This window comes from Stenotrophomonas sp. GD04024 (assembly GCF_029837545.1).
GTDB lineage: Bacteria > Pseudomonadota > Gammaproteobacteria > Xanthomonadales > Xanthomonadaceae > Stenotrophomonas > Stenotrophomonas forensis.
Window position 1 is genome coordinate 1 of record NZ_JAOEDV010000014.1, and the last position, 87,924, is coordinate 87,924.

Consider the following 87,924-nt stretch of genomic DNA (forward strand, 5'->3'; position numbering starts at 1 on the left):
CGCAGGAAACCGCCCGGTGGCGGGGGGAGGGGCTGGCCGGGACCGATGGCGCCATGAATGGCGCCATCGAGCCCCCAAGGATGGGTTTACGGCGTGTCCCGGCGGGCCCTTCTCCCGCCACAACCGATATCAACAAAAGCGCCGGAAGGCGAACCGGCCGCCAGCGCTTTCATCAACTCAGCTCAGCCAGTCCCTGCAAGCGCTGTCGACCTGCTCGCCACACGCCTGCTGCATCCGTTGCTGCAACCGCGCCAGGGTCTCTGCGCCCTGGTGCTTGCCACTCCACGCCTTCAGCTGCCCGGCCAGGCGCTCGAAACGCTGGCGCGTGCGCTGGTGATAACCCGACGGCTGTGCGTCCAGTTCGGCGATCAGCGAGCTGGTGGCCTGCTCGATGCGCCGTGCATCGTCCGGCGCCAGCTTCAGCAACCCTTCCACGTACAGCACGCCCCATTGCACGCGGGTGGCCGGGCCATGCGCACCGTCGTAGGCACGCTTCAGCCATTCCAGTGCACCGGCGGTGTCGCCGCGCTGCTCGGCCAGTTCGGCCAACTCGGGCATGTAGTAGTACGGCTGCTCACTGCGCTTCAGTTCGGCCAGCAACAGCGCTTCCGCTCCCGCGTCGTCACCCACCTCGCGCAGGGCATAGACCGCGCTGCTGATCGTGGCCTGGCGCGCATGGGCATCGGTGGCGGCAGCATCGGCCGCGGCGACGCGTTGCTTGACCCGCGCCACCAGCGCCGCCGGTAGCGCGCCCTTCGGTTGCTGCTGGCGGGCCAGCGACACCTCTGTCAGGGCCCGCGACAGCGCGTCGTCGGCGCGGTCGCCGCGTTCTGCGTCGGCGCGCTCCAGCGCGACCAGCAGCTGCTGGCCCAGCGTAGTGCGGGTGGCCGGGCCGGCACTGGCCTGCTTGACCAGCGTGGCGCCGGCATAGCCCAGCAGCTCGCGGTTGCGGCGTACCTCGGCCGGCTGGGCCAGTACCGCCTGCAGCAGCTCACGGACTTCGGTGGGCGAGGCGCTCGGTTTCTCCGCGGTGGCCAGCGCCAGCAGCGCGAAACGACGCTGCAGGGTAGCCTCCGGCGCCGCCTTGGATAGCTGCCGCAGCACGTCCTCGCTCCTGCGTTCGCCGGCCAGGCGGTTGGCATCCACTTCCCAGCCGTAGTCGCCCAGCACCTGCCAGTCCTCGGCGGCCAGCCTGTCCGGCGTCGCCAGCGCGGTGGCCAGTGTGGCAGCGACTGCGCTGCGGCGTCCGGCGGCCACGGTCAGTGCGCGGGTCAGTTCGGCCGCGTCGTTGCCACCGGCCACGCGGGTGATTTCGTTGCGCTGCGGGTCGAGCACGATCAGGGTCGGGTAGCCGCGTACGCCGAAGCGCTCGCCCCACGCCTGCGCCCCTTCCTCGTCGCCATCCAGGTAGACCGGCACGAACTTGCCGGTCAGTGCGATGAAGGCCGGGTCCTTGAACAGGCCGGCCTTGAGCTGGTTGCAGGGCGGGCACCAGACCGCGCCCCAGTACAGAAGCACCGGCTTGCCGCTGTCGGCGGCCTCGGCGAACGCATCGTCGACGTCGCCCTGGCGCCAGGCGATGGCGGTGGCCGGTGCCGGGGCTTCGGCGGAGTTGGCGGTGGACACCGGGGCTGGCGTGCAGGCGCTCAGCGCCGAGGCCAGCAGCAACACGGAAAGCGCGACGCGCATCGGCAGCATCTCGAAGGGCGGGGTGACAGGCCATTGTAGGAAGGGCCGGGGAACGTGCTGATTCAGTTTGCTTATGACGGGCGCGCTGCAGGGCATGACGCCCGTCGGGCATTGCCGGTCAATGCCAGGAGGATGCCTTCAGGCCGCTGCCCACACCATCTGCTGATACACCAACCCATTGAACTCGCCAACCTCGCCATCCAGCACGAAGCCATAGCGCAGGTAGGTCGGCACTGCATTGAGCGAGGCGCGGACGGTCAGCATCGGCCCGCGCACCTGCGGAAGCACCGCTTCGAACAAGGCATGGCCGATGCCCTGGCCCTGGCAGGCGGGATCGACGAACAGCATCGCCAGGTGCCGTCCCTCCTTCAGTTCGACCACGCCGACCACGCGTGCGTCCTGCTCGGCGACGAGGATGAGGTTGTCGCCCTGCAGGCGTGCGCCGAACGCATCGGCGGCCGCAACGCTACCGAAGGTGGCGATGCCGGTCGCGCTGAGCGACGGCGCCACGGCCTCGTTGAACGCGGCCAGGCACACCCCGCTGATCGCAGGCAGGTCATCGGCATGGGCGGGGCGGATCTTCGGCATGCAGCGTTCTTCCCGTGGTATGTGGCGCGTCAGCGTCGCCGGGTACCTGCACGCTAAGCTGGCGGCATGAGTGAATTCAATCCCGCCTACGCTTCGTTGTTTCCGCAACAAGGGCTGAGCCTGGGCCTGATGACGCCCGTTGCGGCGCATGGGCTGGCCGATCCACGCGAGGCGCGGCGCATCGCGCGGCTGGCCGACGATCTGGGCTTCGCCGCACTGTGGACGCGCGACGTGCCGCTGATGGTGCCGCAAGGGCCGGATGCGACGGCCAGCGCATTGGACGATCCGTTCCTGTGGCTGGGCATGCTGGCTGCCGCGACCGAGCGCATCGCGGTCGGCAGTGCGGCCATCGTGCTGCCGCTGCGGCAACCGCTGCAGGTGGCGAAGTCGGCACTGAGCCTGGACCGGATCAGCGATGGACGTTTCGTGCTGGGGCTGGGATCGGGCGATCGACCGGAAGAGTTCGCCGCCTTCGGCGAGGACCTGGAGGGCAGGGCGGCGACCTTCCGCGAACGCTGGTCGCTGCTGCGCGCGGCGCTGTCACCTGATGCCGATGAGCGGGCCGCGGTGCTGCGGGCGACCGGCGGCTTCGATGTGCTGCCGGCGCCGGCCACGCGCATTCCGATGCTGGTGGTGGGCACGGCGCGGCAGAGCCTGCAGTGGATCGCGCGCGAGGCCGAGGGTTGGGCCACCTATCACCGCGAGGAGGCTGCACAGGAAGGGCGCATCGGCTTGTGGCAGCAGGCGCTCGTGCAACGCGGCGGGGCAGGCAAGCCGTTCGTGCAGTCGATGCAGCTGGACCTGCAGGCAGATCCGCAGGCACCGCCCGAGCCGCTGCCGCTGGGCCTGAAGGTCGGCCGCGACGGTCTGCGCGACTATCTGCTGCGCGTGCATGCGCAGGGCGTGGCGCATGTGATGTTCAACCTGGTCGACAACGGGCGGCCGATGGACAGCGTGCTGCGCGAGATCGGAGAGCAGATCCTTCCGCACGTACCCGCGCGCCGACTGTAGCGTCGAGCCATGCTCGACTGCTTCTGCTGGATACGCCGAATCAACGGCAGTCGAGCATGGCTCGACTCTACAGGGGGCGTGCATCTGCGTATCATTCGCATTTGATTTCCCGATGCCGGAGCCCCGCGTGACCCAACATTCCCCCATGCACCCGACCGGACGCCTGTTCGCAGTGGTCGCCTTCATCGAGGCCGTGACCTGGGTCGGCCTGCTCATCGGCATGTGGATGAAGTACGGCCCGATGGCCAACGTGGCACTGGTGAAACTGTTCGGCCCGCTGCATGGCGCGGCGTTCCTGGTCTACGTGGCGGTCACCCTGCTCGCGGCCGTGCGCCTGCGCTGGCCGTGGTGGGCCAGTGCGCTGGCGCTGCTGGCGGCCGGCCCGCCGCTGGTCACGCTGCCTCTGGAATGGTGGTTCAAGCGGCGTGGCCTGCTGGGCCTGCGCGCAACGCGCTGAAGCCACTGTTACACGCCCATTCAAGAGAATGGGTATCAAATGCAAATACGAGCCGTTATCATTTGAGGGCGGTGTCCGCCCCTGAACGGGACGGACGCCGGGCGGGGCGCACAGGCGTACCCGGCGATCCTTCCCTGTTACGGCTGGTGTTCCATGCACGCACGTCCCGTCGTTCCCGGCTTGCCGGCGCTGGTCCTGGCAGCCCTGATCGGCACCATGGCGATGATGTCCTTCGTTGCCGTGATCGGTCCGGTGGTCCGCATGCTCGGCCTGTCCGAGTGGCACGCTGGACTGTCAGTCACGGCGGCGGGCGTGTTGTGGATGCTGGCTGCGCGCCCGTGGGGGCAGCTCAGCGACCGCATTGGCCGCAAGCGCGTGCTGATGCTGGCGATGAGTGCCTACACCGTGGTCTACATCGCGCTGGCGGTGTTCATCGATGTTGCTCTGCAGGCGGTGCCGCCGGTACTGGTGTCGGTGCTGGTGTTGGTGGGTGCACGCGGCCTGATCGGGCTGTTCTATGCGGCCGTCCCGCCCACGGCCGCCGCGCTGATCGCTGACAAGGCCCCGGCCGGACAGCGCGCCAGCTTCCTCGCCCGGCTGGGCAGCGCCAACGCATTGGGCATGGTGCTGGGTCCGGCGGCCGCGGGTTGGCTGGCCTACACGAATCTGTCGCTGGCGCTGTATGTGGCCGCCGTGCTGCCGCTGCTGGCGCTGGCATTGCTGGCCTGGCGGCTGCCGGCCACGCCGCCGGTGGCGGGAGGCGGCGCGCAGCGCCGCGCGCCGATGCGCAGGCTCGACCCGCGCCTGCGCCTGCCGCAGCTGGCGGCGTTCATCGCGATGGTGTCGGTCACCATCGCGCAGGTCACGGTCGGCTTCTTCGCGATTGATCGATTGGGTCTGGATGCTGCAGCCGGCGCGCGCATGGCCGGCATCGCGCTCACCGCGGTCGGCGTCGGTCTGATCCTGGCGCAGGCGTTGGTGATGAAGCTGGACGTGCACCCGCGGCGCTGGATCATCCTCGGTGCACTGATCTCCGGTATTGGTTTCGCCTCCGTGGCGGGCGTACAGCACGCCTGGCAGTTGCCGGCGGCCTACGCGCTGGCGGCGTTCGGCATGGGCTTCGTGTTCCCCTCGTTCCAGGCGCTGGCCGCCGATGCCGTGGAGGCGCACGAGCAGGGCGCCGCCGCCGGCACCGTGGCGGCAGCGCAGGGCCTGGGCATGGTGGCCGGGCCGATGCTCGGCACGCTGTTGTATCGCGGCGGGCCGAGCCTGCCTTACCTGCTGGTCGGCGCGCTGCTGCTGTTGCTGTGCGCGCTGGCCGCAGCGCACCGGATGAAGGAGACCCCATGAGCGATTCCCTGATGCAGGGCGCGTGGCCCGAGGCTGCACCGGCGCTGTTGGAGAACAGCGACGACGCGTCGCTGTTCCTGCTGCAGCATGCTGGCCAGCACGTGCACGCGCGTGGCTGTCGGGCGACGCTGCCGAATGGCGCGCTGGCCAGCTTGGCCGGGCGCGTTGCCGAGTTCTTCGCGCAGCAGCGCGGCGGGCCGGGCCTGCTGGTCGGGGCGGTGCCGTTCGAGCCGCGTGCCGACGATGCGCTGTACCAGCCCGAGCGCCTGCTGCCGGCGTTGCCGCTGCAGCCACAGGCGGCACCCGCGCTGCAGGGCCCATTGCAGGCCGAGCCCGCAGCGCAGGACTATGCAGCCGCCGTTGCCGCGGCAGTGCAGGCGCTGCGCGCACCCGAACAGGACCTGCACAAGGTGGTGCTGGCGCGCAGCCTGTTGGCGCGTACCCGCAACGCGCTGTCACCGGAGGTGCTGCTGGCGCGCCTGGGCGCCGATCCTTCGGTGGCCACCTACGCGGTTCCGCTTCCGGTCGAACTGGGGCAGGCGCCCGCCTGGCTGGTCGGCGCAACGCCCGAGTTGTTGCTGCGCAAGCGTGGCGCGCAGCTGTTGTCGCATCCATTGGCCGGATCTGCACGCCGCAGTGCCGATCCTGCCGAAGACGAGCGCGCCGCGCAGGCATTGCTGGCCTCGACCAAGGATCATGACGAACACCGTCATGTGGTGGACGCGATCGTCGACGGCCTGGCGCCGTACTGCAGCCACATCGATGCGCAGCCGCGCCCGGCGCTGCATGCCACTGCCAGCATGTGGCACCTTGGCACGCGCATCCATGCCACCCTGAAGGACTCGCAGACCCCTGCAGCCGAGCTGCTCGCACAATTGCATCCGACACCGGCAGTCTGTGGCACGCCGCGCCTGGCTGCGCTGCAGCGCATCCGCGAGCTGGAGCCGGTGCCGCGCGGTTTCTATGCGGGCGCGGTCGGCTGGCTGGACGCACAGGGCGACGGCGACTGGTACGTGGCGATCCGCTGCGCGCGACTGCAGGGGACGCAGCTGCGGCTGTACGCAGGTGCCGGCATCGTCGCCGAGTCGCAGCCCGAGTCCGAAGTGGCCGAGACCGCAGCGAAGTTTGCTGCCCTGTTGAATGCGCTGGGCGTCCACGACGCCGCGCCCGCGATCGAGCCTGCGGCATGAACATTTCCGACACTTCTTTCCGCATGCCACTGCGCCAGGTATGGCCGGACGATCTGGTGGCGCGCTACCGCGAGGCCGGTCACTGGCGTGGCGAAACCTTCCCGGCCTTCCTGCGCGAGCGCGCCGAATGCTATGCCGATGACATTGCCGTGGTCGCTGGCGACGTGCGCCTGAGCTATGCGCAGCTGTGGCACGAAGCCGGCCGTATCGGTGCCGGGCTGCTGGCACGGGGCCTGCAGCCGGGCGAGCGGGTGCTGGTGCAGCTGGGCAATACCGCCGGTTTCATCACCACGGTCTGTGGCCTGTTCCGCGCTGGCCTGGTGCCGGTGTATGCGTTGCCCGCGCATCGCATCACCGAGCTGGTGCACTTCGCCAACAAGGCCGAAGCCAGTGCCTACATCACCACCGATCTGCACGACGGCTTCGATCATCGCGGGCTGGCGCGCGCGTTGCAGGCCGACGTGCCGGCGATACGCACGGTGGTGATCGACGGCGATGCGCAGGAATTCATCGCGTTGGACGGGCTGCAGGGCGACCGCGCCCAGCTGCCGGCCGACCCGGACCCGCAGTCGGTGGCTTTCCTGCAGATCTCCGGTGGCAGCACCGGCCTGTCCAAGCTGATTCCGCGTACGCACGACGACTACATCTATTCGTTCCGTGCCAGCAACGCGATCTGCGGCATCGACCGCGACAGCGTGTACCTGGTCGCGCTGCCGGCCGCACACAACTTCCCGATGAGCTCGCCGGGGTTCTTCGGCGCGCTGTACGCCGGTGCCCGCGTGGTGCTCAGCCCCGGCCCCGGCCCGGACGCGGCGTTCCCGCTGATCGCCCGCGAACACGTGACCTGCTGTGGCCTGGTGCCACCGCTGGCGTTGCTGTGGGCGCAGGCGGCGGCGACCACCGCGCATGACCTGTCCAGCCTGCAGGTGCTGCAGGTGGGAGGCGCCAAGCTGGTGCCCGAGGCCGCGCGGCGGGTGATCGACGGCCTGGGCTGCACATTGCAGCAGGTGTTCGGCATGGCCGAAGGCCTGGTCAATTACACCCGGTTGGATGATCCGGAAGACCTGATCGTCGCCTGCCAGGGGCGGCCGATCAGTGCGGACGATGAAGTGCGCGTGGTCGACGACCACGACCAGCCGGTGGCCGAGGGCGAAGTCGGGCACCTGCTGACCCGCGGCCCGTACACCATTCGCGGCTACCACAACGATGCGGTGGCCAATGCACGCTCGTTCACCGACGATGGCTTCTACCGCACCGGCGACCGCGTGCAGCAGCTTCCGGGCGGCTACCTGGTTGTGCAGGGGCGCGCGGGTGACCACATCAACCGGGCCGGTGAGAAAATCTCCGCCGAAGAGATCGAAGATCATCTGCTGGCCCACCCGGGCGTGTTCGACGCCGCCGTGGTCTCCATTCCCGACGACTATCTCGGTGAGCGCAGCTGCGCGTTCGTGATCCAGCAGGGTGAGCCGATCAAGGCGCCAGCACTGAAAGCCTGGATGCGCACGCGCGGCCTGGCCGCGTTCAAGGTGCCGGACCAGGTTGTGTTCGTCGACAGTTTCGATACCACCGCGGTCGGCAAGATCAGCCGCCGCGAACTGCGTGCGCAGCTGCGTGCGCGTCATCTGCAACAGACAGGAGGAACGCGCTGATGGCGCTGCCCCGCATTACCCACTATCCCTTGCCGACCGCTGCCGAACTGCCGCAGGCGCGCGGCCCGTGGCGCCCGCAGCGTGATCGCATCGCGCTGCTGGTACACGACATGCAGCGCTACTTCCTGGCCGCGTTCGATGCCGGCAACGCGCCGCTGCGACCGGCCGTGGACAACATCGCGCGGCTGCTGGCGCATTGCCGCGCGCACGGTATTCCCGTTTTCTACACCGCCCAGCACGGTGACCAGGACCGTCGTGATCGCGGCCTGCAGGCCGACCTGTGGGGGCCGGGCATGCGCCGCAGTGCCGACCATGAGCCGATCATCGAAGCCGTCGCACCGCAGCCGGGCGAGCATGTGCTGGTGAAGCATCGCTACAGCGCTTTCCAGCGCAGCAACCTGGAAACGCTGATGCGGGTGCGCGGCCGCGACCAGCTGCTGGTGACGGGTGTGTATGCGCATATCGGTTGCACGGCGACGGTGGTGGAAGCATTCCAACGCGACATCGAAGCCTTCATCGCCGCCGATGCCGTGGCGGATTTCTCGCGCGCCGACCACGATCAGGCGCTGCACTGGATCGCGCGCACCAGCGGTGTGCCGATGACGACCGATCAGCTGCTGGAGGCGCTGTAATGACCGCTACGGGTGAGGTGCTGGATCTGGAACGCATGCGTGCCGATGTGGCGCGGGTGCTGGACTGTGCACCGGCCGAGATCGGTGACGACGACAACCTGATCGACCTGGACCTGGATTCGATGCGCATGCTCGGCCTGGTGCTGGCCTGGGGCAACACCGGGTTGCCGCTGGAGTTCTCGCAGCTGGCCGAGCACACCACGTTGCGCCAGTGGTGGGGCGTGGTGCAGACGCTGCAGGCTGCGCAGCGCGCATGAACGCCGCTGCGTTGGCCACACTGCGGGCGTTGACCGAGGCCCAGGCCGGGCTGTGGTTCGCACAGCGGCTGGCACCAGACAATCCGTCGTTCAATACCGCCCATGCGGTGTGGATCGACGGCCCGCTGGATGTGCCCGCATTCGTGGCGGCGGCCAACCAGGCGGCGGTTGAAGCCGAGGCCTTCGCGCTGCGCTTTGCCGAAGGCACCGACGGGCAGCCATTGCAGTGGCATGACCCGGCGCACGTGCCGCTGCTGTCGGTGCGCGATCTGTCGGGCGAGGCCGACCCGGTGTCGGAGGCGCGTGCGCTGATGCAGGCCGACCGGCTCAGCGCGGTCGATCCGACCCGCGACCGGATCAGTCAGCAGGTGTTGTTCGATCTGGGCGGGCAGCGCTGGGCCTGGTACCTGCGTGTGCATCACCTGGCCGCCGATGGCTATGGGATGGCAATGTTCAGCGACCGTGTCTGCGCGCTGTACTCCGGCCGCGCGGGTGAGCCCTTGCCGGGATTGGCTGGGGTGCTGGCGGACGACGCGGCCTATCGCGCGGACGCACGTCGCGGGCTGGCCGGCCAGTGGTGGCGCGAGCAGCTGCAGGGGGCGCCTGCGGGCGTGGGCCTGACGGGTACCGAGCCGGCCAGCGATGATGCGCTGCGCTGGGTGCAGCCGCTCGATGCCGCGTTCCGCGAGCAGCTGCTGCAGGCTTCGGCGCGCTGGCTGCAACCCTGGCCGGATGTGCTGGCCGCGCTGTCGGCCGAGTACCTGCGGCGGATGAGCGCGGCCGACGAAGTGGTGGTGGGCGTGCCCTTCATGGGGCGGCTCGGCAACGCATCGGCGCGCGTGCCGGCGATGGTGATGAACGTGCTGCCGCTGCGTGTCGCGGCGGGCGAGGGCAGTGTCGAGGCGTTTAGCCGGGCACTGGGCCGGCAACTCAGCCAGGGCCGAAAGCACGGCCGCTATCGTGGCGAGCAGTTGCGCCGTGACCTGGGCCTGGTGGGCGCGCAGCAACGGCTGCACGGTCCGCTGGTGAATGTGCAGCCGTTCTACGCGCCGCTGGCACTGCCCGGCGTGCAGGCGACGCTGGAGGTGTTGTGCACCGGGCCTGTGGACGACCTGACGCTGGGCTTCCGTGGCGATGGCCAGCGTGTTCTGGATCTGGAGATTGAAGCCAATCCCGCGCTGTACCGCCGCGAGGACGTGCAGTCGCATGCCGCGCGCCTGCTGCATTTCGTGTCGGCGGCGCTGGACGCTGACGACATTGCGACGGTGCCGCTGGCCACGGCCGACGAAGCCCAGCAGGTGGTGCACGGCTTCAATGCCACTGCACATGGGCTGCCGCAGACCACGCTGGTTGAGCTGCTGCAGCAGGGCATGGACCGCGATCCGCAGGCGACCGCATTGGTGTTCGGCGATTCCGAGCTGGACCACGCCACGCTGGAGGCGCGCAGCTTTGCGCTGGCCGCCCAGCTGCGCGCGATGGGCGTCGGCCCGGGCAGCGTGGTGGTGGTGGCGCTGCCACGCTCGCTGGAACTGGTGATTGCGCTGGTGGCCGTGTTGCGTGCGGGAGCCGCGTACCTGCCGCTGGACCTGGCCCATCCTGACGAACGCCTGGCGCGCATCCTGGCCTCGGCGCAGCCGGCGTGCGTGCTGGCGGCGGCGGATGTGTCGGCGCGGATGTCCAGGGTGCCGGTGCTCGCACCGGAACAATGGACCGCACTGAGCTTCGCCGCGCCGTGGGCCGATCCGGCACCGGACGATGCGGCCTACGTGATCTACACCTCCGGTTCCACCGGCGAACCCAAGGGCGTGGTCATCGAGCACCGCGCCATCGTCAACCGCCTGCTGTGGATGCGCGAGCACTACGGCATCCGTGCAGACGACCGCGTGCTGCAGAAGACGCCGGCGACCTTCGATGTTTCGGTCTGGGAATTCTTCCTGCCGCTGCTGTGTGGGGCCACGCTGGTGATTGCCGTGCCGGACGCGCATCGTGATCCGACCGAGCTGGCACGGCTGATCCGCGCGCATGACATCACCACGGCGCACTTCGTGCCGTCGATGCTCGATGCCTTCCTGGCCGCACCGGCCTCCGAAGGCCTGCAGCTGCGTCGCGTGTTCACCAGCGGCGAGGCGCTGGACGCTTCACTGCGCGACCGCTTCCATGCGCGCGTGCGCGCCGAACTACACAACCTGTATGGCCCGACCGAAGCGGCGGTGGACGTGAGCTACTGGCCTGCGTCGGCGCAGGACCGTTCACGGCCGGTGCCGATCGGTTTCCCGGTCTGGAATACCCGCCTGTATGTGCTGGACGCGCGGATGCAGCCGCTGCCGGTGGGCGTGCCCGGTGATCTCTACCTCGGTGGCGTGCAGCTGGCACGTGGCTACCTTGGCCGCGATGACCTGACCACCGAGCGCTTCCTTGCCGATCCATTCCTACATGGCGAACGCATCTATCGCACCGGCGATGTGGCGCGCTGGCGCGACGATGGTGCGGTCGAGTACCTCGGCCGCAGCGACCACCAGGTGAAGTTGCGCGGCCTGCGCATCGAGCTGGGCGAGATCGAGGCGGCGCTGCGCGAGCTGGCGGGCTTGGAGCGCGTGGAAGTGCTGCTGCGCCAGGACGCGCCCGGCGATGCCCGGCTGGTGGCCTACGTGCCATCCGCGCTGGCCGATGCCAGCGCACTGCGCAGCCATCTGGCCACGCGCGTGCCGGATTACATGGTGCCGTCGGCATTTGTTGGCGTCGATCACTGGCCGGTGACCGCCAACGGCAAGCTGGACCGCAATGCGTTGCCGAAGCCGCCGCAGCAGGACGTGGGCGGACTGGCGCCGCGCACGCCACTGGAGCAGGAACTGGCCGGCTTGTTCGCGCAGGCGTTGGGCCGCGAGGCACCGGTGGCAGTGGATGCGGACTTCTTCAGCCTCGGCGGCGACTCGCTGTCGGCGGTGCACCTGCTGCTGGCCATCGAACAGCGCTGGCGCTGCGATCTCGGCCTGGGTGCCCTGTTCGCCCAGCCAACCGTGGCCGCGTTGGCGACGCGCATCGCTGAACCACCGGCACTGGCCGACCACGCGTTGGGGCCGGTCATTGCCTTGGCCGTCACCGATGCCACCGGGCCTGGACCGCTGTTCGTGCTGCATCCGGCCGGTGGCATTGCATGGAACTATCGGGCCCTGGCCAGGGCGCTGCAGCCGGCACGTGCGGTGTACGGCCTTCAGTCTCCCGCGCTGGATGCAGGCGAACCGATGCCGTCCAGCATCGAAGCGATGGCCAACGACTACGTGCGCCGCATCGTAACGTTGCAGCCGCAGGGTCCGGTGCACCTGCTGGGCTGGTCGGTGGGCGGCATCCTCGCCCAGGCGATGGCGGTGCGCCTGCATGAGATCGGCCGTGAGGTGGGTGAGCTGGTACTGCTGGATGCCTACCCCAGCGAGTGCTGGCGCACCGAACCGGAGCCTGACCCGATTGCCGCGCTGCGCGCACTGCTGGCGATCGCCGGCCATGACCCGGAGGCGCATCCGGAGCTGGACAACCGCGAACGCATCCTTGCATTCCTGCGGCGAGGCGGCAGTGCGCTGGGCAGTCTGCCGGATGTAGTGCTGGACGGCGTGGTGCGTGCGGTGACCGGCACCAATCGATTGATCCGCGAACACATCCACCGGCCGTTCGACGGCACCCTGGTACATGTGCGCGCCGGTCGTGATCACCAGGCACGCCCGCAGCTGCGGGCGGCGCTGTGGCGGGCGCACGCACGCAAGGTGCAGGCGCTGGAGCTGCCGTTCCTGCACGCCGAACTGACTGGGCGTGACGCGGTGGCACAGTTGGCACCGTGGCTGTCGGCGCGGCTGCGCCACTGGGATGAGCAACAGGAGATCGCAACATGCAGTTGACCGGCTTTGAAGGCCGCGTGGCCCTGGTGACCGGCGCGGCCGGTGGCATCGGTGAAGCGCTGGTACGGTTGCTGGCAGCGGCTGGCTGCACGGTGGTGGCCACCGATCGCGAGGCGCCACGTGTGGATGACGCGGGCGTGCACGCGTTTTCGCTCGATGTGACCGACAGCGTGGCGGTGGACGCACTCGTGGATCGGGTGGAAGCCAGCCTCGGGCCGATCGGCCTGGCCGCAAGCGTGGCCGGGGTGCTGCACGTGGGCGAAGTCGCCGGGACCACCGATGCCGACTGGCGCCGGGTATTCTCGGTGAACGCCGATGGCGTGTTCCATGTCGGGCGTGCACTGGCGCGGGTGATGTCGCCACGCCGGCAGGGTGCGATTGTCACTGTCAGTTCGAATGCGGCCGGCGTGCCGCGGCATGGCATGGCCGCCTATGCGGCATCCAAGGCTGCCGCCACGATGTTCACCCGTTGCCTTGGGCTGGAGCTGGCGCCGCTCGGCATCCGCTGCAACATCGTCGCCCCGGGTTCAACACTGACCCCGATGCAGACCGGCATGTGGCAGGACGAGCGCGGTGCGGAGCGGGTGATCGCCGGCAGCCTGGAGACCTACAAGGCGGGCATTCCGCTGCGCAAGCTGGCCACGCCCGACGACATCGCGCATGCGGTGATGTTCCTGCTGTCCGAACAGGCCGGACACGTGGCGATGAGCGACCTGTACGTGGACGGCGGCGCCACCCTGCGCGGGTGAGCTCCGGTGGCCGCTGGCCGGCAACCCATGACCCCCGGTAGTGCCGGCCGCTGGCCGGCAACCCATAATCCCTGGTAGTGCCGGCCGCTGGCCGGCAACCCATAATCCCTGGTAGTGCCGGCCGCTGGCCGGCAACCTCATTCAACTTCAGACATCCCCCAACACCCGTCGAGGCGAGATCTGACGTTCAACACCCACTGATCGCTCCACTATGGGGCATGAGCAGCCATCGCCTCCGCCTGGGCCGTCGCTCGATCATCGGCCAGGTCTACGTTCTGACAACTACCACGCATCAGCGCTGCCGGCTCTTTGAAAGCGAAGCTGCAGCAGCATGTGTAATCGACCAGTTCCATTACATCGAACAGCGTGGACTTGTGCAGTCACTCGCATGGGTCGTCATGCCGGATCACGTCCACTGGATGTTCGAGCTGCGCGCAGCTCACCTCCCAGACATTGCACGCCGAATGAAGTCGTCGAGTGCGCTTGCGCTGAATCGCCTGGCGGGCCGTCGAAGTACGGTATGGCAGCCTGGCTACTTCGATCATGCAGTGAGGGCTGAGGAGTCGCTCACGCGGCAGGCTTTGTACATCCTCGGGAATCCGGTGCGCGCTGGTCTTTCTGGGCAGGTTGGCGAGTATCCCTATGCGTGGTCGGTCTGGTCGTGATGCCGGCCAGCGGCCGGCACTACCCGTTGCGTTGAGGGCTGAGGAGTCGCTGGTGCGGCAGGCTCTGTACATCCTGGGGAATCCAGTACGCGCCGGTCTTGCTGGGCAGATTGGCGAGTACACACATGCGTGGTCGGTCTGGGCGTGATGCCGGCCAGCGGCCGGCACTACCCGTTGTGTTGAGGGCTGAAGAGTCGCTGGCGCGGCAGGCTTTGTACATCCTCGGGAATCCGGTACGCGCTGGTCTTGCTGGGCAGGTTGGCGAGTATCCACATGCGTGGTCGGCCTGGGCGTGATGCCGGCCAGCGGCCGGCACTACCCGTTGCGTTGAGGGCTGAGGAGTCGCTCACGCGGCAGGCTTTGTACATCCTCGGGAATCCGGTACGCGCTGGTCTTGCTGGGCAGGTTGGCGAGTATCCACATGCGTGGTCGGCCTGGGCATGATGCCGGCCAGCGGCCGGCACTACCCGTTGTGTTGAGGGCTGAGGAGTTGCTGGCGCGGCAGGCTCTGTACATCCTGGGGAATCCGGTACGCGCTGGTCCTGCTGGGCAGGTTGGCGAGTATCCCTATGCGTGGCCGGTCTGGGCGTGATGCCGGCCAGCGGCCGGCACTACCCGTTGCGTTGAGGGCTGAGGAGTCGCTGGCGCGGCAGGCTCTGTACATCCTGGGGGAATCCGGTACGCGCTGGTCTTGCTGGGCAGATTGGCGAGTATCCCTATGCGTGGTCGGCCTGGTCGTGATGCCGGCCAGCGGCCGGCACTACCAGGATTTCGCACATGGCACCTGCTGTCAGGGCAGGGTGAGGCGGTAGACCAGCACGCGGTTGTCGTTGTCGTAGGGGCTGTCACAGGCATCGCCCTGCATGCGGCAGTGGCGGGCGATGAAGTCGTTGTCGTTGCCGATCAACAGCAGCACGTCGTTCGGGTGCTGCGGGTCCAGTGCCGGCACTACGTCCATGGCTTCCCACTTCTCCGACAGCAGGCCAGCATGCGGGCCGCGCTTCGTGTCCAGGTCCAGCCCCGCACGTGCAAGCTGCGGGCGGTCGAGCAGGTTCAGCAGCTCGTCGCTGCGCGCAGGCACGATGCCGGCCTTCAACGTGGTGTCCGCCGCGTCTGCCAGTACCGAGGTGGTGCCGGTTTCGTAGGTGCTGCCGGCCAGGTTGCTGGCAGCAGACACATCCACCAGCAGCACCGACTTGTAGACGATGGGGTCGTCACCGTCCTTGCCGAGGCCGTTGCCATCACGGGCCAGTAGAAGGAAGCGGTGGGCGTCCAGTACGCGCAGTTCGCTCTGCGCAGCGGTGCGGTCGAGCTTGCCCTTGCCGTCGTGCGCGTACGCGGGCAAAGCCATCACGTAATGGCCGATCGGCTGCTGTGGCGTCGGTGAGGTCGTCACGTCATAGACCAGCACGCGGGTGTTGATGCGTCCGGCCGCATTGCCCTGCGCGCTGTCCTGCAGCGTCGCGCTCTGCAGTGCCACGAACAGGCGGCTGCCATCGGGCGACAAGCCCATGCCTTCCACGCCCTGGTTGTTGCGCCGACCGGTCTGCGGCGGCACCAGAGAACCAAAGGCCGGCTTGCCATCGCGCTGCGGCCGTATCGCGGGCGGCGCCACGATCACGCCCTGCAGCTGGCCCTTCGCATCGAAGTAGTAGACGTTGGCGGTGTACTCATCGCCGATGTAGAAATGACCGTTGGCGGTGAACTGCAGCGATTCCGCATCCAGCGACACCTTGCCCACACCGGCGCCGCTGGCGGGCGAGGGCAGCACCACGTCGCGCTGGATGATGGTGTGGTCGCCCGGGTCGGCACCTGTGAAGGGGTGCCCGTTGAAGTCCTTCAGCACCACGCCCTTGTCGGGCACCATGCTCAGCGTGCCCAGCGCACCGGGCTTGACCGGTGTGGTGTCGATGCGCAGCTGCATGCGCTCCACGCGGCCGGCGTAGTCGTAGAACAGGCCGGCCTCGGGATCGTTGCGGCCGCGGTCGGGCAGGGTCCACAGCACGCCCTGGTAGCCGTTGGTGGTGCGCTTCCAGGTGCCGGGCTGCACCGCCAGCGAAGAGAACGAGCCCAGCGTGTCGCCGAGGAAGTCCACCGTGCCCGCCGGCAGCCGCCCGGCGGCGACCAGGCCTTTATCCACGTAAGTACGACCGCCCAACTGCAGGGTGCGTGGCGGCGCACCACTGGCCTCATGTGGGGCGGAGTATCCGCTGGCGGAGAGGGTGGCCAGCAGCATGGCGGTCGCGAGCATCGGTGGACTCCGGGCGGTCGATCAGAAGCGAAGGTCGATCGTACCGAACACCTGGCGCGGTGCCGAGGCATGGAACACATACAGCTTGCCGGCCGGGTCGCTGGGCGCGAACACGCTCGAATCCAGGTTGCTGGCGTAACGCTTGTTGGTCAGGTTGGTCACGTTGAACGACAGGCGCATGCCCTTGGCGAAACCGACCTGGCCGAAGTCATAGCCACCGGCCAGGTCGAACACGGTGAAGCCACCGAAGCCCTGGTCGTTGGTGTAGGTGTAGAAGCGCTCGCCGGTGTACTTGCCACGCAGGCTGGCAAACCAGCCGTTGTCACGCCAGGTGATTTCGGTGGCCAGCAGCTGCTTGGGCGTATCGGTCTGGATCTTGCCCTTGATCTGCTGCTCGACGCCGGCCTGCACGTAGTTGGAGGCATAGGTCGAACGGTTCAGCGAGGCCGAGGTGTACCAGCTGAAGTGCGCGTTCGGGGTCCACAGCACGGTCAGCTCGGCACCACGGCTGTCGACGCCGCCGACGTTGTAGAAGCGATTGCCGCAGGTCGGGCCGACCGGCTGCCGCGAGTCACAGGGGTTGTACTGCAGCAGGCGGTTGTCGAAGCGCACGCTGTAGGCCGCGACCGAGGCCTGCAGGGTATCGGTGACGAAGCGGTAGCCGGCTTCCAGAGAACGGGATTCCTCCGGCTTCAGGTTGCCCTGCGCATTCCAGGTCGCTTGGCTGACCGCTTGCGGACCGAGCTTGAAGCCGCCCTGGAACATGGCGATGTTCTCGGCATAGCTGGCGAAGACTTCATGGTGTTCGGCCAGGCGGAAGCTGGCGCCGATGCTGGGCAGGAAACTCTTGCTCGCCTTCAACGAACCGGTGGCGAACTGGTTGTTCGAGGTCGGCGAGATCGGCGTCTTCGCGTCGCCCGGCAGTGCCTGTGCATTGGAGGTGGCGTGCGGGCTCTTGGCGCCGAACTCCAGGGTCAGGCGGTCATCGAGCAGGTGCCAGGTGTCCTTCAGGAAGAACTGATGGGTCTTCCAGCGGGTGCGCTGTGCGAACACGCCGACATCGGAGGGCAGGGTGTTCATGCCGCTCAGGTCACGCGGGCCGTCCACGGCGGTCTGGTAGCGCTCGGCGCTGCTGGTGTTGCGCTCGTACCAGACGCCGCCTTCGATGCGGTGCGCGCCCAGCTCCCAGTCGAAGGACAGCGTGCCGCCGTCGCGGTCGATGGTGTAGATGGTATTGCGGAAGATGATCGGGATTTCCTGTGCGGTGCCCTTGTTCGACCAGGCGCCACTGTTCCAGTTGTGGCCTTCGCCGCGGTCATCATGGTGGTAGGCCAGCGCGCGCAGGCTGAAGCCATCGGCCAGGAAGAAGTCACCGGCCAGGTAGTACAGGTTGTCGTCGCGCAGGATCTGGCCGGCGGTGAAGGCACCATCGGCGTCCTTGTCGGGGCCGCTGCTGTCGCACTTCTTCGCATTGAAACTGGCCGTGTTGCAGTAGGCCTTGGCCACCGCCTTGTTCCAGTCCGGTGCGTAGCCGCCCCAGTCCCAGCCGAGACCGCGCGACATCTCGTCCTTGGACAGGTAGAAGTAGTCGGCCTGGGTGGTGCGTGAGGTATCGACGAAACCGGTGATCTGGCCACGTTCGAAGTTCCACACACCCTTGGCATTGAACTGCTTGGTAGTGGATTTATTGTAGGCGGTCTGGTCGTTCCACAGATCGGAGACGGCGTTCATGCCGGACACGTAGCCGGAGAGGCCGTTGTACTCGCCGCTGTCCACGCGCACGAAGGTGCGGCGGTTGGCATCGCTGCCGAAGGTCTGCACCACGCGGCCGCCGAGTTCCTGGGCCGGGCGGTCGGAGGTATAGGAAATCGTGCCGCCGAGGTTGCTGGTGGACGGCGTACCGAGGCTGCCGATACCCACCGCCAGTTCCGCACCGGCCATGTTCTCGCTGATCAGCGCACGGTTGATGGTCAGGCCGTTGTAGTTGTTGTACGCGCCATCGCCCAGCGGCACGCCGTCCAGCGTGTAACCGAGACGGGTGGAGTTGAAGCCGCGCAGGCTCAGCGTCATCGACTGCTCGTTCGTGCCCAGCGCATCGGCCGACTGCGCGTTGACGCCCGGCAGCAGGTTCAGGGTCTTCTGCAGGCTGGTGCCCGGCGGCAGGATGTCGAGGTTCTCGCGGGTGATGCGCTGCACCTGGCGGGCTTCACCGCTGCCGATCACAGAGACCGCATCGAGGGTGGTGGCGGAGGGCGTGCTGGAGGTCGGGGCAGCATCCTGCGCCCAGGCCGCAGGAGCGAGCGCGATCGACAGCGCAGCGGCCAACAAAGTCTTCGTCATGTTGCGGACACTCAGGCAGGCACGAGCCGCCGCGTCGGTGCGGAGCTCATGGAATTCAAAAGGGGAGACAGCCGATGCGACCGGCGGGCGCTGCAGGCGCCTTGGGTCAACGTGAAAATGGTGCGCTAGACAGATGACTGTCTGGTGACATGTTCAGGTGTTGTGAGGCGCTCTGCGGGGTGGGTAGTGCCGGCCGCTGGCCGGCAGCTACATGGACCCATCGGGCAATGTGCAGTTGCCGGCCAGCGGCCGGCACTACCAATCGGTGTTCAACGCGGCTTGCGCGTGCGCTTCGGCTTCGCGGTATCACCGCCGCTGGCGGTGCCGTCCTGCAGTGCCTGCAACCAGGACAAGGTGTCCACGTAGTCGATGAAATGGCGCAGGTAGCCGGGGCTGGTCGACTGCATCGTGTCCAGCATGCGCTGCACCAGTACCGCCGAGTTCAGCGGGCCGCCGTCGGCCGGGGCCTCGGTGCGCAATGAGCGACGCACCTGCAGTTGGCTGCGCAGTTCCGACCACTCGCGCTGCACCTGCTGCAGCATCGGCACCTGCGGGTAATGCGGCAGCGAGCGCGATCCCGCATCGAGGTCGCGCACCAGCGCACGCAGGCTGTCTTGTGCGGGTGGCTTACTTGGCATCCGGGGCCTTGGGCTTGGGAATCGGCGCGATTTCCACGCGCCGGTTGCGCGCGCGTCCATCTTCGCTCGCGTTGGAACTGACCGGCTGCTCGCTGCCGAATGCGGCGGCAAACACCGCATCGGCGGGCACGCCGTCGGCGATCAGGGTGCGGGTCACGGTCAGCGAACGCTGTGCGGACAGCTCCCAGTTGTCGGCGAAACGGCGGTTGCCTTCACGCACCGGCGCGTCATCGGTGAAGCCGCTGACCATCAGGATTTCTTCGCGGCTGCCCAGGTAGGCGGCCAAAGGCGCGGCCAGGCTGCGCAGCAGCTCCTGGCCTTCCGGCTGCAGCTGGTCGGAGTTCAGTGCGAACAGCACGCTGCCACTGATGCCGATGCGGCCATCGACCAGGGTTACACGGCCGGCCGCCAACGGGCCGGCCAGCGCCTGTTCCAGCGTCTGCAGGCGCTTGGCCTCAGCCTGGCGCTGCTTCACTTCCTGGTCCAGCCGCTGCGACAGCTCCAGCTGCACCGCGACCACTCCGACCAGGATCAGCACGAACGCGCCCAGCAGCACCGACATCAGGTCGCCGAAGGCGGCCCAGATCGGGGCGTGCGAGCCGCCGTCGACCTCCAGTTCGTCACTCATGCGCTGCCGGCCTTGCTGCGGCGAGCGGCCAGTTGCTGCAGTTCTTCCATCACCTGCTTCTGCGACAGCAGGCTGAGATCGACCACCTCGCGCGCCTGCGCCACGTAGTAGGCCAGCTGCTCGTCGCTGCGGGCCAGCGAGGCATCCAGTGCACCACCAATCTGTTCCAAGCGGCCGGACAGCTCGGTGGAAGCGCTTCCGAACTGCGCGACCGCTTCGCCGAACGTGCCGGCCAACTGGCCAACGTCACTGGCGCTGCCGCTGAGGGCTGCTGCAATGCCATCCAGCTTGCCGGTCTCGGCGGCGATATGGTCGGTGAAGCGGTTGCCGACGCGTTCCAGCAGCTCGGCCGAGCCGCCCACCAGTGCGTCCACCGCGGTGCGCTGTTCGTGCGAGGCGTGGTTGATCGCATCCAGCAGGGTCTGCACGGTGGCCAGCAGGCGGCCGCGCTCTTCCAGCATCGCGTTGTCGCGCACCAGGCTCTCGGAGAGCGTGCTGCGCAACTCGTTGATGACGTCGGCGGCGGCCTTCGGCGCGGCGGCGGCGGTCTGCAGCAGGGTGGAGACTTCCGCCAGCGTGGCGCTGGCTTGGGCGCGGCCGTTCTCGCCGATCTGCTGCGCGGTGGCCGCCAGCGTGTCGCAGACCTGCTGCTGCTGCGCGGCCAGTCGTTCGCCGTTGGCCTGCAGGCGCTGGGCCAGATCGGTGGAGACGTGCTGCAGGGCATCGCTCCAGCGCTGCAGGCGCTGTTCGTCACCGGCCTGCAATTGCGCCTGCAGGGTGGCGTGCGCCTGCTGCAGTTCGGCACTGACCGCATCCCAGCGCGCTTGGCGCTGCTGCTCGCGGCTGTCCAGGCTGGCCTGCAGTTCGGCGTGCGCGCTGGCGGCGGCGGCCTGTGCAGACTGCCATTGTTGCGAACGCTGCTGTTCGTGATCCTGCAGGAGCGCCTGGCTGGCTGCATGACGCTGGTCCAGTGCCTGCAGCAGTGCCTCGGCGCGCGCGTCCAGATGCTCGCTGGCGGCCAGCAGTGCCTGCTGCTGGCGTTCGACCAGCGCGGTATTCGTTGCCTGCTGCTGTTCGGCGGCGGCGCGCCAGGCGTCGGCATTGCTGCTGGCATCGGCCTGCAGGCGCTCGCCGATGCGTGTCACCAGCGCTTCGGCGTGCGCGCCCTGGCCATCGCTGAACGCCTGCAGGTGCTGGCGCAGATCGTTCACCAGCGCCTGCTGTGCCTGGGTCTGCTCGCTCACCACCTTGGCCCAGCTGGCTTCGGTGGCAACGCGGCTGCGCTCGAAACCGTCGCTGAGACCGGCCAGCTGCTGCTGCACCGCCTGCTCGACACGGGCATGCAGCGCCTGGCCATGCTGGGCCAGCCCGGCCAGGGTGGTCTCGGCCATCGGCTGCAGCGCGCCACCGATGGCGGCGGCGCTGGCTTCGGCACCTTCGCGCAGCGACTGTTGCAGCGACACGGCCAGGCGCTCCTGCAGGGCCTGGCTCTGGGTCAGGAACTCGGCCTGGCCGGCCAGCAGGCGTTCATTGGCGGCGGTGCTGTGCTGTTCAAACGTCTGGGTCATCGCCTGCAGGCGGTCGACCAGTGCCGGCAACGCAGCGGACTGCGCCTGCAGCAGGCGCAGCGATTCGGCGCGCTGCCAGGCCTGCGAGTACGGGTGCAGGTCACCGGCAATGGCGCGGTCCAGCTGCTGCACGGCCTGCAGGCGGTCACGACGCAGCAGGGCAGCCAGCAGGCCAAGCATGGCCGAACTGGCAACACCGGCGATCGAGGTGCCGAACGCCACCGCCAGGCCCTGCACCGGCGAGGCCAGCGAGCCACGGATGGCGGCCATGTCGGTCGCGCTCTGCAGCGCAAGGCCGGTGCCGCGCAGGGTATCCATCATGCCCAGCAGGGTGCCGAGCATGCCCAGCAGCACCAGCAGGCCGACCAGGTACGGGGTCAGCACCGGCGCAGGCAGGGCGGTGCGTTCGCCTTCCACGCGCAGGCGCACCGCGTTGCGCAGGCCCACCGGCACGCGCTCCAGCCACGGGGCCAGGCTTTCCTTCGCGCTGGACAGGTCGTTCAGCGCAGTGCGCAGGCCGTTGCTGGCCTGGCGGTAGCGGTACAGCTCGACGCCACCGGCGATGTAGCAGGCGGCGATGATCGCGGCCACCGCTGCCCCCAACGGATGCACCGAAACGTAGCCAATGCCGATCCAGCACACGGCCAGCAGGCCGACAAGGAAAACAACGACATGGAAAGCAGTTCTGGACATGGTGTTCCGGTCAGTGGGAGCGCAGGGCGTCTTGCAGCCCTTCGATCGGGTGGAAGCGCAGCTGCAGCTCGGCGAGCAGCAGGGTGCGCATGTCATGGCGGAAGGCTGCGCGCCAGCCGGGCTGGCCGTGCACGCATTCAAAACGGGCGCCGAGCACCGCCGGCGCAGTGGCCAGCAGGCTGTGCTCGCGCGGGGTGAGGGTCTGTTCCATCACCGCATCGACCTCTGCCAGCCGTGCCAGCTCGGGAGAAACCTGTACCAGCTGGTCGCGCAGGCGGCCGCGCAGGCGCCCGGTGGCGGTCTGGATGGCCTGCTGCAGCACCCGGTAGCGCTGGCGCAGCGAGGCGAAGTTGGGTGCGGTGGCGGCTTCGGCCAGGTCGAGCAGGCGCTCGGCCTCGGCATCCTCGCGGATCGAGGCCAGCAGGCTGGCGTGCGCGTGGGCGCAGTCGGCCAGTACGTCCTCGGCCGCTTCGGCGGCCTCACCCGGCTCGGGCAGGCGTCCGCCGAGCGCCCCGGACAGGGCCACGGCACGGCTCCAGTCCACCCACTGGCCGAGGCGATCGGTCAGGGCGGGACTGCTGGCCGGCATCGCGCCGTCGCTGAGACGGGCGAGCAGTCGGAGGAAGTCCGGTCCACCCAGGACCGGCTGCGCTGCGTTCGCCATCAAGGGGTTGGGGGCCAAAAACCGTTGATTTTACAACCAGATGACCCAGGCTGGATGAAGGCGGGGCAGGGGGAGGGGACCCGCAGGCGCGACAAGGCTTAGAATGACCGGCTGCACCCACCCGTTCGACCCTGGAGTTCCCCAATGACTGTTGCGCAGTTCTATCCGATCGGCACCCCCGGACAGCCCTGGGGCGACGCCGAACGCGCACAGTGGCGGGCCCGCCAGCAGCGCCAGCGCAGCTACCACGACGACGTGGTGGCCGCCCTTGAGCGCCTGGATGACAGCGTCTTCGATGTGATCCAGTACGGCCAGCTGGACTACGCCCCGGACCACTATCCGCTGTTCGCGGTGGTCAACCACGACTGGAACCCGGCACTGCCGACCGCGCTGATCACCGGCGGCGTGCATGGCTACGAGACCAGCGGCGTGCATGGCGCCCTGCAGTTCCTGGAACAGCAGGCCGAGCGTTACCTGGGCCGGCTGAACCTGATCGTGGCGCCGTGCGTCAGCCCGTGGGGCTACGAGCGCATCCAGCGCTGGAACCCGGATGCGATCGATCCCAACCGCAGCTTCCGTGACGGTGGCCAGATCGAAGAGGCCGCCGCGCTGATGCGCTGGGTGGCCGAGCGCAAGCCGAACCTTTTGGTGCACCTGGACCTGCACGAGACCACCGACAGCGACCTGCAGGAGTTCGATCCGGCCCGCTGCGCCCGCGACGGCAAGCCGTTCGAGCGCGACACCATTCCGGACGGCTTCTACGTGATCGGCAACAGCGAAGATCCGCAGGCCGAGTTCCAGAAGGCGCTGATCGCCGCGGTTGCGCCGGTCACCCACATCGCCCCGGCCGATGCCGAAGGCAACCTGGTGGGCCTGCCGCTGCAGTCGCCGGGCGTGGTCTGGGGCGAGTCGCGCTCGATCGGCGCCTGCGCCGGCTTCACCGATGCGCGCTTTGCCACCACCACCGAGGTCTACCCGGACAGCCCGCGTACCAACCCGCAGGAATGCAACGACGCCCAGGTGGCGGCGGTGTGTGCGGGCCTGGATTTTGCCCTGGCCACGCAGTAAGACATCCGCCCAGGGGCGCGCCGGGTCATGCCCGGCGGGTCAGGCGTGACCTAGCCCAGCAGGATCACGCCCCACACCGTGCCGACCATCAGCAGCGCGGTGGTCTGGGCAGCGCTGCCCATGTCCTTGGCGTTCTTGGACAGTGGGTGGTGGTCAAGCGAGATGCGGTCGACCACGGCTTCGATGGCCGAGTTGAGCAGCTCCACCAGCAGGCTGATGAAGCAGACGGCCAGCACCACGGCCCGTTCGATCGTGCTGATGTCCAGCACGAACGCTGCGACCATCAGCAACGCGTGCAGCAGCAACAACTGCCGGAAGGCCGCCTCGCCCCGGAAGGTGGCGATGAAACCGTCGCGCGAATGGATCAGCGTGTGGAAGATGCGGCGAAGGCCGGTCTTGCCATGCGGGTACTTGCCGCTGTCCCTGGGGTGAGGTGGCTGCATACCGGTCCTGCCATGAATTGACCTCGCGACAGGATGTGCAGACGGGCGTCGGGAAAGCGTCGGACCCTCGTTAGCATTGCGCTCAACCGGCGTAGTACTGCGAAGGGCCGAGTCACCTAGCTACGCAGGAATAGCCGGGCGCGGCCGCCGGCGATTCACTCCGCCGGGCTGCGTGAATCGCGGATCGAATAGACCACCGAGAAGATCTTCCAGCCCTGTTCGGTGCGGATCAGCTGCCACATCTCCTTGCCCCAGTTGGTCTTCACCCCATCGTCGTGGAAGCTGTAGTCAAACGACACCGAAGCCACGTCGCCATCGGTCTCGATCTTCGTGTTGGAGAATTTTTCCTCCCTCGGCTTCGGCGAGGCCACGACTCCATCGATCAGCGCGATGAAATTATTGGCGGGAATCTTCCGAGCCTTGATCGCATCGGGCTTGGCCTTGCGGATGTCCTGCAGGCGCACATCCTCCGAAACGTACTGCCAGCCGATGTCTTCCGCCTTGTCCGAAAAGAACAGGCCCATATAGGTCGGCTTGTCCTTGTTGATCAGCGAGGTACGGAAGGACTCGACCACCTGTTCGATGGCCTTGATGTCGGCGGCTGCGTTCTGCGCGGCGTGGGCCGGCAACACAGCTGAAAGCAGGAGGGCGAGGGCAGTGGCGGATGTTGCTTTGCTGGGCATGTCCGGATCCTGAGGTTGGAGGGTTCAGCGCCGCGTCTTGCCGGTTGAGAGCCGTCCCGTCATCAGATGTCGCCCTCCATCGGAAGGCAGGCGAGTGCTTCCGGTGCTGCATCTCCAAAATGGTGTTCGCGATGAAGCAGTGCCCAACCATGCGCCTCCAGGGTGGATGCCCGCAGCTGGAATCTGTGGGGGGAGACGGCAACCTTGAGAAACTGAATGTGTCCGCCATCCTGCTCATCGCAGAGCCTCCTGATTTCAGGGAGGAGATGGGCCTTGAAATTCGCTCCCAGATGAATGGATTTGATCGCAGACAGATCGAAATCAACGACATGCACGTTGTCCTGGACCTTGCGCGTGAGGTTGAGAGTCCGGATCAGACGCCACTCACGTTCATAGCTCCAATGCGGCGATTTGGTGGAGAGAACCTTGATGATCGTGTCCGGGTCCGGGCGCCCGCAAACCTTGTCTTCTCTGTAATCGACCTTGACCAGATCCGAGTAGGTGGATCCGCCCGTTGAACCCGGTCTGAGATCGGTGTGGGTCCAGTCAAGCTCGATGGCCGCGCCGCGGTGCTCATCCCCGTAGTGCGACCACATCAGAAGATTCAGCGGGTCCTCCGAAAGCGAAACGACCCCAAGGCTGTTCCTGAAGTCGCGATACCGAAGAAGTTCATCGGACATACGCTCGGCCTCCGTCGCCTGCATGTGCACGTCCAGTTCGGCATCTTCCATCGCTGGATTGCACTCTCTCCAGTACGCTCGGAAGTCCCGCATGACCTCCTTCCTGTCCAATGTCAGATGGCACTCATAGGGATCATTGAGTAGCGGGGGTTGGGTGAATCGAAGCGAGGGATTCTTCAGAATCGAAACAAGTCGCTCTGCACCCACAAATTTGTAGAGCGGAGGCACCGGAATGCCGTGCTGGATGGAGGCTTCTTCCATGATCGAGTGGATTCCTGTTTGCACGAGAAGAGAAGTATGCGCCCTGCATATGTGCGCTGCAGCAGTGTAGTACCCCGATGCTCAAGGTGTTCCGGGGCGTGGCAGCGGTCGTGTTGCGGTCCAGCTCGCGCACTGGTCGCAGTCGGCCAGCGCCGGCCAGGTCCGTACCATTCCGCCATCAGACGCCAAAGCGTGATGCACGACACGGGTTGACGTTCCCATCCGCCAAGCGCAGGCTGCCCGAGCACGTTTCCTAACCAGAAGGAGACTTATGACCGCTACCGCTTCCCTGCACCCGGCGCCCGACACCACGGGCCGTTCCCGCCTCTGGAGTGTGTTCTGGCTGCAGGGCGTCATCCCCAGCAACATTCTGTGGGCCGTGGCTCTCTGGGCCCTGGCCAACGGGCGCACGCCGCTGCTGCTGGGGGTGTTTGCCGCCCTGCTGCTCTATACCGGCTGGATCATTCCGGCGGTCTGGCGGGCGGCGCCCAGCGCACACAATCCCAACCTGGGCGTGGCCGCGCGCGGGCTGACCGTGGCCTGGGGCCTGAACACCGTGCTGGTGATCTTCTTCCTGACCCTGCAGCTGGTGGGTCAATAGAACTGAACAGGCTCGCCGCCCCGGTCGAAGGCGGCGAAGCGGCCGATCTGACCGTCATGGATGGCATTGACCATCAGTTTCAGCGGGCGCGCGGCCTCATCGCTGTTGGGGGCGAACCCGGCGCGGCCGTCCAGCGCGGCCACGAACACCAGGTCCCAGTCGATGCCGGTGGTGGTCGATTCAGCCGCCAGCGCCTGGAAGCTGGGCACTTCGGCGGGCAGCTTGTCCACGCACAGCACCGGCGACAGGGTGCCGCCCTCGCGGCGGTCATGCCGGTCGCGCTGGTCGTCGGTGGGCGATTCGGGCAGCTCGGCGCGCACGAATACGAACAGCAAGCGTTGCGGTTCAGCCTGCTGGCCTGCGGCGTGCAGCAGCTGCTGGAAATCGTTCATCATCATGAGGGTTGTCACACGCCCGCTGCACGGAAAGCCGCATGCTGCCACAACGCCTGCCGCGCGGGGCCGAAGACGATTGATTTAAGTCATGCCCATGGAACTGATGGCCGCGTACTCTGGCAATCGTTCCAGCAGACGAGGGTTTCCGGGCCGTTCCGGGCACAGGCAAGACGGTGGAGCAACAAGGTGGACCAGCCATGAGCCAACTCACCGACGGTTTCGGACGCAGCTTTCCGTACCTGCGCCTGTCGTTGACCGAAGCCTGCAACTTCCGTTGCAGCTATTGCCTGCCCGATGGTTACCAGGCCGATGGCCGCCCGCGCTTCCTGCAGGTGGATGAAATCGCGCGGCTGGTACGCGCGTTCGCCGCGCTGGGCATGAGCAAGATTCGCCTGACTGGCGGCGAGCCCAGCCTGCGCAAGGACCTGGACGAGATCATCGCCACCGTGGCGGCGGTGCCGGGTATCCGCAAGGTGGCCATCACCACCAACGGCACGCTGCTGCCGCGGCGCCTGCCGGGTTGGCACCGGGCGGGGTTGACCGCGCTGAACGTAAGCATGGACAGCCTGCAGCGCGAGCGCTTCAGGACCATTACCGGGCACGACCGCCTGCCGGAGATCGAGCAGGGCGTGGCCCTGGCGCAGGCACTGGGCCTGCCGGCGATCAAGCTCAATGCGGTGCTGCTGCGCGGCCTCAACGACGACGAGCTGCCGCAGTGGATGGACTACCTGCGCGACCGCCCCTTCAGCGTGCGCTTCATCGAACTGATGCGCACCGGCGACAACGAAGCCTATTTCCAGCGCCACCACCTGCGTGCCGACGTGGTGATCGAGCAGCTGCTGGCCGCTGGCTGGCACGAGCGCCCGCGTGCGGCCGATGCCGGTCCGGCGCGCGAGTTCGGCCACCCCGACCATCGCGGCAGCATCGGCATCATCGCGCCGTATTCGCGTGACTTCTGCAAGGGCTGCAACCGCCTTCGGGTGACCGCCAAGGGCGACCTGCGGCTGTGCCTGTTCGGCGAGTTCGGGGTGCCGCTGCGGCCGCTGCTGCAGAGCGACGATGACCATGACGCGCTGCTGGCGCGCATCACCACCCAGCTTGGCCTGAAAGCGGCCGGGCATGGCCTGCACCAGGGCCAGACCGGGCTCACCCCGCACCTGGCCTCCATCGGAGGATGAGCAACACGATGAGTGGGGAATTGAATGCGGCCTTCCACATGGCCGATGTCCGCGACAAGCGCATCACCCGCCGCCGCGCGGTGGCGGTGGGCGAACTGCATGCCGGCCCGGTGGCGTATCCGCTGATTGTCGAGCGCCGCCTGCCCAAGGGCGATGCGCTGGTGATGGCCGAGATTGCCGGCCTGCAGGGCGCCAAGATGGCCTCGATGCTGATGCCGCTGTGCCACCCGTTGCCGCTGGAGCTGGTGCAGGTGTTCTGCGCGCCGGTACCGGAACGGCAGGCGATCCGCGTGTGGTGCGAGTGCGCCAGCGAGGCGCGCACCGGCGTGGAGATGGAGGCACTGGCCGGCGTCAACGCGGCGCTGCTGACCCTGTACGACCTGAGCAAGCCGGTGGAACCGGCGCTGCGCATCGAAGGCATCCGCCTGTTGTTCAAGGAAGGCGGCAAGCGCGGTGTATGGCTGCATCCCGATGGCATGGACGAGGCCGAGCGCGCGCGCTTCAAGCCGCGTGCACCGAAGGGCCTGGAGGGCGCGGCCTGCGCGGTGATCACGTTGAGCGACCGTGCCAGCGAAGGCCGCTACGAAGATGTGTCAGGCCCGACGTTGGTGGCCGGTTTGAAGAAGCTGGGTGGCGAGGTGCTGGCCGCTGAAGTGCTGCCCGATGGCATCGAGCCGTTGGCCGGCCGGCTGCAGGCATTGGCCGCCGAGGGCGTGCGCCTGTGCCTGTGCACCGGCGGTACCGGCTTGGGACCGCGTGACCTGACCCCGGAGGCGCTGCGCTCCTTGAATGCGCGGCCGGTGCATGGCCTGGCACAGATGGTGCGGGCGCTGAGCGCGCAGCACACGCCGATGGCCTGGCTGAGCCGTGCCGAAGTAGTGCAGCTGGGCGGCATGCTGGTGTTCGCGCTGCCGGGCAGCCCGAAGGCGGCGGCACAGTGCCTGGACATCCTGGCGCCGGTGCTGGGCCACGCGCTGGCGATGGTCGACGGTGGTGGCCACTGATGATTGCCTATAGCGAAGCCCTGCAGCACCTGCTGGATGCGGCCACGCCGCTGCCGACCGAGCGCCTGCCGCTGCATGAGGCCGGCGGCCGCACTCTGGCCAGTGACGTCATCAGTGAGCAGTCGCTGCCGCCGTTCGACAATTCTGCGATGGACGGCTTTGCGCTGCGTGCCAACGGTGCTGCGTTCGATAGCGGTACCGAATTCACGGTGCAGGGCTGGCAGGCCGCCGGCGATGCCGGTGCCGAGGGCGGCGAGGGTGCCTGGGAAATCATGACCGGCGCACGCATGCCGTCCGGACTGGATACCGTGGTGCCGGTCGAGAATGTGGAGATCCTCGCCAGCGAGGACGGCCGTCCGACCCGCATTGCGTTGAAGGGCGCGGTGAAGCCGGGCCAGCACGTGCGCCTGCGTGGCCAGGACGTGAGCGACGGCGAGCGCGTGCTGCAGGCCGGGCAGGTGCTGGATATCAACGCCCGCACCCTGCTGCACGCCATCGGCGTGGGCGAAGTGGCGGTGATGGCACGACCGAAGGCCGCTGTGATCGCCACCGGCAAGGAGCTGGTGACCGAGGCGGCGCAGGCGCTGGAATCGGGCCAGATCCGTGACAGCAACCGGCCGTATCTGGTGGGTCGCCTGCAGGCGGCCGGTGCCGAGGTGGTCTGGCAGGGCACGGTGGGCGATGACGTGACCGCGTTCAATGCGGTGCTGGATCAAGCGCTGGCTGCGGGTGCACAACTGCTGATCAGTACCGGCGCGGTGTCGGCCGGCCGCTACGATTTCGTTCCCGATGCGCTGCGTGGCCGCGGTGCGCGCATCGTGTTCCACAAGGTGGCGATCCGCCCGGGCAAACCGCTGCTGTTTGCGGTGCTGCCCAATGGTGCGCTGTACTTCGGCCTGCCCGGCAACCCGGTTTCGGCCGCCGTCGGCCAGCGCTTCTTCGTGGAGCCGGTGCTGCGCCGCCTGCTGGGGCTGGCGCCGGAAACCGTGTTGCAGCTGCCGTTGCAGGCCGACGTGCGCAAGCCGCCAGGCCTGCGCTTCCACGCGCGTGCGCGGGTGGAAATGGACGGGCAGGGGCGCCTGAGTGCGCGCGTGCTGTCCGGGCAGGAATCGTTCCGTTTGATGTCGATGCTGCAGGCCAACGCCTGGGTGGTGCTGGAGGCCGAGGGAGACCTGGCCAACGCGGGCACCTACGTGCGCGTGCAGGGCTGGGGTCACCACGAACCGGTGCAGCTGGTGAGCCAGGAGTGATGATGAAACAGGTGAATCTGCAGTTGTTCGGTGCCTTTTCCGATCTGGATGCCAGCCGCGAAATCGCGCTCGACGTGGCCGGTGGCACTGTGGCCGATCTGCGCCAGGCACTGCGCGAGCTGTTGCCGGTGCGTTGGCCGGGTTTCCGCGCGGGCCTGCTGGATTACTCGGCATTCGCCGACCAGCAACGCGTGCTGCGCGACCACGAGGCGCTGCCCGACGATGGCCGGGTGGCGATCCTGCCGCCGGTAAGCGGGGGCTGAGCCGTGAGCGAGAAGATCATCGCGAAGGTGGTGGACCGCGCGCAGGCGGCGATCGATCCGGCCGAGGGTATCGCCGCAGTATCCGATCCGGGCTTCGGCGGCATCGATGTGTTCATCGGCAAGGTGCGCGACGTCAATATCGGCCGGCCGGTGACCGGGATCACCTACGACCTGTTCGAGCCGCTGGTACTGAACGAATTCAAGCGCCTGGCCGCGGACGTGGAGGCTGCGTTCGGGCCGAAGCTGAAGCTGTATGTGGCCCATGCCAAGGGTCGCCTGGGTATCGGCGACGTGGCGGTGGTGGTGGCTGCCGGCAGCCCGCACCGTGACGAGGCCTTCCGTGCCTGCCGGCAGCTGATCGAAGCGGTCAAGCACCAGTGCCCGATCTGGAAGCAGGAGCACTACGAGGACGGCGACAGCGAGTGGAGCGAGGGGTGCAGTCTCTGCCATGCGGACAGCGAGCCCGCACATGCCCATGACCACGCGCACGACCACCACCACCATTGACGGCATCGTGCTGGCCGGCGGCCTGTCCAGCCGCATGGGCCGCGACAAGGCGTTGCTGCCGTGGCAGGGGCGCACGCTGCTGGAGCACATGCGCGGCCTGTTGTTGCAGGCTGGTGCCAAGCGGGTCTGGGTAAGCGGCGACTATCCGGCCTTCGGCGGCATCCCCGACCAGGTGGCGCGCTGTGGCCCGCTGGGCGGGCTCTACAGCGTGGCTACGCACATGCCCGATGGCCCGGCCTGGGTGGTGCCGGTGGATACGCCGCTGCTGCCCCCGCGCCTGTTACAGCAATTGCGTGACGGCCATCACGCTCCGTGCACGATCTTTACGGGCCACCCCCTGCCCATGTTGCTGAATATGGACGATGCTTGCCGGGCCGCGCTGGCATCGATGCTGGATGACCCCGACGGCCCGCGCTCGCTGCAGGCGCTGCAGCGCCGCCTGGGCGTGAACACCGTCGCCCTGGCCCCGGTTGACGAGGCCGGACTGGTCAACTGCAATACCCCCGAACAATGGGAGGATGTTGCGTCATGAAAGTGCAGTTGCAGGACCAGTCGGTACGGCTTCGCCTGGACGAGGCCGAGCTGGCGCGCCTGCTGGCCGGTGAATCGGTCGAGAACATGACCCGCTTTGGCGGCATCGAAGGCTGGGGCATGGCGGTCTCGCTGCATGCTGGCGAGCAGCCCGTGCTGCTGGACGGCGGCACCTTCTGCCGCCTGGTCCTGCCGCGCATTGCGGTCGAAGCACTGGCGGCACGCCTGCCGTGCCGTGATGGCCTGCCATTCGACATCGCCCTGGAAGATGGCAGCCAGCTTCAACTCCAGTTCGATGTCGATGTGCGCGACAGCGTGCGCCAGCGCGGGGTAACCCGCCGCAGCGCGGCTTCATCGGTTTGACATTTGTCAGGGGCAGGGTGGAAACCCGTTCCTGATTGATCCAGATCAACCCCGTCGTCCGTGCTGCACGGCCTAATGGCTGCATGACGACGGGTCACAACTTGAAACGCAGTACCCACGTCATTCCACAGCCTTGGAGCCATGTATGACCGTCGGTAGCGATCCTGTTGTCCGCAGCACCTCCCGTCCGGGTCGCGTCATCAGCGACTGGACGCCGGAAGATCCCGGTTACTGGGAGCGCACCGGCAAGCGGGTCGCCACCCGCAACCTGGTCATCTCGATTCCCTCGCTGCTGCTGGCCTTTTCGGTCTGGGTGCTGTTCTCGGCGGTGTCGATCAGCCTGCCGAAGATTGGTTTCAACTTCAGCACTGACCAGCTGTTCTGGCTGGTGGCACTGCCCAGCCTGTCCGGCGCGACCCTGCGCATCTTCTATTCGTTCGTGATTCCGATCTTCGGTGGCCGCCGCTGGACGGCGCTGTCCACCGCCTCGCTGCTGGCGCCGACGATCTGGCTGGGCTTCGCGGTGCAGGATCCGGCCACTCCGTACTGGGTGTTCGTGGTCATCGCCATCCTGTGCGGATTTGGCGGTGCGAACTTCTCGTCGTCGATGTCCAACATCTCCTTCTTCTATCCCAAGCAGAAGCAGGGCCTGGCGCTGGGCCTGAACGCCGGCCTGGGCAATGTGGGTGTGTCGGTGGCGCAGGCGGTGATTCCGCTGGTGATCACCGTGGGTGTGTTCGGTGCGCTGGGTGGTGCGCCGCAGCCCACGGTGGAGGGCGGGGCGTCGCTGTTCGTACAGAACGCCGGTTTCATCTGGGTGCCGGCGATCGCGATCTGTGCGGTTGCGGCCTGGTTCGGCATGAACGACCTGACCAGTGCACGCTCGTCGTTCTCCGAGCAGGCGGTGATCTTCCGCCGCAAGCACAACTGGCTGATGTGCTGGCTGTACATCGGCACCTTCGGTTCCTACATCGGCTTCTCGGCCGGCTTCCCGATGCTGGTGAAGAGCCAGTTCCCGGAGGTGAATCCGCTGGCCTACGCCTTCATCGGCCCACTGCTGGGTGCGTTGATGCGCTCGGTGGGCGGCAGCCTGGCCGACCGCTGGGGTGGCGCGCGCCTGACCTTCTGGGTGTTCGCGCTGATGATCGCCGCCGTGTTCGGGGTGCTGCACTTCCTGCCCAGCCACGGCCAGGGCGGCAACTTCCATGGCTTCCTGCTCAGCTTCATGGCGCTGTTCGTGCTCAGTGGCATCGGCAACGGCACCACCTTCCGCATGATCCCGGTGATCTTCCGCACCCTGCACGAGCGCTGGTCGGCCAACGACAGCGCCGAAGGCAAGGCGGCGGCCGCGCACCAGGCCAGCATCGAGTCGGCCGCGGTGGTCGGCTTCTCCGGTGCGATCGGCGCCTATGGTGGCTTCTTCATCCCCAAGAGCTACGGCTCGTCCATCACCTTGACCGGCAGCCCCGACATGGCGCTGTACGGATTCGTTGTTTTCTACATCACCTGCCTGGCCGTGACCTGGTGGTGGTACTACCGGCGCGGTGCCGAGACACCCTGCTGACAACTTGAAAACGCACCGCAGCCAATGAACACCACAGCCACGTTGCAGATGTCCGCAAAGGGAGACCCCCGATGAGTTATTTCCTTGATCGCTTGCAGTTCTTCAAGCGTGACCCCCAGTCTTTTGCCGATGGCCATGGATTTGCCAAGAGCGAGGGCCGCGACTGGGAAAACAGTTACCGCGCCCGCTGGCAGTACGACAAGGTCGTGCGCTCCACCCACGGCGTCAACTGCACCGGCTCGTGCAGCTGGAAGATCTACGTCAAGAACGGCCTGGTCACCTGGGAAACCCAGCAGACCGACTACCCGCGTACCCGCCCGGACCTGCCCAACCATGAACCGCGTGGCTGCCCGCGTGGCGCCAGCTATTCCTGGTACCTGTACAGCGCCAACCGGCTGAAGTACCCGCTGATCCGCGGCACGCTGCTGCGCCTGTGGCGCGAAGCGCGCAAGAGCAAGGACCCGGTCGATGCCTGGGCCAGCATTGTCGAGGACAAGGAAAAGACGCGTTCGTACAAGAGCCGCCGCGGCATGGGCGGCTTCGTGCGCCTGCAGTGGGAAGAGGCCAACGAGATCATTGCGGCCTCCAACCTGTACACGGTGAAGCAGTACGGCCCGGACCGCGTGGTCGGCTTCTCGCCGATTCCGGCGATGTCGATGGTGTCCTACGCGGCCGGCGCACGCTACCTGTCGTTGCTGGGCGGCGCCTGCCTGTCCTTCTACGACTGGTACTGCGATCTGCCGCCGGCCTCGCCGCAGATCTGGGGCGAGCAGACCGACGTGCCCGAATCGGCGGACTGGTACAACAGCCGCTACATCATCGCCTGGGGCTCGAACGTGCCGCAGACGCGCACGCCCGACGCGCATTTCTTCACCGAGGCGCGCTACAACGGCACCAAGACGGTGGCGATCTGCCCGGACTATTCCGAGCTGGCCAAGCTGACCGACCACTGGCTGCACCCCAAGCAGGGCACCGACGCGGCGCTGGCCTTTGCGTTCGGCCACGTGATCCTGCGCGAGTTCCATGTCGATTCGCCTTCGCAGTACTTCCAGGACTACTGCCGCCAGTACTCGGACATGCCGATGCTGGTGCGCCTGGAGCGTCGCGATGATGGCCGGCTGGTCCCGGGCCGCTTCCTGCGCGCCAGTGAACTCGGCGGGCTGGGCGAAGCGAACAACCCCGACTGGAAGACCCTGGCCTATGACGAAAGCAGTGGCCAGATCGTGGTGCCGAACGGCTCGATCGGCTTCCGCTGGGGTGAAAAGGGCAAGTGGAACATCGAGGAGAAGGCCAGCAACGGCGCCGATACGCGCCTGCGCCTGAGCCTGGCCGAGGGCCATGAAGGCATCGAAGCGGTCAGCTTCCCGTACTTCGGTGGCATCGAGACCGACGGCTGGACCGCGGCGCCGGCCGACGAGGTACTTGAGCGCAACATCCCGGTGCGTCGCCTGGCCCTGGCCGACGGCGGCGACACCCTGGTGGCCACGGTCTACGACCTGCTGCTGGCCCAGTACGGCGTGGACCGTGGCTTCGGCGGCGGCAACGTGGCGCGCAGTTTCGACGACATGGTGCCGGGTACCCCGGCCTGGCAGGAGCGTATCACCGGCGTGTCGCGTGCGGAAGTGATCGAGATCGCCCGCGAATTCGCGCGTACCGCCGACAAGACCCATGGCCGCTCGATGATCATCGTCGGCGCCGGCATGAACCACTGGTTCCACAACGACATGAACTACCGCGGCCTGATCAACATGCTGATCATGTGCGGCTGCGTGGGCCAGACCGGTGGCGGCTGGGCGCATTACGTGGGCCAGGAAAAGCTGCGCCCGCAGACCGGCTGGCAGCCGCTGGCGTTCGGCCTGGACTGGAGCCGCCCACCGCGGCACATGAACGGCACCTCGTACTTCTACTTCAACACCGGGCAGTGGCGTTACGAGAAGCTGCAGGTGGACGAGCTGCTCTCGCCGCTGGCCGATGCCAGCAAGTACAGCGGCAGCCTGGCCGATCTGAACCTGCGCGCCGTGCGCATGGGCTGGTTGCCGTGCGCGCCGCAGCTGGACCGCAATCCGCTGCAGCTGGTGCGCGAGGCGGAAGCGGCCGGCGTGGCCCCGGCCGACTATGCGCTGGGCAAGTTCAAGGATGGCTCGCTGGACTTCGCCTTCGCCGACCCGGATGCGCAGCAGAACCATCCGCGCATGATGTTCATCTGGCGCTCGAACCTGCTCGGTTCTTCGGGCAAGGGCCACGAGTACATGCTGCGGCATCTGCTCGGCACGCGCCATGGCCTGCAGGGCAAGGACCTGGGCGAGATGGGCGCGATCAAGCCGGAGGAAGTGAAGTGGCGTGACGAGGCACCCGAAGGCAAGCTGGACCTGCTGGTCACGCTCGACTTCCGCATGTGCACCACGGCGCTGTACTCGGACATCGTGCTGCCGACCGCAACCTGGTACGAGAAGGACGATCTCAATACCTCGGACATGCACCCGTTCATCCATCCGCTGTCCAAGGCGGTGGATCCGGCGTGGGAATCGCGCAGTGACTGGGAGATCTTCAAGGAGGTCGCCCGCACCGTGAGCGAGATGGCGCCGGGCGTGCTGGGCGTGGAAAAGGACCTGGTGCTGGTGCCGACCCTGCATGACACGCCCAATGAACTGGGCATGCCGTTCGGCGTGGCCGACTGGAAGAAGGGCGAGTGCGAGGCCATCCCGGGCCAGACCATGCCGTCGATGACGGTGGTGGAGCGCGACTACCCGAACCTGTACCGCAAGTTCACCTCGCTGGGCCCGCTGCTGGACAAGCTGGGCAACGGCGGCAAGGGCATGAGCTGGGACACCAGGCACGAGGTCGAATTCCTCGGCAAGCTCAACCATACCGTGCACGACGAGGGTGTCAGCCACGGCCGCCCGGCCATCTCGACCGCGATCGACGCGGCCGAAGTGATCCTGCACCTGGCGCCGGAAACCAATGGCCACGTGGCAGTGAAGGCCTGGGAGTCGCTGGGTACCTTCACCGGCCGTGAGCATACCCACCTGGCGGTGGGCAAGGAGCACGAGGCGATCCGCTTCCGTGACATCCAGGCGCAGCCGCGCAAGATCATCTCCTCGCCGATCTGGTCGGGGCTGGAAGACGACAACGTCAGCTACAACGCCGGCTATACCAACGTGCACGAGCTGATTCCGTGGCGCACGGTGACCGGTCGCCAGCAGTTCTACCAGGACCACGAGTGGATGATCGACTTCGGCGAAGCCTTCATGGGCTACCGGCCGCCGGTCAACACGCGCACGGTGGAGCCGCTGCTGAACCGGCGCCCGAACGGCAACAAGGAGATCGTGCTGAACTGGATCACCCCGCACCAGAAGTGGGGCATCCACAGCACCTACAGCGACAACCTGATCATGCAGACGCTGTCGCGCGGTGGCCCGATCGTGTGGTTGAGCGAGGATGACGCGCGCAGCGCCGGCATCGTCGACAACGACTGGATCGAACTGTTCAACGTCAACGGTGCGATCGCCGCGCGTGCGGTGGTCAGCCAGCGCGTGATGCCGGGCATGGCGATGATGTACCACGCCCAGGAACGCATCATCAATGTGCCGGGTTCGGAGATTTCCGGTACCCGCGGCGGCATCCACAACTCGGTGACCCGCATCGTGCTCAAGCCGACCCACATGATTGGTGGCTACGCGCAGCTGGCCTATGGCTTCAACTACTACGGTACCTGCGGTACCAACCGCGACGAGTTCGTGATCGTACGCAAGATGGACAAGATCGATTGGTTGGACGATGAGCAGCCCGCTGGTGCTTCAGCATCGGCCAGCAAGGAGGTGGTGTGATGAAGGTCCGTGCACAGATCGCGATGGTGCTGAACCTGGACAAGTGCATCGGCTGCCATACCTGCTCGATCACCTGCAAGAACGTCTGGACCTCGCGCGAGGGCGTCGAGTACGCCTGGTTCAACAACGTGGAAACCAAGCCGGGCATCGGCTACCCGAAGGAATGGGAGAACCAGGACAAGTGGAACGGCGGCTGGGTGCGCACCCGCGCCGGCAAGCTGGTGCCGCGTGCCGGCGGCCGTTGGCGGATGCTGGCCAAGATTTTCGCCAACCCGGACCTGCCGCAGATCGACGACTACTACGAGCCGTTCGACTTCGACTACCAGAACCTGCACACCGCCAAGGACAGCCAGCACCAGCCCACCGCGCGGCCACGCTCGCTGATCAGCGGCGAACGCATGCAGAAGATCGAGTGGGGCCCGAACTGGGAGGAAATCCTCGGTTCGGAGTTCAGCAAGCGCTCGCGTGACTACAACTTCGACCAGGTGCAGAAGGAAATCTACGGCGCCTTCGAGAAGACCTTCATGATGTACCTGCCGCGCCTGTGCGAGCACTGCCTGAACCCGGCGTGCGTATCGGCGTGCCCGTCTGGCGCGATCTACAAGCGCGAGGAAGACGGCATCGTGCTGATCGACCAGGACAAGTGCCGTGGCTGGCGCATGTGCGTGTCGGCCTGTCCGTACAAGAAGATCTATTACAACTGGAAGAGCGGCAAGTCGGAGAAGTGCATCTTCTGCTACCCGCGCATCGAGATGGGCGAGCCGACCGTGTGCTCGGAGACCTGCGTGGGTCGCATCCGCTACCTGGGCGTGATGCTGTACGACGCCGACCGCATTGCCGAGGCTGCCTCGGTGGCGGCCGAGAAGGACCTGTACCAGGCCCACCTGGACATCTTCCTGGACCCGAACGATCCGGCGGTGATCGCTGCCGCGCGCAAGGAGGGCATCCCGGACAGCTGGCTGGACGCGGCCAAGCAGTCGCCGGTCTACAAGCTGGCCATCGACTGGAAGCTGGCGCTGCCGCTGCACCCGGAGTACCGCACGCTGCCGATGGTCTGGTACGTGCCGCCGCTTTCGCCGATCCAGTCGGCGGCCGAGCGTGGCCGGGTGGGAATGAGCGGCGAACTGCCGGACGTGGCCTCGCTGCGTATCCCGATGCGTTACCTGGCGAACCTGCTGACCGCCGGTGACGAAGCGCCGGTGGTGCGCGCGCTGGAGCGGCTGATGGCGATGCGTGCCTGGCGCCGGGCCAAGAACGTGGACGGCATAGAAGACACCGCGGTGCTGGAGCAGACCGGCCTGAGCATTGCCCAGGTGGAAGAGATGTACCGCTACCTGGCCATCGCCAACTACGAGGACCGTTTCGTGATTCCGACCGGCCACCGCGAATATGCCAACGATGCCTTCGGCGAGCGCGGCGGCTGCGGCTTCACCTTTGGCAACGGCTGCAACGGTGACAGCCCGGCCGACCTGTTTGGCCAGCGCAGCACCAGCACGTTCGTGGTGGACAAGGGGCCCAACCACCGTCGCAAGGAGGTGGTGTGATGAGCGTGCTCAAGCTGGTCGGGGTGCTGCTGGACTACCCCCGTGAGGAACTGTGGCAGCACGGCGAGGAACTACTCGCCGCCTGCGACGACCCGGCGCTGAACGCCGCCCGCCGCCAGCAGCTGCGCAGCTTCGTGCAGCAGCTGCTGGGCACCGATGCGCTGGATGCGCAGGCCGCGTGGCTGGCCAGTTTCGACCGTGGTCGTTCGATGAGCCTGCTGCTGTTCGAACACATCCATGGCGAATCGCGTGATCGCGGCCAGGCCATGGTCGATCTGGTCGAGACGTACCGCCGCAATGGCTTCGAGCTGGATGCTCGCGAGCTGCCGGACTACCTGCCGCTGCTGCTGGAGTTCCTGGCCCATCGGCCCGGCAGCGAGGCCCGTGAGTGGCTGCACCACATCGGCCACATCGCCGGGATGCTGGCTGCGCGCGCCGCCGAGCGCGAGCTGCCGCATCGGGTGCTGTTCGAGATCCTGGTCGAAGCCGGCGACGGCAAGGCCGATCTGCAGGCGCTGCGCCAACGTGCCAGTGAAGAAGTCCGCGACGATACCGCCGAGGCCATGGACCGCTTGTGGGAGGAAGAGGCGGTGCGCTTCGGCGCCGAAGCCCCTGCCGAAGACTGCAAGCCGCCCGTGCGTTCGCCGGCCCGTCCTTCGCATCGAGAGGTCCAGCCATGAGTTACTCCCTGCATCAATTCGCCTTCCAGTACTACCCGTACATCGCCGTGGCGGTGCTGCTGATCGGCAGCTGGGCCCGCTATGACAAGGCCATGTACACCTGGCGCACCGGCTCCAGCCAGATGCTGTCGGACAAGGGCATGCGGATCGGCAGCAACTGCTTCCACATCGGCATTCTGGCCATCCTTGGTGGGCATCTGGTCGGCCTGCTGACCCCGCATGCGGTGTACGAGCACTTCATCACCTCCTCGCAGAAGCAGATGCTGGCGATGGTGGTGGGTGGTGTGTTCGGCGCGCTGTGCTTCATCGGCATCAGCATCCTGCTGGTACGCCGCCTGTTCAATGCGCGCGTGCGTGCCACCGGCAGTTTCGGCGACACCCTGGTGCTGGTGCTGCTGTTCGCCCAGCTGTGCCTGGGCCTGTACAGCATCCGCATCTCGGCCGGCCACCTGGACGGCGGGGTGATGGTGCAGCTGGCCGAATGGGCCCAGCACATCGTGACCTTCCGTGCCGGTGCCGCCGACTACATTGAAGGCGTCAGCTGGGTCTACAAGATGCACATCTTCCTGGGCCTGACCCTGTTCCTGATCGCTCCGTTCACCCGCCTGGTGCACGTGTGGAGCATCCCGATCAGCTACCTGTGGCGGCCCTACCAGGTGGTGCGCCGGCGCCAGGCCACGCTGCGCTACGGGCCGCGGGAGTAAGCCATGGGCAGCCTGCCGAAATTCCTGCCGATCACTGTGATCGACTCCGCCGCACCGGTGCCTGCCGAGGCGCATTCGCACCACCACGATGCGGCGGAGCAGGGGCCGCGTTCGCTCGGGCAGCCGGCACCGTGCCGGCTGTTCGTGGACGACATTGCCATCAGCGAGGCCGAGATCGCCCGCGAGATGCAGCACCATCGGGCGATGCGCCCGGAACAGTCACGCGCCGAGGCAGCGCGTGCACTGGTGGTGCGCGAGCTGTTGCGCCTGGAGGCGCAGCGGCTGGGGCTGCAGGCGCCCGAGGGTGGGCGGGTCAGCGATGAAGAAGTGCTGATCCAGCAACTGCTGGAAGATGCGATCGAGGACCGTGTACCCACCGACGAGGACTGCCGCCGTTACTTCGAGCAGAACCCGGAGCGCTTCCGCTCGCCCGATCGCGTGCGCCTGCGCCATATCCTGCTGGCGGCACCGGCCGATGACGTGGCCGGGCGGTTTGCCGCACGCACCGAGGGTGAGCGCCTGGTGGGGCTGCTGAAGGAATCGCCGCACCTGTTCGCCGATTTCGCCCTGCGCCATTCGCGTTGCCCCTCCAGCAGCGAGGGCGGTGACCTCGGCTGGCTGCAGCGGGGCCAGACCACGCCGGAGTTCGATCGCCAGGTGTTCCGCCTGCGCGAAGGCCTGGCCGGCTTCCCGGTGGAATCGCGCTGGGGCTACCACGTGGTCTGCATCGACGCCCGTGAAGAAGGCCAGCCGCAGCCGTTCGAGGTGGTGCTGCCGCAGCTGCGTGAGTACCTGGAACTGCAGGTGCGCCAGCGCGAAGTGCAGGCCTACCTGCTGCAGCTGCAGGAACGCTATCCGGTGCGCGGGCTGGAAGAGATCGAAGCTGAAGCGGATATCGGCTGACCCATCGTGAACGAGGAGACTCCATGAACCAGGCTCTTGCCCCCGCCAGTGCCGGGCAGCAGCGTGCGCTGTGGCTGAGCACTTTCGCTTTTACCGTGTGTTTCGCCGTGTGGATGATCTTCTCGATCATCGGCATCCAGATCAGCCAGCAGCTCGGGCTGAACGACACCGAGTTCGGCCTGCTGATCGCCACGCCGGTGCTGACCGGTTCGGTCAGCCGCGTGTTCCTTGGCATCTGGTCCGACCAGTTCGGTGGCCGCAAGGTGATGGTGCTGGTGATGCTGTGTGGCGCCGTGGCCACCTGGATGCTGACCTATGCGCAGACCTACACCCAGTTCCTGTTCGCCGCGTTGTGCGTGGGCATTGCCGGTGGCAACTTCTCGGTAGGCGTGGCCTACGTATCGAAGTTCTTCCCGGCCAGCAAGCAGGGCACCGCGCTGGGTATCTTCGGTGCCGGCAACATCGGTTCGGCGGTGACCAAGCTGCTGGCGCCGCTGGTGATGGTGGCCGCCGGCTGGACCATGGTGGCCAAGGTCTGGGCAGTGGCACTGGCCGTCACTGCCGTGTTGTTCTTCCTCTTCAGCAAGGAAGACCCGTCGCTGGAACAGCGCCGCCGCGAAGGCGTGAAGCCGGTGCCGTTCGCCGAGCAAATGGCACCGCTGAAGAACCTGCAGGTGTGGCGGTTCTCGCTGTACTACTTCTTCGTGTTCGGCGGCTTCGTGGCGCTGGCGTTGTGGCTGCCGCACTACCTGGTGGGCGCCTATGGCATGGACGTGGGCACCGCCGGCATGCTGGCGGCGTGCTACTCGATCCCGGCCAGCCTGTTCCGCGTGGTCGGTGGCTGGATGTCGGACAGGATGGGCGCGCGCCGGGTGATGTACTGGACCTTCGGCGTCTCGGCCATCTGCACCTTCCTGCTGGCCTACCCGGACACCGAGTACGTGGTGAAGGGCATCCACGGCCCGATCCACTTCCACCTGGCCATCGGCGTGGTGCTGTTCACCGTGCTGGTGTTCGTGCTGGGCTTCTTCATGTCGCTGGGAAAGGCCGCGGTCTACAAGCACATCCCGGTGTACTACCCGGAGCGCGTCGGCGCGGTGGGTGGTGTGGTCGGCATGATCGGCGGCCTCGGCGGCTTCATCCTGCCGATCGTGTTCGGTGCGCTGAACGACGCGCTGGGCATCTGGAGCAGCTGCTTCATGCTGCTGTTCGTGCTGGTGGCCGCTGCACTGGCCTGGATGCATTTCGCCATCCGTCGCATGGAGCGCCGCCACTTCCCGCAGATCGACCGCGAGACCGATCTGCCCGAAGCCATCGATGCCGCCGCGGCCGATCGTGCGCGCGGCAGGTGAACGGGGTTGCCGGCCAGCGGGTGAAAGGGTAGTGCCGGCCGCTGGCCGGCATGAATCCACCGATGCGCCGCGCTTGATTTCAATCAGGGCAACGCGAGGAGGGACGCCCGAAGATGTCTGCCATGAGCTTCCACGTCGACCAGAGTGAGGACACTGCGCTGCAGGCGGCATTGCTGCGGCAACCCCGGCATGTGCTGTTCCCGCCGGCTGACCAGTTCAGCACCGGCTTTGGGGAGAGCGGTTGGCGCGCCGCGGTGCGCGCCAGCAACGAGCACCTGATCCCGCGCGGGCTGACCCTGGGCTTCCAGGCCGGGCGCGGCGGGCGCGATGTGCCGCCGCAGGCCTATCTGGAGACACTGCTGCAGGCGCTGCGATTGCAGGCCGATGCACTGGCCGAGGACCGCGAGGTGGTGGCCATGGTCCTGCAGCTGGGACTGGCTGAAACGCTGCCACCGCCGCAACTCGGCCAGCTGCTGGACGCGGTGCCGCAGCACCTGCGCACCGTGGCGCGACCCCAGGTAGAGGTGCGGCTGGATGCTGGCAGCACGCTGTCACCGGCACAACTGCGTGCGGTGGGGTGTACCCGCCTGAATGTGATCGACCGCGCCGATGCACCAGGACCCACCCTGCTGGCGCAGGCACGACAGGTGGGCTTCACCGCGCGCTACTACCAGTTGCGGGTGCCAGCCAGCGAGGATGCAGGCTTCATCGAACGCCTGCATGAGGTGCTGGCCGAAGCGCCCGAGCGCGTGCTGCTGCCGGCACCGTGCGCGTTACCGCAGCACCCGTCCGCCGCGAACTGGCTGCAGGCCTGGCGCCTGCTGCGTGCAGCGGGTTACGAGGCAAACGGGGGCGATCACTATCAACGCGGTGACCTGCCGAACCCGCACGGGCCTGGCGATGGCCAGCGCCACTGCGACCTGGCCGGGGTGCCGCGGCGTGACCGCAGTGATTTCATCGGCCTCGGCCTGTCTGCCTGCAGCCAGATCGGCGAGGTGTTCTATCGGCTGGAGGACCAATGGGATCAATGGCGCGCTCGGCTGCAGGCCGGGCACATCGGCGTGTCCGCCGGCCTGATCCTGTCTGAAGACGAGCGGCTGGCGGCCGAGGTGGCGCAGAGCATTGCCTGCGACCACGCCCTTGATGCCGCCGCCTTCGAATGGCGCAACGAAGAACCGTTCGAGGAGTGCTTCGCCGGACAGCTGCCGGCGCTGTCGCCACTGCTCGCTCGCGGCTGGGCGCAGTGGGACGCACGCGTGCTGCGCCTGGCCGAAGAAGGTCGCCTGCTGTGGCGTATGATGGCTGCATGCTTCCGGCCGGCGGCCGCCATCGCTTGAGTCTTGCCTCGATGTCTCCGAATCCGCCCTCGCACGGCCGCCTTCGCCAGGCGACACCGAATCCCGCGGCCGCCGACGACGGCGACGCACTGCATTTCTGCAGCACCTGCGCGTTCTCCGATGCCTGCATGTCGCAGGGGTATGACAAGACCGCACTGGGCGACCTGCATGTGCTGGTCGACCATGTCGGTCCGTTCCATGCCGGCGACTACATCTTCCGTGCCGGCGAATCGTTCGATTCGATCGCGGCGGTGCGCGCGGGCATGGTCAAGACCTTCGTCGACGACAGCCAGGGCAATGAACAGGTGCTGGGCTTCAGCCTGCCAGGCGAGGTGATCGGCCTGAACGCGATCCATGGTTCACGCTTCCCCTGCAATGCGGTGGCGCTGGATACCGTGCACCTGTGCCGCATCTCGTTCCCCAAGTTGAGCCTGCTGGCCACGCGCATGCCTGGGCTGCAGGCCAAGCTGTTCAGCCTGCTCAGTGCGGAGATCGGCAAGGTCGCCACGCTGGCGGCCAACCACCGCACCGAGGAGCGCATGGCCGCGTTCCTGCTGGACATGTCCGAACGTTATGCACGGCGCGGCTTCTCCGCCACGCGCTTCAACCTGACCATGGCGCGGACCGAGATCGCCAACTACCTGCGGATGGCGCCGGAAACCGCCAGCCGCGTGCTGCGCCGCCTGAGCGATGATGGGATCATCGCGGTGAAGCAGCGCGAGATCCTGCTGTTGCAGCCCGAGCGCCTGGCGGCGCTGGCGGTGGCTGACGAATCCGATCCGAACTGAACCTGGCCGGGAGCCGACGATGAAACGAGCGGGACTGTTGTTGCTGGGACTGCTGGCCACGGTGCCGGCCTGGGCGGCCGACCTGACGGTGTCGGCGGCATCAAGCCTGACCGAGAGCTTCCGTGAACTGGGCGCCGCCTACGAGAAGGCACACCCGGGAACCAAGGTCGATTTCAACTTCGCCGCCTCGGGCGTGCTGCTGCAGCAGATCAGCCGCGGCGCGCCGGTGGACGTGTTTGCGTCGGCCGATGAAACCACCATGGACCAGGCCCAGCAGCAGGACCTGCTGGCGGCCGGCACGCGCGAGGTGTTCGCCGTGAACGCGCTGTGGGTGGTGTTGCCGCCGCAGGCCACGACCGCGCCGCGCAGTTTGAAGGACCTGGCCGGTACCGGCGTGCAGCGCATTGCGCTGGGCAACCCGGACAGTGTGCCGGTCGGCCGCTATGCCAAGGGCGCGCTGGAAGCGGCGGGCCTGTGGCCGTCGGTGCAGGGCAAGACCATCACCACGCAGAACGTGCGCCAGTCGCTGGATTACGTGGCGCGCGGTGAAGTGGACGCTGGTTTCGTCTATGCCACCGATGCGCAGGCGATGCCGGACCGGGTGCGCCGGGCCTTCGCAGTGCCGGTGTCGGGGCGCATCGCCTATCCGCTGGCGGTGACCAAGGCCAGTGCGCAGCCGGTCGAGGCCAAGCGCTTCACGGCGTTCGTGCGTTCGGCGCAGGGCCAGGCGATCCTGGCCAAGCACGGGTTCGGCAAGCCCTGAGGCATGGATCTCGACTGGAGCGCACTGGGGTTGTCGCTGAAGGTGGCCGGTTGGGCCACCGCGATCAATCTGGTGCTGGGCGTGGCGCTGGGCGCGTTGCTGGCGCGACGGCGCTTTCCGGGCCGTGAGCTGCTGGATTCACTGCTGACCCTGCCGATGGTGCTGCCACCGACGGTACTGGGCTACTACCTGCTGGTGCTGATCGGACGCAATGGCCCGATCGGCGCGTGGCTGCAGTCTTGGTTCGGCATCAACCTGGTGTTCACCTGGCAGGCCGCGGTGATCGCGGCAGCGGTGGCCTCGCTGCCGCTGGTGTTCAAGCCGGCACGCGCGGCGTTCGAGGGTGTTGACGGGCAGCTGGAGCAGGCCGCGCGCACGCTCGGCGTGTCCGAAGCGGCGGTGTTCTTCCGGGTCACGCTGCCGTTGGCCTGGCGCGGCATTCTTGCCGGCCTGCTGCTGGCCTTCGCGCGCGCGATGGGCGAGTTCGGCGCAACGCTGATGGTGGCCGGCAGCATTCCGGGCCGCACGCAGACGCTGTCGATCGCCATCTACGAAGCGGTACAGGCCGGGCAGGATGGCAAGGCCAATGCGCTGGTGATCCTGACCTCGGTGGTGTGCATCGTGATCCTGCTGCTGGCCGCGCGGCTGGTCGGTGGGCGCCGTCGGGAGCTGCGTGATGTGGCTTGACCTGCAGGTGCAACGGCGCCTGCAGGCGGCCGGACAGGATTTCGTGTTGGACGTGTCGCTGCAGTGCACGCAGCGGCAGGTGGTGCTGTTCGGGCCCTCGGGCGCGGGCAAGAGCCTGACATTGAAGGCGGTGGCCGGGCTGCTGCGGCCCGGCCAGGGCCATGTGCGCCTGCAGGGACAGACCCTGTTCGATGCGGCAACCGGCGTGGACCTGCCGCCGCAGCGTCGCCGGCTGGGCTACGTGTTCCAGGACTATGCGCTGTTCCCGCACCTGAGCGTGCGCCAGAACGTGGCGTTCGGGCTGCAGAAGGGCTGGTTGAATCCACGCAGCAGCCAGCGCTTCGAGCCGGTGGAGCAGTGGCTGCACGCCTTCCGCATCGACACGGTGGGTGATCTGCTGCCGTCGCAGATATCCGGCGGCCAGCGCCAGCGCACCGCCCTGGCGCGCGCCCTGGTGACCCAGCCGCAGGCACTGCTGCTGGACGAACCGTTTTCCGCGCTGGACCACGACCTGCGCCAGCATCTGCGCCAGGAACTGGAAACGGTGCTGGACAAGACCGGCATCCCGTTGCTGCTGATCAGCCACGACCCGCAGGACGTGGCCGTGTTCGGCCAGCAGGTGGCCCGCGTGGTGGACGGCCGCATCGTCGGCAGTTGACCCGTGATGGTAGTGCCGGGCGCTGGCCGGCAACCACGGAATCCGGCGCAGCCGGCCAGCGGCCGCCGCTACCGTGATGCACAGGCGATGGTTGGTCACCTCTGATGGTAGTGCCGGCCGCTGGCCGGCAACCACGAAATCTGGAGCAGCCGGCCAGCGGCCGGCGCTACCCGACGGACGGATCAATACAGTTCGCAGTGCGTGCGGCCTTCGCCGCGCAGTGCGTCCCAGTGCCCTTCGCCAGCGATGGCATCGATGGCGTCGCGCACCGCGCCTTCCAGGTGGCGCTTGTTACCGCACAGGTACAGGTGGCCGCCACGGGCCAGCACATCGCGCACTTCGCTGGCGCGCTGCTGCAGCACATGCTGCACATAGACCTTGTCGGCCCCATCGCGTGAGAACGCGGTATGCAGGCCAGCCAGCGCGCCGCGCGCGTGCCAGTCCTGCAGCTGCTCGCGGTAGAGGTAATCGTGTTCGCGATGCTTCTCTCCGAACACCAGGTGAACTTCACGTTCGCAGGCGGTCGCCTGCAGCTCCTGCAACAGGCCCATCAACGGCGCGATGCCGGTGCCGGTGCCGACCAGCAACAGCGGTGCTTGCCCGCTATCGGGCAGATGGAAGCCCGGATTGGAGCGGCAGTACACACGGGCGTGGTCGCCGCCATGCAGCAGGCTGCCGGTGGCGGTGCCAAAGCGCTCGCGGCCGCGCAGGGTGTAGCGCACCTCGCGCACGCACAGGCTGAGCTGGTCATTGCAGGGGTGCGAGGCAATCGAATAGGCACGCGGCAGGCGTGGCGACAGCAGCTCGCGCAGGCGCGCCAGCGGAACACTGTCCGGGGTGGCGTGATCCTGCAGCACATCCAGCAGGTCCAGGCCGTGCAGGTACGCCTCCAGTTCACGCTTCTGGCTGACCTTCAGCAGGCCCTTCAAGGTTTCGCTGCCGCCCAGCCGCGCCAGTTCGCGCAGCACGCTCTTGCCCAGCAGGCGCAGTTCGCGGTCGTGCAGGGTGGCCACAGCGTTGCTGTCGCCGTACCAAGCGGCCAATGCCTGCAGCAGGGTCGGGTCGTTCTCCGGCACCACGTGCAGGGTGTCACCAGCCCGGTAGGCCATGCCGCTGCCGGCAATGTCCAGCTGCAGGTGCCAGGCGGCGGGATCGCTGCTGTTCAAGCGGCGGCGTTCAACGATGCGCGCGGCAAAGGCGTTGTCTTCGCCATAGGCGGTCACCTGCAGGCGCAGGTCCTGGCCGGCGGCGGGGTTTCCGTCCAGCACCTGGCCGAGTACCGGCTGCCATTGCTGGAAGAACTGCTCGTAGCCGAGATCGGCATCCACGCGGTGCAACAGCGGTTGCGCCTGGCGCTCGCTCAGCGCGGCATCCAGCGCCTTGGTGAAGCCACAGAAGCGCGGGTAGCCGGTATCGCCAAGCCCGAATACCGCATAGCGCAGGCCGCTCAGCGTCGGGGTCTGGCGCAGTGTTTCGAAGAACTGCTCGCCGTTGGCCGGCGGTTCTCCGTCACCGAACGAGCTGGAAATCGCCAGCAGCACATCGCCGTGGCCAAGGCTGGCGACGTCGATGTCGTTGAACGCCAGTACCTGCGGCGCGTGTGGCTGCAGGTCCGCGCCCAGGCGCTGGGCCAGGGCGCGGGCATTGCCCGACTCGGACGCGAAGCCCACCAGCAGACGGCTGATGGCGGTGCTGGTGGGGAGGGCGTTCACGCGGCCTCGTAGAAGTCGTCGAACTTTTCCTTGCTGAACTCGACCAGGTCGTAGTTCTGCATCAGATCATTCACCACGCGGCGGATGCTGATGTACGAGGTGATGTTGCCTTCGGCGTCGAACAGCGGCTGCACGGTGGTGTCGACCACGTAGAGCACGCCGCCCTTGCCCAGGTTCGGCACGATGCCGGTCCAGGTCTTGCCGGCCTTGATCGTGTCCCACATGTCCTTGTAGACCGCCTTGGGCACGTCGGGGTGGCGCACGATGCTGTGCGGCTGGCCGATCAGTTCTTCGCGGGCGAAGCCGGTAAGCGTGCAGAACAGGTCGTTGGCGTAGGTGATGTTGCCCTGCAGGTCGGTGGTGGAGATCACCATGACGTTCTGCAGGGCGTTGAGGAGCTGGGCGTTGTCGGGGGTGTAGCTCATCGCAGGGTCCTTGTGGATGCCGGAAACACCGGCGTATTCGGGTCCTGCATAGGAATACGCCCGCGCGGCGGCGGGCGATTTGATATTGGTCAAGTGACGGACGGGATCGGCTGCGACCGGGTGTCGCAGGGAGTTTCCTGTGAAGCCGAGCAAGGGCTCGGCTCTACCCAGGAAGGGCGGGCGCGTCAGCCCATCAGGTAGCGCAGTACACCCGCCGAGACCACGCCGATCAGGACCGTCGGCAGCATCGACAGGCGCGTGGCGGCCAGCAGGGTGATTGCAAGCGCGGCCAGATCGGCCGGCTTGTCGGCAACGAAGTCCGGCGCGATCACCGAGATCAGCACGCAGCCGGGTGCGGCTTCCATCACCGTCACCGCGCGCTTGCTCAAGGTGCGGTTGCGCAGTGCGAGAAAGCCGACGATGCGGGTCAGGTAGGTGGCCGCGGCCATCAGCACGATGGTCAGCACCGAGGTCCAGTGGATCAAGCCATTGAAGATCATGGCGCGTCCTCCGCCAGCAGCCAGGCCGCCGCCAGACCGGCCAGCGCACCACTGGCGACGTACCAGGCACCTGGCACCAGCAGGTAGGTGGTGGCGGCCACCACCAGGCTCACCAGCCAGGGCCGCGCGGCCTTCATGCCTTGCCACATGCCCCGCAGCAGCACCAGGAACACGGCGGGGAACGCCATGTCGAAGCCGTAGGCGTGGATGTCGCCCAGCATCGGGCCGACGATCGCGCCCAGCGCGGTGCAGGCCACCCAGACCGTGTACAGGCCGGCCGAGACGCCCAGGTAGTAGGCCAGGCTGAAGCCGAGGGCGCGGCGGCGTGCGTCGGCCACGCCCATCGCCCAGCTCTCGTCGCACATGAAGAACAGCGCGGGCAGCACCCGGCGGCGCGGAAGGTGCTGCAACAGCGGTGCCAGGCTGGCACCCATCAGCAGGTGGCGGCTGTTGACCAGCGCGGTGATCGCCACGATCAGCGCGATATGCGGCGGCGAGGTCCACAGCTCGACCGCGGCGAATTCCGAGCCGCCGGCAAAGTTGAGGCCGGTCATCAGTGGTACTTCAAGGGCGGTCAGGCCCTTCTGTGCGGCCTGGGCGCCGAGCACCAGGGCGAAGGGAATGAAGCCGATCATCACCGGCACGGCGGCGCGCAGGCCGCGCAGGAATTCGGCACGCGGTGCGGTGTCGCAGGTGGCGTCAGGCAGGGGGAGGGTGGTACGGGCGTCCATGGAACGACACAACTGGGTGGGGTGGCCCATCCTAGCGGTCCAATCACGAAATCGGGTTGCGTTGATGCCATTGAATTAAGGAAGATTGGAATTTCCTGCGGCCATAGCCGAAACGGGTGGAATTTCATGCAGTACCAGCTCGACAATCTTGATCGGCGCATCCTCGACGCCCTGCAAGGGGACGGACGCCTGCAGAACCTGGAGCTGGCCCGTCAGGTGGGCCTCTCGCCGTCGGCCTGCCTGCGCCGGGTGCGGCTGCTGGAGGAAGGCGGTTACATCGACCGCTACGTGGCGCTGCTGAACGAGGCCAAGGTCGGGCGGGGGTTCACCGTATTCGTGCGGGTGTGGCTGCGCGGGCAGGACGAGGACACCACCAATCACTTCATCAACAGCATCAAGTCTTTCCCTGAAGTGCTTGAATGCCATCTGATGGCCGGTGACTGCGACTTCCTGCTGCGGGTGGCGGTGGCCGACCTTGATGCCTATCGGCAATTCCAGATGCAGCACCTGAACCGGATTGCCGGGGTGCAGAACACCAAGACCGAGATTCCGATGCAGCGGATCAAGCAGACCACCCGCCTGCCGCTTTGAGGGCTGGGGGCTGGCCGGGTTGCACCCGGCACCCGCGGTCGTGCCGGCCGCTGGCCGGCAACCCCAGCAGCAACAGCAACAGCAGCGGGCATTCCGTGTGTTGGCGGGGTGGGTCCGGTTGCAGGGGACGCCGTGAACCCGTCCTTGGGGGCTTGGCCGCGGCATCCATGCCGCGGACACCCCTGCAACCGGACCCACCCCGCCTTCGACAGTTCCCCGCGAGGTGCCGGAACGGCACGAGCTGCTCTTGGCAAGTCTCGACCTCAGCTGCTCTTGGCAAGTGTCGACCTCAGCTGCTCTTGGTGGGTGTCGACCTTGGTCGACACGCTTTGGTCGGAACGGGGTCGGACCCCGTTGCTTCACAGCGGGCTCCGCGCGGCCGGGCTCGCCCCCGGCCGTGGGCGCTGGTCATCGCAATGACATGTGGTGCCGGTACGGTTTGAACCCGCTTGCTGGTCGCGCGGGCCGGGGTTCCGGTCGTGCCGCGCGTGCACTGCAGCTGCTGTCGCTGCCGAGGGTCATGTGTTCTACGTCAGGGGGCTGAATGGACACCATGCGGTCAGAACTTGGAGGGTGGCCATCGCCGCGTGGCTGCTGTTGTCCTTCGAGGCCGCTGCACAGGACGGTGTTCATGCCTACGACATCCCGGCGCAGCCGCTGGAGCTGGCCGTCGAGCGCTTCAGTGTCATCAGCGGGTGGTCGGTGATGTACCCGGGTGACCTTGCCGCCGGGCGCAGCAGCCATGCATTGCGTGCCAGCCTGCCGCCGCTGCCTGCGCTGCAGGCGTTGCTGCAGGACACCGGCATCGAGGCCGAGGTGATCGGCGAGCAGCGTGTGGTGCTGCGCCGGGGCGCGCCATCCGTGAATGAAATGACGAGCGGCAGCGAACCTGCCGACGCCGAGCGGCGCCGTCGCTATGGCGACGTGCAGCAGCGCCTGCGCGAGGCGTTCTGTGACGACCCGGGCATCGCGCCGGGCCGCTATGCAGCAACGCTGCGCTTCCGCATAGACAGCGACGGCCAGGTGCACGCGCCCGAGCTGGTATCCGGCACCGGCAATGCAGGCCGCGACGCGCGCCTGCTGCAGGCGCTGGCGCAGCTGGTGCTGGCGCCCGATGCCGCCGCGCTGCCGCAGCCGGTGACGCTGCAGATCCGACCTTCCGGCATCGACCACGACTGTGGCCGGCGCTCGCCCCTTCCATGACTTCAAGGATTCGAACATGAGCAACGGTACGGCTGGGGCAGTTGACCTGATGGACCACCTTCTGGGGGCCTACGACGAGCTGAAGCGGCGCCTGGTGCGCAAGCTGGGCTCGGAGGAGCTGGCAGGCGACGCGCTGCAGGATACCTGGATGCGCCTGAGCGCCCGCCGCGATCGGCTGGACGCGGTGCAGAACCCGGCGGCGTACCTGCTGCGCATGGCGATGAACACCGTGATCGACCGCCAACGTGCCGACCATCGGTTGCTGAGCCTGGATGAGGTGGATGCGCTGATGGACCTGGCCGATCCGGCGCCGGGCCCGGCGCAGGCCGCGGAACTGGACTTCGCGTTGCAGGACATGGTCGCCCTGCTGCAGCGCATGCCCGAGCGCCGCCGCCGCATCCTGCTGGCCATCCGCGTCGATGGCCTGCAGCAGCGGGACGTGGCCGAGCACCTGGGCGTGTCGCTGCGATTGGTGCAGCGCGAACTGAAGGCGGCCCAGGACTACCTGGCCGAGCGCAGCGGGCAGGGGCGCCAGGTGCGGTTCTGAGCGCCGGCATCCGTCTACACTTTGACGCCGAGCAGAACCCCGCAGCGTGCGGGTCCGGCATGAGCCCCCATGGACGCTGACGATCGCCCGCAACGCCCGCTTGATGCCGTCGAGCGTCAGGCGCATGCGTGGGTGGTGCGGCTGACCTCGGGCGAGGCCACCGCCGCCGATGGGCGCAGGTTCCGCGCGTGGTGCGACGCCGATCCCCGCCATCGGGAGGCGTTCGGCCGTGCACGCCGGCAGTGGGACCAGGTGCGGCTGGCGGGCGAACAGCTGCCCGCCGCGGCACGCCAGCCCGTCGCGCCGGGCCGTGCACAGCGATGGAGCCGGCGTGCCTTCCTTGGCGCTGCCATTGCCGCGCCGGCCAGCCTGGTGGTGGTCGCCGCGATCCGCCCGCCGCTGGGCCTGTGGCCGCCGGTCACGGCAATGGCCGCCGATTTCCACACCGGCACCGGCGAGCGCCTGCAGATCACGCCGGTGCCGCAGCTGAAGATCGATCTGGATACGCAGAGCAGCCTGCGCCGTCGCGCCGCAGCCGAAGGTGAGGGCTTTGAACTGGTGCAGGGCCAGGCCGCGATCGAAACCCGGGCCGGCCTGCGCCTGGCGTTGTTTGCCGGGCCAGGCTGTGTGATCGCCGACGAAGGTGCGGTGCGCCTGGACGTGCGCAACACCCACGGCCAGGTGCGGGTCACCTGCCTGCACGGCAGCGCCCGCATCGAGCACCCGCAGGGCCGCCTGCAGTTGCAGGCGGGGCAGCAGACCCGCTACGACGAGCGCCTCAGTGGCGTGGTGGCCGAGGCGGTGGCCGCGGAGGTAAGCGCCTGGACCGAAGGCATGCTGGTGTTCCGTCGCGCGCCGCTGCGTGAGGTGGTGGACGAGATCAACCGCTACCGCCGCGGCAGGATCGTGCTGGGTGAATCGGCGTTGGCGCGTGCGCCGGTCAGCGGCCGCTTCCGCATCGATGATCCGGACGCGGCCCTTGATCAGCTGCGACAGTCGATGTCGCTGGATCTGCGTCGCTTTCCGGGTGGCATCGCCGTCCTTGGTTAGATGATGACGCTGGCCCCGCGCCTCACGCGGGGCCATTGCAAGCAAGGAGAGGCCTGGGGTGCGCAACGAGACCATCGGTGTGCTGGATCTGCGTCGCAATCTGTCGGCGTTGCTGGAAACCACGCAACGACGACCGTTGATGGTGCATCGCTATGGATCACCGTGGGTGTGCGTGGTCTCCGAAGCGCAATGGCAGCAGCAGGCGGTGCTGCTGGAGTTCGATCCGCAATCGCATCCGTTGGCGATGCTGCTGCGCCTGCAGCAGCAGGTACTTCCGCTGCCAGAGGCGGGTGCGCTGGCGCCCGCGGCGATGGCAAGGGCGCTGCTGCTGATGGGCATGTACGCAATCGATGAGCTGGCGCAGCTGCACGACCAGGTGCAGCACCATCGGCTGTGGCACTGGTTCGTCGCTGGCGGCCACGGGGTGATGGAGGGCTGGCAGCTTTCGCCGTTGCGTGTTGCGATGGCGTCATGGCTGGATGACGTGGCGATGACCGATGCGCTGGCGGCCTTCGCGCAACGCAGCGAGGTGGCCGTGCTGGCGCGCCGCTGTGGCGGCGACGCGCCGCGCCTGGAGCGCGAAGCCTGCAGGCGGATGACGCTGCGATGACGCCAATGGGGAAGCGCTACGCAGCGCACAGAGAGGCATTCGCGCTGTCGCTTCATCCGCCCTGCCGACGTCTTCCCTGAGTACGGCGCATCACGCGTCGCAGAGCGCAGGTGATGCCGATGGCAGACAGTCGCAGTGTCACCATGCTGGAACTGGACCGGCACCTGAGCCAGTCGCTGGAGCAGGCACGGCATGCGCCGATGAACGTGCAACGCTATGGACGCTCGTGGGTATGGGTGCTGTCCAGCGATGCGTGGGCGGATGCTGCGCGTTGGGCAGCCCAGGACAGCAGCGCGCATCCGTTGTTGGCCCTGCGCAGGGTGCTTGATGCGCAGTTGCGGCCCTGGCCCGAGACCGCCATGAACCTGCTGCCGTTTGATGCGGGCGATACGCGCGCGCTGCAACGCGCCGCGTTGCTGGTGGTGCTGCGCGATCTGAACAGCGCGCAGCGGGTGTTCGATGACCTGCGCTACCACCAGGTCTATCGCTTGTTCGTTGGCCTTGGTCACGGCACGGCATGGTCGCCGATGCAGTGCGTGCGGCTGCTGCAGGCATGCGCGCAGCCGCTGCTGCGTGCCTGTATCGAAGACACGCTGGGCGAAGTGCCTGCACCAATGCTGGAAGCCGCGTGCGTGCCTGCAATGCGCGCAATGCCACAGCAGGTGCAGGCACTGCGAATAGCAGGCGGATGTTTATCGTACTGACACATGCACCGCTGACCATGGCGCAGCGGTCTCTTCCAGGATGACGGGGGCGGAACAATGGCAAGGCAGGTTCGTGGTCGCTGGGCTCGGCAGCAGGGTTTCAGCCTGATCGAGATCATGGTGGTGGTGGTGATCATCGGCATCCTCGCTGCGTTGATCGTGCCACGCTTGATGGATCGCCCCGACCAGGCGCGTGTGGTGGCGGCGCGGCAGGATATCGCCGCGTTGATGCAGGCATTGAAGCTGTTCAAGCTGGACAATGGACGCTACCCCACCGCCGAGCAGGGGCTGAAGGCACTGGTGACGCCACCGCAGGGCGGCGGTGCAATGCCGGTGACCCCCTATCTGGATCGCCTGCCGGACGACCCGTGGGGCCATCCCTACCAGTACCAGATCCCCGGCACCCACGGCGACATCGATGTGTTCTCGCTGGGCGCGGACAGCAAGCCGGGCGGCGAGGCCGGCAATGCGGACATCGGCTCCTGGCAGCTGTGAGGCCCGCCGATGGCAACCCGGATGCGTTCGGTGTCGTGCGCCGGCCAGCGTGGCATGGCGGTGATCGTGGCGATGCTGGTGGTGGCGCTGGTGGCGGTGATCGCCACCGCGCTGCTGACCCGGCAGTCGGCGCAGCTACGCATGCTGCGCGGCGACCAGCTGCGCGCGCAGGTACGCATGACCGTGGACGCCTCGCTGGAGCGCGCGGCACAGCAGCTGCGTGAGGACGCGCGCGAGCAGGTGACGACGGTGCGCGACGGGCGCTGGGCGCAGCCGCTGCAATCGCAGGTGCCGCTTCCGGTACAGCTGCAACTGGTCGATGCGCAGTCGATGTTCAACCTGCGCAACCTGCTTGCACAGGGCAGGCCGGACCCGGACGCTCGGCACGCGTTCATTGCCCTGTGCGCCGGGCAGGGGCTGGGGCAGGGCGCCTGCGCCGCTGCGGCCGAGCACATACAAGCGCGCCTGCGCGATGGCGACATCCAGGCGCAGGCACCCCTGCCGCGCGAGTCATTGATCGAGCAGGCCTTTGCGGGGTCGGATCCGGTGGCCGTGCAGGCACTGGCGCGGCGCACCGTGGTGCTGCCGGCGCAGACCCTGGTCAATGCCAACACCTGCGATCTCAGCGTGCTGCAGGCGGTCACGCCTGAGGTCGAGCGAGGGCGCCTGCAGGCGCTGCTCGGAGAGCGTGACGGCGGCCACTGGCTGCTCAATCGCGGTGACATTGCCAATCGACTCCAACTGAGCAGCGCACAGATGGCCCTGGTGCCCCTTGGCATTCATAGTGAGTGGTTTCTCGCCGTCGGCCAGGTACAGGCCGACGGCCAGGCGGTCGACTTCCGGGCGCTGATCTGGCGTGAGTACCGCGATGACGGTGTGCGCGTGCAACGCGTGTGGACGAGGATCGGTGCATGAGCGTGCAGTTGAGGATCTGCCTGCCACCGCTGGAACGCCTGCGCACCGACAGTGAGGTCGATTGGGCGCTGTTGCACAAGGGCGCGGTGCAGGCGCATGGCCGCCGGACGCTGATGGCACTGGGCCAGCGCCATTCGCAGGCCGAGGTACTGGCCTGCCTCGATCCGCACGATCTGATCCTGCTGGAGCTGCAGCTGCCGCCACTGACCGGACGCAGGCTGCAGGCTGCATTGCAGGGCGAAGTGGAAGCGATGCTGCTGGATGACCTGCAGGAGGTGGCCCTGGCGCACGGCGCGCAGGCCGATGACGGCAGCGTGCCGGTCGCCTGGCTGGGCCAGCAGGCGATGGTGCAGGCACAGCAGCTGCTGGCGTCGTGTGGCCTGCGGCTGCGGGCACTGTATCCGACGCCGCTGCTGCTGCCGTGGAACAGCGGGGAAGCGACGCTGCGGGCCTGCGGTGAGCACCTGCTGGTGCGCAGCGGGCGCGACCGGGGCGGCGTGCAGTGGTGCGGCGGGCGTGACGCGGGCGCGGCGCTGCAGGCGCTGGCGGCACGGCTGCAGCAGTCCGGCGTACAGGCCGTGCAGTGGATCGGCAGTGTGCCGTCCACATGGCCGGAAAGCCTGCCTGCAACGGCGGTCGCGCACGAACTGCAGGCCTGTGGACCGCTGCCCGGGTGGTCTCTGCCCCTGCCCAGTGCAGCCCGGAAGCGGCCGCAGCTGGCGATCGGGCTGGCATTGGCCGCGGTGCTGCTGGCGGCACTGGGCCTGCAGCTGCAGGTTTCGCGTTGGCGCAGCGAAGGCGAGGCGCTGCAGCAGGACATGGCGCGGCAGTTCAGCGCACGCTTCCCCGAGATCACCGACGTGGTGAACCCGGTGCTGCAGGCGCGGCGTGCGCTGGCCGCACCGCCGCCGCTGCCGTCGTTGCCGGCGGTGCAGCGGCAGGTGGCCAGTACGCTGCAGGCGATTCCGGAACTGGGCGGCCAGGTCCGCGGCCTGCGTTACCAACCGGGCCAGCTGGACCTTGAACTGGACGCAGATGCGCAGGCGCTGGCCGACGACGCACAACGGCTGCAGCAGTGGCAGCAGGCAGCCCAGGCACAGGGCCTGGAGCTGGCACGCGCGAACGATGGGCGCCTGCGCGTGAGCGGGGGCGACCGGTGACCACACCGACCCTACGCCGGGGTGGGGGCCTGGCAGGCCTGCAGCAGCGCTGGCAGCGCCTGCCGCCTCGCGACCGGTTGATGCTCGGCGTGATGATGAGTGCGCTGCTGGTGGCGGGCCTGTGGTCGTTCTGGCTGGAGCCGCTGCTGAAGCAGCGTACGCACTGGCAGGCGGAACTGCCGCGGCTGCAGGCACAGGCCACCGCACTGGCGCCGCTGCTGCGCGCCCGCGAGCGCCAGCAGCAGGCCCGGGATGACCACCCGACGCTGGCCGGGCTGCGCGAACGCATCAGGTCCGCCGGCCTCGCCGAAGGACTGCATATCGAAGCGCGCGACGGGCGCTGGCACCTGCAGGTGCAGGCCGTGCCCGCCGACGCGCTGTGGAACTGGCTGCTGCCGGTGCTGGCCGATCCGGCCATCGAACTGCAGCAGCTGCAACTGACACGTACAGGGGATGCGAACATGCCGGCGGCACGGATTTCCGGAAACATCGTGATGGCACCCGTTGCGGGTGGACATTCATGAGAGCGATGCGCAGTCTTGCCTGCAGCAGCGCGCTGGCCCTGATCGTGGGCATGGCGCATGTTCCGGCTGTGGTGCTGGCGCAGGATGCCCGCGATGAACCGGTGCAGTTGAACCTGGTGGATACCGATATCGGTGGCGTGCTGCGCATGGCAGCGCGCTTCACCGGCCGCCAGTTCCTGGTCGATCCGCGGGTGACCGGCAAGATGACCGTGGTTTCCGAGGGTCCGGTCAGCCGTACCCAGGCCTACCAGCTGCTGCTGGGTGCGTTGCGCATGCGTGGCTTCGCCGTGGTCGAGAGCGGCGGTGTGAGCCGGGTGGTGCCGCAGGCCGACGCCAAGCTGCTCGGCGGACGCGTTGGTGCGGGTGGCGCCGGCGGCGAGATGACCACGCGGACCTTCGCGCTGCGCTACGAGAACGCGGCTGCACTGGTGGCGGTGCTGCGGCCGATGATCAGCCCGGACAACCCGATCACGGCCAACCCGGGCAACAACACCCTGGTGATCACCGACTACGCCGACAACCTGGAGCGCATTGCGCGGGTGATCGCCAGCGTGGATACGCCGGCTGGCATGGACACCGATGTGGTCAAGCTGCAGCAGGGCATCGCCGTCGACGTAGCGGCGATGGTGGCGCCGCTGCTGGATGCACAAGGCGCCGAGCCGAGCCAGAAGGTGGTCGTGATGGCCGATCCGCGCAGCAACAGCGTGCTGCTGCGCTCCAGCAGCTCCGGTCGCACGCGCCTGGCGCGGCAGCTGGTGGAGAAGCTGGACAAGGCCCAGGACGAGTCCGGCAACCTGCACGTGGTGTATCTGCGCAACGCCCAGGCCAACCAGCTGGCCGGGGTGCTGCGCGGCGTGGTGGCCGGGCAGAGCGATGCACCGGCGATGGGCAGCAACGAAGGCATCCCGCCGCTGCCCGGCGATGCCAGCCGCAGCACGCCGTCACAACCGTCGCAGGCGCAGGCGCAACAGGCAAAGGCCGGCGGCAACGCGCTGGAGTCACAGCGGCTTGATCCGAACCGCCGCGACCCGATCGAGGCCGGCAGTACCGGCTTCAGCCAGAACGGCATCTCGGTGCAGGCCGACGTGGCGACCAACACACTGCTGATCTCGGCGCCCGAGCCGGTGTACCGCAACCTGCGGCGGGTGATCGACCAGCTTGACCAGCGCCGCGCGCAGGTGCTGGTGGAAAGCCTGATCGTGGAGGTCAACCAGACCGACGCGGCCGAACTGGGCGTGCAATGGATGCTGGGCAATGGCCGCACCTTCGGCGGCACCCACTTCGGGGGAACCACGGGTGGCAGCGGGCTGAACACCGGCGCGCGCACCACTCTGGACGTGCTGCCCAAGGATGGCCTGAAGATCGGTGTCATCGACGGCACCATCAACCTGCCGGGGGTGGGCCAGATCCTCAACATGAAGGCACTGGCCAATGCGCTGCAGAGCCGGGGGGGTGCCAACATCCTGTCCACGCCCAACCTGATGACCCTGGACAACGAGGCGGCCAGCATCATGGTCGGCCAAACCGTGCCGTTCGTCAGCGGTCGTTACGTGACCGACGGCGGGGGCGGCAGCAACAACCCGTTCCAGACCATCGTGCGCGAGGACGTCGGCCTGAAGCTGCGCGTGCGTCCACAGATTTCCGAGGGGGGCACGGTGAAGCTGGACATCTACCAGGAAGTCAGCAGCATCGACGCGCAGAGCGCGACCAGCACGGCCGGCATCATCACCAACAAGCGTGCACTGGACACCAGCGTGCTGCTGGATGACGGCCAGATCATGGTGCTCGGTGGGCTGCTCGAAGACAGCGTGAGCCATGGTCGCGATGCGGTGCCCGGCTTGGGAAAGATCCCGGTGCTGGGGGCGCTGTTCCGCAGCGATACGCGCAAGCGCGCCAAGACCAACCTGATGGTGTTCCTGCGCCCGCACGTGGTGCGCGACCCGGCCGCCGGGCAGCGTCTGACCCGCGACCGCTACGACTACATGCGCAACGCGCAGGCCGGTGCGCAGCCGGCACAGAGCTGGGCACTGCCCGCGCTTTCCGCGCCGCAGCTGCCGCCGCAGGATCTGTCCGTGCTGGGCCAGGGCAATGCGCGCGATGGCCAGGGCCAGCCGTTGCAGAACAGCAGTCTGGCGGCGTTGTATCCGGCCGGCGAAGGCGATGCGCAGCTGGTCCAGTTCGCGCAGGGGCTGGACGTGGCACGCGCCAACCAGGGCGTGGCGCAGGCGCGGGCACTGGGATTGCAGGCCTATGCCGAGGCCGCGCCGGGCGGGAGTGGACAGCGCCTGCGGGTGCGGCTGCCACGCGACCCGGCGAGGCTGGACCCGGCGCTGCAGCAGTTGCGTGGGCTGGGCTACACGCCGGAACTGGTGATCGGCCCGTGAGCGTGACCGCGCCGCTGCCGTATGCCTGGGTGCGCAGCCACGGCGTGATGCTGGCCGAGGCCGGCGGTGAGCCGGTGCTGCTGGGCACTGCCGAAACGGCCGCCTGGGCGGTGGCCGAACTGCGCCGCCGGCACGGCCCGCTGCCGTTCCAGGCACTGGATGCCGCAGCCTGGCAGCAACGACTGGGGGAGCAGTATCGCGACGGTGGCGATGCCGCAGCGGTGGTCGGTGCCGCTGAAAGTGAAGTGGATCTGGACCGCCTGATGCAGGACATGCCGGAAGTCACCGATCTGCTGGACGCGCAGGACGACGCGCCGGTGATCCGCATGATCAACGCGCTGCTGGCGCAGGCCGCACGCGATGGCGCCAGCGACCTGCACATCGAACCGTTCGAGACCCATTCGGTGGTGCGCTACCGGGTGGACGGCACCCTGCGTGACATGGTCCAGCCACGCCGTGCACTGCATGCGGCGCTGGTGTCGCGCATCAAGATCATGGCGCACCTGGATATCGCCGAGAAGCGCCTGCCGCAGGACGGCCGCATCGCGATCCGTGTCGGCGGCCGGCCGCTGGACATCCGCGTGTCCACGGTGCCGACCGGACATGGCGAGCGCGCCGTGCTGCGCCTGCTGGAAAAGGATGCCGGCCGCCTGCAGCTGCAGCGGCTCGGCATGGCCGACGACACCCTGGCCACGTTCACCGGGCTGATCCGGCAGCCGCATGGCATCGTGCTGGTGACCGGCCCGACCGGCAGCGGCAAGACCACCTCGCTGTATGCAGCGCTGGGGCAGCTCGACAGCAGCACCAGCAACATCCTGACTGTGGAAGACCCGGTGGAGTACGACTTCGCCGGTATCGGCCAGATCCAGGTCAATGCGCGCATCGGCATGAGTTTCGGCACCGCACTGCGCGCGATCCTGCGCCAGGACCCGGATACGATCATGATCGGCGAAATCCGCGACCTGGAAACCGCGCAGATTGCGGTACAGTCATCGCTGACCGGGCATGGCGTGCTGGCCTCGCTGCACACCAACGACGCGATCTCGGCGGTGACCCGTTTGGCCGACATGGGCGTGGAGCCGTTCCTGCTGGCCTCTTCGCTGCGCGGCGTCCTGGCGCAGCGGCTGGTGCGGCGCCTGTGCACCCAGTGCCGGCGGGCAGAGGTGGATGGCGAGGGCCGTACCGTGTGGCGCGCGGTGGGCTGCGCGGCGTGCGCGAACAGCGGCTATCGCGGGCGCACCGGTATCCATGAACTGTTCGTGGTCGATGAGCGCGTGCGCGCCCTGATCCACGAAGGGCAGGGTGAGCCTGCGCTGCGGGAGGCGGCGCGGCGTGCCGGCATGCGCAACCTGCGCGAGGATGGCCAGCGCTGGGTCGACAGTGGCGTGACCACGCTGGAAGAGATCCTGCGCGTTACCGGCGACGCCTGAGGCGACGATGGCACTGTTCGACTACCAGGCCGCCAATGCGCAGGGCCGCATCGAGAAAGGACAGCTGGATGCCGACAGCCCGCGCAGCGCGCGCCAGCTGCTGCGCGGACGCGGGCTGACACCGGTACAGGTGAGTGCGGCACGCGCTGCAGGCAGTGGCTGGGGCGCGCGCCGGTTGTCGGCCAGCGAGCTGGCCTGGGCCACGCGCCAGTTGGCCAGCCTGCTGGCCGCAAGCCTGCCGCTGGAAAGCGCGCTGAGTGCGGTGATCGAGCAGGCCGAGCGCCCGCACGTCGCGCAGGCGCTTACCGCGGTGCGTGCCGACGTGCGCGCCGGCCAGCGCCTGACCGTGGCACTGGCCGCGCGGCCGCGTGATTTCCCGCCGATCTACCGTGCGCTGGTCGGTGCAGGCGAAGACTCCGGAGATCTGGCCCGGGTGATGGAGCGTCTGGCCGACTACATCGAGGAGCGCAATGCACTGCAGGCCAAGGTGCTGACCGCCTTCATCTACCCGGCGGCGATCAGCCTGGTATCGGTGGCGATCGTGATCTTCCTGCTCAGCTACGTCGTGCCGCAGGTGGTGACTGCGTTCGTGCAGGCGCGGCAGACGCTGCCGATGCTGACCCAGGTGATGCTGGCTGCCAGCGCGTTCGTGCGCAGCTCGGGCGTGTGGGTGGCGCTGGGCAGTGGCGCGCTGGTGGTAGCGTGGCGGCTTGCACTGCGCCGGCCCGAGCTGCGCCTGCGCTGGGATGCGATGCTGCTGCGCGTGCCGATGGTCGGGCGCTTTGTGCTGGGCGTGAACAGTGCGCGCTTTGCTTCGACGCTGGCGATCCTGCTCGATGCCGGTGTGCCGCTGCTGCGTGCCCTGGAGGCGGCGCGGCAGACATTGGGCAATGCATTGCTGGTGCGCTGCGCCGATGACGTATCCGCGCGGGTACGCGAAGGTGCGGCGCTGGGTTCTGCGCTGAAGGTGCAGAAAGTGTATCCGCCGATCCTGGTGCACCTGGTGGCCAGTGGCGAGAAAACCGGTTCGCTGGCGCCACTGCTGGATCGCGCTGCGCAGACGATTTCACGCGAGATCGAGCGCCGGGCGATGGCGCTGACCGCACTGCTGGAACCGACCATGATCCTGGTGATGGGCGGCGTGGTACTGACCATCGTACTGGCGGTGCTGATGCCGATCATGGAGATGAACCAGCTGGTGCAGTAGATCCACGCCCTGCGCGGATGGAATCACCCGATTCTCCACACAATCCTCCACACCTTTTCCTGATCTTCCACAGGTTTCTTAAGCGGCCTGTCATCGGCGCGGACCAGCATGGACACGTCGCCGCAGAGTGGGCTGGGAGGCCCTTGGCGGCAGCAGGCGTGAAGTGACCGTTCCTCCCTTGGTGTTTCCCTTCGCAGTAAACCCTTCAGGAGAAGATCATGAACAAGTACAAGACCCTGGCCGCGCTGGTTGCCACCGCGCTGCTGGCTACCGCAGGTGCCGCCTCGGCGCAGTCGCTCGTGCAGGGCGGTGGCGCGTCGCTGCCGGCCAAGCTGTACAAGGGTTCGGCCGACAGCATCCTGCCGGCCAACTTCAGCTATGAAGTGACCGGCTCGGGCACCGGCAAGCAGGCCTTCCTGGAAAACCGTGCCGACCTGTTCAAGACCACCGGCACCGTGCATTTCGCCGGCAGCGACTCGGTGCTGACCGACGCTGAGATTGCCGCCTACGCCGCCAACTTCGCCCCGACCTACGGCCCGCTGATCCAGATTCCGTCGGTCGGCACCTCGGTCACCGTTCCGTTCAACAGCGCCGGTGGCAACCTTGACCTGAGCGTCACCCAGCTGTGCGGCGTGTTCGCCGGCACGATCACCAACTGGAGCACCCTGGACGCGAATCGTTCGGGCCCGATCACCGTCGTGTACCGCAACGAGAAGAGCGGCACCACCGAACTGCTGACCCGTTTCCTGGCCAGCGCCTGCTCGGCCAGCGACACCGCCGGCAGCACCCTGATCGGCGGCAAGTTCAGCACCACCCAGGAGTTCTGGAAGCAGTTCTCGTCGCTGCCGGCGAACTTCACCACCGCTTCGGCGCTGGGCAGCCAGCCGCTGTATGACAAGGTCTACGCCACCACCGGTGCGATCGGTTACATCGGCCCGGACGTGGTGCCGAACCTGAGCGACGCCACCAAGATCGCCAAGGTGCGTGGCTTCTCGCCGAACGACCCGAGCGTGCAGGCCACCCTGGACACGGTGCTGCCGCCGACCGGCGCTGCTGCCAATGACGTGCGCAACTGGGCCCCGGTGTTCACCAACCCGCCGGCCGTCGGCTACCCGATCGTGGGTTACACCACCTTCGAGCTGGGCCAGTGCTACAAGGCCGGCAACGTTGCGCTCGCCCTGCGCGGCTTCCTGCTGGGCCACTACAACGGCAACAACGATGCCGCGTCGCGTGCCCACGGCTTCGTTCCGCTCACCCCGGCCTGGCGTGATGCCATCCGCACCCGCTTCGTGCTCGCCAGCAGCGTCAACGGCGTGAACAACGCCAGCGCCTGCGCCGGCCTCGGCCGCCCGTAATCGCGTCGAACGCAGTGCTTGAACCGAGCGCCGGCCGTGAGGCCGGCGTCTCTTGCGTGTGCTCGCCGGCCCCGGTTCCGGCCGCACTCCGGCCGCTTCGCGCAGTGCCTACGCTGTCTTTTGATGTCGGCTTCACGCAGCCGTCCCCGTCTTACAGAAGCAGGGCGCGTGCCGCCCGATCCTTCAGAGCGCGCCGTGATCGCGGCCGCCCAACCAGGTTGACGAGGTTCAGATGTCGCATCCGCTCACGACCGCTTCGCGCCCGTCCACGCTGCGCCGCAGCCACCCGATGGCCTGGGCCGTCGCCGTTGCGCTTGGCACGGTGGTGGCGCCGGCCAGTCAGGCCCAGCAGGCCTTCAGCCCGGCCTGGTTTGCCGACCGCGGTGCCGCCCAGGGCGCGGCCGCGCAGAGTGGACGCATGCCCAGCGGGGTGCCGATCCAGTTCCAGCTGCCCGCGCAGCAGCAGGATGCAGCCCGCCAGCAGCTGCAACAGTCGATCGACAACCTGGGAACCGCCGCACAGGCCATCGCGCTGCAGCAGCGGCTGCAGCAGGAAGCCAGGCAGGCACGGCGTGACGCGGGATTCGTGGTCGCCGACGGGCTGGGCAAGGACGGCCTGAAGGTGGATGAGAACCCGCTGACGCGGGGCTGGACCAACGCCCGCGAGGCCATCCAGGCGCAGGGCGCCGATGGCCGCGTGCAGGTCAGCATCGAACAGACCGCAGACAAGGCGATCCTGAACTGGGAGACCTTCAACATTGGTTCCAACACCACGTTGAACTTCCTGCAGAACCCTGACTGGGCGGTGTTGAACCGGGTCAACGACCCCAACGCGCGGCCCAGCCAGATCCTCGGCCAGCTGAAGGCCGACGGCAGCGTGTTCGTGGTCAACCGCAACGGCGTGATCTTCGGCAACAACGGCCAGGTGAACGTGCGCAACCTGGTGGCGGCGGCCGCGCGGATCAGCGACACGCAGTTCCGTGATGAAGGCCTGTACAGCGTCAACGCCAGTTCGGATGCGCTGACCGAGGCGTTCGGCAAGGTGATGGTGGAGCGAGGTGCACGCATTGCCACCCATGAGCCCACCACGGCCACGCGCGGGGGCGGCTATGTCCTGTTGGCAGGGCGCAGCGTGGAGAATGCCGGCCAGATCGACACCCGCAAGGGCCAGACCCAGCTCGCCGCGGGCGACAGCTTCGTGATCCGGCGCGGCGTGGGCACGGCACAGAACACGTCGTCCACTACAGGTGGCAACGAGATCGCGCCGCGCTTCGTGGCGGGCAGCACGGCAGGCGATGTGCGCAACAGCGGCCTGATCCAGGCACGCGAAGGCGACATCACGCTGGCCGGACGTCATGTCGAGCAGGCCGGCGTCGCGGTCGCCACCAGCACCCTGAACCAGCGCGGTACCGTGCACCTGCTCACCTCCGCCAGCGATGGCAAGGCCAGCGTGACCCTCGGCCGCGATGCCACCACGGCCATCCTGCTGGAGGACGATGGCAGGACCACCGCGCTTGACAGCCAGCGCCAGGCGCTGCTGAACGAGTCGGCCACCCAGGACAAGGTGCGCAGTACCGCCGCACAGGGCGCGTTCGACAACCTGTCGCGGCTGCAGGATCGGCGCGACCAGTCGCGCGTGGAAATCGTCTCCGGTGGCACGGTCGAGGCCCAGGCCGGGTCGCTGACCCTGGCCACCGGCGGCCAGATCGTGGTCGACGCACGCCAGCGCACGCTGCTGGGCGATGGCGCACGCGTGGATGTATCCGGTGCCACCGGGGTGAAGGTGGCGATGGAGAGCAACCAGCTGGAAATCAACGTGCAGGGCAACGAACTGCGCGATGCCCCGGACGTGCGCGATGCCGGCACGCTCAACAGCAGCCGGGTCTGGGTCGACCGGCGCGGCCTGATCTACGTGCCGGCCGGGACCGGTGGCCATGAAGGCGAACGCTGGTATGCCGGCGGAGGGCTGCTGGAAGTGAGCGGCTACCTGGGCAACCAGCGCCACTCCATCGGCGAATGGGCCGCGCAGGGCGGCACCGTGCAGCTTGCCGGCAGTGAAGTGGTCAGCGCCGCGGGTTCGCGGATCAATCTGTCCGGCGGCAGCCTCGATGTGGCCAGCGGCATGCTCAAGGAGAGCTGGCTGCGCGGCAACGATGGACAGCTGTATCGCCTGGACGACGCGCCGGTGGATCGTGGATTCGCCGGCCTGTATCGCGGTTTTGAAGTGGAACAGGCGCGCTGGGGCATCACCGAAGCCTGGCGCAATCCGTTGATCGGCAATGAATCGCGTTACGAGAATGGCTACACGGTGGGACGCGATGCCGGGCGGCTGCTGGTTTCGGCGCCGACCGCGGTGCTGGAGGGGCAGATCGATACTGCCGTGTTCAATGGCGTGCGGCAGACGCGGGCACCGGGGAGCAGCACCGATGGCTACGTGCAATCGCAGACGGCGGTGGCACGCGGCGCACAGCTGTGGCTGGGGCGCTACGACGGTACCGGCCGCAATGCGGTGTTCGACTCGCAGGTGCGCATCGGCACGGCCGCGGCGGCCACCGCACGCTGGAGCCTGCAAAGCGCGCTGGATGAGAGCCGGCGCAACACCGTCTGGCTTGATGGTGCACAGTTGAGCGCCCAGCAGTGGGGCCGGCTGGACCTGGCGACGGCAGGCGGCATCCGCATCGACGGTGAGCTGGCCCTTGCCGATGGCGGGCAGCTGAACCTGGTCGGTGGCCGCATCGACATCAACGGCCAGGTCCGGATTGGCGGTGGCAGCCTGACTGCCAGCAACCTCCTGGCCGACGCCACCGGCCGCATGCAGGTGGTGCAGGCCAACGGCCGTGGTGTGGTCGCATTGGGCGAAGCGGCGGTGATCGACCTGGACGGGCGCTGGGCAAACCAGCGCCTGGACGGCGGCGCCGGCAGCGCGCAGGCATGGATCAACGGCGGTCGCGTGCAGCTGGAAAGCAGCCATGATGTGTCGTTGGCCGCAGGCAGCCGCATCAGTGTCGATGCAGGTGGACGCGTCGACCTGCAGGGCAAGGCCAGTGCAGGCAAGGGCGGTGACATCGCCCTGCTGGCCGACAGCAGCCAGGTGACCACCGACGGCAGTGGGCGCTTGCAGCTGGACGGGCGGCTCAGCGGCCTGGGCGGCACGGGGGCCGGCACCCTGCAGCTGGCGACCGGGGGCAAGGTGACGTTGGCTGACCGGGCCCGCGACGATGGCAGCCTGTGGTTGTCACCGACGCTGCTGCGCAGCGGATTCGGTCAGTACGACATCAACGGCCATGCCGGGCTTGAGGTGGCCGATGGCACCCGGCTGGACGTGCGCGCACCGACGTTGCGCGTGCGCCAGGCCGCTGCCGATGCAGCGACCGCAGGCGAGGGCCTGGAGGCCTGGACGGCACCGCTGTATGCATTCGACCCGGGTAGCGGGTCGGTCACCCAGCGGCAGGGCGCAAGCGTGCTGCTGCGCTCGCAGCGCAATACGCTGGGCGGAGATGTAAGGATCGGCAGCAACGCGGTCGTGCAGGTCGATGCCGGGCAGTCGATCGAGCTGCGCGGCGGTGGCAACATCGACGTGGCCGGTGCGCTGATCGCAAAGGCAGGCAGCATCCGCCTCGACGATGTGCGCGACAACCAGCAGCGCTACCAGATCGGCGGCACCCCGTTGCGCTATCGCATCGGCAGCAACGCGCTGCTGGATGTGTCCGGCGACAGCTTCGCCGCGGAGGACGCCGCGGGTCGCCACCAGGGCGTGCTGCACTCGGGCGGCAGCATCGGGATCGGCGGTACGCTGGACTGGGAGTCGCGCGATGCGCTGGAGAACCGTCCGCCGGATGCCTTCGTGGTGGTCGAGCGCGGCGCGGTTCTGGATGCGTCCGGTACCCGTGAGACGCTGACGGTGGATGGCAGTGGCACCCGCTCCGTGGCCAGCGACGGCGGCACGATCGTGCTGCGCTCGGCCAATGGCCTGTACCTGGATGGCACGCTGCGGGCGGCGGCCGGTGGCGTGGGCGCGCAGGGCGGCACGCTGGGCGTGGCCTTCGGTGGTGGGGTGTACGAGCGCCGGGCGGGCGCTGCGGAACTTGGCCCGCGTGCAATCACCCTGGTGCAGCAGTCCAGCGATGCAGCCCCTGGCGCGTCCACGCCATTGCAGCACGGGCACGCCGAGCTGTCGGCGGCACAGGTGCAGGCCGGTGGCTTCGACCATCTTTCGGTGTTCGGCGATCTTCGCGCGCAGGGGGATGTCGACCTGCGCGTGGGGCAGAGCCTGCGCCTGTACGGGCTGAGCGATGCCGCGATGGGCATGGCCACCGGCAGCGCGGCGGGATCGGCATTGCACGTGCAGGCGCCCTATGTGCGCCTTGCGCAGGCACGCTGGTTCCGTGACACCTCGGACAATCCCTTTGTGGCTCCGGTGGCGGCCCGTGCCGACGCCGGCAACCACAGTTTCAGCGCCTCGGCACAGGTGCTGGACGTACGCGATACGGTCGATCTGGCCGGCTTCGGCAGCGCCTACCTTGCCAGCAGCGGCGACCTGCGGCTGCTGGCGAAAGTCAGTGGCAACAGCAACTTCTTCGATACCCAGCTGCTGGCGCCGTCGAGCCTGGACATCACGGCCGCGCAGATCTATCCGGTTGCCGGAACCAAGGGCCGTATCGCGGTATCGATCTACGATGTGCTGGGTGGACAGAACAACTGGACCGATGCCAAGGGCGTGCTTCGCATCCATGGCACCGGCGCCACGCCTCCTGCGGCCGATTCGGTGTTCGGTTCGCTGGCGCTGGTTGCCGCCACGGTCGAGCAGGGAGGCGTGGTGCGCGCGCCGCTGGGACAGCTGGTGATCGGCGGCCTGGGCCCAGGCAATGGTGCGTCGCGTATCACGCTGTTGCCCGGCAGTGTGACCTCAAGCAGCGCAGCCGGCCTCAGCGTTCCCTTCGGTGGCACCGTGGATGGCCAGCGCTGGCGCCTGAACGGCAAGGATGTCAGCCCCAGCCTGGTGGGCATGATCAGCGCCGTGGACACGGTGGGTGTCGACCTGCATGCCAACAGTGTCGACATCCAGGCCGGTGCACTGCTGGACCTGTCCGGTGGCGGCACGCTGACCGGCGCAGGGTTCGTCAGTGGCCGCAGCGGCTCGGTGGACGTGCGCAGCCACGCACTGCGTGACGCCAATCCGGCTTACACCTTCAGCGCCAGCAGCAACGCGGTGTATGCCATTGTCCCGTCCTACCGCAACGGCATCGCGCCGCTGGGCCTGGCCGACGGCAGCGCCGACCCGGGCATCGGCCAGCGCATCACCGTGCCTGAAGGGGTGCCGGGCCTGGCGGCGGGCACCTATACGTTGCTGCCGGCGTCCTACGCGCTGCAGCCGGGCGCGTTCCGGGTGGAAGTAGGGGCGCAGGGCACGCAGCAGGCGTTGGCCACCGCCACCGGAACCGGCTCGTGGAAAGTCAGCGGCCAGCAGGCGCAGGGGCTTGCGCCTGCCGCATCGCCGTTGTGGACGGACCTGGTGCTGACCCCGGCCGACGTGGTGCGCCGCCACTCCGGCTACAACGAAACCGGCTACAACGCGTTCGTGCAGGACGATGCGGCGCGCCGTGGCATCGCGCGTGGCATGCAGTCGGTGGACGCCGGCACGCTGCGGCTGACGCTGGGCGCCGGTGCAGGTCTGGGCACCACAGACGCACTGCGCATGCAGGGCATGACACGTTTCGCGGCCGAGGCTGGCAGCAAGGGCTTCGGCGGTACGGTGTCGGTGGTCGGCAATGGTGGCCCGAGCACGCTGGAAGTGCTGGGTGCAGGCCAGCGCGCCAGCGCGGGCAGCATGGCGGCCATTTTCGCCGACGCGCTCACGGCGTTGCAGCCCTCGCGCCTGATGGTCGGTATGACCCTGCGTCCGGACGCCACTCTGCCCGGCACGCTGAATGTGAAATCGGAAGGCGGCGGCGTGCTGGTTCGTTCCGGTGCAACGCTGAGCGCCCCCGAGGTGATCCTGGGCGCAGCAGCCGGTGGCGCGGGCGTGGTGATCGAGCAGGGCGCCGTGATCAGTACGGTCGGGCGTGGAAAGCCCGGCTACGACGCCACCGATGGCTATCTGATGAAGCTCGACGCGACCACGGGCGTGCTGGCCGTGTCCAACGGTCAGACCAACCTGCTGTCGGGGGGCGCGGCCGCCCGGGTGGCGATCGATGTGGGCGCCTGCCGCAGCGACAGCTGCACCGGGCAGACCCGGTTGCTGTCCGAGGGCAGCATCAATGTCAGTACCGAGGGCGGGTTCCAGCTGCGCGACAATGTCAGCTATGGCACGCGCCGGTTGGGCCTGTCGATGACCGCCATCAACCTCGGTGATGCTGCATCGTTGCAGGCGATGGCTGCACAGGGTGCCCTGCCGCAGGGGCTGGCGCTGAACCAGCAGACCCTGCAGCAGCTGCTGCGGGGCAATACCGCGCTTGGCACGCCCGCGCTGGAGACACTGAGCCTGTCCGCGCGCGACGCAATCAATGTATTCGGCAGCGTGGACCTGGACACGCGCAATCCGGCCACCGGCAACAGCAGCCTGCGCGAGCTGGTGCTGGGGGCGCCGGCGATCCATGGCTACGGCAAGGCCGGTGACCAGGCCCGCATCTATGCCGACACGCTGGTATGGGATGGCACACAGGCGGTGTCGACGGTGCTGACCGACGGTACCCCGCAGGCGCCGGGCGCGGCGATGGTCGATCGGCTCGGCCATGGACAGCTCGAGCTCAACACCCGCTCGCTGATCCTCGGACGCGCGCCCTATACACGCCCCAGTTCGGAAGTGCCGGCCAATCGCCAGGTGCTCGGGTTCGACGGCGTCTCGCTGCGGGCCACGCAGCAGGTGCAGTTCGCCGGCAAGGGCACGCTGGATGTCTACCAGGCCCAGGGCGCCTACCAGGCCGGCACGGGCTGGCAGTACAGCGGCGGCGCACTGGACATCCAGGCACCGCTGCTGACCGGCGCGGCGGGAAGCACCCTGCAGGTACGCAGCGGGGGTGATCTGCGCATCAGCGGCGCCGGCCAGACCCAGGGGCACGACGCGCTGGGCGCCGAACTGGGGCTGCAGGCACGCAATATCCTGATCGACTCTGCCGTGGCGCTGGCCTCGGGCCGCCTGCAGGCCAGGGCGGACGGCGACGTGGTGCTGGGCAGCAACGCCCGCATCGACCTGGCCGGGCGTCGCATCCGCATGGACGATCTGGACAAGTACAGCTGGGGCGGGGACGTTGAACTCACCGCGCGCCAGGGCAACGTGCTGGCCGCCGCTGGCTCGAGCATCGACGTCTCGGCATCGAACAACCGCGCAGGCCGGATCACTGCCAATGCGCTGGGCGAAAACGCGGGCCGCATCGAGCTGGCCGGGACCCTGCGTGGCAGCGCGAGCGGTCGCCAGGCCACCGGTGGCAGCACCGTGCCCTATGACAGCGGCGAACTGGTGCTGCGCGCGCAGCAGCTTTCCGACTTCGCCGGCTTGAATCGCCAGCTGGATGCGGGCGGCTTCTTCGGTACCCGCAGCTTCCAGCTCAAGCAGGGCGACCTGACCGTGACCGACACGCTGAAGGCGCGCAACGTTGCGCTCAGCATCGATGGCGGCAGCCTGCATGTGCTCGGTACCATCGACGCCAGCGGAGAGCAGGTGGGAAGCATCCGCCTGGCCGCGCGTGACCGCCTGCAGGTGGATGGGCTGCTGGATGCACACGGCAGCGGGCTGCGGGTGGACAGCTACGGCAAGATCATCGACAGCAGCAACCGTGCGCTGGTGGAGCTGGGCAGTCGCGACGGCGAGGTGGTGCTGGGCAGTGCCGCGCGCGTTGACCTGCGCAGCGGCACCGCAGTTGCACAGGGCACCGCGCCAGGCCAGAACGATGGCGTGGCACGAGGCACCTTCACCCTCAATGTGCCGCGACGGGGCACTGACGATGCAGCAGTGCGCGCCGAGTCCGGTGCGTCGGTCACCGGCGCGCGGGATGTGCTGGTCAATGCCTTCCGGCGCTATACCGACGCGCCGCTGGCAGCGACGCCGGACGTCAATGGCCATCGGCCGCAGCTGGTCACCCAGCAATGGCTGGACACGGTGGTCGATCCGCACAACCAGGCATGGATGAACGCCGCACTCGGCAACGCCGATCTGGCGGCGCGCACTGCGGGACTGGGCAAGGTGCGGCTGCGGCCTGGCGTGGAGATCGTGGGCCAGGTATCGGCCGACAATCCCACCGGCAACCTGACCGTGCGCGGCGACCTGGACCTGTCCGGCTACCGCTATGGTCCGCAGGCCAATCGCAATGACCCCCTGCGCCGTGGATTCGGCGAGTCGGCTGCGCTGGTGCTGCGCGCAGCGGGCGATCTCAGCATCTATGGCAGCATCAATGATGGCTTCGCGCCGCCCCCGGCCAATCCGGATGAGTCGGGCTGGATGCTCGGAGAGACGGCCGATGCCAATACGCTGCGCATCACGCCGCTTGGCGGCGACATCGTGGTGCCCATCGATGGCGTGACGCTGCAGGCCGCGACACGTTTCCCGAAGGGCGCGGTGCTGAACTACGCGATCCCGGTCACGCAGACCGATGTGCCCGCCGGCACCGTGCTGCCGGCGGAGATGCGGCTGGGCGCCCGCCTGCTGCTGGCGGCGGGCACGGTGCTGCCGGCAGCCGTCACCCTCGCCGACGGCACCGTGCTGGCCGCGGGCAGCCTGCTGCAGCAGCCGTTGCAGCTGGCAGCCGGTGACCGGCTGGGCGCGGGCTTCCGGCTCGCTTCGAAAGCAACGCTGGCGGCGCAGCTCTGGCCGGCAGGCGCGGCGTTGCCGGAGGCCATGGAACTGTCCGGCGCGGTTGCACTGGCACCGGGCTCGCTGATTCCGTCGATGACCGCGGTGAAGCTGCCCGGCGGCAAGCCGGTCAACCTGCGGCCGGCCGATGCCAACGGCAGGCAGGGCCGCAACTGGGCGTTGGCGGCAATGTTGCCGGAAGGCACCACGTCGTGGGATGTCACTGCCGTGGCCGGTGCCGATACCTCGGCAGCCGATCCGCGCCTGCGCCGGCTGGACGCCAAGGGCGACCTGATCCTGGCCGACAGCCACTATGGAACGATCGGCACCGTGCAGAAGACCAGCGAGTGGATCGGCGAGCGGGTCCTCACCCTGGATGGCGCGCTTGCGCTGATCGGTGATCCCTCCTACGCCAATCGCCCGTTGAAGGAAGTGGCCGAAGAACTGGGCGTCGACGAGCAGACGCTGTGCGACGCCGGCGAAGGCTTCTGCGGCCTGGCCCCGCGCCTGGTGGCCAAGCAGGCCTCGCTGGACCTGGTGGGCGACGAGTCGGCGGTGGGCATGTCGGCGAAGGAATTCGCCGAGATCTTCGGCATGACCGAAGAGAGCTTCTGCGCGATCACCGACTACTGCTATGGCGGCGGCGAACTGATCGAGAAGACGATCTATGGCTCGAAGCTCGGCACGCCGCTGTGGAGCGTGCTGCGCACCGGCAAGGGCGACCTGCAGCTGCTGGCCGGCCGCGACGTGCGGATGATGTCGGGCTTCGGCGTGTACACCGCCGGCGCCCCGACATCGCTCGGCAACGGGCGCGATGCAGCGTTCAATCCGGATCGGGCGCCGGCACCGGGGCTGTCCACCGTGCTTGGGCCGACCGATGCGGACGGGCGCTATGCAGCCGCCTTGGGGGCATGGCAGGCCTGGTATCCGGACCACGGCGGAAACCTGACCGTTTCCGCGGGCCGCGACATCCGTGGTGACCTGTGGGACAGCGCCGGCCAGGTCGGATTCGACGTCACTCCGCGCAGCCAGACTGAAGGCGCGGGCTTTGCCCCCAGCGCGGTGGGCAACTGGCTGTGGCGCCAGGGCAGCCCGGGGGGGGCCGGGGCGCAGCCCACGGCGACCAGCTGGTGGGTGAACTTCGGCAGCTACACCAGCCTGCCGACGCTGACCGGTGCGCGCATGGTGGGCTTCATGGGCTTCGGCACGCTGGGTGGCGGCAACCTCACCCTCGAGGCCGGCCGTGACGCGGGCGTGGCCAGCGGAACCGTGGTCAATTCACTGGCACGCCATTCGTCCGGCGTGGTGGCAGCGGTGGGCTCGACCGGGCGCGTCGAGGCCGACGGTACGCTGCACCTGACCGGTGGCGGCGACCTGGCGGTGCGCCTGGGTGGCGCGCTGAATCCGAACCTTGCACTGGCAACCAGCGATCCATCGTTGAACCAGCCCAACCTGCCGCTCAGTGGTGCGCTGGTCAACCTGCGCGGGCGCATGCAGCTGGACGCGACACGCATCGGTGGCATGGTCACCAATGTGGCGCACTACGTGGCGCCGTACAGCGGCCTGAGGCAGGAAGATCCGTTCCGCGCGCAGCTGGGCGATGCCATGGGCGGGCCGGTGCTGGTGCTGGGCGACGCGGTGGCGACCCTGCAGTCGCGCGGCGACCTGGTGCTGGCCGGCGTGGCCGACGCCGGCCGGGTGCCGGTGCCCAGCTACAACGCACTGGCGCTGGGCGATGGCCGCACCGCCGCTTCCAGCAGCTGGTTCTCGCTGTGGACCGCCAATACCGCGGTGGACCTGATCTCGGCCGGTGGCGACCTCGCACCTGGCCAGCAGAGGGGAACCGTGATGGCCACCGCCGAGTCCGGCGAACTGTTCGCCGAGGCGGTGAAGCAACGCGGCGGTGCCGATCTTCGCTACTGGCTGTATCCCTCGCAGCTGCGGATGCTGGCCGCCAGCGGCAGCATCCGCCTTGCGGAAACTTCGACCACGGGCGGTGATGCGCGTGATGTGCTGCTGACCGCGCCCTCGGCACGCGGTTCGCTGGAAGTGCTGGCGATGGACTCGATCCTGGTGCCGATGCGCGGTGCCGACATCAGCAGCTCCGGCGCCGATGTGCGCTTGCCGTCGCCGTTCGCACCGGCCTTCACCGCCGAGGTGGGCGCCACGGTGATCGGCAACGCTTCGGTGGATGGCGTGGCAGGCAATCCGCGCGCCTCGCTGCCGCTGTTCGCGTTCGGCCCGAATGCGCCGCTGGCGCGGGAACTGCGCGAAGGCACAAACGCGCCGAATCGATTCTATGCAGTGCAGGGTGACATCGTCGGCCTGAGGACCGGTGGGCAGTGGACGCTGGATAACGCCATGGGCACGCGCAGCCTGCTCAACTGGAGCGATCTTTCCGCCCCGGTGCAGGTGCGCGCCGGCGGCGACATCCTGGTGTCCAGCATCGGCGCGATGAACACCACTGCCACCGACATCACCGTGGTGCAGGCCGGGCGCGATGTGGTGCGCAGCACGGTACGCGTGGCCGGACCGGGCAACGTTGATGTCAGCGCGGGCCGCCAGCTCCGCTTCGAGGACGCGGGCAGCGTGACCACCACCGGCGGCCTGATCCAGGGCGACACCCGGCCGGGTGCCAGCGTTTCCTTGACTGCCGGCGACCAGCACATCGCCTTCGATGCAGTGCGCGCCCGCTACCTGGAGGCTGCCAATCTTGCCGATCCTGCGCAGCCGCTGGGGGCGCAGCCGGGGAAGGTGGCCAAGATCTACGACGCGGAACTGAAGCAGTGGCTGTCGCAGCGATTCGGCATGCGCGTCGACGACGGCTCCGCACTGGCCGCCTTCGATGCGCTGCCGAAGGAGCAGCAGCACATCTTCCTGCGCCAGGTCTTCTATGCCGAACTGCGCGAGGGAGGCCGCGAGTACAACGATGCCGAGGGGCCGCGCTTCGGCTCCTACCTGCGCGGGCGCGAAGCCATCACCACCCTGATGCCGGACAAGGATGCAAACGGTGCGACCCTCGACCGGACCGGCGACATCGTGATGTTCGGTGGCTCCGGCGTGCGTACCGAAGCCGGTGGCAACATCGAGCTGCTGGCGCCGGGCGGCCAGATCGTACTGGGCGTGGCGGGCGAGGTTCCGCCAGCCAGTTCCGGCCTGATCACCCAGGGCCGAGGGGATATCCGGCTGTTCAGCCAGGACAGCGTGCTGCTGGGGCTGTCGCGGGTGATGACCACCTTCGGCGGTGACATCCTGGGCTGGTCGGAGCAGGGCAACATCAACGCCGGGCGCGGCTCGCGCACCACGCTGCTGTATACCCCGCCGCGCCGCGTCTACGACGGCTGGGGCAACGTCGTGCTGTCACCGCTGGCGCCTGCGACCGGCGCGGGCTTCGCCACGCTGAATCCGATTCCGGAAGTGCCGGCCGGCGACGTCGACCTGATCGCGCCCCTCGGCACCATCGACGCGGGCGAGGCGGGCATCCGCGTGTCGGGCAACATCAACCTGGCTGCGCTGCAGGTGCTCAACGCCGCCAACATCCAGGTGCAGGGAGAGAGCAAGGGCCTGCCGGTACTGGCCACGGTGAACGTCAACGCGCTGGCGGCAGCCAGTGCAGCGGCAAACAGTGCCAGCCAGGCCGCACAGGACGTGATGCGCAAGAGCCAGGACGACGCGCGGCGCAACCAGCCGTCGGTGATCAGCGTGCAGATCCTCGGCTTCGGCAGTGGCACCAGCAGCATCCAGCCGCCGGCGCATGGCAACACCGCCAGCGGTGGCTACGACGACAACAGCGCCTTCCAGTTCCCGCAGGCCAGGCGCGATGAAGGCAAGCAGCGCCGCTGAGCATCGAACGGCGCTGCAGGCGGCAGCATCGGGCCAGCCGCCATGGAGGGGTGGCGGCCCCAGCCAGGACGGCACGGAGGGCAGGGAGCGGCCATCAGCGGTGAGGACCACCGACACGGCGCCGCCGGGTGCAGGAGTGCGCCCGGCGGCAGAAGGGCAGCGCATCGTTGCCCGCCAGTAGATCCACGCCATGCGTGGATGCCTCGCCCTGTTCGCCAGTAGATCCACGCCATGCGTGGATGACTTTCCTCCCAAGGCGCACTAGAACCCCACCACCCGCCGATAGCTCAACGCACCGCGCCCGTCGCGCAGCTCCAGCCGCAGCTCCAGGCCGGTGGCCGGCAGCACATCGCCTTCGCCCGGCAACAACGCCCAGCCCGCTCCGGGCTGCCACGCGCGCAGTTCGAAGCGCTGCACGGCGCGTGCGACCACAATGCCCTTCGACGGCTCGGGGGCAGGCAGCGGGTAACGATCAGTGGCAGCGCCACTGGCCCGCCACAACGTATCCCCCTGCCGCCACCAGCGCACGCGCTGCCAGCGCAGCCCGTCGCTGCCCACGCTGCGGGTGATCTCCAGCGCGAAACTCCCGTCCGGGTGGCGCTCACTGGTCAGCGAGGGCGGCAGCAACCGCTGCGGCTGATCCGCCGGACGCACCGCGCCATTCATCAGCGCATCATCGGCACGCATCTCGACATCGCGTTGGAACTGCTGCAGCGCGCGCAATGCATGGGTGGTCTCCGCATCGGCCTGGCGCAGGCGCTGGCCGCTGCTGGCCACACTGTCGATGGCCCGCCAGCAGATCAGTGCCAGCACGCCCATGATGGTGATCGCGATCATCACTTCAATCAGGGTGAAGCCGTGCACCGGGCGCTTCACGGCGTGGCTGTCCAGGGCAGCTGCATCCGTGCCAGCGACTGCCGCGGCGACTGTTCGGCCACCACGCTCAGTTCCAGCTGCGGCTGCCCATCCGCCCCGGTGCCCAGATGCTGCAGCACCAGGAACCGGCTGCGCCCCTGCAGGCAGCGCTGGCGTGCCTCCTGCGGTACCTGTCCGGCCAGGCGCAGTTCCTGCCAGCGATCCTGCGCACACATCAGGGCCAGCCGACGGTCGCGCAGGCGCGACTGATCATCGGTGGCGACCGCGACCGATCGCATCACCGCGGCCAGGGCAATCGACACGATCGCCAGTGCGATCAGCACTTCGATCAGGGTGAATCCGCGCGTGTTCCGTTTCACTGCACGACCTGCAACTGTCCGCTGCCATCATCACGAAGACGCAGCTGGCGACCGTCCAGCGACAGCCGCACTTCCCAGGCAACGCCGATCCACTCCGGGCTCAATTGGATGGCGGTGGCTGGCTGCACCGAAATGCCGGCGGCCTGCCACGTCTGCGGCCGCAGCAGGTCGTCGCGCTCCATGTCCACCCAGCGGCTGCCTTCGCGGCGGCTGAAATGGTAACCGTCGGCGTCGGCCTGCCAGCGCACGGTGTTGCCATCGATGCGGGCCTCGTCGCGCGCGACCTGCAGGCGTTGTGCCAGCCGCTCGGCCTCCTGCCGCAACTGCCGCGCGGGGTCGAGCAGGCTGCCCAGGCCCAGGCCGATGCCGGCCGTGCAGATGCCGATGATCACCAGCACCACCATCAGTTCCAGCAGGGTGAAACCACGCGGAATGTGCAGCATCGACATTGCCTCCGGTCCTTGCCGATGCCTGCCAGCGTATGCGCGGATGATGAAACAAAAGCGTCAGCGGTAGCTGCTAGCGTAGGCGTACACGAACGTGGCGATGGTGCAGGACATGGACAGGCGCTGGGATCGCAATCGGCTGTTGACCGTGCTGGCAGCGACGCTGCTGCTGGCCGTGGTGGCCTACTGGACGGTGACCCTGTCTGCGGTGGCGCCCGCGGCGGTGGCCAGCGAAGCGCCTGCCGAGGCCGCTGTGCGGCCGGTGTTCGCGGCGGCGGCCAGCCTGCCGCTGGTGCGGCTGCTTTCGCCCGGCGCCGTCCAGACCGAAGTGGTGGTGCTGGGGGTGATGGCCGGCGAGCATTCGCCGCTGGCCTTGCTCTCGGTCGATGGCCGTCCTGCAGAAGCGTACGCACCGGGCCAGCGGCTGGGACCCTGCACGGTACTGGCCAGCATCAGTGCCAGCACGGTGGAACTGAACCAGGCCGGGCAGTCGCGCAGCCTGCCGGTGCCGGAGCTGCCACCGGTGCCGACGGATGGCATCGTGCCGGCCGCTGCGCAGCGTGGCGCCCCGTAGCGCCGAGCTCACGCTTGGCTGCAGATGCACGGGTTCAGCGCGCCGGACGCTGCGGCACCACCGAACGACCAAAGGCATCGCCCATGCGCTGCCGCGTGCCTTCCAGGTTGTACTGCATCAGCTGGTTGCCAGGCTGCCGCATCAGGCGCTCGGCATCGGGCAGCGTCGGTGACTTCGCCGGTTTCGGCGCCGGTGCCAGCTTGCGTTGCAGGCAGTCCCAGGCAGGGATGCGCTCGCCGTTGACCTGCACTTCGATGCATGGTGCGGCATCGTCCTGCTGCTTCGCTTCCCCGGCATGGAGCGCTGGCACCACCAGCAGCAGTGCCAGGGCGAGGGCAGGGTGCAGGCCCGCCTTCAATGAACTGCTCATCTCGAATCTCCTGCGGCAACCGGTGTTCTTCAGCGAAGACGTATGGCGAACGCAGTGTCCGCCCGCGAGGGTTGCGGCGCTGTCAAAAGATGACAGGGCTGTCACAAAACTGTTGGCGGCTTTGACGCGACGTGCACGTCCTGTTGGTAGATCCACGCGCCGCTCCATGGCCATTCCCTTCGATACGACGCGATGCCTTCGATGACTCCTGTTCCGTCCCGAGCCGTCCGCCTTCCGCTGCGCCTGCATCCGTTGGTGCTGGCGCTGGCCATGATGCCGATGCCGCTGTTCGCGCAGCAGGCGCCCGCGCCCAGCGTGAACATCAACGAATACATCGTGCGCGGCAACACCGTGCTCGATCCGCGCCAGATCGAACGTGCGGTGGAGCCGTTCCTCGGCCCGGGCAAGACCCTGGCCGATGTCGAGAAGGCGCGTGATGCGGTCAATGCGCTGTACCAGCAGGCCGGTTACCAGTCGGTCTACGTTGAACTGCCGGAACAGCAGGTCAGTGGCGGCGTGGTACTGCTGAAGGTGGAGCAGACGCCGATCGGCCAGCTGCGCGTGGTCGGCACGAAGCACGAGTCGCCCGAACGCATCCGCGAGCGCGTGCCGGCGCTGGCCGAAGGCAAGGTGCCCGATTTCGAGCAGGCGCAGAAGGAACTGACCGCGCTCAACGAAGGCGGGCGCCGGCAGGTGATGCCACTTGTGCGCGAAGGCCAGGTGCCCGGCACCATGGACGTGGACCTGCAGGTTGAAGAGAAGTCGCCGTGGCGCGTCAGCGCGGCACTGAACAACGATCGCAGCGCCGATACCGAGAAGCTGCGCCTGAGCACCGCGCTGGCCTACGACAACCTGTGGCAGCGCGGGCACAGCGTCAACGTCGGCGTGTACCTGGCGCCGCAGGACACCCAGCAGGCCAAGGTGTTCTCGGCGTCGTACATGATGCCGTTCGAAGGCACGCCCTGGAGCCTGGAAGCCTCCGGCTACAAGTCCGACAGCCGGGTGCTCAATGCCGGCGCGCAGGTCGGCACCGGGTCAGGCACCAACGTGATCGGCAATGGCCATTCGATCGGGCTCAAGCTCAACTATCGCCTGGCCGGCAGCCGCCAGTGGTGGCGCCAGCTCAGCCTCGGTGTGGACTTCAAGGACACCGAGGAAGACACGCAGATGGAAAAGGGCAGCCTGAAGACGCCGTTGAAGTATGCGCCGATCACCCTCGCGTTCGTGGGCGTGCGCCAGGGCGAGCAGGACCAGTTGAGCATCAATACCCAGCTGGTGGCCGGCACCCGCCGCCTGCTGGGCTACGGCAGCGATGCCACTGCATTCGGGCAGAAGCGATTCTGGGCCGATCCGAGTTTCGTGGCCTTCAAGGCCGACGTGGCCAACACCCATACCTTCGGCAGCGACTGGCAGTGGTATGCGCGCGGCTCGCTGCAGGTGACCGACGCGCCGCTGGTGTCGGCCGAGCAGTTCGCCGCCGGCGGCATGTACACCGTGCGTGGCTATCTGTCGGCCGAAGCGATCGGCGACTACGGCGGCCTGGCCAGCCTGGAATGGCGCACGCCGGCGTGGTCGCTGTGGAGCGGCACCGACCTGCGCGTCTACAGCTTCGCCGACGCGGCCTACCTGCGCCTGCGCCAGCCGCTGCCCGATCAGCGTGACAAGTACAACCTGGCCTCGGTCGGCCTGGGCGCGCAGCTGCGCCTGGGCGAACACCTGCAGCTGCGCCTGGACTACGCCTGGCCCTACGCCGACGGCCCGGTCACGCGCAAGGACGACCCGCGCCTGCATTTCAACATCAGCACCAGTTACTGACCCTTCCCTTGAACATGCGTTCTCCGGAGACCCTTCGCATGGACCGTTTGCTTTCCCGAGTGTTGTTGCTGCTGGCCGCGCTGGTTGCGCTGCCTGCCGCTGCGGCCGATGCCAATTGGTGGCAGGCCGAATGGAAGTACCGCAAGCCGATCACCGTCGACGCCGGCCCGCAGGGCGCGGGCCTGGCCGGTGACCCGGGCCGCACACCGCTGCTGCTGCGCCTGCATACCGGCAACTTCGGCTTCGATGGCACCCAGGATGCGGGCAGCGACCTGCGTTTCGTCTCGGGCGATGGCCGCACCGTGCTGGCCCACCAGATCGAACAGTTCGATCCCAAGCTCGGCCTGGCACTGGTCTGGGTCGACGTGCCGGCGGTGAGTGCCGCCGCGCCGCAGACGATCTGGATGTACTACGGCAACGACAAGGCCCCGGCCAGCGGCAATGGCCAGCAGGTGTTCGACCCGGACTACACGCTGGTCTACCACTTCGCCGAAGCCAATGCCCCGGCCCGCGACACCACCGCCTATGGCAACAATGCCGGGGCCGTGGTGCCGACGTCGGAAGGCTCGGTGATCGGCCGTGGCGTGCAGCTCGGCGGCGGTCCGCTGCCGCTGCCGGCCAGCGCCTCGCTGGCGCAGCAGGCGGGCGCGCCATTGACCGTTTCCGCGTGGATCAAGCCGGGCAGCAACAGTGCCGCGCAGGCGATCTATGCCCGTCGCGACGGTGCGGCCGAGCTGGTGCTCGGCATCGAGAATCGCGTGCCGTTCGTGCAGCTCAACGGCCAGCGCAGCACGCCTGCGCAGCCGATTCCGGAAGGGCAGTGGGCGCATGTCGCGCTGACCGCAGAGAAGGGGGCGCTGCAGCTGTATCTCAATGGGCGCGTGGTCGCCCAGCTCAGTGGCGATCTGCCGGCCCTGAACACCGCCGCCGTGGTGGGCGCCGATGCTGCGGGTGCGGCGCAGCCGCTGGCCAACTTCGAAGGTGCGCTGGATGAGCTGCGCATCTCGCGGGTGGCGCGCCCGGCGGCGCTGCTGCTGGCCGATGCCACCGCGCAGGGCGCCGATTCGCGCCTGATCAGCTACGGTGCCGACGAGCAGTCGGCCGGGCAGAGCCACTTCGGTTTCATCCTCAAGGCGATGCCGTTCGACGCCTGGGTGGTGGTGGCCATCCTTGGCCTGATGATGCTGCTGTCGTGGGCGATCATGATCGCCAAGAGCCGCCACTTTGGCCGCACCAGCAAGGCCAATGCCGTGTTCACCGAGAGCTTCGGCAAGCTGTCCGGCGTGCCGCTGCGCACCCTGTCCGACATGGACCGCCAGGGCAAGGCGCCGACCGCGATGCACGAGGGTTCGCTGTGGCGCATCTACCAGGTCGCCATCGATGAAATGCAGCAGCGCCACCAGCGTGATGGCAACAGCGGCTACCTCAGCGCGGCCACCATCGCCGCCATCCGCGCCTCGATGGATGCGGTGATGGTGCGCGAGCAGGAAGGCATGGCGCGGCGCATGAACTGGCTGTCCACCACCATTGAAGGCGCGCCCTATGTGGGCCTGTTCGGCACCGTGATCGGCATCATGCTGGTGTTCGTGGTGGCGGCGATGGCCGGCGCGGTGGACATCAACTCGGTGGCGCCGGGCATGGCCGCCGCGCTGTTGTGTACGGCCGCTGGTCTCGGCGTCGCGATCCCGGCCCTGTTCGGCTACAACTACCTGGGTGCACGCGCCGAGGCGATCGGCGCGGACATGGCGGTGTTCATCGACGAGTTCGCCGCGCGCCTGGCCGAAGAGCAGGACGGGCGCGGCCCGGCCGCGGTCCAGGGCTGAGGGGCGCGCCATGGGCCAGAAGGCGAAGTTCGGCATCAAGAAGCGCGAGAAGGGCATCAACGTGACGCCCTTCGTCGACGTGCTGCTGGTGGTGCTGGTGATCTTCATCCTGACCAGCAACGCCTCCATCCCCGGCATCGAGGTCAACCTGCCGAAGGCCAGCAACAGCGTGGCGCTGGAGAAGCCGAAAACCAAGGCAATCACCATCGACCCCAGTGGCCAGGTGTTCCTCGATGCCTACCCGGTGACGATGGCTGAACTGGAAGACCGCCTGCGCACCGAGCGCGCGACCACGCCGGACTTCCCGGTGATCGTGCGCGGCGATGCGCAGGTGCAGTACGCGCGCGTGGTAGAGGTGCTGGACCTGCTGCGGCGGCTGGAGCTGGCCCAGGTCGGGCTGGTCACCGGCAAGGCACAGGGCTGAGGCATGACGGCCCATCAACCCCCTCGACCGGAGCCCGGCATGCGCGGCCGCTCGTTGCTGGTGACCGTCGCGCTGGTGCTGGCCGCGCTGTTGGTGCTCGGCATCGCGGTGCGGTGGTTGCTGTTCAAGGACACCGCCAGTACCCGCAGGCCGGTGGTGCAGCCGCCGATGCTGGCGCTGCCGCCGCCTCCGCCACCGCCCCCGCCACCGCCGGAAAAGCCGCCTGAGCCGGAAACGCCGGAAGAGACGGTACCCGAGCCGGAGCCGCTGGATCAGCCGACCCCGGCGGAAGAACCGACGCCGACCCCGGACAACGCCGACCCGGTAACGATGAATGCCGACGCACAGGCCGGCGGTGACAACTTCGGTATCCAGTCCGGCACAGGCGGCGGCACCTCCGGCGTCGGCCGCGGCGGTGCCGGCAACGCCACCTATGGGCGCTACCTCGGCTATCTGATGCAGCAGGCGATCGCGCGCGACGACAAGGTCAAGCGCCTGGCGTTCCAGCTGCAGGTGAATGTGTGGCTGGCCGCCGATGGCCGCCTGGAGAAGGTCGAGCTGGTGCGCGGCAGTGGCAACGAGGAGGCCGATGCGGCCGTAGTCGATGCGCTGCGTCGCATCGGCAAGGTCGACCAGGCACCGCCGCCGTCGCTCGATTTCCCCGCCCGCGTCCTGATCCAGGGCCGCCGGCCCGGGGCCTGATTCCCGACTTCCGTGATTTCCACTCTTCCGATGAGAACCGTGATGAACGACCACGTCCGCGCACGAACCGACTCCCGCCGCCCGCGGCCGGCCCGACGGGCGCTGCTGTGCTGCGCCGTGCTGCTCAGCCTGGCGGCCCCGGCCGGTGCGATGGCCGCAGAAACCACCATGGTCAAGCTGATCAAGGGCCTGATCGCCAGCGGCGCGCTGAAACCCGAAGACGGCCAGGCGCTGCTGGTGCAGGCCGAAGCCGAAGCGGCCGCCGCCCAACGCACCGCCGCCAGCGGTAGTTCGGCTGCCAGCGGCGGCGTGGCCCTGGAAGCCGGCGACGTGCGCGTGCCTTACGTGCCGCAGAGCGTGCGCGACGGCATCCGTGACGAAGTGCGCCAGGATGTGATGGCGCAAGCGAAATCGGAAGGCTGGGCGGCGCCGAACGAAGTGGCCGAATGGACCAAGCGCATCAAGGTCACCGGTGACATGCGCGTGCGCAGCGAATCGCGCTTCTATTCTGAGCGCAACAGCGACATCGTGAGCAACTGGCCGGCGATCAATTCCGGCAATGGCTTCGATACCAACACCAACACCAACCTGCAGCTGCCGCCGCTGTTGAACAGCCGCCAGGACCGCCGCAACCTGTGGCGCATCCGTGCCCGCCTGGGCATCGAAGCGACCATCGGCCAGCACACCACCGCCGGCGTGCGCCTGGCCAGCGGCAGCAGTAATGGCCCGGTGTCGACCACCGAACAGCTGGGCGGCGGCCTGAGCAAGAAGGATGTGTGGCTGGACCAGGCCTGGCTGGCCTACAGCCCGGCGGACTGGGTGACGGTGCGCGGTGGCCGCTTCGGCAATCCGTTCTGGACCAGCGATACGCTGTTCTCCAACGACCTGAACTTCGACGGCCTGGCCGCCAACCTGAAGTACGACTTCGACGGCGGTGACCTCGACCTGTTCGGCAACCTGGCGGTGGTGCCGCTGGAGTACACCTCCGACAGCTCGCCCAGCCAGAGCCGGGTCAAGACCCCGAACGAGAACAAGTGGCTGTCCGGTGCGCAGGTGGGCATGAACTGGCGCTTCAACGATGACAACGCGCTGCGCGCGGCGCTGGGCTACTACGACTTCAAGAACATCAGTGGCCGCCTGTCTTCGCCGTGCGCACTGTATGCAGGTGCGGTGGGCTGCGATACCGACTGGTCGCGCCCGGCCTTCATGCAGAAGGGCAACACCCTGATGCTGATCCGCGACATCGCGCGCAATCCGCTGGACCCGGCCAACACGCCCACGCCGCAGTACGTCGGCCTGGCCTCGGCGTTCCGCCTGGCCACGCTGAACCTGCGCTGGGATACGCAGCTGGCGCAGGGCATCGGCCTGCGCCTGGACGGTGACTACATCCGCAACCTGGCCTACGACAAGCAGGCGATGTTCAGCCGTGCCAACAATGGCATCGTCAACAACTACGACGCGGGCGGCACCGCCAGCATCAACACCTTCCGCAGCGGCGATACCGCGTGGATGGTGCAGGCCAGCTTCGGTGCCACCGAGCTGAGGGAGAAGGGCCAGTGGCAGGCACTGCTGGGCTACAAGCACATCGAGGCCGATGCGCTGCCGGATGCCTACAACGACCCCAACTTCCACCTGGGCGGCACCAATGCCCGCGGCTACTACGTGGGCGGTGCCTACGCGCTGGATGCGCGCAGCTGGATCAGCGGCAAGTGGATGGCGGCCAAGGAAGTGTCCGGTGCGCCGCTGTCGATCGACGTGTTCCAGCTGGAGTTCAATACCGGCTTCTAGCCGGATCGCGTGATGCAGATCACGGCGGGCGTGGCGGGGGCGCAGCGATGCGCCCGTCTAAGGAAAGGAGACCACGCGTTGCACGAAAGGAGGAGTGGATGAGCCGTCGCAAGCTGTTTGAAAGTCCTGAACCGTCCAGCCAGTTGCTGGGCATCGGGCCTGCCTATGTATCGGTGGAAGGGCTGCGCCAGCATCTGGCGGAGTTCCTGCTGTATGCCGGCCGGCCGGTGGTGATCATGCGCGGGCGCAGCGAAGTGGGCTACTTCCTGCCGGCGCGCTGCTGGCGCCAGCGCGATGACGATCCGCTGGCGGCGGCGGCTGCCGACCAGCTGCTGGATGCGGCCGGTTTCCAGGCCGAGGACATCCAGCAGGTGGAGCAGGAGTTCAACGCCATGCGCCAGCGCACCGTGCTGCATTCACGGCGCTGAGCTGTCGGTGGAGCCGGGCCATGCTCGGCTCTACAGTAGATCCACGCCATGCGCGGATGGGGTTAAGCCGCAGCCCCGCGCTCACTGGTGATGCGTGCACCCTCGCGCATCACCAGGGTCACCGGGGTCTTCTCCACTACCTCCAGCAAGCGCTGCCACTGTGCATCGCTCAGCTCCGCGCTGGCATGCAGGACGCGGTGCACGTGGAAGCGTCCATCCCCGTCACGCTCGGAGCGTAGTTCGGCATGGAACTCACCCAGTTCCCAGCCCTTGCGCTGCGCGTACATGCGCAGGGTGATGGCGGTGCAGGCCGCCAGCGAGGCCAGGTACAGGTCTAACGGGGCGAAGCCCTTGCCCTGGCCGCCAAGCGTTGCGGGCTCGTCCGCATCCACATCGAAGCTGCCATTGCTGATGTGGTGCAGGTAGTTGTCGCCGGTCGAAACAATGCGTGCGTAGGCCATGCGGATCTCCTCTGTAGCGTCGGGCCATGCCCGACGCGTTGGACTCTACCGTCTTGCGCGCTCAGCTGCGCTGCGAATCCAGCGGCTCGTGGCTTTTCTGCACGTCCTGCGCCTTCAGGTAACTCTCGATCAGCAGCTGGTAGTTCGGGAAGATCCTGGTGTAGACCTCCGCCCACTGCTGTGCATCGTCGCGGTTCCAGCTGCGCTGGATCTCCGAGGCAACCGCGGCGGTGTCCATCGGCACCACGCCGGTCTGCACCACGCGCGCCAGGGTGATCTCCTCGGCCATCTTCGAATAGGTGCCCGAGGCATCGATCACCGCGAACACCTGGTAGCCGTCGGCGACGGCGGCGATCGACGGGAACGCCATGCACACGCTAGTGATGGTGCCGGCGATGATCAGCTGTTTGCGGCCAGTGGCCTTCACTGCGGCAACGAATTCGGGATTGTCCCAGGCGTTGATCTCACCCTTGCGCGCCACGTACTGCGCATGCGGCGCGGCGTCGTGGATCTCCGGGATCAGCGGGCCATTCGGGCCCTGCGGCACCGAGGCGGTGGTGATCACCGGCATCCGGGCCAGCGTGGCCATCTTCGCCAGTGCAGTGGCGTGGGCGCGCACGGTGCTGAACGGCATGTCTGCGATGGTCTGGAACAGGCCGCTCTGGTGGTCGATCAGCAGCATCGCGGCGTTGTCCGGATCGATCACCGGGCGTGCGCCGTTGAAGTTGGCGGGGGTACTCATGGTCA

Annotated in this window: 75 protein-coding genes and 5 pseudogenes; 58 read left to right on the forward strand and 22 right to left on the reverse strand. The window is 68.0% G+C overall.

The annotated features are described in order from the left end of the window. Positions 1-177: 177 nt before the first annotated feature. Both N7590_RS06715 and N7590_RS06720 read right to left on the reverse strand, forming a co-directional pair. Positions 178-1,698 carry a thioredoxin family protein gene (locus tag N7590_RS06715; protein WP_164241195.1) on the reverse strand — a complete coding sequence of 507 codons (1,521 nt, stop codon included), beginning with the start codon at positions 1,696-1,698 and terminating at the stop codon, positions 178-180. Positions 1,699-1,827: 129 nt separating this feature from the next. Then, positions 1,828-2,277, reverse strand: a complete 450-nt coding sequence (locus N7590_RS06720) for a GNAT family N-acetyltransferase (protein ID WP_053511746.1) — start codon at positions 2,275-2,277, stop codon at positions 1,828-1,830. Positions 2,278-2,343: 66 nt separating this feature from the next. On the opposite strand from N7590_RS06720, the gene N7590_RS06725 reads away from it, so the two are divergent. The 15 genes and pseudogenes from N7590_RS06725 to N7590_RS06795 form a co-directional block, all read left to right on the forward strand. Next, positions 2,344-3,288, forward strand: coding sequence for a TIGR03571 family LLM class oxidoreductase (locus N7590_RS06725; RefSeq protein WP_164241194.1), 945 nt, complete (start codon positions 2,344-2,346; stop codon positions 3,286-3,288). Between the two features lie 145 nt (positions 3,289-3,433). Continuing rightward, positions 3,434-3,745 carry a DUF3817 domain-containing protein gene (locus tag N7590_RS06730; protein ID WP_053511744.1) on the forward strand — a complete coding sequence of 104 codons (312 nt, stop codon included), beginning with the start codon at positions 3,434-3,436 and terminating at the stop codon, positions 3,743-3,745. Between the two features lie 153 nt (positions 3,746-3,898). Beyond that, complete coding sequence (locus tag N7590_RS06735; RefSeq protein ID WP_053449962.1) at positions 3,899-5,095, forward strand: MFS transporter; 1,197 nt, start codon at positions 3,899-3,901, stop codon at positions 5,093-5,095. Continuing rightward, positions 5,092-6,285 (forward strand): isochorismate synthase, encoded by a 1,194-nt coding sequence (locus tag N7590_RS06740; RefSeq protein ID WP_053511743.1) that lies wholly within the window; start codon positions 5,092-5,094, stop codon positions 6,283-6,285. The genes N7590_RS06735 and N7590_RS06740 overlap by 4 nt, the downstream gene beginning before the upstream one ends. Then, complete coding sequence (locus N7590_RS06745; protein WP_053511742.1) at positions 6,282-7,934, forward strand: AMP-binding protein; 1,653 nt, start codon at positions 6,282-6,284, stop codon at positions 7,932-7,934. Before N7590_RS06740 ends, N7590_RS06745 begins: the two co-directional genes overlap by 4 nt. After that, a complete protein-coding gene (locus tag N7590_RS06750; protein WP_006449828.1) occupies positions 7,934-8,566 on the forward strand; it encodes an isochorismatase family protein in 633 nt (210 codons plus the stop codon). The genes N7590_RS06745 and N7590_RS06750 overlap by 1 nt, the downstream gene beginning before the upstream one ends. Continuing rightward, entirely contained in the window at positions 8,566-8,823 is a 258-nt protein-coding gene (locus N7590_RS06755; RefSeq protein ID WP_008266045.1) for a phosphopantetheine-binding protein, read from the forward strand. Before N7590_RS06750 ends, N7590_RS06755 begins: the two co-directional genes overlap by 1 nt. Then, positions 8,820-12,710, forward strand: coding sequence for a non-ribosomal peptide synthetase (locus N7590_RS06760; protein ID WP_164241193.1), 3,891 nt, complete (start codon positions 8,820-8,822; stop codon positions 12,708-12,710). Before N7590_RS06755 ends, N7590_RS06760 begins: the two co-directional genes overlap by 4 nt. Next, positions 12,701-13,459, forward strand: a complete 759-nt coding sequence (locus N7590_RS06765) for a 2,3-dihydro-2,3-dihydroxybenzoate dehydrogenase (protein WP_164241192.1) — start codon at positions 12,701-12,703, stop codon at positions 13,457-13,459. Before N7590_RS06760 ends, N7590_RS06765 begins: the two co-directional genes overlap by 10 nt. A 218-nt stretch (positions 13,460-13,677) precedes the next feature. After that, positions 13,678-14,124: a transposase gene (locus N7590_RS06770; protein ID WP_279935256.1), complete on the forward strand. Its 447-nt coding sequence runs from the start codon at positions 13,678-13,680 to the stop codon at positions 14,122-14,124. Between the two features lie 28 nt (positions 14,125-14,152). Continuing rightward, positions 14,153-14,272: pseudogene (locus N7590_RS06775) on the forward strand (transposase); the annotation flags it as partial. Positions 14,273-14,303: 31 nt separating this feature from the next. Continuing rightward, a pseudogene (locus N7590_RS06780) lies at positions 14,304-14,420 on the forward strand (transposase); the annotation flags it as partial. Positions 14,421-14,448: 28 nt separating this feature from the next. Beyond that, positions 14,449-14,568: pseudogene (locus N7590_RS06785) on the forward strand (transposase); the annotation flags it as partial. A 31-nt stretch (positions 14,569-14,599) separates the two neighbouring features. Then, a pseudogene (locus N7590_RS06790) lies at positions 14,600-14,716 on the forward strand (transposase); the annotation flags it as partial. 28 nt (positions 14,717-14,744) lie between these two features. Beyond that, positions 14,745-14,865: pseudogene (locus tag N7590_RS06795) on the forward strand (transposase); the annotation flags it as partial. 49 nt (positions 14,866-14,914) lie between these two features. On the opposite strand, the gene N7590_RS06800 reads toward N7590_RS06795, so the two are convergent. The 6 genes from N7590_RS06800 to N7590_RS06825 all read right to left on the reverse strand — a co-directional run bounded on the left by N7590_RS06800 (position 14,915) and on the right by N7590_RS06825 (position 22,906). Beyond that, positions 14,915-16,375, reverse strand: coding sequence for an esterase-like activity of phytase family protein (locus N7590_RS06800; protein WP_164241190.1), 1,461 nt, complete (start codon positions 16,373-16,375; stop codon positions 14,915-14,917). 21 nt (positions 16,376-16,396) lie between these two features. Continuing rightward, positions 16,397-18,715 carry a TonB-dependent receptor gene (locus N7590_RS06805; RefSeq protein WP_164241189.1) on the reverse strand — a complete coding sequence of 773 codons (2,319 nt, stop codon included), beginning with the start codon at positions 18,713-18,715 and terminating at the stop codon, positions 16,397-16,399. 269 nt (positions 18,716-18,984) lie between these two features. Then, positions 18,985-19,353 carry a DUF2894 domain-containing protein gene (locus tag N7590_RS06810; RefSeq protein ID WP_164241188.1) on the reverse strand — a complete coding sequence of 123 codons (369 nt, stop codon included), beginning with the start codon at positions 19,351-19,353 and terminating at the stop codon, positions 18,985-18,987. Further along, positions 19,343-19,981 (reverse strand): OmpA family protein, encoded by a 639-nt coding sequence (locus tag N7590_RS06815; protein WP_006449800.1) that lies wholly within the window; start codon positions 19,979-19,981, stop codon positions 19,343-19,345. Before N7590_RS06815 ends, N7590_RS06810 begins: the two co-directional genes overlap by 11 nt. Beyond that, entirely contained in the window at positions 19,978-22,242 is a 2,265-nt protein-coding gene (locus N7590_RS06820; RefSeq protein WP_164241187.1) for a DUF802 domain-containing protein, read from the reverse strand. Before N7590_RS06820 ends, N7590_RS06815 begins: the two co-directional genes overlap by 4 nt. 10 nt (positions 22,243-22,252) lie before the next feature. Beyond that, on the reverse strand, positions 22,253-22,906 hold the full coding sequence (locus N7590_RS06825; RefSeq protein ID WP_164241186.1) for a DUF3348 family protein: 654 nt from the start codon (positions 22,904-22,906) through the stop codon (positions 22,253-22,255). A gap of 144 nt (positions 22,907-23,050) precedes the next feature. Here N7590_RS06825 and N7590_RS06830 point away from each other — a divergent pair, with 144 nt between their 5' ends. After that, positions 23,051-23,974 (forward strand): M14 family metallocarboxypeptidase, encoded by a 924-nt coding sequence (locus tag N7590_RS06830; protein WP_053449952.1) that lies wholly within the window; start codon positions 23,051-23,053, stop codon positions 23,972-23,974. 50 nt (positions 23,975-24,024) lie between these two features. Here N7590_RS06830 and N7590_RS06835 read toward each other — a convergent pair whose 3' ends face one another. From N7590_RS06835 to N7590_RS06845, 3 genes are all read right to left on the reverse strand, one after another. Further along, positions 24,025-24,417: a diacylglycerol kinase gene (locus N7590_RS06835; protein WP_008265627.1), complete on the reverse strand. Its 393-nt coding sequence runs from the start codon at positions 24,415-24,417 to the stop codon at positions 24,025-24,027. A 155-nt stretch (positions 24,418-24,572) separates the two neighbouring features. Beyond that, positions 24,573-25,100 (reverse strand): nuclear transport factor 2 family protein, encoded by a 528-nt coding sequence (locus N7590_RS06840; protein WP_164241185.1) that lies wholly within the window; start codon positions 25,098-25,100, stop codon positions 24,573-24,575. A gap of 62 nt (positions 25,101-25,162) precedes the next feature. Further along, complete coding sequence (locus N7590_RS06845; RefSeq protein ID WP_164241184.1) at positions 25,163-26,041, reverse strand: DUF2971 domain-containing protein; 879 nt, start codon at positions 26,039-26,041, stop codon at positions 25,163-25,165. A 271-nt stretch (positions 26,042-26,312) separates the two neighbouring features. Between N7590_RS06845 and N7590_RS06850 the strand changes: the two genes are divergently transcribed. Then, positions 26,313-26,642 carry a hypothetical protein gene (locus N7590_RS06850; RefSeq protein WP_164087363.1) on the forward strand — a complete coding sequence of 110 codons (330 nt, stop codon included), beginning with the start codon at positions 26,313-26,315 and terminating at the stop codon, positions 26,640-26,642. On the opposite strand, the gene N7590_RS06855 is transcribed toward N7590_RS06850, so the two are convergent. Next, positions 26,636-27,040, reverse strand: coding sequence for a hypothetical protein (locus N7590_RS06855; RefSeq protein ID WP_053449950.1), 405 nt, complete (start codon positions 27,038-27,040; stop codon positions 26,636-26,638). The two genes, N7590_RS06850 and N7590_RS06855, sit on opposite strands and share 7 nt — an antisense overlap. A gap of 194 nt (positions 27,041-27,234) precedes the next feature. Here N7590_RS06855 and moaA point away from each other — a divergent pair, with 194 nt between their 5' ends. The 19 genes from moaA (at position 27,235) to N7590_RS06950 (ending at position 46,940) form a co-directional block, all read left to right on the forward strand. Next, complete coding sequence (moaA, locus tag N7590_RS06860) at positions 27,235-28,215, forward strand: GTP 3',8-cyclase MoaA (protein WP_164241183.1); 981 nt, start codon at positions 27,235-27,237, stop codon at positions 28,213-28,215. 8 nt (positions 28,216-28,223) lie between these two features. Continuing rightward, positions 28,224-29,219 (forward strand): bifunctional molybdenum cofactor biosynthesis protein MoaC/MoaB, encoded by a 996-nt coding sequence (gene moaCB, locus N7590_RS06865; protein WP_164241182.1) that lies wholly within the window; start codon positions 28,224-28,226, stop codon positions 29,217-29,219. Beyond that, positions 29,219-30,469, forward strand: coding sequence for a gephyrin-like molybdotransferase Glp (gene glp, locus N7590_RS06870; RefSeq protein ID WP_164241181.1), 1,251 nt, complete (start codon positions 29,219-29,221; stop codon positions 30,467-30,469). The genes moaCB and glp overlap by 1 nt, the downstream gene beginning before the upstream one ends. Before the next feature lie 2 nt (positions 30,470-30,471). Then, positions 30,472-30,732 (forward strand): MoaD/ThiS family protein, encoded by a 261-nt coding sequence (locus N7590_RS06875; protein WP_053509909.1) that lies wholly within the window; start codon positions 30,472-30,474, stop codon positions 30,730-30,732. A gap of 3 nt (positions 30,733-30,735) precedes the next feature. Further along, positions 30,736-31,239, forward strand: a complete 504-nt coding sequence (locus N7590_RS06880) for a molybdenum cofactor biosynthesis protein MoaE (protein WP_164241180.1) — start codon at positions 30,736-30,738, stop codon at positions 31,237-31,239. Then, positions 31,208-31,771 carry a molybdenum cofactor guanylyltransferase gene (locus N7590_RS06885; protein ID WP_164241179.1) on the forward strand — a complete coding sequence of 188 codons (564 nt, stop codon included), beginning with the start codon at positions 31,208-31,210 and terminating at the stop codon, positions 31,769-31,771. Before N7590_RS06880 ends, N7590_RS06885 begins: the two co-directional genes overlap by 32 nt. Continuing rightward, positions 31,768-32,133, forward strand: a complete 366-nt coding sequence (locus N7590_RS06890; protein ID WP_164241178.1) for a hypothetical protein — start codon at positions 31,768-31,770, stop codon at positions 32,131-32,133. Before N7590_RS06885 ends, N7590_RS06890 begins: the two co-directional genes overlap by 4 nt. Positions 32,134-32,278: 145 nt before the next feature. Further along, entirely contained in the window at positions 32,279-33,697 is a 1,419-nt protein-coding gene (locus N7590_RS06895) for a NarK family nitrate/nitrite MFS transporter (RefSeq protein ID WP_164241177.1), read from the forward strand. A gap of 71 nt (positions 33,698-33,768) precedes the next feature. Next, entirely contained in the window at positions 33,769-37,524 is a 3,756-nt protein-coding gene (locus N7590_RS06900) for a nitrate reductase subunit alpha (RefSeq protein ID WP_279935260.1), read from the forward strand. Continuing rightward, positions 37,524-39,068 carry a nitrate reductase subunit beta gene (narH, locus tag N7590_RS06905; RefSeq protein WP_164241175.1) on the forward strand — a complete coding sequence of 515 codons (1,545 nt, stop codon included), beginning with the start codon at positions 37,524-37,526 and terminating at the stop codon, positions 39,066-39,068. The genes N7590_RS06900 and narH overlap by 1 nt, the downstream gene beginning before the upstream one ends. Continuing rightward, positions 39,068-39,748: a nitrate reductase molybdenum cofactor assembly chaperone gene (narJ, locus tag N7590_RS06910; protein ID WP_040007589.1), complete on the forward strand. Its 681-nt coding sequence runs from the start codon at positions 39,068-39,070 to the stop codon at positions 39,746-39,748. The genes narH and narJ overlap by 1 nt, the downstream gene beginning before the upstream one ends. Continuing rightward, entirely contained in the window at positions 39,745-40,452 is a 708-nt protein-coding gene (gene narI / locus N7590_RS06915; protein WP_006449390.1) for a respiratory nitrate reductase subunit gamma, read from the forward strand. Before narJ ends, narI begins: the two co-directional genes overlap by 4 nt. A gap of 3 nt (positions 40,453-40,455) precedes the next feature. Then, positions 40,456-41,355 (forward strand): peptidylprolyl isomerase, encoded by a 900-nt coding sequence (locus N7590_RS06920; protein ID WP_164241174.1) that lies wholly within the window; start codon positions 40,456-40,458, stop codon positions 41,353-41,355. Between the two features lie 23 nt (positions 41,356-41,378). Further along, positions 41,379-42,707: a nitrate/nitrite transporter gene (locus tag N7590_RS06925; protein ID WP_164241173.1), complete on the forward strand. Its 1,329-nt coding sequence runs from the start codon at positions 41,379-41,381 to the stop codon at positions 42,705-42,707. A gap of 122 nt (positions 42,708-42,829) precedes the next feature. Continuing rightward, positions 42,830-44,044: a coproporphyrinogen III oxidase gene (locus tag N7590_RS06930; RefSeq protein ID WP_279935262.1), complete on the forward strand. Its 1,215-nt coding sequence runs from the start codon at positions 42,830-42,832 to the stop codon at positions 44,042-44,044. Positions 44,045-44,055: 11 nt separating this feature from the next. Beyond that, positions 44,056-44,832 (forward strand): helix-turn-helix domain-containing protein, encoded by a 777-nt coding sequence (locus N7590_RS06935; RefSeq protein ID WP_008265167.1) that lies wholly within the window; start codon positions 44,056-44,058, stop codon positions 44,830-44,832. Positions 44,833-44,851: 19 nt separating this feature from the next. Continuing rightward, a complete protein-coding gene (gene modA / locus N7590_RS06940; protein WP_164241171.1) occupies positions 44,852-45,595 on the forward strand; it encodes a molybdate ABC transporter substrate-binding protein in 744 nt (247 codons plus the stop codon). Positions 45,596-45,598: 3 nt separating this feature from the next. Continuing rightward, positions 45,599-46,282, forward strand: coding sequence for a molybdate ABC transporter permease subunit (gene modB, locus N7590_RS06945; protein ID WP_006449309.1), 684 nt, complete (start codon positions 45,599-45,601; stop codon positions 46,280-46,282). Next, on the forward strand, positions 46,272-46,940 hold the full coding sequence (locus N7590_RS06950) for an ATP-binding cassette domain-containing protein (RefSeq protein ID WP_164241170.1): 669 nt from the start codon (positions 46,272-46,274) through the stop codon (positions 46,938-46,940). The genes modB and N7590_RS06950 overlap by 11 nt, the downstream gene beginning before the upstream one ends. Before the next feature lie 182 nt (positions 46,941-47,122). On the opposite strand, the gene N7590_RS06955 is transcribed toward N7590_RS06950, so the two are convergent. From N7590_RS06955 to N7590_RS06970, 4 genes are all read right to left on the reverse strand, one after another. Continuing rightward, positions 47,123-48,652 (reverse strand): sulfite reductase flavoprotein subunit alpha, encoded by a 1,530-nt coding sequence (locus tag N7590_RS06955; RefSeq protein WP_164241169.1) that lies wholly within the window; start codon positions 48,650-48,652, stop codon positions 47,123-47,125. Beyond that, on the reverse strand, positions 48,649-49,077 hold the full coding sequence (locus tag N7590_RS06960; protein ID WP_053512135.1) for a PAS sensor domain-containing protein: 429 nt from the start codon (positions 49,075-49,077) through the stop codon (positions 48,649-48,651). The genes N7590_RS06955 and N7590_RS06960 overlap by 4 nt, the downstream gene beginning before the upstream one ends. Positions 49,078-49,262: 185 nt before the next feature. Next, a complete protein-coding gene (locus tag N7590_RS06965) occupies positions 49,263-49,577 on the reverse strand; it encodes an AzlD family protein (protein ID WP_005409898.1) in 315 nt (104 codons plus the stop codon). Beyond that, entirely contained in the window at positions 49,574-50,308 is a 735-nt protein-coding gene (locus N7590_RS06970; RefSeq protein ID WP_164087383.1) for an AzlC family ABC transporter permease, read from the reverse strand. The genes N7590_RS06965 and N7590_RS06970 overlap by 4 nt, the downstream gene beginning before the upstream one ends. 126 nt (positions 50,309-50,434) lie before the next feature. Here N7590_RS06970 and N7590_RS06975 point away from each other — a divergent pair, with 126 nt between their 5' ends. The 15 genes from N7590_RS06975 (at position 50,435) to N7590_RS07045 (ending at position 77,111) form a co-directional block, all read left to right on the forward strand. Beyond that, a complete protein-coding gene (locus tag N7590_RS06975) occupies positions 50,435-50,899 on the forward strand; it encodes an Lrp/AsnC family transcriptional regulator (protein WP_008265929.1) in 465 nt (154 codons plus the stop codon). A gap of 522 nt (positions 50,900-51,421) precedes the next feature. Then, complete coding sequence (locus tag N7590_RS06980) at positions 51,422-52,102, forward strand: TonB C-terminal domain-containing protein (RefSeq protein WP_164241168.1); 681 nt, start codon at positions 51,422-51,424, stop codon at positions 52,100-52,102. A gap of 16 nt (positions 52,103-52,118) precedes the next feature. Continuing rightward, positions 52,119-52,649 (forward strand): sigma-70 family RNA polymerase sigma factor, encoded by a 531-nt coding sequence (locus N7590_RS06985; protein WP_006449274.1) that lies wholly within the window; start codon positions 52,119-52,121, stop codon positions 52,647-52,649. A gap of 69 nt (positions 52,650-52,718) precedes the next feature. Beyond that, on the forward strand, positions 52,719-53,699 hold the full coding sequence (locus N7590_RS06990; RefSeq protein ID WP_164241167.1) for a DUF4880 domain-containing protein: 981 nt from the start codon (positions 52,719-52,721) through the stop codon (positions 53,697-53,699). Positions 53,700-53,757: 58 nt separating this feature from the next. Then, positions 53,758-54,309, forward strand: coding sequence for a hypothetical protein (locus N7590_RS06995; RefSeq protein ID WP_164241166.1), 552 nt, complete (start codon positions 53,758-53,760; stop codon positions 54,307-54,309). 119 nt (positions 54,310-54,428) lie between these two features. Further along, positions 54,429-55,013 (forward strand): hypothetical protein, encoded by a 585-nt coding sequence (locus tag N7590_RS07000; RefSeq protein WP_239544197.1) that lies wholly within the window; start codon positions 54,429-54,431, stop codon positions 55,011-55,013. Positions 55,014-55,070: 57 nt separating this feature from the next. Continuing rightward, positions 55,071-55,508 (forward strand): type II secretion system major pseudopilin GspG, encoded by a 438-nt coding sequence (gene gspG, locus N7590_RS07005; RefSeq protein ID WP_164241165.1) that lies wholly within the window; start codon positions 55,071-55,073, stop codon positions 55,506-55,508. Between the two features lie 9 nt (positions 55,509-55,517). Next, a complete protein-coding gene (gene gspK / locus N7590_RS07010; protein ID WP_164241164.1) occupies positions 55,518-56,423 on the forward strand; it encodes a type II secretion system minor pseudopilin GspK in 906 nt (301 codons plus the stop codon). Continuing rightward, the gene (gene gspL / locus N7590_RS07015) at positions 56,420-57,583 is read left to right on the forward strand and encodes a type II secretion system protein GspL (RefSeq protein WP_164241163.1); all 1,164 of its coding nucleotides are present in this window, start codon (positions 56,420-56,422) and stop codon (positions 57,581-57,583) included. Before gspK ends, gspL begins: the two co-directional genes overlap by 4 nt. Beyond that, a complete protein-coding gene (gene gspM, locus N7590_RS07020; protein ID WP_164241162.1) occupies positions 57,580-58,107 on the forward strand; it encodes a type II secretion system protein GspM in 528 nt (175 codons plus the stop codon). Before gspL ends, gspM begins: the two co-directional genes overlap by 4 nt. Continuing rightward, positions 58,104-60,491: a type II secretion system secretin GspD gene (gene gspD / locus N7590_RS07025; RefSeq protein ID WP_164241161.1), complete on the forward strand. Its 2,388-nt coding sequence runs from the start codon at positions 58,104-58,106 to the stop codon at positions 60,489-60,491. The genes gspM and gspD overlap by 4 nt, the downstream gene beginning before the upstream one ends. After that, positions 60,488-61,921: a type II secretion system ATPase GspE gene (gene gspE / locus N7590_RS07030; RefSeq protein WP_080375934.1), complete on the forward strand. Its 1,434-nt coding sequence runs from the start codon at positions 60,488-60,490 to the stop codon at positions 61,919-61,921. The genes gspD and gspE overlap by 4 nt, the downstream gene beginning before the upstream one ends. A gap of 7 nt (positions 61,922-61,928) precedes the next feature. Continuing rightward, positions 61,929-63,128, forward strand: coding sequence for a type II secretion system inner membrane protein GspF (gspF, locus tag N7590_RS07035; protein ID WP_164241160.1), 1,200 nt, complete (start codon positions 61,929-61,931; stop codon positions 63,126-63,128). A 218-nt stretch (positions 63,129-63,346) separates the two neighbouring features. After that, on the forward strand, positions 63,347-64,483 hold the full coding sequence (locus N7590_RS07040; protein WP_164241159.1) for a substrate-binding domain-containing protein: 1,137 nt from the start codon (positions 63,347-63,349) through the stop codon (positions 64,481-64,483). Positions 64,484-64,715: 232 nt separating this feature from the next. Then, the gene (locus tag N7590_RS07045; RefSeq protein WP_164241158.1) at positions 64,716-77,111 is read left to right on the forward strand and encodes a filamentous haemagglutinin family protein; all 12,396 of its coding nucleotides are present in this window, start codon (positions 64,716-64,718) and stop codon (positions 77,109-77,111) included. A 261-nt stretch (positions 77,112-77,372) separates the two neighbouring features. Here N7590_RS07045 and N7590_RS07050 read toward each other — a convergent pair whose 3' ends face one another. Genes N7590_RS07050 through gspH form a run of 3 tightly spaced genes read right to left on the reverse strand, consistent with a single transcriptional unit; the run spans position 77,373 to position 78,789 of the window. Further along, positions 77,373-77,987, reverse strand: coding sequence for a prepilin-type N-terminal cleavage/methylation domain-containing protein (locus tag N7590_RS07050; protein ID WP_164241157.1), 615 nt, complete (start codon positions 77,985-77,987; stop codon positions 77,373-77,375). Beyond that, positions 77,984-78,346, reverse strand: a complete 363-nt coding sequence (gene gspI / locus N7590_RS07055; protein WP_053449914.1) for a type II secretion system minor pseudopilin GspI — start codon at positions 78,344-78,346, stop codon at positions 77,984-77,986. The genes N7590_RS07050 and gspI overlap by 4 nt, the downstream gene beginning before the upstream one ends. Beyond that, positions 78,343-78,789: a type II secretion system minor pseudopilin GspH gene (gspH, locus tag N7590_RS07060; protein WP_345781929.1), complete on the reverse strand. Its 447-nt coding sequence runs from the start codon at positions 78,787-78,789 to the stop codon at positions 78,343-78,345. Before gspH ends, gspI begins: the two co-directional genes overlap by 4 nt. A gap of 115 nt (positions 78,790-78,904) precedes the next feature. Here gspH and N7590_RS07065 point away from each other — a divergent pair, with 115 nt between their 5' ends. Beyond that, the gene (locus tag N7590_RS07065) at positions 78,905-79,366 is read left to right on the forward strand and encodes a general secretion pathway protein (protein ID WP_053451321.1); all 462 of its coding nucleotides are present in this window, start codon (positions 78,905-78,907) and stop codon (positions 79,364-79,366) included. Between the two features lie 34 nt (positions 79,367-79,400). On the opposite strand, the gene N7590_RS07070 is transcribed toward N7590_RS07065, so the two are convergent. Next, complete coding sequence (locus N7590_RS07070) at positions 79,401-79,736, reverse strand: hypothetical protein (RefSeq protein WP_279935268.1); 336 nt, start codon at positions 79,734-79,736, stop codon at positions 79,401-79,403. 201 nt (positions 79,737-79,937) lie between these two features. Here N7590_RS07070 and N7590_RS07075 point away from each other — a divergent pair, with 201 nt between their 5' ends. The 6 genes from N7590_RS07075 to N7590_RS07100 all read left to right on the forward strand — a co-directional run bounded on the left by N7590_RS07075 (position 79,938) and on the right by N7590_RS07100 (position 86,716). Then, positions 79,938-81,551: a ShlB/FhaC/HecB family hemolysin secretion/activation protein gene (locus tag N7590_RS07075; RefSeq protein ID WP_279935269.1), complete on the forward strand. Its 1,614-nt coding sequence runs from the start codon at positions 79,938-79,940 to the stop codon at positions 81,549-81,551. 38 nt (positions 81,552-81,589) lie between these two features. Further along, a complete protein-coding gene (locus N7590_RS07080) occupies positions 81,590-83,374 on the forward strand; it encodes a MotA/TolQ/ExbB proton channel family protein (RefSeq protein WP_164241154.1) in 1,785 nt (594 codons plus the stop codon). A 10-nt stretch (positions 83,375-83,384) separates the two neighbouring features. Then, on the forward strand, positions 83,385-83,798 hold the full coding sequence (locus N7590_RS07085) for a biopolymer transporter ExbD (RefSeq protein ID WP_005409874.1): 414 nt from the start codon (positions 83,385-83,387) through the stop codon (positions 83,796-83,798). Positions 83,799-83,837: 39 nt separating this feature from the next. Further along, positions 83,838-84,500, forward strand: coding sequence for a cell envelope integrity protein TolA (locus N7590_RS07090; RefSeq protein ID WP_279935271.1), 663 nt, complete (start codon positions 83,838-83,840; stop codon positions 84,498-84,500). A 42-nt stretch (positions 84,501-84,542) separates the two neighbouring features. Beyond that, complete coding sequence (locus N7590_RS07095) at positions 84,543-86,288, forward strand: putative porin (RefSeq protein ID WP_164242988.1); 1,746 nt, start codon at positions 84,543-84,545, stop codon at positions 86,286-86,288. A gap of 98 nt (positions 86,289-86,386) precedes the next feature. Beyond that, complete coding sequence (locus N7590_RS07100) at positions 86,387-86,716, forward strand: hypothetical protein (RefSeq protein ID WP_164086353.1); 330 nt, start codon at positions 86,387-86,389, stop codon at positions 86,714-86,716. A gap of 62 nt (positions 86,717-86,778) precedes the next feature. Here the strand turns inward: N7590_RS07100 and N7590_RS07105 are convergent, their stop codons facing one another. Continuing rightward, the gene (locus tag N7590_RS07105) at positions 86,779-87,177 is read right to left on the reverse strand and encodes an OsmC family protein (RefSeq protein ID WP_164242987.1); all 399 of its coding nucleotides are present in this window, start codon (positions 87,175-87,177) and stop codon (positions 86,779-86,781) included. 61 nt (positions 87,178-87,238) lie between these two features. Then, positions 87,239-87,924, reverse strand: a 686-nt coding sequence (locus N7590_RS07110; RefSeq protein ID WP_279935273.1) for an isochorismatase family protein, incomplete at its 5' end; no start/stop codon positions are given.

What these genes read in the sequence shown, in the direction of transcription:
- N7590_RS06715 (WP_164241195.1), bottom strand. Translation starts at nt 1,698, where the DNA reads ATGCTGCCGATGCGCGTCGCGCTTTCCGTGTTGCTGCTGGCCTCGGCG.
- N7590_RS06720 (WP_053511746.1), bottom strand. Translation starts at nt 2,277, where the DNA reads ATGCCGAAGATCCGCCCCGCCCATGCCGATGACCTGCCTGCGATCAGC.
- N7590_RS06725 (WP_164241194.1), top strand. Translation starts at nt 2,344, where the DNA reads ATGAGTGAATTCAATCCCGCCTACGCTTCGTTGTTTCCGCAACAAGGG.
- N7590_RS06730 (WP_053511744.1), top strand. Translation starts at nt 3,434, where the DNA reads ATGCACCCGACCGGACGCCTGTTCGCAGTGGTCGCCTTCATCGAGGCC.
- N7590_RS06735 (WP_053449962.1), top strand. Translation starts at nt 3,899, where the DNA reads ATGCACGCACGTCCCGTCGTTCCCGGCTTGCCGGCGCTGGTCCTGGCA.
- N7590_RS06740 (WP_053511743.1), top strand. Translation starts at nt 5,092, where the DNA reads ATGAGCGATTCCCTGATGCAGGGCGCGTGGCCCGAGGCTGCACCGGCG.
- N7590_RS06745 (WP_053511742.1), top strand. Translation starts at nt 6,282, where the DNA reads ATGAACATTTCCGACACTTCTTTCCGCATGCCACTGCGCCAGGTATGG.
- N7590_RS06750 (WP_006449828.1), top strand. Translation starts at nt 7,934, where the DNA reads ATGGCGCTGCCCCGCATTACCCACTATCCCTTGCCGACCGCTGCCGAA.
- N7590_RS06755 (WP_008266045.1), top strand. Translation starts at nt 8,566, where the DNA reads ATGACCGCTACGGGTGAGGTGCTGGATCTGGAACGCATGCGTGCCGAT.
- N7590_RS06760 (WP_164241193.1), top strand. Translation starts at nt 8,820, where the DNA reads ATGAACGCCGCTGCGTTGGCCACACTGCGGGCGTTGACCGAGGCCCAG.
- N7590_RS06765 (WP_164241192.1), top strand. Translation starts at nt 12,701, where the DNA reads ATGCAGTTGACCGGCTTTGAAGGCCGCGTGGCCCTGGTGACCGGCGCG.
- N7590_RS06770 (WP_279935256.1), top strand. Translation starts at nt 13,678, where the DNA reads ATGAGCAGCCATCGCCTCCGCCTGGGCCGTCGCTCGATCATCGGCCAG.
- N7590_RS06800 (WP_164241190.1), bottom strand. Translation starts at nt 16,375, where the DNA reads ATGCTCGCGACCGCCATGCTGCTGGCCACCCTCTCCGCCAGCGGATAC.
- N7590_RS06805 (WP_164241189.1), bottom strand. Translation starts at nt 18,715, where the DNA reads ATGACGAAGACTTTGTTGGCCGCTGCGCTGTCGATCGCGCTCGCTCCT.
- N7590_RS06810 (WP_164241188.1), bottom strand. Translation starts at nt 19,353, where the DNA reads ATGCCAAGTAAGCCACCCGCACAAGACAGCCTGCGTGCGCTGGTGCGC.
- N7590_RS06815 (WP_006449800.1), bottom strand. Translation starts at nt 19,981, where the DNA reads ATGAGTGACGAACTGGAGGTCGACGGCGGCTCGCACGCCCCGATCTGG.
- N7590_RS06820 (WP_164241187.1), bottom strand. Translation starts at nt 22,242, where the DNA reads ATGTCCAGAACTGCTTTCCATGTCGTTGTTTTCCTTGTCGGCCTGCTG.
- N7590_RS06825 (WP_164241186.1), bottom strand. Translation starts at nt 22,906, where the DNA reads ATGGCGAACGCAGCGCAGCCGGTCCTGGGTGGACCGGACTTCCTCCGA.
- N7590_RS06830 (WP_053449952.1), top strand. Translation starts at nt 23,051, where the DNA reads ATGACTGTTGCGCAGTTCTATCCGATCGGCACCCCCGGACAGCCCTGG.
- N7590_RS06835 (WP_008265627.1), bottom strand. Translation starts at nt 24,417, where the DNA reads ATGCAGCCACCTCACCCCAGGGACAGCGGCAAGTACCCGCATGGCAAG.
- N7590_RS06840 (WP_164241185.1), bottom strand. Translation starts at nt 25,100, where the DNA reads ATGCCCAGCAAAGCAACATCCGCCACTGCCCTCGCCCTCCTGCTTTCA.
- N7590_RS06845 (WP_164241184.1), bottom strand. Translation starts at nt 26,041, where the DNA reads ATGGAAGAAGCCTCCATCCAGCACGGCATTCCGGTGCCTCCGCTCTAC.
- N7590_RS06850 (WP_164087363.1), top strand. Translation starts at nt 26,313, where the DNA reads ATGACCGCTACCGCTTCCCTGCACCCGGCGCCCGACACCACGGGCCGT.
- N7590_RS06855 (WP_053449950.1), bottom strand. Translation starts at nt 27,040, where the DNA reads ATGATGATGAACGATTTCCAGCAGCTGCTGCACGCCGCAGGCCAGCAG.
- moaA (WP_164241183.1), top strand. Translation starts at nt 27,235, where the DNA reads ATGAGCCAACTCACCGACGGTTTCGGACGCAGCTTTCCGTACCTGCGC.
- moaCB (WP_164241182.1), top strand. Translation starts at nt 28,224, where the DNA reads ATGAGTGGGGAATTGAATGCGGCCTTCCACATGGCCGATGTCCGCGAC.
- glp (WP_164241181.1), top strand. Translation starts at nt 29,219, where the DNA reads ATGATTGCCTATAGCGAAGCCCTGCAGCACCTGCTGGATGCGGCCACG.
- N7590_RS06875 (WP_053509909.1), top strand. Translation starts at nt 30,472, where the DNA reads ATGAAACAGGTGAATCTGCAGTTGTTCGGTGCCTTTTCCGATCTGGAT.
- N7590_RS06885 (WP_164241179.1), top strand. Translation starts at nt 31,208, where the DNA reads ATGACCACGCGCACGACCACCACCACCATTGACGGCATCGTGCTGGCC.
- N7590_RS06890 (WP_164241178.1), top strand. Translation starts at nt 31,768, where the DNA reads ATGAAAGTGCAGTTGCAGGACCAGTCGGTACGGCTTCGCCTGGACGAG.
- N7590_RS06895 (WP_164241177.1), top strand. Translation starts at nt 32,279, where the DNA reads ATGACCGTCGGTAGCGATCCTGTTGTCCGCAGCACCTCCCGTCCGGGT.
- N7590_RS06900 (WP_279935260.1), top strand. Translation starts at nt 33,769, where the DNA reads ATGAGTTATTTCCTTGATCGCTTGCAGTTCTTCAAGCGTGACCCCCAG.
- narH (WP_164241175.1), top strand. Translation starts at nt 37,524, where the DNA reads ATGAAGGTCCGTGCACAGATCGCGATGGTGCTGAACCTGGACAAGTGC.
- narJ (WP_040007589.1), top strand. Translation starts at nt 39,068, where the DNA reads ATGAGCGTGCTCAAGCTGGTCGGGGTGCTGCTGGACTACCCCCGTGAG.
- narI (WP_006449390.1), top strand. Translation starts at nt 39,745, where the DNA reads ATGAGTTACTCCCTGCATCAATTCGCCTTCCAGTACTACCCGTACATC.
- N7590_RS06920 (WP_164241174.1), top strand. Translation starts at nt 40,456, where the DNA reads ATGGGCAGCCTGCCGAAATTCCTGCCGATCACTGTGATCGACTCCGCC.
- N7590_RS06925 (WP_164241173.1), top strand. Translation starts at nt 41,379, where the DNA reads ATGAACCAGGCTCTTGCCCCCGCCAGTGCCGGGCAGCAGCGTGCGCTG.
- N7590_RS06930 (WP_279935262.1), top strand. Translation starts at nt 42,830, where the DNA reads ATGAGCTTCCACGTCGACCAGAGTGAGGACACTGCGCTGCAGGCGGCA.
- N7590_RS06935 (WP_008265167.1), top strand. Translation starts at nt 44,056, where the DNA reads ATGTCTCCGAATCCGCCCTCGCACGGCCGCCTTCGCCAGGCGACACCG.
- modA (WP_164241171.1), top strand. Translation starts at nt 44,852, where the DNA reads ATGAAACGAGCGGGACTGTTGTTGCTGGGACTGCTGGCCACGGTGCCG.
- modB (WP_006449309.1), top strand. Translation starts at nt 45,599, where the DNA reads ATGGATCTCGACTGGAGCGCACTGGGGTTGTCGCTGAAGGTGGCCGGT.
- N7590_RS06950 (WP_164241170.1), top strand. Translation starts at nt 46,272, where the DNA reads ATGTGGCTTGACCTGCAGGTGCAACGGCGCCTGCAGGCGGCCGGACAG.
- N7590_RS06960 (WP_053512135.1), bottom strand. Translation starts at nt 49,077, where the DNA reads ATGAGCTACACCCCCGACAACGCCCAGCTCCTCAACGCCCTGCAGAAC.
- N7590_RS06965 (WP_005409898.1), bottom strand. Translation starts at nt 49,577, where the DNA reads ATGATCTTCAATGGCTTGATCCACTGGACCTCGGTGCTGACCATCGTG.
- N7590_RS06970 (WP_164087383.1), bottom strand. Translation starts at nt 50,308, where the DNA reads ATGGACGCCCGTACCACCCTCCCCCTGCCTGACGCCACCTGCGACACC.
- N7590_RS06975 (WP_008265929.1), top strand. Translation starts at nt 50,435, where the DNA reads ATGCAGTACCAGCTCGACAATCTTGATCGGCGCATCCTCGACGCCCTG.
- N7590_RS06985 (WP_006449274.1), top strand. Translation starts at nt 52,119, where the DNA reads ATGAGCAACGGTACGGCTGGGGCAGTTGACCTGATGGACCACCTTCTG.
- N7590_RS06990 (WP_164241167.1), top strand. Translation starts at nt 52,719, where the DNA reads ATGGACGCTGACGATCGCCCGCAACGCCCGCTTGATGCCGTCGAGCGT.
- N7590_RS07000 (WP_239544197.1), top strand. Translation starts at nt 54,429, where the DNA reads ATGGCAGACAGTCGCAGTGTCACCATGCTGGAACTGGACCGGCACCTG.
- gspG (WP_164241165.1), top strand. Translation starts at nt 55,071, where the DNA reads ATGGCAAGGCAGGTTCGTGGTCGCTGGGCTCGGCAGCAGGGTTTCAGC.
- gspK (WP_164241164.1), top strand. Translation starts at nt 55,518, where the DNA reads ATGGCAACCCGGATGCGTTCGGTGTCGTGCGCCGGCCAGCGTGGCATG.
- gspL (WP_164241163.1), top strand. Translation starts at nt 56,420, where the DNA reads ATGAGCGTGCAGTTGAGGATCTGCCTGCCACCGCTGGAACGCCTGCGC.
- gspD (WP_164241161.1), top strand. Translation starts at nt 58,104, where the DNA reads ATGAGAGCGATGCGCAGTCTTGCCTGCAGCAGCGCGCTGGCCCTGATC.
- gspF (WP_164241160.1), top strand. Translation starts at nt 61,929, where the DNA reads ATGGCACTGTTCGACTACCAGGCCGCCAATGCGCAGGGCCGCATCGAG.
- N7590_RS07040 (WP_164241159.1), top strand. Translation starts at nt 63,347, where the DNA reads ATGAACAAGTACAAGACCCTGGCCGCGCTGGTTGCCACCGCGCTGCTG.
- N7590_RS07045 (WP_164241158.1), top strand. Translation starts at nt 64,716, where the DNA reads ATGTCGCATCCGCTCACGACCGCTTCGCGCCCGTCCACGCTGCGCCGC.
- gspH (WP_345781929.1), bottom strand. Translation starts at nt 78,789, where the DNA reads ATGCTGCACATTCCGCGTGGTTTCACCCTGCTGGAACTGATGGTGGTG.
- N7590_RS07065 (WP_053451321.1), top strand. Translation starts at nt 78,905, where the DNA reads ATGGACAGGCGCTGGGATCGCAATCGGCTGTTGACCGTGCTGGCAGCG.
- N7590_RS07070 (WP_279935268.1), bottom strand. Translation starts at nt 79,736, where the DNA reads ATGAGCAGTTCATTGAAGGCGGGCCTGCACCCTGCCCTCGCCCTGGCA.
- N7590_RS07075 (WP_279935269.1), top strand. Translation starts at nt 79,938, where the DNA reads ATGACTCCTGTTCCGTCCCGAGCCGTCCGCCTTCCGCTGCGCCTGCAT.
- N7590_RS07080 (WP_164241154.1), top strand. Translation starts at nt 81,590, where the DNA reads ATGGACCGTTTGCTTTCCCGAGTGTTGTTGCTGCTGGCCGCGCTGGTT.
- N7590_RS07085 (WP_005409874.1), top strand. Translation starts at nt 83,385, where the DNA reads ATGGGCCAGAAGGCGAAGTTCGGCATCAAGAAGCGCGAGAAGGGCATC.
- N7590_RS07090 (WP_279935271.1), top strand. Translation starts at nt 83,838, where the DNA reads ATGCGCGGCCGCTCGTTGCTGGTGACCGTCGCGCTGGTGCTGGCCGCG.
- N7590_RS07095 (WP_164242988.1), top strand. Translation starts at nt 84,543, where the DNA reads ATGAACGACCACGTCCGCGCACGAACCGACTCCCGCCGCCCGCGGCCG.
- N7590_RS07100 (WP_164086353.1), top strand. Translation starts at nt 86,387, where the DNA reads ATGAGCCGTCGCAAGCTGTTTGAAAGTCCTGAACCGTCCAGCCAGTTG.
- N7590_RS07105 (WP_164242987.1), bottom strand. Translation starts at nt 87,177, where the DNA reads ATGGCCTACGCACGCATTGTTTCGACCGGCGACAACTACCTGCACCAC.